Source organism: Streptomyces daliensis (assembly GCF_054782395.1).
Genome location: NZ_BAAGSO010000118.1, coordinates 1 through 115343 on the forward strand (window position 1 = coordinate 1; position 115343 = coordinate 115343).

The 115343-nt window shown below is 71.6% G+C and carries 90 protein-coding genes and 4 pseudogenes (1 of these 94 running past the window's edge); 31 read left to right on the top strand and 63 right to left on the bottom strand.

Going from position 1 to position 115343, the window contains the following annotated elements:
* Positions 1–76: 76 nt before the first annotated feature.
* The 3 genes from ACYVOO_RS31625 to xylB form a co-directional block, all read right to left on the bottom strand.
* Positions 77–733: an N-acetylmuramoyl-L-alanine amidase gene (locus tag ACYVOO_RS31625; RefSeq protein ID WP_461019150.1), complete on the bottom strand. Its 657-nt coding sequence runs from the start codon at positions 731–733 to the stop codon at positions 77–79.
* 183 nt (positions 734–916) lie between these two features.
* Positions 917–2203 carry an ROK family transcriptional regulator gene (locus tag ACYVOO_RS31630; protein WP_461019151.1) on the bottom strand — a complete coding sequence of 429 codons (1287 nt, stop codon included), beginning with the start codon at positions 2201–2203 and terminating at the stop codon, positions 917–919.
* Positions 2204–2480: 277 nt separating this feature from the next.
* Positions 2481–3908: a xylulokinase gene (gene xylB, locus ACYVOO_RS31635; protein WP_461019152.1), complete on the bottom strand. Its 1428-nt coding sequence runs from the start codon at positions 3906–3908 to the stop codon at positions 2481–2483.
* A gap of 112 nt (positions 3909–4020) precedes the next feature.
* On the opposite strand from xylB, the gene xylA reads away from it, so the two are divergent.
* On the top strand, positions 4021–5187 hold the full coding sequence (gene xylA, locus ACYVOO_RS31640; RefSeq protein WP_461019153.1) for a xylose isomerase: 1167 nt from the start codon (positions 4021–4023) through the stop codon (positions 5185–5187).
* A 110-nt stretch (positions 5188–5297) separates the two neighbouring features.
* Here xylA and ACYVOO_RS31645 read toward each other — a convergent pair whose 3' ends face one another.
* The 6 genes from ACYVOO_RS31645 to ACYVOO_RS31670 form a co-directional block, all read right to left on the bottom strand.
* A complete protein-coding gene (locus ACYVOO_RS31645) occupies positions 5298–7448 on the bottom strand; it encodes a pectinesterase family protein (RefSeq protein WP_461019154.1) in 2151 nt (716 codons plus the stop codon).
* Between the two features lie 100 nt (positions 7449–7548).
* A complete protein-coding gene (locus ACYVOO_RS31650) occupies positions 7549–8706 on the bottom strand; it encodes a sigma-70 family RNA polymerase sigma factor (protein WP_461019155.1) in 1158 nt (385 codons plus the stop codon).
* 422 nt (positions 8707–9128) lie between these two features.
* The gene (locus ACYVOO_RS31655; protein ID WP_461019462.1) at positions 9129–9977 is read right to left on the bottom strand and encodes an amino acid ABC transporter ATP-binding protein; all 849 of its coding nucleotides are present in this window, start codon (positions 9975–9977) and stop codon (positions 9129–9131) included.
* Positions 9978–10191: 214 nt separating this feature from the next.
* The gene (locus ACYVOO_RS31660) at positions 10192–11007 is read right to left on the bottom strand and encodes an amino acid ABC transporter permease (RefSeq protein WP_461019156.1); all 816 of its coding nucleotides are present in this window, start codon (positions 11005–11007) and stop codon (positions 10192–10194) included.
* Positions 11004–11819: a basic amino acid ABC transporter substrate-binding protein gene (locus tag ACYVOO_RS31665; RefSeq protein WP_461019157.1), complete on the bottom strand. Its 816-nt coding sequence runs from the start codon at positions 11817–11819 to the stop codon at positions 11004–11006. Before ACYVOO_RS31665 ends, ACYVOO_RS31660 begins: the two co-directional genes overlap by 4 nt.
* A gap of 202 nt (positions 11820–12021) precedes the next feature.
* Positions 12022–12294 carry an SGM_3592 family protein gene (locus tag ACYVOO_RS31670; RefSeq protein ID WP_453347635.1) on the bottom strand — a complete coding sequence of 91 codons (273 nt, stop codon included), beginning with the start codon at positions 12292–12294 and terminating at the stop codon, positions 12022–12024.
* A gap of 274 nt (positions 12295–12568) precedes the next feature.
* Between ACYVOO_RS31670 and ACYVOO_RS31675 the strand changes: the two genes are divergently transcribed.
* Positions 12569–13984 carry an amino acid permease gene (locus tag ACYVOO_RS31675; protein WP_461019158.1) on the top strand — a complete coding sequence of 472 codons (1416 nt, stop codon included), beginning with the start codon at positions 12569–12571 and terminating at the stop codon, positions 13982–13984.
* A gap of 349 nt (positions 13985–14333) precedes the next feature.
* Positions 14334–15053 carry an IclR family transcriptional regulator gene (locus ACYVOO_RS31680; protein WP_461019159.1) on the top strand — a complete coding sequence of 240 codons (720 nt, stop codon included), beginning with the start codon at positions 14334–14336 and terminating at the stop codon, positions 15051–15053.
* Between the two features lie 69 nt (positions 15054–15122).
* Here ACYVOO_RS31680 and ACYVOO_RS31685 read toward each other — a convergent pair whose 3' ends face one another.
* Both ACYVOO_RS31685 and ACYVOO_RS31690 read right to left on the bottom strand, forming a co-directional pair.
* Entirely contained in the window at positions 15123–15989 is an 867-nt protein-coding gene (locus ACYVOO_RS31685; RefSeq protein WP_461019160.1) for a citryl-CoA lyase, read from the bottom strand.
* Positions 15986–17209: a CaiB/BaiF CoA transferase family protein gene (locus tag ACYVOO_RS31690; protein WP_461019161.1), complete on the bottom strand. Its 1224-nt coding sequence runs from the start codon at positions 17207–17209 to the stop codon at positions 15986–15988. Before ACYVOO_RS31690 ends, ACYVOO_RS31685 begins: the two co-directional genes overlap by 4 nt.
* A gap of 200 nt (positions 17210–17409) precedes the next feature.
* On the opposite strand from ACYVOO_RS31690, the gene ACYVOO_RS31695 reads away from it, so the two are divergent.
* Entirely contained in the window at positions 17410–18795 is a 1386-nt protein-coding gene (locus ACYVOO_RS31695; RefSeq protein ID WP_461019463.1) for an MFS transporter, read from the top strand.
* Positions 18796–19306: 511 nt separating this feature from the next.
* Here the strand turns inward: ACYVOO_RS31695 and ACYVOO_RS31700 are convergent.
* Positions 19307–20320, bottom strand: coding sequence for a DMT family transporter (locus tag ACYVOO_RS31700; protein ID WP_461019162.1), 1014 nt, complete (start codon positions 20318–20320; stop codon positions 19307–19309).
* A 478-nt stretch (positions 20321–20798) separates the two neighbouring features.
* The gene (locus ACYVOO_RS31705) at positions 20799–21278 is read right to left on the bottom strand and encodes an ATP-binding protein (protein WP_461019163.1); all 480 of its coding nucleotides are present in this window, start codon (positions 21276–21278) and stop codon (positions 20799–20801) included.
* 141 nt (positions 21279–21419) lie between these two features.
* Between ACYVOO_RS31705 and ACYVOO_RS31710 the strand changes: the two genes are divergently transcribed.
* Genes ACYVOO_RS31710 through ACYVOO_RS31720 form a run of 3 tightly spaced genes read left to right on the top strand, consistent with a single transcriptional unit; the run spans position 21420 to position 23376 of the window.
* Positions 21420–22292: a helix-turn-helix domain-containing protein gene (locus ACYVOO_RS31710; RefSeq protein WP_453347639.1), complete on the top strand. Its 873-nt coding sequence runs from the start codon at positions 21420–21422 to the stop codon at positions 22290–22292.
* 1 nt (position 22293) lies between these two features.
* Complete coding sequence (locus ACYVOO_RS31715; protein ID WP_453347640.1) at positions 22294–22530, top strand: DUF397 domain-containing protein; 237 nt, start codon at positions 22294–22296, stop codon at positions 22528–22530.
* Positions 22531–22557: 27 nt separating this feature from the next.
* Positions 22558–23376 (top strand): SAM-dependent methyltransferase, encoded by an 819-nt coding sequence (locus ACYVOO_RS31720; RefSeq protein WP_461019164.1) that lies wholly within the window; start codon positions 22558–22560, stop codon positions 23374–23376.
* Between the two features lie 212 nt (positions 23377–23588).
* On the opposite strand, the gene ACYVOO_RS31725 is transcribed toward ACYVOO_RS31720, so the two are convergent.
* Both ACYVOO_RS31725 and ACYVOO_RS31730 read right to left on the bottom strand, forming a co-directional pair.
* Positions 23589–26690 (bottom strand): glycoside hydrolase family 2 TIM barrel-domain containing protein, encoded by a 3102-nt coding sequence (locus ACYVOO_RS31725; protein ID WP_461019165.1) that lies wholly within the window; start codon positions 26688–26690, stop codon positions 23589–23591.
* A gap of 8 nt (positions 26691–26698) precedes the next feature.
* Positions 26699–27964 (bottom strand): ROK family transcriptional regulator, encoded by a 1266-nt coding sequence (locus ACYVOO_RS31730; protein WP_461019166.1) that lies wholly within the window; start codon positions 27962–27964, stop codon positions 26699–26701.
* 361 nt (positions 27965–28325) lie between these two features.
* Here ACYVOO_RS31730 and ACYVOO_RS31735 point away from each other — a divergent pair, with 361 nt between their 5' ends.
* Positions 28326–29129, top strand: a complete 804-nt coding sequence (locus ACYVOO_RS31735; protein WP_461019167.1) for an SGNH/GDSL hydrolase family protein — start codon at positions 28326–28328, stop codon at positions 29127–29129.
* Positions 29130–29288: 159 nt separating this feature from the next.
* Here ACYVOO_RS31735 and ACYVOO_RS31740 read toward each other — a convergent pair whose 3' ends face one another.
* Together ACYVOO_RS31740 and ACYVOO_RS31745 are read right to left on the bottom strand one after the other, a co-directional pair.
* On the bottom strand, positions 29289–30713 hold the full coding sequence (locus ACYVOO_RS31740; protein WP_461019168.1) for an SWIM zinc finger family protein: 1425 nt from the start codon (positions 30711–30713) through the stop codon (positions 29289–29291).
* The gene (locus tag ACYVOO_RS31745; protein ID WP_461019169.1) at positions 30710–33853 is read right to left on the bottom strand and encodes a DEAD/DEAH box helicase; all 3144 of its coding nucleotides are present in this window, start codon (positions 33851–33853) and stop codon (positions 30710–30712) included. Before ACYVOO_RS31745 ends, ACYVOO_RS31740 begins: the two co-directional genes overlap by 4 nt.
* 201 nt (positions 33854–34054) lie before the next feature.
* Between ACYVOO_RS31745 and ACYVOO_RS31750 the strand changes: the two genes are divergently transcribed.
* A complete protein-coding gene (locus ACYVOO_RS31750) occupies positions 34055–34237 on the top strand; it encodes a hypothetical protein (RefSeq protein WP_453347648.1) in 183 nt (60 codons plus the stop codon).
* On the opposite strand, the gene ACYVOO_RS31755 is transcribed toward ACYVOO_RS31750, so the two are convergent.
* Both ACYVOO_RS31755 and ACYVOO_RS31760 read right to left on the bottom strand, forming a co-directional pair.
* Positions 34234–35130, bottom strand: a complete 897-nt coding sequence (locus tag ACYVOO_RS31755; RefSeq protein WP_461019170.1) for a metallophosphoesterase family protein — start codon at positions 35128–35130, stop codon at positions 34234–34236. The two genes, ACYVOO_RS31750 and ACYVOO_RS31755, sit on opposite strands and share 4 nt — an antisense overlap.
* Positions 35131–35399: 269 nt before the next feature.
* Entirely contained in the window at positions 35400–36191 is a 792-nt protein-coding gene (locus ACYVOO_RS31760) for a hypothetical protein (RefSeq protein WP_461019171.1), read from the bottom strand.
* Positions 36192–36292: 101 nt separating this feature from the next.
* On the opposite strand from ACYVOO_RS31760, the gene ACYVOO_RS31765 reads away from it, so the two are divergent.
* Complete coding sequence (locus ACYVOO_RS31765; RefSeq protein WP_461019172.1) at positions 36293–37216, top strand: oxygenase MpaB family protein; 924 nt, start codon at positions 36293–36295, stop codon at positions 37214–37216.
* Between the two features lie 36 nt (positions 37217–37252).
* On the opposite strand, the gene ACYVOO_RS31770 is transcribed toward ACYVOO_RS31765, so the two are convergent.
* Entirely contained in the window at positions 37253–37867 is a 615-nt protein-coding gene (locus ACYVOO_RS31770) for a class I SAM-dependent methyltransferase (RefSeq protein WP_461019173.1), read from the bottom strand.
* Positions 37868–38157: 290 nt separating this feature from the next.
* Between ACYVOO_RS31770 and ACYVOO_RS31775 the strand changes: the two genes are divergently transcribed.
* A complete protein-coding gene (locus ACYVOO_RS31775; protein ID WP_453347653.1) occupies positions 38158–38562 on the top strand; it encodes a roadblock/LC7 domain-containing protein in 405 nt (134 codons plus the stop codon).
* Positions 38563–38624: 62 nt separating this feature from the next.
* Here ACYVOO_RS31775 and ACYVOO_RS31780 read toward each other — a convergent pair whose 3' ends face one another.
* The gene (locus ACYVOO_RS31780; RefSeq protein WP_461019174.1) at positions 38625–39053 is read right to left on the bottom strand and encodes a PPOX class F420-dependent oxidoreductase; all 429 of its coding nucleotides are present in this window, start codon (positions 39051–39053) and stop codon (positions 38625–38627) included.
* A gap of 128 nt (positions 39054–39181) precedes the next feature.
* On the opposite strand from ACYVOO_RS31780, the gene ACYVOO_RS31785 reads away from it, so the two are divergent.
* Complete coding sequence (locus ACYVOO_RS31785) at positions 39182–39574, top strand: roadblock/LC7 domain-containing protein (RefSeq protein ID WP_453347655.1); 393 nt, start codon at positions 39182–39184, stop codon at positions 39572–39574.
* Positions 39575–39714: 140 nt separating this feature from the next.
* On the top strand, positions 39715–40854 hold the full coding sequence (locus ACYVOO_RS31790; protein WP_461019175.1) for a DUF6397 family protein: 1140 nt from the start codon (positions 39715–39717) through the stop codon (positions 40852–40854).
* Here ACYVOO_RS31790 and ACYVOO_RS31795 read toward each other — a convergent pair.
* Positions 40835–41719, bottom strand: coding sequence for an acyl-CoA thioesterase (locus ACYVOO_RS31795; RefSeq protein ID WP_453347657.1), 885 nt, complete (start codon positions 41717–41719; stop codon positions 40835–40837). The two genes, ACYVOO_RS31790 and ACYVOO_RS31795, sit on opposite strands and share 20 nt — an antisense overlap.
* A gap of 34 nt (positions 41720–41753) precedes the next feature.
* Entirely contained in the window at positions 41754–44282 is a 2529-nt protein-coding gene (locus ACYVOO_RS31800; RefSeq protein ID WP_461019176.1) for a DEAD/DEAH box helicase, read from the bottom strand.
* Positions 44283–44532: 250 nt separating this feature from the next.
* On the opposite strand from ACYVOO_RS31800, the gene ACYVOO_RS31805 reads away from it, so the two are divergent.
* Entirely contained in the window at positions 44533–45327 is a 795-nt protein-coding gene (locus tag ACYVOO_RS31805; RefSeq protein WP_461019177.1) for a metal-dependent hydrolase, read from the top strand.
* Between the two features lie 182 nt (positions 45328–45509).
* On the opposite strand, the gene ACYVOO_RS31810 is transcribed toward ACYVOO_RS31805, so the two are convergent.
* A complete protein-coding gene (locus tag ACYVOO_RS31810; protein WP_461019178.1) occupies positions 45510–47306 on the bottom strand; it encodes an ABC transporter ATP-binding protein in 1797 nt (598 codons plus the stop codon).
* Positions 47303–49324, bottom strand: a complete 2022-nt coding sequence (locus ACYVOO_RS31815) for an ABC transporter transmembrane domain-containing protein (RefSeq protein WP_461019179.1) — start codon at positions 49322–49324, stop codon at positions 47303–47305. Before ACYVOO_RS31815 ends, ACYVOO_RS31810 begins: the two co-directional genes overlap by 4 nt.
* Before the next feature lie 402 nt (positions 49325–49726).
* Here ACYVOO_RS31815 and ACYVOO_RS31820 point away from each other — a divergent pair, with 402 nt between their 5' ends.
* A complete protein-coding gene (locus tag ACYVOO_RS31820) occupies positions 49727–50578 on the top strand; it encodes a L,D-transpeptidase family protein (RefSeq protein ID WP_461019180.1) in 852 nt (283 codons plus the stop codon).
* A gap of 224 nt (positions 50579–50802) precedes the next feature.
* On the opposite strand, the gene ACYVOO_RS31825 is transcribed toward ACYVOO_RS31820, so the two are convergent.
* Positions 50803–52224 (bottom strand): Gfo/Idh/MocA family protein, encoded by a 1422-nt coding sequence (locus ACYVOO_RS31825; RefSeq protein ID WP_461019181.1) that lies wholly within the window; start codon positions 52222–52224, stop codon positions 50803–50805.
* 327 nt (positions 52225–52551) lie between these two features.
* On the opposite strand from ACYVOO_RS31825, the gene ACYVOO_RS31830 reads away from it, so the two are divergent.
* Complete coding sequence (locus tag ACYVOO_RS31830) at positions 52552–53919, top strand: alpha-amylase (RefSeq protein ID WP_461019182.1); 1368 nt, start codon at positions 52552–52554, stop codon at positions 53917–53919.
* A 197-nt stretch (positions 53920–54116) separates the two neighbouring features.
* Here ACYVOO_RS31830 and ACYVOO_RS31835 read toward each other — a convergent pair whose 3' ends face one another.
* Positions 54117–57095 carry an FAD-binding and (Fe-S)-binding domain-containing protein gene (locus ACYVOO_RS31835; protein WP_461019183.1) on the bottom strand — a complete coding sequence of 993 codons (2979 nt, stop codon included), beginning with the start codon at positions 57093–57095 and terminating at the stop codon, positions 54117–54119.
* A gap of 89 nt (positions 57096–57184) precedes the next feature.
* On the bottom strand, positions 57185–57631 hold the full coding sequence (locus ACYVOO_RS31840; RefSeq protein ID WP_453347666.1) for a MarR family winged helix-turn-helix transcriptional regulator: 447 nt from the start codon (positions 57629–57631) through the stop codon (positions 57185–57187).
* Between the two features lie 45 nt (positions 57632–57676).
* On the opposite strand from ACYVOO_RS31840, the gene ACYVOO_RS31845 reads away from it, so the two are divergent.
* The gene (locus ACYVOO_RS31845; RefSeq protein WP_461019184.1) at positions 57677–59671 is read left to right on the top strand and encodes an ABC transporter ATP-binding protein; all 1995 of its coding nucleotides are present in this window, start codon (positions 57677–57679) and stop codon (positions 59669–59671) included.
* Between the two features lie 77 nt (positions 59672–59748).
* On the opposite strand, the gene ACYVOO_RS31850 is transcribed toward ACYVOO_RS31845, so the two are convergent.
* The gene (locus ACYVOO_RS31850; protein WP_453347668.1) at positions 59749–59967 is read right to left on the bottom strand and encodes an EF-hand domain-containing protein; all 219 of its coding nucleotides are present in this window, start codon (positions 59965–59967) and stop codon (positions 59749–59751) included.
* Between the two features lie 164 nt (positions 59968–60131).
* Here ACYVOO_RS31850 and ACYVOO_RS31855 point away from each other — a divergent pair, with 164 nt between their 5' ends.
* Entirely contained in the window at positions 60132–61469 is a 1338-nt protein-coding gene (locus ACYVOO_RS31855) for an MFS transporter (protein ID WP_461019185.1), read from the top strand.
* Positions 61470–61597: 128 nt separating this feature from the next.
* A complete protein-coding gene (locus tag ACYVOO_RS31860) occupies positions 61598–62071 on the top strand; it encodes a PPC domain-containing DNA-binding protein (RefSeq protein ID WP_461019186.1) in 474 nt (157 codons plus the stop codon).
* A gap of 249 nt (positions 62072–62320) precedes the next feature.
* Here the strand turns inward: ACYVOO_RS31860 and ACYVOO_RS31865 are convergent, their stop codons facing one another.
* A complete protein-coding gene (locus ACYVOO_RS31865; RefSeq protein ID WP_461019187.1) occupies positions 62321–62512 on the bottom strand; it encodes a hypothetical protein in 192 nt (63 codons plus the stop codon).
* A 195-nt stretch (positions 62513–62707) separates the two neighbouring features.
* On the opposite strand from ACYVOO_RS31865, the gene ACYVOO_RS31870 reads away from it, so the two are divergent.
* Together ACYVOO_RS31870 and ACYVOO_RS31875 are read left to right on the top strand one after the other, a co-directional pair.
* Positions 62708–63931, top strand: a complete 1224-nt coding sequence (locus ACYVOO_RS31870) for a low temperature requirement protein A (RefSeq protein ID WP_461019188.1) — start codon at positions 62708–62710, stop codon at positions 63929–63931.
* Between the two features lie 228 nt (positions 63932–64159).
* A complete protein-coding gene (locus ACYVOO_RS31875) occupies positions 64160–64615 on the top strand; it encodes a peptidoglycan-binding domain-containing protein (RefSeq protein WP_461019189.1) in 456 nt (151 codons plus the stop codon).
* Positions 64616–64757: 142 nt separating this feature from the next.
* On the opposite strand, the gene ACYVOO_RS31880 is transcribed toward ACYVOO_RS31875, so the two are convergent.
* Positions 64758–64904 (bottom strand): hypothetical protein, encoded by a 147-nt coding sequence (locus ACYVOO_RS31880; RefSeq protein ID WP_461019190.1) that lies wholly within the window; start codon positions 64902–64904, stop codon positions 64758–64760.
* A 215-nt stretch (positions 64905–65119) separates the two neighbouring features.
* Between ACYVOO_RS31880 and ACYVOO_RS31885 the strand changes: the two genes are divergently transcribed.
* Positions 65120–65623 carry a peptidoglycan recognition protein family protein gene (locus tag ACYVOO_RS31885; protein ID WP_461019191.1) on the top strand — a complete coding sequence of 168 codons (504 nt, stop codon included), beginning with the start codon at positions 65120–65122 and terminating at the stop codon, positions 65621–65623.
* Positions 65624–65698: 75 nt separating this feature from the next.
* Here ACYVOO_RS31885 and ACYVOO_RS31890 read toward each other — a convergent pair whose 3' ends face one another.
* The 3 genes and pseudogenes from ACYVOO_RS31890 to ACYVOO_RS31900 all read right to left on the bottom strand — a co-directional run.
* A complete protein-coding gene (locus tag ACYVOO_RS31890) occupies positions 65699–66826 on the bottom strand; it encodes an SPFH domain-containing protein (protein WP_461019192.1) in 1128 nt (375 codons plus the stop codon).
* A gap of 29 nt (positions 66827–66855) precedes the next feature.
* The gene (locus ACYVOO_RS31895) at positions 66856–67293 is read right to left on the bottom strand and encodes an NfeD family protein (RefSeq protein WP_461019193.1); all 438 of its coding nucleotides are present in this window, start codon (positions 67291–67293) and stop codon (positions 66856–66858) included.
* 192 nt (positions 67294–67485) lie between these two features.
* A pseudogene (locus tag ACYVOO_RS31900) lies at positions 67486–67627 on the bottom strand (4-hydroxy-2-oxovalerate aldolase); the annotation flags it as partial.
* Between the two features lie 155 nt (positions 67628–67782).
* On the opposite strand from ACYVOO_RS31900, the gene ACYVOO_RS31905 reads away from it, so the two are divergent.
* On the top strand, positions 67783–67995 hold the full coding sequence (locus ACYVOO_RS31905; RefSeq protein WP_461019194.1) for a hypothetical protein: 213 nt from the start codon (positions 67783–67785) through the stop codon (positions 67993–67995).
* 102 nt (positions 67996–68097) lie between these two features.
* On the opposite strand, the gene ACYVOO_RS31910 is transcribed toward ACYVOO_RS31905, so the two are convergent.
* A complete protein-coding gene (locus tag ACYVOO_RS31910) occupies positions 68098–68676 on the bottom strand; it encodes a TetR/AcrR family transcriptional regulator (RefSeq protein ID WP_461019195.1) in 579 nt (192 codons plus the stop codon).
* A 98-nt stretch (positions 68677–68774) separates the two neighbouring features.
* Here ACYVOO_RS31910 and ACYVOO_RS31915 point away from each other — a divergent pair, with 98 nt between their 5' ends.
* Entirely contained in the window at positions 68775–69161 is a 387-nt protein-coding gene (locus ACYVOO_RS31915; RefSeq protein ID WP_461019196.1) for a nuclear transport factor 2 family protein, read from the top strand.
* Between the two features lie 360 nt (positions 69162–69521).
* Positions 69522–72095 carry a glycoside hydrolase family 9 protein gene (locus tag ACYVOO_RS31920; protein WP_461019464.1) on the top strand — a complete coding sequence of 858 codons (2574 nt, stop codon included), beginning with the start codon at positions 69522–69524 and terminating at the stop codon, positions 72093–72095.
* A gap of 77 nt (positions 72096–72172) precedes the next feature.
* On the opposite strand, the gene ACYVOO_RS31925 is transcribed toward ACYVOO_RS31920, so the two are convergent.
* From ACYVOO_RS31925 to ACYVOO_RS31935, 3 genes and pseudogenes are all read right to left on the bottom strand, one after another.
* Positions 72173–72745: a GNAT family N-acetyltransferase gene (locus tag ACYVOO_RS31925; protein WP_461019197.1), complete on the bottom strand. Its 573-nt coding sequence runs from the start codon at positions 72743–72745 to the stop codon at positions 72173–72175.
* A 314-nt stretch (positions 72746–73059) separates the two neighbouring features.
* Positions 73060–73107: pseudogene (locus tag ACYVOO_RS31930) on the bottom strand (hypothetical protein); the annotation flags it as partial.
* A complete protein-coding gene (locus tag ACYVOO_RS31935) occupies positions 73104–74177 on the bottom strand; it encodes a VCBS repeat-containing protein (protein WP_461019198.1) in 1074 nt (357 codons plus the stop codon). The pseudogene ACYVOO_RS31930 and the gene ACYVOO_RS31935, both read right to left, overlap by 4 nt.
* 213 nt (positions 74178–74390) lie before the next feature.
* On the opposite strand from ACYVOO_RS31935, the gene ACYVOO_RS31940 reads away from it, so the two are divergent.
* Entirely contained in the window at positions 74391–75062 is a 672-nt protein-coding gene (locus tag ACYVOO_RS31940) for a phosphatase PAP2 family protein (RefSeq protein ID WP_461019199.1), read from the top strand.
* A gap of 72 nt (positions 75063–75134) precedes the next feature.
* Here the strand turns inward: ACYVOO_RS31940 and ACYVOO_RS31945 are convergent, their stop codons facing one another.
* The 22 genes from ACYVOO_RS31945 to ACYVOO_RS32050 all read right to left on the bottom strand — a co-directional run bounded on the left by ACYVOO_RS31945 (position 75135) and on the right by ACYVOO_RS32050 (position 106290).
* The gene (locus ACYVOO_RS31945; protein WP_461019465.1) at positions 75135–76460 is read right to left on the bottom strand and encodes a glutamate-1-semialdehyde 2,1-aminomutase; all 1326 of its coding nucleotides are present in this window, start codon (positions 76458–76460) and stop codon (positions 75135–75137) included.
* Between the two features lie 61 nt (positions 76461–76521).
* Positions 76522–77073, bottom strand: coding sequence for a dTDP-4-dehydrorhamnose 3,5-epimerase (gene rfbC, locus ACYVOO_RS31950; protein WP_461019200.1), 552 nt, complete (start codon positions 77071–77073; stop codon positions 76522–76524).
* Complete coding sequence (locus ACYVOO_RS31955) at positions 77070–78320, bottom strand: polysaccharide pyruvyl transferase family protein (protein ID WP_461019201.1); 1251 nt, start codon at positions 78318–78320, stop codon at positions 77070–77072. The genes rfbC and ACYVOO_RS31955 overlap by 4 nt, the downstream gene beginning before the upstream one ends.
* A complete protein-coding gene (locus ACYVOO_RS31960; protein WP_461019202.1) occupies positions 78317–79273 on the bottom strand; it encodes a glycosyltransferase family 2 protein in 957 nt (318 codons plus the stop codon). Before ACYVOO_RS31960 ends, ACYVOO_RS31955 begins: the two co-directional genes overlap by 4 nt.
* Positions 79270–80562, bottom strand: coding sequence for a hypothetical protein (locus ACYVOO_RS31965; RefSeq protein ID WP_461019203.1), 1293 nt, complete (start codon positions 80560–80562; stop codon positions 79270–79272). Before ACYVOO_RS31965 ends, ACYVOO_RS31960 begins: the two co-directional genes overlap by 4 nt.
* Before the next feature lie 5 nt (positions 80563–80567).
* Positions 80568–81851, bottom strand: a complete 1284-nt coding sequence (locus ACYVOO_RS31970) for a DUF4910 domain-containing protein (RefSeq protein ID WP_461019204.1) — start codon at positions 81849–81851, stop codon at positions 80568–80570.
* Entirely contained in the window at positions 81839–82864 is a 1026-nt protein-coding gene (locus ACYVOO_RS31975; RefSeq protein ID WP_461019205.1) for an NAD-dependent epimerase/dehydratase family protein, read from the bottom strand. The genes ACYVOO_RS31970 and ACYVOO_RS31975 overlap by 13 nt, the downstream gene beginning before the upstream one ends.
* A gap of 3 nt (positions 82865–82867) precedes the next feature.
* The gene (locus tag ACYVOO_RS31980) at positions 82868–83515 is read right to left on the bottom strand and encodes a PIG-L deacetylase family protein (RefSeq protein WP_461019206.1); all 648 of its coding nucleotides are present in this window, start codon (positions 83513–83515) and stop codon (positions 82868–82870) included.
* Positions 83512–84333, bottom strand: a complete 822-nt coding sequence (locus ACYVOO_RS31985) for a sugar phosphate nucleotidyltransferase (RefSeq protein WP_461019207.1) — start codon at positions 84331–84333, stop codon at positions 83512–83514. The genes ACYVOO_RS31980 and ACYVOO_RS31985 overlap by 4 nt, the downstream gene beginning before the upstream one ends.
* A complete protein-coding gene (locus tag ACYVOO_RS31990; protein ID WP_461019208.1) occupies positions 84330–85592 on the bottom strand; it encodes a class I SAM-dependent methyltransferase in 1263 nt (420 codons plus the stop codon). Before ACYVOO_RS31990 ends, ACYVOO_RS31985 begins: the two co-directional genes overlap by 4 nt.
* Entirely contained in the window at positions 85589–86884 is a 1296-nt protein-coding gene (locus ACYVOO_RS31995) for a glycosyltransferase (RefSeq protein ID WP_461019209.1), read from the bottom strand. Before ACYVOO_RS31995 ends, ACYVOO_RS31990 begins: the two co-directional genes overlap by 4 nt.
* Positions 86885–86886: 2 nt before the next feature.
* Complete coding sequence (locus ACYVOO_RS32000; protein WP_461019210.1) at positions 86887–88176, bottom strand: O-antigen ligase domain-containing protein; 1290 nt, start codon at positions 88174–88176, stop codon at positions 86887–86889.
* Between the two features lies 1 nt (position 88177).
* A complete protein-coding gene (locus ACYVOO_RS32005) occupies positions 88178–89743 on the bottom strand; it encodes a right-handed parallel beta-helix repeat-containing protein (RefSeq protein WP_461019466.1) in 1566 nt (521 codons plus the stop codon).
* 18 nt (positions 89744–89761) lie between these two features.
* Positions 89762–91795, bottom strand: coding sequence for an alginate lyase family protein (locus ACYVOO_RS32010; protein WP_461019211.1), 2034 nt, complete (start codon positions 91793–91795; stop codon positions 89762–89764).
* On the bottom strand, positions 91792–94110 hold the full coding sequence (locus ACYVOO_RS32015) for a bi-domain-containing oxidoreductase (RefSeq protein WP_461019212.1): 2319 nt from the start codon (positions 94108–94110) through the stop codon (positions 91792–91794). The genes ACYVOO_RS32010 and ACYVOO_RS32015 overlap by 4 nt, the downstream gene beginning before the upstream one ends.
* A gap of 25 nt (positions 94111–94135) precedes the next feature.
* The gene (gene asnB / locus ACYVOO_RS32020) at positions 94136–96064 is read right to left on the bottom strand and encodes an asparagine synthase (glutamine-hydrolyzing) (RefSeq protein ID WP_461019213.1); all 1929 of its coding nucleotides are present in this window, start codon (positions 96062–96064) and stop codon (positions 94136–94138) included.
* A 3-nt stretch (positions 96065–96067) separates the two neighbouring features.
* On the bottom strand, positions 96068–97609 hold the full coding sequence (locus ACYVOO_RS32025) for a Wzz/FepE/Etk N-terminal domain-containing protein (RefSeq protein WP_461019214.1): 1542 nt from the start codon (positions 97607–97609) through the stop codon (positions 96068–96070).
* Complete coding sequence (locus ACYVOO_RS32030) at positions 97606–99000, bottom strand: Wzz/FepE/Etk N-terminal domain-containing protein (RefSeq protein ID WP_461019215.1); 1395 nt, start codon at positions 98998–99000, stop codon at positions 97606–97608. The genes ACYVOO_RS32025 and ACYVOO_RS32030 overlap by 4 nt, the downstream gene beginning before the upstream one ends.
* Entirely contained in the window at positions 98997–100262 is a 1266-nt protein-coding gene (locus ACYVOO_RS32035) for a glycosyltransferase family 4 protein (RefSeq protein ID WP_461019216.1), read from the bottom strand. The genes ACYVOO_RS32030 and ACYVOO_RS32035 overlap by 4 nt, the downstream gene beginning before the upstream one ends.
* A complete protein-coding gene (locus ACYVOO_RS32040; RefSeq protein ID WP_461019217.1) occupies positions 100255–101601 on the bottom strand; it encodes a nucleotide sugar dehydrogenase in 1347 nt (448 codons plus the stop codon). The genes ACYVOO_RS32035 and ACYVOO_RS32040 overlap by 8 nt, the downstream gene beginning before the upstream one ends.
* Before the next feature lie 73 nt (positions 101602–101674).
* Entirely contained in the window at positions 101675–103240 is a 1566-nt protein-coding gene (locus tag ACYVOO_RS32045; protein WP_461019218.1) for a sugar transferase, read from the bottom strand.
* A 563-nt stretch (positions 103241–103803) separates the two neighbouring features.
* A complete protein-coding gene (locus ACYVOO_RS32050; protein WP_461019219.1) occupies positions 103804–106290 on the bottom strand; it encodes a HelD family protein in 2487 nt (828 codons plus the stop codon).
* A 214-nt stretch (positions 106291–106504) separates the two neighbouring features.
* Here ACYVOO_RS32050 and ACYVOO_RS32055 point away from each other — a divergent pair, with 214 nt between their 5' ends.
* On the top strand, positions 106505–107218 hold the full coding sequence (locus ACYVOO_RS32055) for a class I SAM-dependent methyltransferase (RefSeq protein ID WP_461019220.1): 714 nt from the start codon (positions 106505–106507) through the stop codon (positions 107216–107218).
* A 413-nt stretch (positions 107219–107631) separates the two neighbouring features.
* On the opposite strand, the gene ACYVOO_RS32060 is transcribed toward ACYVOO_RS32055, so the two are convergent.
* Complete coding sequence (locus ACYVOO_RS32060; RefSeq protein WP_461019221.1) at positions 107632–108366, bottom strand: SDR family NAD(P)-dependent oxidoreductase; 735 nt, start codon at positions 108364–108366, stop codon at positions 107632–107634.
* A gap of 177 nt (positions 108367–108543) precedes the next feature.
* Between ACYVOO_RS32060 and ACYVOO_RS32065 the strand changes: the two are divergent.
* A pseudogene (locus ACYVOO_RS32065) lies at positions 108544–108693 on the top strand (helix-turn-helix domain-containing protein); the annotation flags it as partial.
* 273 nt (positions 108694–108966) lie between these two features.
* On the opposite strand, the gene ACYVOO_RS32070 reads toward ACYVOO_RS32065, so the two are convergent.
* Both ACYVOO_RS32070 and ACYVOO_RS32075 read right to left on the bottom strand, forming a co-directional pair.
* Positions 108967–110481: an MFS transporter gene (locus tag ACYVOO_RS32070; protein ID WP_461019222.1), complete on the bottom strand. Its 1515-nt coding sequence runs from the start codon at positions 110479–110481 to the stop codon at positions 108967–108969.
* A 208-nt stretch (positions 110482–110689) separates the two neighbouring features.
* A complete protein-coding gene (locus tag ACYVOO_RS32075; RefSeq protein WP_461019223.1) occupies positions 110690–112249 on the bottom strand; it encodes a methyltransferase domain-containing protein in 1560 nt (519 codons plus the stop codon).
* Between the two features lie 549 nt (positions 112250–112798).
* On the opposite strand from ACYVOO_RS32075, the gene ACYVOO_RS32080 reads away from it, so the two are divergent.
* From ACYVOO_RS32080 to ACYVOO_RS32090, 3 genes and pseudogenes are all read left to right on the top strand, one after another.
* Positions 112799–113794, top strand: coding sequence for an aldo/keto reductase (locus ACYVOO_RS32080; RefSeq protein WP_461019224.1), 996 nt, complete (start codon positions 112799–112801; stop codon positions 113792–113794).
* Positions 113795–113817: 23 nt separating this feature from the next.
* Entirely contained in the window at positions 113818–114732 is a 915-nt protein-coding gene (locus ACYVOO_RS32085) for an NAD(P)-dependent oxidoreductase (RefSeq protein WP_461019225.1), read from the top strand.
* Between the two features lie 452 nt (positions 114733–115184).
* Positions 115185–115343, top strand: a pseudogene (locus ACYVOO_RS32090) (LysR family transcriptional regulator); its annotated part runs 690 nt beyond the window's last position; the annotation flags it as partial.

The window sequence follows — 115343 nt, forward strand, 5'->3', positions numbered from 1 at the left end:
GTCGCCGCACCATACGACGCGCCTGCCCATCCCCAGCATTGATCCACCCACCCCAGCAAGAGCCATCAGAAACGACCTAGCCGCCGTTGACGAGACCGATGTAGCGGTCCCAGTCCCAGTGGGGGCCGGGGTCCGTGTGGTCCGCGCCGGGGACCTCGCTGTGCGCGATGATGCGCTCGCGGTTCTTGGGGATGCCGTAGGCGTCGCAGACGGCCGCGGTGACGGCGGCGGAGGAGCGGTACATCGCGTCCGTGAACCACGCCGCGTCGTCTATGAAGCCCTCGTGCTCGATGCCGATGCTGCGGGTGTTGTAGTCCCAGTTGCCCGCGTGCCAGGCGACGTCCTTGTCGTGGACCATCTGGGCCACGTGCCCGTCTTCAGAGCGCACCACGTAGTGCGCGGAGACCTGCGCGGACGCGTTCTGGAAGTGCTGGACGGTTCCCGCGTAGCTGCCCTGGGTCACGTGGATGACGACGAACTCGACCGGGTACTCCGTGGGGCGGTCGGCGGCCGTGAAGTTGGCGCTGTTGGCCGGGATCCACTCGGCGCCGGGGACGTCGGCGACGGCCGGTGCGCCGTTGCCTCTGCCGGTGGCGAGCGCGGACCCGGTGGCGAGAACGGTACCTGTGGCGGCCACCCCGAAGGCGAGTCCGCCACGCAGCAGGGTGCGTCGTGAGGGGCTGGTGTGACTGCTGGAGTGACTGAAGATGCGGCTGTGCCGTGCGAGGCTCATCGTGTCTCCCAGTGGGGGGTGAAATGGGGGCACGTGCATGACAAGTTGACGCGCGTTGATAGTCGCATCTCGGCCACGTGCTGACAACACTGATCGGAACTGCCATTGGTCGCACCACCGGCGACCGGCCCCGGTGCACCGTCCGGCCTGGTCAGGCCCGGTCCGACCCGTGTGCCGTCGCCTCTACGCGCCGCGTCGCCGGACCGGCACATACCCGCCGGGGTCGTCCAGCACGGCCCGTACCACCGAGTGCGCCGCGCCCAGCAGCGGCCCCTCGGGACCCAGTGCCGAGACCGACACCTCCGGCACGCCGTCCGGCACGGCGGTGCGCCGCTCCAACTCGCTCTCCAGCGACGGCAGGAGCCAGGGGGCCAGCCCCGCCAGCGCCCCGCCCAGCACCACGGCGCGCGGGTCCAGCAGGTTCACGGCGCCCGCGAGGGCGATGCCCAGCGCCGTGCCCGCGCCGCTCAGCGCCTCCAGTGCCGCCGTGTCGCCGTCCCCCGCCCTGGCGGCGAGCGCGGCCAGCGCGTCACCCCGCGTCGTCCCGCCGCCCGTGCCGCCGCGCTCTCCCGCCCCGGCCTCCGCCGTGATCCCCGCCGCCCGCAGCAGCGCCGCCTCACCGGCGTACTGCTCCAGGCAGCCGCGCCCGCCGCACGCGCACGCGGGCCCCTCCGGGCGCACCGGAACATGGCCCAGCTCCCCGGCGAAGCCCCGTGTGCCGCGCAGGAGTTCGCCGTCGAGCACGATGGCCGCGCCGATGCCGACCTCGGCGGAGACATGGATGAAGTCGCGTGCCGACCCCTCGCCACGCCCCAGCCACAGCTCGGCCAGGGCTCCGAGGTTGGCCTCGTTGTCGACGGTCAGCGGAAGCGATCCGTCCGGCCCGCCCGGCCCGCCCGGCCCGTCCAGGTGGTCCAGGTGATCCAAGTGGGCGGCGATGTCCGTGCCCTGCCAGCCGAGGTTGGGGGCACGGACGACGGTCGAGGTGCCGCGCGTGACGAGCCCGGGAACCGCCAGCGCGAGCCCGGCGGGGGCCAGCCCCTCGGCTGCGGCGTCCTCGGTGACCCGTCGCGTCAGCTCGCCGAGCCGAGCCAGCACCGCCGAAGGATCGCTGTCCCGGTTGGCCGCCTCCTCGCTCGTACGGGCGCGTACCCGCCCCCGCAGATCGACCGCGCAGACCGTGAGGTGGTCCACCCCGATCTCCGCGCCGATCCCGCAGGGCCCGCTGTCGGTGAGGGCCAGCGCGCTGCCCGGCCGCCCGACCCCGCCCGAACGGCCGGGGCCCAGCTCGACGAGCAGCCCGGCGCGCAGCAGTTCGTCGGTGAGCGTGGAGACTGCCGCGCGGGTCAGGCCGATGTGCGCGGCGACGGCGGCACGGGAGGACGGGCCGCCCTCGGCGACCGCGTACAGCACGCGTGACAGGTTGCGCCTGCGCATCTCCCGCTGCGACGTGGGCGCCGGAGCTGCCATGGGAATCGACTCCTCCTCGTGCGGCGGCGACGCGCCGACGACGTGAACAGGCGTGAACGTGGGCGGACGTGGAGGAGTGCTGACGTGCGGACTGAACCGGCGCATTGCCGTCGCGACCGTGAACCGGAACGGCCCCCGCCACCAGCCGCCCGCCACCACAACCGCCGCCGCACCCCGCTCCTGCGGACACCGCGAGCGCCGGGCCCGTCCACCCGGACCGGCCCGGACACCCGCGCCCTCACCGGCGCACGGGCAGGCGCCCTCGTCAGTGTGGACGTCAGTGCCGTCGCAGCAGCGTATCCCCGCCCGAGAGGGTGTCGGCGATGCGCGCGAGCGCCGCGTCGTCCCGCTTCACCGCGTCGAAGGAGGGCCCGTCGGCCGTGCCCCAGCGCCGGGCCACCGCCGCCGGGTCCTCGCCCAGGAGCAGCCCGGCGGCCTGCGCCGCCGCGCCGAGCGCGACCAGTTCCTCGGCCCGCGGCACCCGCACGGGGCGCCCCGACAGGCGCAGGACCGTCTCCCGCCAGGCGGTGCCCTTCGCGCCGCCGCCGATCAGGAGCAGGGGCGCGTCGGCGTCGGTCTCCTCGTCCAGGACCTCGTCCAGCGCGCGCAGCAGCGCGAAGACCGCGCCGTCGTAGGCGGCCTGGAGCACCTGGCCGCCCGTCGTGTCGTGCCGCAGACCGTTCAACAGCCCGGAGGCGTACGGCAGGTTGGGCGTGCGCTCGCCGTCCAGGAAGGGCAGCATCGCGACCTCGCCGCCGCCCTCGACGGCCTCCCTGTCGAGTCCGAGCAGCGCGGCCACCCGGTCGACGGCGAGCGTGCAGTTGAGGGTGCAGGCCAGCGGCAGCCACTCGCCGCGCGCGTCGGCGAAGCCGGAGACCGTGCCGGTCGGGTCGGCGGGGCGGTGCGGTGAGGCCGCGTAGACGGTGCCGGAGGTGCCGAGGCTGAGCACCGGCTGCCCCGCGCGCAGCCCGAGCCCGAGCGCCGCCGCCATGTTGTCGCCCGTGCCCGTGGCCACCAGCGCTCCCGCGGGCAGCGGCAGCCCGGAGCGCACCGTTCCGGCGGCCTCTCCGGGGGCGAGGACGCGCGGGAGCAGGGCGGGGGAGAGGTCGACGAGTCCGAGGATCTCCTCGTCGTACGCCTCCGTGGAGGAGGCCCACCAGCCCGTGCCCGAGACGTCGCCCCGGTCCGTCGTGCCCTCTCCGGTGAGCTGCCCCGTCAGATAGTCGTGGGGCAGCCGCACGGCGTGCGTGGCCTCTGCGGCGTCCGGCTCGTGCTCGCGCAGCCAGGCCCACTTGGTGACGGTGAAGGACGTCGCGGGCACACTGCCCACGCGCTCGGCCCACGCCTCGGGCCCGCCCAGCCGCTCGACGAGCGCGTCGCGCTGCGGCGCCGACCGTACGTCGTTCCACAGCAGAGCGGGCCGCACGGGCCGCCCGTCGGCGTCGAGGGTGACGAGGCCGTGCTGCTGGCCGCCGACGGAGACGGCGGCGGCCTCCTGGGCCGCGCGCCCGCACTGGGAGAGCGCCGTCTCCAGCGCTTCCCACCACTTCTCGGGGTCCGTCTCGCGGCCGGAGCCCGAGGTCACGGGGTGCGGGGCCTGGCCGCGTGCGACGACCTGGCCGGTCGCCGCGTCCACGACGAGTGCCTTGGTGGATTGCGTGGAACTGTCCACGCCGATGACGAGTGGACCTTCTGGTGCGGACATGCCTCGCGGCTCCCTCTTCCCTCGCTACAGGTCGTGAGCGCATACTAATTTGTCAACGGCCATGACGAATACCCGTGCGCACGAGGACGTGCGCTAGGAGAAGGGCGACGAGATGAGCTACGAGCCGACGCCGCAGGACAAGTTCAGCTTCGGTCTGTGGACCGTGGGCTGGCTGGGACGGGACCCCTTCGGAGACGCGACCCGGACGGCGCTCGACCCGGTCGATGCCGTGCGGCGGCTGTCCGAACTGGGCGCCTACGGGATCACCTTCCACGACGACGACCTCATCCCCTTCACGACCCCGGAGGGCGAACGGGAGGCGCACGTCAAGCGCTTCCGGCAGGCGCTGGACGCCACCGGCATGAGCGTCCCCATGGCGACCACCAACCTCTTCACGCACCCCGTCTTCAAGGACGGCGCCTTCACAGCCAACGACCGCGACGTACGCCGCTACGCGCTGCGCAAGACCATGCGCAACATCGACCTCGCGGCCGAGCTGGGCGCGGAGACGTATGTCGCCTGGGGCGGACGCGAGGGCGCCGAGTCCGGTGCCGCGAAGGACGTACGGGCCGCGCTCGACCGCATGAAGGAAGCCTTCGACCTGCTCGCCGAGTACGTCACCGAGCAGGGCTACGGGCTGCGCTTCGCCATCGAGCCCAAGCCCAACGAGCCGCGCGGCGACATCCTCCTGCCGACCGTGGGCCACGCCCTGGCCTTCATCGAGCGCCTGGAGCGCCCGGAGCTGTTCGGCGTCAACCCGGAGGTCGGCCACGAGCAGATGGCCGGGCTCAACTTCCCGCACGGCATCGCGCAGGCGCTGTGGTCGGGCAAGCTCTTCCACCTGGACCTCAACGGCCAGAACGGCATCAAGTACGACCAGGACCTGCGCTTCGGCGCCGGCGATCTGCGTGCCGCCTTCTGGACCGTGGACCTGCTGGAGCGCGCGGGGTACGAGGGGCCGCGGCACTTCGACTTCAAGCCGCCGCGCACCGAGGACTACGAGGGCGTGTGGGCCTCGGCCGCCGGCTGCATGCGCAACTACCTGATCCTGCGCGAGCGCGCCGCCGCCTTCCGCGCCGACCCCGCCGTCCAGGAGGCGCTGCGCGCCTCGCGGCTCGACGAGCTGGAGCTGACCACCCTCGACGAGGGCGAGACCCCGGCGGCGCTGCTCGCCGACCGGTCCGCCTTCGAGGACTTCGACGTCGAGGCCGCCGCCGCGCGCGGCATGGCCTTCGAGCGGCTCGACCAGCTCGCGATGGACCACCTGCTGGGCGTGTGAGCAGGGCTGGGCGTGTGAGCCGGGCCGTGTGAGACGGCTCGTGCGAGAGGGCCGCCGTCCCGTACGCGTACGGGACGGCGGCCCCCCCCGTGGACTCGCGGGGTGTGGCCTCAGGAGCCGGCGGGGGTCCAGCCGTCGAGCCAGTCGGCGACCTCGTACGAGGCGGCCTCCTTGTCGCTGAGCTGCGGCCGGTCGGCCGAGGAACCGCCGGTGGCGGCGCCGGGGCCCGTGTTGCGGTACTCGGCGAAGCGGTCCTCCTCCCAGGGGAAGCCGCTCATGTCCGTCCAGGGCGCGTCCTTCACCGCCGCGCTCAGCTCGGTCTCGCGGATCACGGTCTGCGGGTCGAGCGCGGCGTCACCGCCCGCGTGCCAGGGGCGGCCGAGGTAGAAGCTGTCGGCGGGCACGGCTCCGCCGATCCGGCTCTTCGTGATGAGCATTCCGTGCTGCCCCGCCACGGTCGAGGGCGCGGTGACGTAGCCGCCCGGGTTGCTGTCGCGGGCGAGCAGCACGATGTCCGTGTCGTGGAGGACGGCGCTGGCCCGCCCGAAGACGAAGTCCACGTCGCCCTCGACACGGGACCCGGTCATGTAGACCCGCCCGACGGTGCCCTTCGCCGCCGAGTCGAGCAGGAGGGTGTCCTGGTTGCCGAGCGCCGCGATGCCGTCGAGGACGATCTTGTCGCCGTTGGTGCGCAGCGCGACCGCCTGCTTGTTCGTGATGTCCGTTCTGGACTCGTCGAAGTCGTTCACGATGGTGAGGTCGCGCGCCTGGAAGTCGTCGGCCTCGACGGCGACGGTCGCGCTGCCGCTGGTGCCGTACGTGCCGCCGCCCGGCTTCGGCGTCCCGGAGGCGTTGTCGTAGACGACGGTCACGTCGTCCCTGTCCCCGCCCGTGCCCCGGAGGCGGATGTGCGGCTTCGTGCGCGGCACCTTCACCGTCTCGCGGTAGACACCGGGCGCGACGGAGATGGTGACGGGGGAGCCGTTGTTCTCCGGCACGGCGTCCACGGCGCCCTGCACGGTGGTGTGGTCGCCGCTGCCGTCCTTGGCCACGGTGATCTCGCCCGCCGCCTTGGCGCCCGCCTTCGTGGCACCCGTCTTCTTGGCGCCGATGTCGGGCCGCGGGCCCGAACTCTCGCGCAGCAGCGCGGGGACGTCCTTGGCCGGGTCGAGCGTGTAGTCGTAGAAGTCGTGCGGGTCGAAGGCGTCGCCGCGGGTGTCGGTGCGGCCCGACGTGTTCTTGGTGATGCTGCCGCGCTGCACGAGTTCGGCGGTCTCGTCGGCCATGTACGGGTCGTGGAAACCGTCGAAGTAGCTGTTCTCCAGCACCATCTTCGTGTGCCCGCGCGACCAGTTGCCGTAAGCGGAGGCGACCTCGCCGTCCGGCTCGTCCAGCAGGTAGTTGTTGTAGAGGTGGGCATGGGCGACGTTGTCCGTGGACGGGTTGCGCTGCTGCGTCTCGCGGAACCAGTTGTGATGGATCGTCAGGTCGGCAGTGACGTTCTCCGTCCAGCCGATGCCGAACGCCTTGTTGTGCTGTTCGAACCGGTTCCAGGACACCGTCACGTTCGTGGTGTCCTTCCGGCTGTCGACGAGGCCGTCCTCCATGTGTGTCAGATCGTTGTGGTCGATCCACACATGGTGCGCGCCGTCCATCTGGATGGCGTCCCAGTCGTGCTCCTTGCCGTCCCAGTCGCCGTCGTAGGTGTCGCGGATGGTGAGGTTCCGGATGATCACGTTGTGGACGCCCTGGCCGAGGAAGAAGCCGCCTTCGACGATCTCCCCGGAGTTCCCGGCGCCCACGATCGTCTTGTCCGAGGCGACCTTGATCTCCTCGCCCTTCTCGGCGTACTTGATCGCTCCGGCCACCCGGATCGTGTACGGCTCGGCGGCGGTCGCGTACTTCTTCAGTGCCTCCTCCATGGTGACGGTGACCGTCTTGCCGTCCCGCCCGCCGTAGGTGCCGTTCTGGCCGAGCGCGTCGACGGAGGCGAAGCCGTCGGCCTCCTCGGCCCATGCCTTGGGCGCGGTGGCGTTGGCGGTGGCGGCGTCGGCCCGCCCTTCGCCGCCTGGCCAGTCGGCGGGCCAGCCGACGGCGGGTCCGAGGCCGAGGAGCGTGCCGCCCGCCAGCGTCAGCGCGAGCGGCACCGCGGCGAACAGACCGGTGCGGCGCCGGTGCAGGGGGCGCGTCCGCGTGCCTACGGGAGTGGGGTCCCCGGGGTGCGTGGGGCGCCCGGGGGAGTCGGGAGGTGTGCGGCTCATGGGGGTACGTCCGTTCCCTGGGTGGCGACTGTCGTTTCCCAGTCGCCACCCGCGCGGGGAAGGTTGCCGGGGCCGCCCGGACACGCGGCCCCGGCCGCGCTCAGCCGTTGCCGCTGTTGTAGCCGGTGCCGGTGCCGGTGCCGGTGCCGCCGTCGCCGTTTCCGCCGTTCGCGCTGTACATGCCGTGCGGTGTGTCGGCTGGCAGGGACTCCGGGAGTCCGAAGACGCGGAACAGCGCGTCCCCGAAGAACGCCGCGACCCGCTCCACGCGGTCGCCGTCCAGCGTGAGCACATGCACCTGGAAGGGGAGGTAGTCGCCGCCCTCGTGGCGGCTGTAGAGCGCGAAGGCGGGCTGTCCGTTCGCCGCCGTGGGCAGCATGAGGCCCTCTCCGGGGCCGATCGGGCACTGGGTGCCGATGAGGCGGCCGATGTTCTCCGCGCCGTAGAACCACTCGGGGAACGGGGGCATCTCCCAGACCGCGTCCTCCTTGAACAGCTCCACGATCGCGCTCACATCGGAGTGCTCGAACGCCGCCGCGTACCGGTCCAGCAGCTTGCGCTGGTCCGGGTCGGTCGGCTCGGCCAGCTCCTCCTCGACGGGCGCCGCCGCTTCGAGCTGGGCCCGCGCCCGCTGGAGCGCGCTGTTGACGCTCGCCGTGGTGGTGTCGAGCAGCTCGGCGACCTCGGCAGCCCGCCACTTGAGCACGTCGCGCAGCAGCAGCACGGCGCGCTGACGCGCGGGCAGATGCTGGAGCGCCGCCACCAGCGCCAGCCGCATGCTGGAGCGGGAGACGGCGACCGACGCGGGGTCGGTGGGCTGCGACGTCGCGAACATCGCGTCCGGGATCGGCTCCAGCCAGGGCACCTCGGGTGCCTCGACGACGGGGCGCTCGGGATCGTCGCTGGGCGCGCCGAGGCCCGAGGGCAGCGGGCGGCGCCCACGGCTCTCGATCGCGGTCAGGCAGGCGTTCGTCGCGATGCGGTACAGCCACGTACGCAGCGAGGAACGGCCCTCGAAGCGGTCCGCCGCGCGCCAGGCCCGCAGATACGTGTCCTGGACGAGGTCCTCGGCGTCGTGCACCGAGCCGAGCATGCGGTAGCAGTGCGCGAGCAGCTCGCGGCGGTACGGGTGTGCGCGGTCGAGCAGATCGCTTCCGGCGCCCTCACCGCCGGGCACGCCACTGTCGCCGCTGCCGCCCGGCACGCCCGCCGGTTCGCTCATGGCCCCTCTGGGGTCGCCGATCGGGCCGTCTGCCATGGTCGTTCGCCTTTCGCCGGTCTCAACGCTCGCTCACCGCTCGAAGTGAGTTTCCCAGGGGCGCGGCATCCGTGTCGCTCGTTTGTGCGAATCTGTGAAGAGAGTCTTCTCCCGCTCACGAACATGGACGAGCATGGACAAGAGACACGTGAGGCACACGCGGGGCCCGGGGGCCGCACTCGCGCCGGACGGCCAGGCGGCGGGGCCGACCGTGCCGACACCGCCCAGTGTGCCCCTATCGGGCGGCAAGGGCGTGCCGTTTTGGGCTCTTTCCCCCGCGTCCCTCTCCGTCCCGCCCGGTCCGGCGCTTCCCGGCTCTCTCCGGGGCTCCTCGGCCCGTCAAGCGCGCGCGGGCGTGCGCGTGCCGCACGGCACCGCCGAGTGTCGTCGGCCTGGGCAGCCGGGCGGGGAGTCCGCCGTGCTCAGGGACGTGCGTCGGTCTCCGGACCGGTCTCCGGGCCGGTCTCCGCGGCGGTTTGCGCGCCGGGCCCCGAACCGGACTCCGTGCCGGACTCCTCGTCCCGCGCCGCGGGCAGCTCGGCCGCCGCGGGATCGAGCACCCGGGCCAGGAAGGCGCGGGTGCGCGCGTGCCGGGGCTCGACCACGACCTGCTCGGGCGCCCCCTCCTCGACGATCACCCCGCCGTCCATGAACACCACGCGGTCGGCGACCTCCCGCGCGAAGCTCATCTCGTGCGTGACGACGAGCATCGTCATGCCCTCGTCCGCCAGCGTCCGCATCACCGCGAGCACGTCCCCGACCAGCTCGGGGTCGAGCGCCGAGGTCGGCTCGTCGAAGAGCATCAGCCGCGGGTCCATGGACAGGGCGCGCGCGATGGCGACGCGCTGCTGCTGGCCGCCCGAGAGCTGCGCGGGGTAGGCGCTCTCCTTGTCGGTGAGCCCGACGCGGCGCAGGTTGTGGCGGGCCGTCTCCTCGGCCTCGGCCTTGCCGCGGCCGAGGACGCGCCGCTGCGCGATGGTGAGGTTGCCGAGCGCGGTCAGGTGCGGGAACAGGTTGAAGGACTGGAAGACCATCCCGATCCTGCGCCGCACCCTGTCGATGTCCACGTCCGGATCGGTCACCTCGGCGCCCGCCACGGTCACCGTTCCCGACGTCGGCTCCTCCAGCAGGTTCACACAGCGCAGCAGCGTGGACTTCCCCGACCCGGAGGGGCCGATGACGCAGACCACTTCTCCGGGGGACACCGACAGGTCGATGCCGCGCAGGACCTCGAGGTCACCGAAGGACTTGTGCAGCCCGGTGATCTCGATGGCCGCCGCGCCGTCCGTCTCGGCGCCCGTCGTGCCCGTCGCACTCGCTGTGCCCGACGTACCCGCCGCGCCCGCTGGGCCGGTCCCGCCTGTCGCGTCCACGCCCGCCTCACGTCCCCCCACGTTCGCCTCGCTCACGCTCACTCGCGCCTCACGCCGTCCTTCCGCTGCCGCCTCGTTCGTCCCGCCCGGCCCGCCGCACGCTCCCGCACGCTCACCTGGCTCTCGCGGTACGGGTCTCCAGGCGCCGCACCAGGTGGCCGAGCGGGAGGGTGATGGCCAGATAGAAGAGCCCGGCGATGAGGATCGGGGTCAGGCTGCGGTGCTGGTTGAGCGCGTCGCGGCCGAACTTGGCCAGTTCGTACTGCCCCATGGACAGTCCCAGCAGATAGACGAGGGAGGAGTCCTTGGTGAGCAGGATCAGCTCGTTCGCCAGCGGGGGCAGCACGATGCGGAACGCCTGCGGGATGATGATCGAGAACATGGCCCGCGACTGCGACATGCCCAGCGAACGGGCCGCCTCCGTCTGCCCCTTGGGGACCGCCTGGATGCCCGCGCGGATCGTCTCCGCCATGTAGGCGGCGCCGACGAGGCCGAGTGCGAGCATCACCGTCACGTACTGGTTGATCGAGACCTGGAAGGCGAGCGGAACGCCGAAGCCCAGAGCGATGAAGACCAGCAGCGCGGGCACACCGCGGAAGAACTCGATGTACCCGACGGCCAGCCAGCGGTACGGCGGCACCTTCGACAGCCGCATCAGGGCCAGCAGCAGCCCGAGGACCAGGCCGAAGCCGAAGCCGAGCACGGTGTAGACGACGGTGTTGACCAGCGCCGTCGTGATCACGTCGGGGAACTGCGCCCTGGCGACCTCGATGTCGAAGAAGGCGCGGCGCAGTTCGCCCCAGTCGGCCGCCAGCGCGACGACGAGGAGCCCCAGGACCAGCACCCCGTACTGCGTGCCGCGGATCGCGCGGGCCCGCTGGCGGCGGGAGAGGGAGCGGGTGCGGCTACGGGCGGGGGAAGCGGTCACTTCGGCTCCTCACCGAACCACTTCTTGTAGATCTTGTCGTAACGGCCGTCCGCCTTGGCGTCCTTGACCGTCTCGTCGATCTGCTTGCGCAGCGCGTCGTTGCCCGTGCGGACGGCGATGCCGTACTGCTCGCCGGTGTCGAACTCGGCGGTGACCTCGGTGTCCTTGTTCTTCCTGGCGTAGTCGTAGAGGACGCCGTTGTCGTTGATGGCGGCGTCCACCTGGCCCGTCTGCACGGCGGTGAGCAGCAGCCCGACGTCCTCGAAGGTGACCTGCTCGACGCCCTTGGCGTTCTTCTTCGCGTACTCGGCGCCCGTCGTGGACTCCTGGACGCCCAGCTTCTTGCCCTTGAGACCGGCGAGGGACTTGTAGTCCGCGCCCTTCTTGGTGATGAGGGCCTGCGTCGCCTCGAAGTACGGCGCTGAGAAGTCGACGTTCTTCTCGCGCACATCCGTGATGGTCATGCCCGCGGCGGCCAGATCGCACTTGTTCGCGTTGAGGTCCTCGCCGGACTGGATGCCCTCGAAGGGCGTGTCGACGATCTCCTGCTTGACTCCCAGGTCCTTGGCCACGAGGTCCACGAGGTCCACGTCGAAGCCGACGACCTTCTTGCCCTCCCGGAACTGGAAGGGTTCGTACGGAAGGTGCGTACAGGTCTTGAGCTGCCCCGCCGAGACCAGCTCCACCTCGTTGCCGCCCTTGCCCGTGGTCTCCGTGCTGGAGCAGGCGGAGGTGAGCGCCGCGAGCAGCGTCGCGCACGCGGTGACGGTGAGAGTCCGCGGAAGGGACTTACGAGAAGACCATGGGGACACAGCGCCTCCGGGGATGTGTCGGTGACCCGCGCGAACGGGTGGTTTCGAACAGACGGGCAAGTGCCGTTGCATCCTGCCACCGGTCACGTTGCCTGTCGCCGCCGCGGAGGTTGCGACCACGTAACGGGCCGGGCCCCGCGCCCCGGGGACCCGGCCCTGCTACGAAAGGCCCGTCGTACGCGTGCCCGCGGGCCCGGATTCCTCAGCCGTTTTTGCCCCTGCGGCGCTTACGGGCGCGGCGGCGGCCCTTGCTGAAGAACCAGCCCGCTGGGGGTTCGTCCGCGCGCCACGGCTGCGGCTCCGGAGGCCGGTCCCGCCAGCGCTCACGGAGCATGCGGGTGCGGGCCGCCGGTTCGTTCACCTCCGCGCTCCGGATGAAGTCCTCGTCGAGGACGAGATCGTCCCAGCGCTCCTCGCGGTCACCGGAGCCCTCGCCGCCACGCTCCGTTCCGTGACCGTTCGCCTCGCTGCCCATGAGCTGCCTCCGTCCACTGCCCGACGGGTCCCCTCACCGGATCGTCGGTCAAGGCTTGGTAAAAGGGCAACGTCCCGGGGCCGGCCGTTGTTCCGTGGCCCTCACTTCTGTCTCGTTGGATGGAACGCAACCTATGAGACAGATCACATTGACCTCACGTTGGGAACAGGGTTGTAGTGGCCCACTGACGCAAGCGGTCCCTGCTCGAAATTCATCTGGGATCTTCGATCCGGGCTCAGTGCAGGGCTAAAACCTGGGATTCAAAGGACTACGCATGGGCCTGCAAACGCCGAGCGCCTCCGAGGCAGCGGCATCCGGTGACCCCGGAACACCCCCGGGCGACTCGCTCAAGGCCGGACTGAAGAACCGCCACCTTTCGATGATCGCGATCGGCGGCGTCATCGGTGCGGGACTCTTCGTCGGCTCCGGCGCGGGCATCGCCAAGGCCGGACCCGCCATCCTCATCTCCTACGCGCTGGCGGGGCTGCTCGTCGTCCTCGTGATGCGCATGCTCGGTGAGATGGCCGCGGCCGACCCCTCCTCCGGCTCCTTCTCGACCTACGCCGACCGCGCCCTGGGGCGGTGGGCGGGCTTCACCATCGGATGGCTGTACTGGTTCTTCTGGGTCGTCGTGCTCGCCGTAGAGGCGACAGCGGCGGCCACCATCCTCACCGGCTGGGTGCCCGCCGTGCCCCAGTGGGCGTGGGCACTGCTGGTGATGATCGTCCTGACCGCGACCAACCTCGCCTCCGTCGGCTCCTACGGGGAGTTCGAGTTCTGGTTCGCGGGGATCAAGGTCGTCGCGATCGTGGCGTTCATCGTGATCGCGGGCCTCGCCGTGTTCGGGGTGCTCCCCGGGACGGACGCGGTCGGTACGGAGAACCTGACCGGACAGGGCGGCTTCCTGCCCAACGGGCCCGGCGCGATCCTCTCCGGGATGCTCCTGGTGGTCTTCTCCTTCATGGGCAGCGAGATCGTCACGCTGGCCGCGGGTGAGTCCGCCGAGCCGTCGAAGATGGTGCGCCGCGCCACCAACAGCGTCATCTGGCGCATCGGCATCTTCTACCTGGGCTCGATCGGCCTCGCGGTGGCGCTGCTCCCGTGGAACTCCGACGCCCTCCTGAAGGAAGGCCCCTACGTCGCCTCGCTGAACGAGATCGGCATCCCGCACGCCGGGACGATCATGGACGTCATCGTGGTGACGGCCGTGCTCTCCTGCCTCAACTCCGGTCTCTACACGGCCTCCCGCATGGCCTTCTCCCTGGGGCAGCGCTCCGACGCGCCCAAGGCGTTCGGACAGACCGACAAGCGGGGCGTGCCGGCCGCCGCCATCTGGTCCTCGGTCGCCTTTGGCTTCGTCGCCGTGATCTTCAACTACACCTCGCCCGAAACGGTCTTCGAGTTCCTGCTGAACTCCTCCGGCGCGGTGGCCCTCTTCGTGTGGCTGGTCATCTGCTTCTCGCAGCTGCGGATGCGGCGCATCATCGAGCGGGACATGCCGGAGAGGCACACGGTGCGCATGTGGCTGTACCCGTACCTCACGTACGCGACCATCGCGCTGATCCTCTTCGTGATCGGCTACATGTTCTACGACGCCGAGGGACGCCAGCAGATGATCATGTCCGTGGTCGTCGGCGCGCTGGTCCTCGCCCTGGGCGTCTGGCGCCAGCGCCAGCGCCGCCGCGTGTAACTCTCGCGGGGGACGTCCCCCGCTGTCTTCTGCCCGGTTCCGTGATGGGACCGTCGGCCTCCGGGCCCGGCATGACTGTCCCCCCTGTCGAAGGGATGACCTGGGGGTGTCGCCGGGCCCGGAGGCGCCGTTGGAGACGCTGAGGGGAGGTCCGACGACCGCCTGGCCAGGCGCAATGCCCGGCAGCTCGCGGGGCGGGCCGAGCACTCAGCGCGGCGTGGTGCCGCCTGTTGGTACTGTCGGACCGTTGAATGGTTCATCGGCGGCGAGGCGGCTCGGGGCGCGGCAGCCGCCTGGAGGGGTGGGGATGGAAAGGGCAGCGAGCGAGAGCGGGGGAGGAGTCCGGAGCGTGCTGCGCGCCCTGGATCTCCTGGCCCTGTTCGACGAGTCTCACCGTACGCGCAGTGTGCGTGAACTGGTGGATGCCTCCGGACTCGCCAAGTCCACCGTGGTGCGCCTTGTGGCCACGCTGGAGGAGCGTGGCCTGCTGTGGGTCCAAAGCGATGGGCGGTTGACGCCCGGGGCGGGTCTGCTGCGCTGGGCGGCGCTGGCGCAGGAGGCGTGGCGCCTGCCGCTGGAGGCGGTGGAGTGCCTGCGGGTGCTGTCGGTGGAGTCGGGCGGGGAGTCCTCCCGGATCTACGTCCGGCAGGGGACGTCCCGGGTGTGCGTGGCGCAGCACGAAGGCACCCAGCAACTGCGGCATGTGGTGCGGATCGGTGAAGAGATGCCGCTGTGGGCGGGTGCGTCCGGCCATGTGCTGCTGTCCGGCTGCACTGACGCGTTCCTGCGCCGGGTGGCGAAGGGGGCCGGTCAGGACCCGGAGGTGCTGGCCGAGCGGGCGCGCTTGGCCGCCGAGCGGGGCTGGGCGGCCAGCGACGGCGAACGGGAGCGGAGCGTGGCCGCTGTCGCCGCCCGCGTCACCGATGACCAGGGACGGGTCGCCGCCGCGGTGTCCCTGGGCGGACCCAGCAGCCGCTTCACCGCTGAGCACATCGAGGCGTTCCTGCCCGTACTGACGAAGGCCGCCCGAGAGCTGACGGAGCTTAGGTTCCTCTCGGCCGGCAGCTGACCGCATACGGGGGAGGCCGCCTCACGTGTGCGCGGGGCGGCCTCCGTCATCTCTGTCGTCCGATCCCGGTCACGCGCGCTCTTCCGGCTCTTTCGGTGTGAACTCGCGCGGTGCGTGGCCGTCGTAGGAGGCGAGCAGCGGGCGCGGCAGGGGGCCCTTGATGCGGGTGCCGCCGAACCTCTCCTCCCAGGCGTGGGAGACGATGCCGACGCTGCGAGAGAGGACGAACAGTCCGCGCCCCAGCTCGGGCGGGAAGCCGAGTTCGCTGTAGACGATGGCCGTGGCGCCGTCGATGTTCATCGGCACGGGCCTGCCGCGCCTCTCGGACAGTGCGCGTTCCAGGGCGATGCCCGCGCGAAGTGCCCTGCCCGGCACTTCCCCGTTCTCCACCGCCTTGCCCACGAGGTCGAGCAGCGGGTCGCGGCGTGGATCACGAGGATGGAAGCGGTGGCCGAAGCCGGGGACGCGCAGCTTGGCCGCGCGGTACTCGGCGACGAGCCGGGCCGCGGCCTCGTCGATGTCACCCCCGGCCGCGGATGCCTCCTCGTCCAGTTGGCCGAGCACTTCCATGCACTGCTGGCCCGCGCCGCCGTGGACGTCGCCGAGAAGGTTCACGCCGGTGGCGACCGCGCTGTTGAGACCGATGCCGCAGGTGGCCGCCATGCGTGCGGCGGCGATGGACGGGGCCTGCGGGCCATGGTCGACGGCGGCGACGAGGGCGGCCTCCAGCAGTCGTTCCTGTGCGCGCGTGGGCAGCTCGCCACGGATCATCAGCCAGATCATCCCGGTGAAGGACATCTCGCCGATGAGCTGTTCCACTGGATAGCCGCGCAGCAGGATCTCACCGGGCCGGATGCGGCTGATGCCGGTGGACCACCAGTCCGTCGCCTCCCGCACGGGCATCATGTCCTGCTCGGTCTCAGGCGTCGTGGTCATACCGCACCTCGCTGCTTCAAGCGGTCGATCTCCTCGGTTCCGTAGCCGAGTTCGGCCAGTACCTGCTCGGTGTGCTCGCCCAGGATCGGGGGCGGTACCGTGGCGCCGACGGCCTCGCCGTCCACCCGGAAGGGGCTTCCCAGCACCCGCAACTCGCCGTCACGGCCGTCCGGATAGGGCAGCGCCCGTACGAAGTCCCGTTCGGCGATCTGCTCCAAACTCAGCGCTCCGGGCACGGACAGGACGCGACCGGCGGGCACGCCGGCGTCGGAGAGGATGTGCTCCCATTCTTCGGCGCTGCGCCGGGAGAGCCCCTTCTCGACTTCGGTACGCAGCTCCTCCCGGTGTGCCTTGCGGTCGGCCGGGTGACGGAACCGCTCGTCCTCGACGAGTTCTTCGCGGCCGATGAGACGGCACAGGGTGGCGAACTGCTGCTGTCGGTTCGCGGCGATGTTGAGGTGTCCGTCGCCGGTGGCGAAGGTGCCGGAGGGGGCGGCGGTGAAGTTCTCGTTGCCCATTGGCTGTGGTTCCCGCCCGGTGACCAGGTAGTTGGAGGTCACCCAGCCCATCGCGGTGAGCGCGGCCTCCAGCATGGAGACGTCGAGGAAGGCACCCTTGCCTGTGCGTTCACGGCGCAGAAGGGCGGCGGCGACGGCGTAGGCGGCTGATGTGCCGCCCAGGGTGTCGGCCACGGGGAAACCCGCGCGCAGCGGCGTGGAACCGGGAGTCCCGGTCACGCTCATCATGCCGGACAGGCCCTGCACGATCTGGTCGTAGGCCGGACGGGTGCGCATGGGGCCGGTCTGGCCGAAGCCGGATATGGCGCAGTACACGAGTCGGGGATTGTGCTGGCGCAGGGTCTCCCATCCGATACCGAGCCGGTCCATCACGCCTGGCCGGAAGTTCTCGATGAGGACGTCGTACTCCTGGACGGCGCGCAGCAGGGTCGCGCGCCCTTCTTCGTCCTTGAGGTCAAGGGTCAATGAGCGCTTGCCTGCGTTCTGGGCGAGGAAGGAGGCGCCGAGCAGGTTCTCGCTCAGCTTCCGGTCGGCCCCCAACTGCCGGGCCAGGTCGCCGGACCGGGGCATCTCGACCTTCAGGACGTCGGCGCCCTGGAGTGCCAACTGGTAACCGGCGAACGGACCGGCCAGCACGTTCGTCAGGTCCAGGACCCGGACGCCATCGAGAAGGGGCGGCGGAGTCTCGGCATTCGTACTCAACGGTGTGCACCTCCGGTGCGAAGCGGAACCGCGAGCCGCCCTGCCGTGAGCAAGGGGTCGGGGCAAGCGGAGAAGAAGGGCTTCGTGGCAACCCCTTGTCAGGGGCAATGCCTGTCCATAACATCACCGAACCACAGTACGACACAAGTGTGCCACTAGGCGGTACGACTTGAGGTGACGAAGGAGTCCCCGTGACATCCATGGAGAGCCCGCCGGGGAACCGGCCCCTGTTCCAGCCGAAGGTGGCGATAGCCGCGGTCTTCGGCACCACTATCGAGTGGTACGACTTCGCCCTGTACGGAACAGCCGCCGCCCTGGTGTTCAACAAGGCGTACTTCCCGGACAGCGACCCACTCGTCGGTACGCTCCTCGCCTTCGGCACCTTCGCCATCGGCTTCCTCGCCCGGCCCATCGGCGGCGCCTACTTCGGCGAACGCGGCGACACCAAGGGACGCAAACATGTCCTCGTCGCCACCCTGCTCCTGATGGGCATCGCCACCACGGCCATCGGCCTGCTGCCCACCTACGCGCAGATCGGTGTCGCGGCACCGGTCCTGCTGACCCTCCTGCGCTTCCTCCAGGGATTCGCCGCGGGCGGCGAGAAGACCGGCGCGCTGATCATCCTCTTCGAGAACGCACCCCCGAAATGGCGAGGTCTGCTCTCCTCACTGCCCGCCATCGGCACCGGCACCGGCACGCTCCTGTCCACCGGCTCCTTCGCCCTCGTCACCGCGCTCCTGTCGGAAGAAGACCTGCTCTCATGGGGCTGGCGCCTGCCCTTCCTCCTCAGCGGCATCCTGACCTTCTTCGGGCTCTGGATCCGCAGGTCCCTCGAAGAGACAGCCGCCTTCCAGGAGGACGGAGCCGGTGAGCCGCAGGCGCACCGCCCCCTCCGCCAGCGCCTCGCCGAGTCCCGGTTCGTCGAGGCATGGCGTCGCTATCCGAGGCAGATGCTCATCGTGATCTGCGCCGGAGCGGCCGAGAACGCAGGCTTCTACATCTTCGGCACGTTCTCCGTCACCTACGCCGAGGACCGCGGGATCGCGACCGCGTCCATCCTCAGCGGCATCTCGATCGTCGCCGCTCTCAAACTCGTGACCGTACCTGCCCTGGGCGCGCTCTCCGACAAGGTGGGGCGGCGGCCGGTGTCCATCGGCGGTGCCCTGGTCCTGCTCGCCTCGTCCTGGCCGTTTTTCCAACTCCTCGACAGCGGGCAGACCTGGGCGATCTGGCTGGCGCTCCTGGTCACGCTGGGCGTCGGACAGTCCGCGATCCTCGGCTCCCAGCCCGCGTTCTTCGCCGAACTCTTCGACACGAAGGTCCGCTTCAGCGCCGTCGGCGTCGCGAACAACATCGGCACCGTCCTGACCGGCGGACTCGCACCGATGCTCGCCACCTCGCTGCTCGTCTGGTTCGACCACCACGTCATCGGAGTCGTCGTCTTCATGGCCCTGATGAGCCTCCTGACCGCGGGCTCCGTGGCGCTGGCCAAGGAGACGCGCTACGTCGAGAACCCCGAGGCAACACAACCGGAACAACCGGAAACCGTCACGGAGGCCCCGAGGACCGAAGTGAGGACACTCTGACGGCTTGGAACCCCGGAGAGGCGACACGGCACATTCATCTCTGTCCCCCGTCGGCCCCGGCATCGACCGGACGCTCGCTACGCCCCATCCCTCCCGCCCCGTTCCGGCCGCGCCAACACCGACGCTGAGCACGCTAGGAGCCGTGCGAACCCGGGAAGGGCGAATCCACAATGAGCTCTCGTGCACACATTGGGAAGATCGCGGCGCTCGCGTCCTCGGTGGTGCCACGGCCCTCGGGCCCATCACCGCAGAGGCGCTCGCTGCTGCCCCGCATCAGATGACGCAGGCGCCCCAGACGGTGGCCGCAAGGGGCAGGCCGTTCAGGTCGTCCTCAAAGCCGTGAAGCACGCCCACACCGTCTACGTCTCGGCACACGGCTACTGATCCCCCTCCCGCGTACGAGAACGGCCCCGCCCCCTCCGCTTTCGCGCGAGGGGGCGGGGCGGGGCCGCGCCGTAGGGCGCCGGGCGTCACGTGCCAGTCGGGCGCCAGGTCCGGCGGGCCCCGGGTGTCAGGACCGGCGGGCCGTGAGGATCAGCAGGCCCAGGAGGACCAGCGCTACGCCCGCCCACGCCCAGGCGCCGAGGCGTTCGCCGACCACCGCGACGCCCAGGACCGCGGCCACCACGGGCTCGAAGAGGCTGAGCGTCGTCGCCTGGCTGGCGCTGACGCGGGCGAGCCCGGCGCCGAAGAGGACGTACGCGACACACATCGGCACCACGGCCAGATAGGCCGCGACGGCGATGCCCCGTCCCTCGCCCAGCAGCGGGCCCCCCGTCGCCGCGAAGACCGGCAGCAGCACCAGGGCGCCGAGCCCGAAGAGGGCGCCCATCGAGGCCCGCGAGGAGTGGCCCGCGCGGATGACGCCCGCTCCGCAGTACGTGTAGACGGCGTACGAGGCCCCCGCGAGGAGCCCCAGCGCCACCCCTCCGGGCACGTTCCCGCCCGCCGCCGCGCCGCCGTGCCCGGTCAGCGCCAGCGCGCAGCAGCCCGCCGCAGCGGCCACCGTCGCGGTCGTCCAGCGCGCGGTGAGCCGGGTGCCGTCCAGTACGCGTTCCAGCAGGGCGGCGAAGACGGGCGCGCTGCCGATGGTGATGACGGTGCCCGTGGCGACTCCCGCCCAGGCCATGGAGGTGTAGAAGACCAGCGGGTACACGGCCACCGCCAGGCCCCCGACCAGCGCGGACAGCAGCGTCGCGCGCCCGCCCCGCAGCACCCCCAGCGCCGAGCGCCCGGCGATGAGGAGGGTGAGCAGCCCGCCCACGCCCATGGTGGCGGCGCCGATGGAGAGCGACGAGGCGCCGGAGGGCGCGAAGCTGGCGGCGGTGCCCGTCGTGCCCCACAGCGCCGCCGCGGCCAGCACCAGCAGCGGCCCGGAGGCCGCGCGAGGTGCCCTGGAGGGGGCGGGAGAGCCGGAGGGCGAGGGTCCGTCTGCGGGAGCGGTGCCGACGGGGAGGCCGGTGTGCGCGGGCACGGCGGCGCGGGAGCGCATGGCGGCACGCGAGGAGGAAGAACGAGAAGACATGGGAGACGCGTCCTGATCCGTTGAGGTCGAGCGAGTCGAGCAAGGGGTCACGGATGGGCGCAGCAGTGATCGGCAGCCGGGCGGCGGCGCGGGTCACGGAGGACCGCGGCGGCCTCGGGCTGCCGTAGCGGGCGGGCGTTCGCGGCCCGTCAGCGGAAGTGCGCCCTCAGCGGGACGCGGGGGGCGGTGTGACCGCGTGCCAGTACGTGGTGTCCATGCGCGGCAGTGTAGTCCACGGCTGTACGCGGTCGCCGGGGTGTCCGCACAGCGGGACACCGTCGGCGGGGGAGGGGGCACACGGGGAGCACGGCCGCCCCGGGGAGGCCCGGCGCCGGTGGCGTCACGGAGCCGGTGACACGGTGCCACGGGTGGCACAGGCGGCATGGGTGAGGCCCGGCAGTGGTGTGTGCCGGGCCTCACTCCGTGGACGCCGTGGTGCACCGGTGCCCTGGCGTCACAGGCACGCGGTGTCAGTCGGTCAGCGCAGGGTGCGCGCGCAGGGCAGCTCCGCCCACACGGCGTGCCCCTTCTCGCCTCCGTCGCCGCACTCGGGGCGGATGCCCCAGTCGTCCGCGAGGACGCTCACGAGCAGCAGACCGCGGCCGCTCTCGCCGTCGGCGTCCGGGCAGTTGCCCACGCGCGGTTCGACGGGACGGTTGCCGCCGCCCTGGTCGGTCACCTCGACGCGCAGTCGCACGCCGATGACCCACAGCTCGCAGCTCACCCGGTCGCTCGTGGTGTGCCGCACCGCGTTGGTGAACAGCTCGGACACGAGCAACTCGGCGTCGTCGCGGGACTCCTGGTCGACACGCCACTCACGGAGGCGGTCGAGCACTCGTCTTCGCGCCGTCGCCACGGAGGTGTCGAGGGCGGGTAGGTGGAACCAGTCCCTGAGCGGGCGTGCCAGCAGGGCACCGTGCTGGTGTTCTAAGGAGGGGGCGTCATGGGGGGAAGCCACCGGTCCACTATGCGTTGCGCCAGTGACGGATGGCAAGGATCAATCTGTAATTTACAGATTCGCAGGGGGCAGGCTGTTGCCTTACCTGAAGCACATGCCAAACTGCGTAACCATGACGGCAGTTGGAGGCGAGCAATAGTGGTGGTGGACTCACGCTCCGGCGGTGGCGCCGCCCCCACCGTGCTGCGAGTGGTGCTCGGCAAGCGGCTCCAGCACCTGCGGGAGAAGGCGGGCCTGTCGTACGAGCAGGCGGGCCAGGCTCTCGATGTCACCCACGCCACGGTGCGCAGGATGGAGAAGGCCGAGGTCGGCCTCAAAGTCCCGTACGTCGAGAAGCTGCTGAGCACGTACGGCGTCAGCGGTCAGGACGAGATAGACGAGTTCATCGCGCTGGCCCGGCAGGCGAACCAGCCCGGCTGGTGGCACCGGTACCGGGACGTGGTCCCGGAGTGGTTCAGCGCCTTCGTCAGCCTGGAGAGCGAGTCCCACGTCATCCGCGCCTACGAGCCGCACTACGTGCCCGGTCTGCTCCAGACCGAGGGCTACGCGCGTGCGGTGCTGCGCGCGGGGATGCCGCAGGCGCCCGAGGAGGAGATCAGACGCCAGGTCGCGCTGCGGCTGGAGCGTCAGACGGTCCTCCGGCGCGAAGAGCCCCCGATGCTGTGGGTCGTGATGGACGAGACGGTACTGCGCCGCTCCATCGGCGGACCCGAAGTCATGCGCGAGCAGATCGACTACCTCATCGAGGCCAGTGAACAGCCCCACATCAGGCTTCAGATCATGCCTTTCAGCGTGGGGCCTCACCCGGCCATGTACGGCCCGTTCCACCTCTTCAGGTTCCCCATAGAGGAACTGCCGGACTTCGCCTGTTCGGAGAGTCTGGTCGGCGCCGTCTACTTCGACCAGCGCGACGATGTCTCGTCGTTCCTGGAAGCACTGGACCGGATGTGCGCTCAGGCCGCGCCGGTGGCACGGACTGAGGCGATCCTCAGTGCAATGCGCAAGGAGCTCTGAAATGGGTCAGATCTACAACGGCATGCCGGCGAAACACCTCGGGACCGAGGGCTGGCACAAGCCGTGGAGCGGCGGCAACGGGGGAAGTTGCGTCGAGGCGCTGAAGCTCGCGGACGGCAGGGTGGCCCTGCGCCAGTCAGCGGATCCTGACGGGCCCGCCCTGATCTACACCTCGCACGAGATCGAAAAGTTCATTCAAGGCGCAAAGGCCGGCGACGCCGACTTCCTGCTCGCCTGACCAGCAAAAAGAGAGACGGAGGACGTCGTGTCGGAAACGGGCTTCAGCCCCGAGCAGATCGACACCACCAAGCCGCACCCGGCGCGTATGTATGACTTCTACCTGGGCGGCATGGACAACTACGAGGTGGACCGCACCGCGGCCGGGCGGGTGCTGGAGCTGGTGCCGCACATCCGCACCACGGCGCGCGGAAACCGGGACTTCCACCACCGTGCCGTGCGCACGGCGGTGGACATGGGCATCCGCCAGTTCATCGACATCGGTACGGGCATCCCGACCTCGCCCAACACCCACGAGGTCGCCCGCGCCGCGGCCCCGGACGCCAGGGTCGCGTATGTCGACAACGACCCGATCGTCGCCACGTACGCGGGTGCGAAGCTGACCAACCTCGGCAACGCGGACTTCGTGCTCGCGGATCTGCGCGAGCCGAAGTCGATCATCGAGCACGACGGCATGCGGCAGCTCATCGACTTCGACAAGCCCGTGGCCCTGATGCTCGTCGCCGTCCTCCACTTCATCACCGAGGACGAGGACCCCGCGGGCATCCTCAAGGAGCTGACCGACCGGCTGCCGGACGGCAGCGCGCTGATCCTCTCCCATGTCACCGGTGACTTCGACGAGGACCGCGACGCCATCGGCCAGGCCGCGCACGTCTACGACAGCGCGACGGCGAGGCTCACCCTGCGCACGTACGACGAGGTGCTGCCCTACTTCAAGGGCTTCGAGCTGCTGGAGCCTGGCCTCGTCCAGCCGCCGCTGTGGCGGCCCGACGGGCAGGCGCCCACGGAGAAGGAGCTGACCCAGCACGCCGGATACGCGGGCATGGGGATCAAGGGCGGCGTGTAAGCGGCGCCGTGCGGCAGATGAGGACGACGGGGGAGATCGGGGGCGTGGCGGCCGGTCCGTCGGCGGTAACGCGATGAGCGTGCCGGCGGACCGTCCGTCCGTTGGGCCTTCCGTCCGTTGGGCCTTCCGTCCGTTGGGCCTTCCGTCTGGCTGCCCGTTCGTTGAGCCGGGCGCCGGGCGGGCGGCGGCGGCCACGCGCCCGGGCCCTGCGCTCAGCCCCGTTCCGCCTCGTCCTGCCCTTCCTCGCGGAAGGCGAGGACGACGGAGAACTCGGCGGGAGCCGCCTCCAGCCGGTACCGCGGCAGCACTCCAGGGCCGCAGGACTGGGAGCCGATGCCCTGCTGGAGATGGTCGACGGTGACCCACACCGTGTCCCCCGGCACCAGGTCGGTGGTGTGCTCCGCCGCGTCCAGCTGCTCGCTGGTCCAGCGGCGTGCCGTGAACCAGAACGGGTGCGAGTCGCCCTCGACGCGCAGCCGCCCACCGGCCGGGGCGGCGTCCTCCCACGACGTCCCGTCGGCCCCGCGCCCGTTCCCGTCCGCGCTCAGCTCCGCCCACCGCACGTCGGAGCGCGCCCCGTTCTCCTGCGGGCGCACGTACGGCGTCTGGAGCGCGTCCACCGTGCTGTGCCACAGTCCCGTGCGGGAGGCGGCGCGGGTGTCCGGGTAGGACTCGCCGGGGCCGCCGCCGAACCAGGTGGCCGTGCCGTAGGCGCCCGGCAGCCCCATGCGCAGCCCGAGCCGGGGCAGCGGGAAGTCCCAGTCGCCCTCGGGCTCGACGGAGACCGCGAGCCGCACCCGTTCCGCCGAGGCGGTCCAGCGGTAGGTGGTGCGCAGCGCCAGGTCGGTCGCGGCGGCGCCCACCCGGGTGCGGACCACCAGGGCCTCGCCGTCGGTCTCGACCGCGTCGGTCCTGTGCCGCATCCGGTGCAGTCCGCGCTGCCGCCACACCTGCCCGTACCGCGTGTCGGGCTGCCAGGGCGCACCCTCGTCGTTGTCCGTCGGCGCCCGCCACACGTCCAGCCGGGGTCCGGTCAGCGCGAGGGCCCCGAGGTGGGTGAGCACGCCCGTCGCCGCGTCGAAGCGGGCGGGTCCGAGGCGGTACGGGGCGTCATGGCGCTCGCCCTCGCGTGCGGTTCCCGCGTCCTCGCGGCGGGGCCTTACGGGGGCGCCGAGCGCGCGCGGGCGACGCTGCTCGCGCGCCGGTGCGCCGGGTAGTTGGCCCCATGCGACGGTGTGCCCCGCACGAGCCCAGGCGGTGTCGTGGGCGAGCGTCGCGCGTACGGTCCACTGGGTCTCGGGGGCGCGGCCCGTGTCCCCGCCTCCGGTTTCCCTTTCCCCACGCGCGCGCGGGCTGTCCGGCGCGGACGGCAGCTTCACCGTTGCCCGCTCGCCCGCCGCGAGTCCTGGCACGGCCAGTGGGCCGCTGTCCACGGTCTCGCCGTCGATCTCGTACGACCAGGTGAAGGCGAGATGCGAGAGACCGGCGAAATCGTGCTGGTTGGTGACGGTGACGGTGCCCGCCGAGGCGTCGCCCTCGATGCGGACGGGCTCGATGACCTTCTTGTACTCGACGAGCCCCGGCGAGGGCGTGCGGTCGGGGAAGAGCAGCCCGTCGCACACGAAGTTGGAGTCGTGCAGCTCCTCGCCGAAGTCGCCGCCGTAGGCGAAGTACGCGCGCCCGTCGTCCGTGCGGCGCGGCAGCCCGTGGTCGATCCACTCCCAGATGAACCCGCCCTGGCACCGCTCGTACTTCTCGAACAGCCGCTGGTACTCGCTGAGCCCGCCGGGCCCGTTGCCCATGGCATGCCCGTACTCGCACAGCAGGAAGGGCAGCGAGCGGCGGTGCGCGTCGAGTCCGGCGTCCTCCAGCGGGGGTTCCTCGCGGCGCCCGATCCGCTCCACCTCGTCGTGCCGCGCGTACATGCGGGAGTAGAGGTCGCTGTCCGGGCAGTCGGGGTCGTTCTCGTAGTGGAGGGGGCGCGAGGGGTCGCGCTCGCGGATCCAGGAGGCCATGGCGGACAGGCCACGGCCGCTGCCGCACTCGTTGCCGAGGGACCAGATGATCACCGAGGCGTGGTTCTTGTCGCGCTCGACCATCCGCCGCGCCCGGTCCAGCAGCGCGGGCGTCCAGCGGACGTCGTCGACGGGGTTGTGGCGCCAGTCCGTGAAGACGAAGCCGTGGGTCTCCAGATCGCACTCGTCGATGACCCACAGGCCCAGCTCGTCGCACAGGTCCAGGAACGCGGGGTGCGGCGGATAGTGGCTCGTGCGCACGGCGTTGATGTTGTGCTGCTTCATCAGCTCCAGGTCGCGCCGCATCGTCGCCGCGTCCACGGCCCTGCCGGTCTCCGGGTGGAACTCGTGCCGGTTCACCCCGCGGAAGAGGACCCGCCTGCCGTTCACCTTCAGCAGGCCGTCCTCGACGGCGACGGTGCGGAAGCCCACCCGGAAGGGCACCCGCTCCCCTTCCGTGCTCAGCACCCCCTCGTACAGCCGCGGCGTCTCCGCCGTCCACGGCTCCACCGGCAGCCGCACGGGCTCGCCCGTGGGCGCCGCCTCGACGCCCAGTTCGGGCACGCTCACCGTGCCGCCCGGCTCCGAGGTGACCAACAGGGTGCCCTCGCCGCTGACGTGGTCGTAGTCCGCGCTGACGGTGAAGTCGGCGACGGCGCCCTCCGGGCGGTGCAGCAGGGTGACGTCCCGGAAGATGCCGGGCAGCCACCACATGTCCTGGTCCTCCAGATAGCTGCCCGCCGACCACTGGTGGACGCGGACGGCCAGCACGTTGCCGCGCGGACGCAGCGCTTCCCCCACCGCGAACTCGTGCGGCAGCCGCGAGCCCTGGAAGGTGCCCAGCTCCCGTCCGTTGAGCCAGACGCGGGCGCAGGACTCCACACCGTCGAAGCGCAGCACGGCATCGCCGCCGTCCGGCCAGTCCTCGGGGAGGTCGAAGAAGCGGAGGTGGTCGCCCGTGGGGTTCTCGTCGGGCACGTGCGGAGGGTCGACGGGGAAGGGGTACATGACGTTCGTGTACGCGGGGGCGCCGTAACTCTCGCGCTGCACCTGTTCCTCAGGGCGCGCGGCCTCGGGGCCCTGGAGCACCCAGTGCCCTGGCACGGCGGTCCTGTCCCAGCCCGAGGAGTCGTAGTCGTCGTGGACGAAGCCGGTGCCGAAGCCTTCCGCGGTGGGGGAGAAGCGGAAGTGCCAGCTCCCGTTCAGGCTGAGCCTGTGCGCGTCGGAGGCGGCGGACCAGGCACGTGGCGCGAGGGTGCCGCTGCCAGGGGACACGTCCTCGTAGTACGTCGTGCTCATCGCTCTCCTCAAGGGGTGCGGGCGGTGCGAGAGTGCTGTGGGGTCTGTGGGGTGTGGGCGCTGTTCCTTCGTCGGCGCGTGCGGTTTCGCGGCGCGGCCAGATGGCCCTCCAGTGCGAAGGTGGCGGCGCCGAGGCTGACGGGGTCGCTGCTGAGCGGGCACAGGACGATCGAGGTGCCGCTCAGGGGGCGGGCGAGGGCGCGCTCCGCGACGGTGGCGCGTACAGCGTCGAGCAGTTGCTGCCCGAGCGCGGACGCCACCCAACTGCTGAGGACGACGACTTCGGGGTTGAGCAGGTTGACCAGGCCCGCGAGCGCCGCGCCGAGCAGCCGCCCCGTCCCGGCGACGACCCGCACGGCCACGGGGTCACCGTCGGCCGCGGCGCGTCCGAGCGCCTCGATGGTCGCGGTCTGGTCGTCCGGGTGGTGCAGCGGGCTGCCGGGGGCGAGTTCGCGCAGCGCGCGCATGATGCCATGGGCGCCGACGTACGCCTCCACACAACCGCGGTCGCCGCAGAGGCACGGATGCCCGTCCAGGACGAGGGGGGTGTGGCCCCACTCGCCCGCGCTGTTGTCCTTGCCCCTGTGCAACTCGCCGCCAAGTACCAGACCCGCGCCGACGCCGGTACCGAGGTTGACGACTACGGAGTCCTCGCACCCGCGTGCCGCGCCGAACCACAGCTCGGCCACCGCGCAGGCGCGCAACGGGTTGTCCAGGTGGAGGGGGTGGGGGAGCCGTTCCCCGAGGAGCCGGAGCAGGGGGACGTCGTGCCAGCCCCAGTTGGCGGCGTAGACCGAGACGCCGCCCTCGCGGTCCACCATCCCGGGCATGCTCACGCCGACGCCCAGCACCTGGTCCCCTTCGGCCCCCGAGGCGTCGAGCGCGCGCTCCACGGAGCTGGCGATGCGGCCGACGACCTCGCCGGGGGCCCGCTCGCCGGGGCGCAGTTGCTCCTGCGCCGTGGCGAGGACGCCGAAGGCCAGGTCGTAGACCTCCGCGCGCACATACGTCTCGGCGACGTCGACGCCGACGAGCGCACCGCCCCCGGCGTCGGGGGCCACCAGGGCGCGAGGGCGGCCTCCCGCGGAGTCCTCGTGGCCCGCTTCGGTCAGCAGGCCGAGGGCGAGCAGCTCCCCGGTGAGCGTGGCGACGGTCGCCAGGCTGAGCCCCGTCCGCATCGCCAACGCGGACCGGGAGACGGGGTGTTCGGCGATGACGTGACGGAGCACCTGATACCGGTTGGCGGTCCTTATGTCCCGGGAGGAGCGCTTCACGGCCGTCACGCTACGGACGGGCCGCGCCGTGGACAACCCCTTCGGCCAACCCTTGGCGAAAGCGCTCACCTCCCCACTGTGCGCTGCTCTCACCTTTGTCAAGTGACGGAGCGTGTAGGGATCTTGTCTCTGCGGAACCACTCGTTCGGCATCCCGTTCGCAGTGCTGGGCGGCACTCGGGGGCGGCATTCGGGTGTACGGCGGGCCTCGTTCCGGTGAGTCGTCAGCACTCCTTCCGGCCCCGGTCGTTCAAGTCCGTAGCAGTCAACGTAATTCTTGGCATGGACACTTCTCGTTCGGGATGTGCGCTGCTACGACCTATGTGGCAGATGTTCCCTCCATGTCACCCATGAGAGGTTCCATGAAGCTGCGCAGATGGACGTCCATGGCAACCGCCGTGGCGACACTCGTCGGACTGACCGCTCTCTCCGGGGCCGCGCCCGCTACCGCGCAGGACGCGGGCCCCGCCTATGTCGCGCTCGGCGACTCGTACTCCTCCGGCGTCGGAGCCGGGAGCTACGAATCGGGCAGCGGCGCCTGCAAACGAAGCGCCAAGGCGTATCCACGGCTGTGGAGCGCCGCCAACTCCCCCTCCTCCTTCGCCTTCACCGCCTGCGCCGGTGCCCGTACGACCGACGTCATCGCCGGACAACTGGGCCCCCTCAACGCCTCCACCGGGCTGGTCACCGTCAGCATCGGCGGCAACGACGCGGGCTTCGGCGACACCATGACGACTTGCGTCCTCCAGGGCGAGCGCGCGTGCCTGGCACGGGTCGCCCAGGCGCGCACGTACATCGCCGAGACGCTCCCGGGCAAGCTCGACGCGGTGTACGACGCCATCCATCAGAAGGCGCCCTCCGCCGAGGTCGTCGTCCTGGGCTATCCGCGCATGTACCAGTTGAACGGAGAGTGCAAGGCCGGCATCAGCGAGAAGTCCAGGGCGGCCATAAACGCCGCCTCCGACGACCTCAGCGGCGTCACCGCCAAGCGCGCGGCCGACCACGGCTTCACCTACGGCGACGTCCGCTCCGCGTTCGGCGGGCACGAGATCTGTTCCGCCGCGCCGTGGCTGCACAGCGTCACTTTCCCGGTCGAGGAGTCCTACCACCCCACCGCCTCCGGACAGTCCGGCGGCTATCTTCCGGTGCTCGAACAGGCCGCCTGAGCGGCCGGTCCGGTCCGGGACGTCTCCGGTGTGACGTGTGCGGCGTGACGCGCGACGTGCCGGAGGACGCGGCGCGTCGCCGCGCGCGCCGCGCACCGCCGTCGGGGCGGGGAGGATGCCCTCCCCGCCCCGACGCCTTGGCGCCTCGCATGGCGGGGCTCAGCTCTCCTCGCCGCCGTCCCTCGCGCTGTCTTCCACGCCGTCCCCGCCGCCGTGCGCGAGGAGCACGGCGAGCGCGGCGGCCGGGTCACGCTCCGCGCCCCCGGCGGGCCACCACGCGCCGTCTTCTCTGCGGTACGGCCACCAGCGGCCGTCCCTTCCGTAGCGCAACTGGGCGCCCCGGCCCACCACCGTCCAGTGGTTGCGCGTGGCCCGCAGCCGGGGGCGCGCCCCGTCGTCGTCCGCCCACGCCGACGCCAACTGGTCACGGGCACGCGCCAGCGCGCCGGGCTCCGGGGCCCAGCTCTCCTCCAGCACGTCGAGCGCCGCCGCGCCCCCGTACTCCCAGGCGCGCACCGCGGGTTCGAGCTGCCGAACCGCGCGGCCCGAACCCGTAGGGCCTGAACCCGTACGGCCCGAACCCGCATCGCCGCGGCCTCCGGCCAGCCGTGCCGCGATCCACGGTGCGGGGCGGGCCGCGGCCAGCCGCACCGCGTCCTGCCACTGGGTGAGCGGCCCGGCCGGCACGCTCTCGGCGTGCCCCGGCGACAGCGCCTCCGCCAGCATCCGCCGTGCCCGCTCCGCCGCGTCCGAGGCCAGGAACTCCAGGGCCGCCACGTCCAGCCCGGCGGCCGGGGGAGTGCCCCCGTCGAGCGCGGGCGGAGAGCCCGCCTCCGGTACGTGCGGCGGCGACTCCGGGAGGGGCGGCAGGATGGCGCCGAGCGCGAAGGTCTCGTCGGCCGGGACGCCGCCGAGACCGTCTTCGCCGTCGTCCGGCCCGTCGCGGAGGGCGTCGTGCGGGGCGTGCGAGGTGTGAGCGGCGCGCGGGGTGCCCGCCGCGCGGGCCGCGCTGCGCTCCTGGAGCTGTTCGAGCAGCGCCCGCTCGCCCCGCCCGCGCAACAGCAGCAGCACGAACGGGTCCTGGTCCAGCAGCCGCGCCATCTGGTAGGCCAGCGCCGAGGTGTGCAGACAGTGGTCCCACGCCTCGCAGGCGCACTGGGGCTCCAGATCGCCGATGCCGGGCAGGAGATCGACGCCGGCGTCCGCCGCGTCCTCCACCAGGTGCGGCGGCATGTCGCGGTCCAGCAGCGCCGCGATGTGCCCCGCCTCGCCCGTCACCACCTCCAGCAGCATGTCCCACTGCGCCTCGCTCAGCTCCTGGAGCAGGACGTCGGCGCGGTGCGGAGTGCCGTCCCGGTCCCGTACCACAGCGGTGATCCGCCCCGGACGCACCGAGACGGCGCCGACCGCGCCCTGCCGCGCGTACCCGCGGCCGCGCTTGAGCTGCTGGTTGTCGAGCGCGGTGTCCTCCAGGGCCTTGAGCCACCGCAGACCCCACCAGGTGCGCGCGAAGCCGCGGCCCTGTGCGGGCGGCAGCGCGTCGAAGGTCCGCTCGTCGTCGGCGGACGCGCCGGTTCCTGTCATCGCTCGTTCCTCCGCAGCTCGACGAGGTCGGCCAGCTCGGCGTCGGTGAGTTCGGTCAGCGCGGCCTCACCCGAGCCGAGCACGGCGTCGGCCAGCTCCTGTTTGCGCCGGAGCATCCCGGCGATGCGGTCCTCGATGGTGCCCTCCGTGATGAGCCGGTGCACCTGGACGGGACGGGTCTGCCCGATGCGGTACGCGCGGTCCGTGGCCTGCGCCTCGACGGCCGGGTTCCACCAGCGGTCGAAGTGGACGACATGGGAGGCCCTGGTGAGGTTCAGCCCCGTACCGGCGGCCTTGAGGGAGAGCAGGAAGACGGGCGCCGCGCCCTCCTGGAAGCGGCGCACCATCTCCTCGCGCCGCGCGACGGGGGTGCCGCCGTGCAGGAACTGGGTGGGCACCCCACGGGCGGCGAGATGCCGCTCCAGCAGCTTCGCCATCCGCGTGTACTGGGTGAAGACCAGCACGCCCGCCGTCTCCCCGTCCTCCCCGTCGTCCTCGGCGAGGATGGTGTCCAGCAGCTCGTCCAGCAGTTCCAGCTTTCCCGAGCGGCCCGGAAGGCGCGGATCGTCCTCCTTGAGGTACTGGGCCGGGTGGTTGCAGATCTGCTTGAGCGAGGTCAGCAGCTTGACGACGAGCCCCCGGCGCGCGAAGCCGCCGGTGCCCGACAGCTCGGCCAGGCCCTCCCGTACCACCGCCTCGTAGAGCCCGGTCTGCTCGGTCGTCAGCGCGACGGCGCGGTCGGTCTCGGTCTTCGGGGGCAGCTCGGGCGCGATGCCGGGGTCCGTCTTGCGGCGGCGCAGCAGGAAGGGCCGCACGAGGCGGGCCAGCCGTTCACCGGCCGCTGGGTCGCCGCCCTCGACGGCGTCGGCGTAGCGCCTGCGGAAGGTGCCGAGGCGGCCCAGCAGCCCCGGGGTCGTCCAGTCGAGGATCGCCCACAGCTCCGAGAGGTTGTTCTCGACGGGCGTGCCCGTCAGCGCGACCCGGGCGCGCGCGGGGACGGTGCGCAGTTGCCTGGCGGTCTGCGAGAAGGGGTTCTTCACGTGCTGCGCCTCGTCGGCGACGACCATGCCCCAGGCGGGCGCTTCGGAGCCGGTTCCGGTGCTCGCTCCGGTGCTGGTTCCGGCGCCGGTTCCGGTTTCGGGGCCGGTTCCGGGGAGCCGGGCGAGCCGTGCCGCGTCCAGCCGCATGGTGCCGTAGGTGGTCAGCACGAACTCGTCCTCGGCCAGCCCCTCCAGGCTCCGCCCGGTGCCGTGGTAGCGGCGCACCGGCGTGCCCGGCGCGAACCGCTCGATCTCGCGCTGCCAGTTCCCCATCAGGGACGTGGGGCAGACGACCAGGGTGGGCCCGGCCGACGCGGGCGACTGCTGCCGGTGCAGATGGAGCGCGATCAGGGTGATGGTCTTGCCGAGGCCCATGTCGTCGGCGAGACATCCGCCGAGCCCCAGCGACGTCATCCGGTGCAGCCAGTCCAGGCCGCGCAACTGGTAGTCGCGCAGCGTCGCGTCGAGCTTCGGCGGCTGCGCGAGAGGGGTACGGTCCACGCTCTCCGGGTCGGCCAGGCGCTCCCGCAGCGTCTCCAGCCGGCCCGTGGCCCGCACCTCGATCCGCTCGCCGTCCTCCTCGACGCTTCCGGTCAGCACGGAGCCGAGCGCGTCGAGCGAGGTGAGCCGGCGGTCCTGGCGGCGACGCGCCTTGCGTACGGCCTCGGGGTCCACCAGCACCCACTCGCCGCGCAGCCTCACCAGGGGGCGGCCCGTCTCGGCCAGCCGGTCCAGCTCGTCGCGGGTCAGCTCCTGGTCACCTACGGCGAAGCGCCAGCTGAAGCTGAGCAGTGCTTCGGCGCCGAGGAGTGAGGGCAGCGCGGATCCGTCCGGGCCGCGGGTCCCGTGCGGGGCGTCCTGGGACGGTGCCTCCTGGTCGCCGTCCGGGCTGACGAGCGCGCGGGACGTGAGGCGCTGGGCGAGGTGCCTGGGCCAGTGCACCTGGAGCCCGGCGGCGGCCAGGGCGCGGGAGACGGGGGCGCCGAGCAGCTCGGCGATCTCCTCGTCGGCCAGCTCGACGGCGTCGGGTACGGCGGCCGACAGCAGTGGGGCGAGGGGTTCCCAGGCGCCCGCCGCGCGGCGCAGTGTGAGCAGGGTGTCCGTACGGGCGCGCGGCCCGAACTCCTCGGCGGCGCCACCCGCGCCGCGCGTGCCTCCCGTGTTGCCCGCCCAGACCTCGGCCGCGTCGGCGACCAGCGTGGGGTCGGTGAGGCTGTGCAGTTGCAGCACCCCGCGAAAGCGCGGCCCGCCGGAACGGGCGGGGGCCGCCGCGCTTGTGTCCGCCGCGCCCGCGTCCGCTTCGCGTGTCTCGTCCTCCCCGTCCGCCTCCAGCCCCGTGACCTCGACGCGCAGCGACAGCCGTACCCCCGCGTCATGGCCCGCCGCCACATCGGCGGCCCACGCGCGCTGCTCGGGCAACCGCTGGGGCGGGTCGGCGGCGAAGGCGGGGCCGCCCGCCGCCAGTGCGGCGGCCGGGGTGCGGGGGAGCCCGTCGGCGACGGCGTCGAGGAAGGCGTGCACCAGTGCCTCGGGCCGGGGCAGCCGCAGCGGGCCCTCGCCGGGCAGCGGGACCGCGTGCGCGTACGGCGGCATCGACGCTGCCAGGTCCCTCAGCCGCTCGATGTCGGCCGCCTCCAGCGGGCCCATCCGCCAGGCGTCGTGGTCCTCGCGGCTCAGCCCGGGCAGCAGCCGTCCGCGCGCGGCCAGGTGCAGCGCGAGGACGGCCGCGCTGCCCCAGAAGGCCGCGGCACTTCCGTTTCCGCTTCCGTTTCCGGGACCGCTGCCGTCTTCGCCTGCCCCCGCGCGGGCGCGCGTCAGCACGGGAAGCGCCTCGCGTACGGGCAGGCGCAGCGCGGGCACGCTGCACGGGCGCGCGTGTCCCTCCTCGTCGGGCAGCGCGACGGTCAGGGGAGCGGTGGCGTCGCCGTGCGCGCCGGAGCCGTCGGTGTCGTCAGCGTCGTCGGTACGGAGCGGAGGGGTGCCGTCCGGGCGCCAGAAGGCGATCTGTGAGGAGCGGGGCGGGTCGGCGGGCAGCAGGACGGCCGCGCAGTCGGCGAGTTCGGAGATCAGGGAGGGCGGTGGTGCCACGGTCTGAGCCACGGTACTGACGTATTTCTCAAATTTGACTAGTGGAGCCGGAGGGCGCCGAGGGTACCTCACCGTGTACCGGTACCGGAAACGTCTTCGGGGCCCTCTTCGCATTTCCCGGAGGACGCCCATGCCCGGCGGAGTGGAACCTGCCGGGGGGAATGGGCGTTCAATGGAGACAGTGGCAGCCGCCGCTGCGCAGAGGAGGCAGAAATGACCAACAGAGGAAAGGTCGCCGTCGGCGGTGTGGCCGTAGGGCTGCTCCTGTGGTGGCTGACGTCGTTCTGGATCGCCGTAGCGGTGATCGTCGGCGTTCCGGCGGTCGCTTATCTGGCGCTCGATCCGTCGCAGCGGCGCAGGCTCCGCCGCGTCTCCCGCAAGGAGCTGGGCCGCTAGGGGAAGCTGTCGCTCCGGCCGCTCCGGCCGTTCCGGTCGTCGCGTGGCTCCCCGGGGGCGGTCGTGGGCAGGACCTCCCGCAGCAGTGGCTGCGGTGACCGTTGGCGCCACTCGCGCGGATAACCGATCGAGACCTCCTCGAAGCGCACCCCGTCATGCCAGGTGGTCCGGGGGATGTGCAGATGGCCGTAGACCACGGCGGCGGCACGGAAGCGCAGATGCCAGTTCGCGGTCAGCTCGGTGCCGCACCACTGGGCGAACTCCGGATAGCGCAGCACGCGGGTGGGCTCGCGCACCAGGGGATAGTGGTTGACGAGCACCGTGCGCAGCGAGGGATCGAGGGCCGACAGCCGCCGCTCGCTCTCCCGCACGCGCGCCGCGCACCACGCGTCCCTGCCGGGGTGCGGGTCGGGGTGCAGGACGAATTCGTCCGTGCACACCACGCCCGCCTCCTCCGCGATGCGCAGCGAGTCGGCCTTCGTGGTGGCACCGGGCGCCATGAACGAGTAGTCGTAGAGCACGAACAGCGGGGCCACCGCGACGGTCCCGCCCTCGCCCTCCCACACCGGATAGGGGTCCTCCGGCGTGAGCACCCCCAGGGCGCGGCACCTGTCGACCAGATACCGGTAGCGCTCCTCGCCGCGCAGCGCACAGGGGTCCCGGGGATGCGTCCACAGCTCATGGTTGCCCGGAGTCCAGATCACCTTGGCGAAGCGCTCGCTGAGCAGTCGCAGCGCCCACTCGACGTCGGCCGCCTTCTCCGCGATGTCGCCCGCGACGATCAGCCAGTCCTCGTCCGAGTCCGGCCGCATCTTCTCGACCAGCGCTCTGTTCTCGTCGTAGGCGATGTGCAGATCGCTGACTGCCAGGAGACTTCCTCGCGCTCGAAGCACGGTGCTGTCCTTTCCCCAGGACGTGCGGCGGTACGTACGGCGTGAGCGTGCGGCGGCCCGCGAAACCCGTCCGGGCGTCCTCGTCCGGGTGACGCGACGGGGCGGCGGGACAGCGGACCGCGTACGAGCTTAAGGGCGCCGTCGCCGCCGCGTCCGGGCCGCGAGGCGAGGACGGGGGCAGAGCCGGAGGTCAGCGGGCCGGAACACAGCGGGCGGAGGGCGGCAGACGGGGACAGCGGGCGGGGGACAGCGGGCGGGGGACGGGGCGCTCAGGCCGCCGGGCGCACGGCGATTCCGTCCAGCGCTTCGAGGAGCCCCGGCAGTTCGGGACCGCGCCCCACGGGAAGCACCTCGCCGGGTTCGTCGTCGAGCAGCAGGAAGGCGATGTCGTCCGTACGGGCGACCATGCTCCAGCCCGGACCGTCGGCGCGCAGCGTGCGCGACTCGCCCGAGGCGAAGGCGGAACGCACACGTCCGGGCGGTGGCGGCTCTTCCAGATACGCGCGCACCTCGTCCAGCACCCGGCGCACGCTCCCGTCGGAGTCCTCACCGGCACCGGGGTCCACGAACTCCACGTCGCCGTCGACCTGTTCGCGCCAGACCGCCCACTGGAGGGCGATCTCGTCCGCGCCGAGGCGCCGTTGCGCCGGTCCCCAGTGCTCGGTGTCCGGCGGCACGAGCGCCGCGCGCCCGCCGTCGGCCTCCGGGTCCGGCGCCGGGTCGTGCGGTTCGGGCACCCCGGGGGCCGCGACGGCGAGGGCCAGTGGCCAGCCGGGCAGCACGGCGGCGATGCTGCGGTCGTCAGGGGAGAGGTCGTACTCCATACCGCAGTCCCAGGCGGCGATCGCGCAGGCGACGAGCGTGACGTCCTCGGTGGCCACCGTCCAGCGCGCGCCCTCGCCGTCCTGGCCGAGCACCAGGCCGTAGCCCTCGGCGAAGGGTTCGAGACCGAGCGCGGCGCACGCCTCCGGGTAGTCGTCACCCAGGACGCTCGGGAACTGGGCGGGCGTGAGCAGCACAGCCGTCAGCACGTAGAGCGCGTCGTCCTCTTCGGCGGTCACCACGCCTCCCCTTTCGATCAGTTCCGGGGCACCCTAACCCTAGAGTTGCCCCTCCGACAGAGGCAGGGCGCAGGTGTGAGGCAGAGAGGGGACGACGCGACGTGCGGCGTTATGACCGGCTCAAGGAAATTCTGAGGCTCGACCCGGAGCGGGACTACGCGGAGATCTACCGGCTCTCCTCGGCCTACGAGTTCCCCTGGGACATGGCACGGGCGCTCGAACTCGCCCTGTACCGCACCTATGCCGTCCCCAGCATCGGAAACCTGCTCGCGCGCACCGCCGAGCTGACCGACCGCGCGCAGAAGCGCTACGACGACACCGCTCTCCTCCTCGACGCCGTGGTGGAGCACGGCTTCGAGTCCGACGACGGCCGCACGGCGGTACGCCGCATCAACCAGATGCACCGCAGCTACGACATCTCCAACGACGATATGCGCTACGTACTGTGCACGTTCGTCGTCATGCCCAAGCGCTGGCTCGACGCGTACGGCTGGCGCCAGCTCACCGGGCACGAGCAGCGCGCGACGGCCAACTACTACCGTGCCCTCGGCCGCCGCATGGGCATCAGTGGAATCCCGGAGAGCTGGGAGGAGTTCGAGCGCTGCCTGGACGACTACGAGGCCGCGCACTTCGGCTGGGACGAGGGCGCCCGCCGGGTCTCCGACTCCACGCTCGCCCTGATGGCCTCCTGGTACCCGCGTCCGCTGGCCCCCGCCGTGCGCGGCGCGAGCCTGGCGCTGCTCGACGACTCCCTGCTGCGCGCCTTCCGCTACGACCAGCCGCGCCCCCTGGTGCGCAAGGCGGTGCGGGGTGCGCTGCGGTTGAGGGCGCGTGCCGTCCGGCTTCTCCCGCCGCGCCGCGCGCCCCACTTCGCCCGCCAGAACCCCGAGATCAAGGGTTATCCGGGCTACCCGTCCGGCTACCGCGTCGGTGACCTGGGAACCTTCCCCGGCAAGAGCGGCTCCGGCGGTCCTGGGGGCCAGGGCCGTTCCGCGTGCCCCGTGCCGCACGGCGCGGGGGACTGAGAGCGAGCAGGGGCTCCGGGGCGGGCGTGGTGTGGTTCAGGCGGCGGTGCGCGAGGCGAGCGCCAGGTAGCGGTCGTCCTCGTCCGTGTAAGAGGTGAGCCGCCACCCCGTACGGGCCAGCAGCGGACGCAGGTTGGGCTCGGCGCGCAGGTCGTCTGAGGTCAGCGTGCGGCCCTTGCGCGCGGCGAGCGCGGCCCGGCCGACGGGGTGGAAGAGCGCCAGGACGCCGCCGGGCCGCACCGCCCTGGCCAGTTCGCGCAGCCCGGCCTCCGGCTCCGGGAGGTGGGAGACGAGCCCGGCGGCGAAGACGGCGTCGAGCGCGCCGTCGCGCAGCGGCAGCCGTGAGACGTCCGCGAGGAGCAGCAGCGCGTCCCGGTCCCGCCCGGCCCGTACGGCGGCCTCCAGCATGGCGGGCGTCAGATCGGCGCCCAGCACCCTGCCCGTGGGACCGGTCGCGGCGCGCAGCGCGGGCAGGGCCCTGCCGGTACCGCAGCCCGCGTCGAGGACCGTACGGCCGTGGAGCGGGCCGAGTTCGGCGACCGCGGCGGCGTAGGCGGGGCCGTCGTGCGGGAAGCGGGCGTCCCAGGCCGCGGCCCGCTCGCTGAAGAACGCGCGGACGTGTGCCGGGTCGTGGGTCGTCTCGTGAGCCATGCGCCCATCATCGCGCCTTCCTGCCGCACGTTCGGGTCCGGCTCGGGCAGGCACGTCGTGGGGCCGCGCCCAGCGGCCCGTACGGGGCCGTACGGGTCCGCCTGGCCGTACGGGGTGGGCGGAAGGCCGTACGGCGCACTACGCGGGCTGTCGGACGCCGGGCCCGTCGTGACTCCTGGACACCGTTGCCGCGTACGGGGTGTCTGGCGCACATGTGTGCCCCTCACTACTGTCGTACGGGCGGCCGTCGTACGGGCGCTGGGCCCGGTCAGCCGCACTGGGAGGCAGCCGTGTCCGACGCGACGCACCGCTCCAAGACACTGGACTGGCTGCTCGACGACCTCGCGAACAGGGTCGGAGAGGTACGGCACGCTGTGGTGCTCTCCAACGACGGCCTGGTCGTGGGCGCCTCGGGCGACCTCCCCCGCGAGGACTCCGAACGCCTGGCGGCCGTCGCCTCCGCCTTCCACAGCCTCGCCAAGGGCGTGGGGCACCAGTTCCGCACGGGGCAGGTGCGCCAGACGATGGTCGAGATGGAGGACGGCTACCTCTTCATTGCCGCCGCGGGCCAGGGCTCCGCGCTCGCGGTGCTCAGCGGGATACAGGCCGACCTGGGACTCATCGCCTACGAGATGACGCGCCTGGTGCGGCGGGTGGGCGAGCACCTGAGCGCTCCCGCGCGCACGGACGGGTGACGGGATGGGCGATGGGTGAGGGCGGCGGGAGCCGGTGAAGAGGACAGACGCGGCCCGCGTCGTCAGTCCGCGATGTCTCCCAGCGCGACCACCTTGTCCACACGCACCCTGACCAGCACCTCTCCGGGGACGGCGTTGCGCGCGCCGAACTGCTCCGCCTTGTCCTCACCCATGTAGCGGGCGGCGATGCGCGTCGCCCAGTGGAGCATCGTGTCGATGTCGTCGCTCATCTCGGCGCGCCCCTCCAGCACCACGAAGGAGAACGGGGGCCGCTCGTCGTCCACGCAGAGCGCGATCCGGCCGTCACGGGCGAGATTGCGCCCTTTTACGGTCTCCTCTCCGGTGTTGAAGAGGAGGTCGTCCCCGTCGAGGAGGAACCAGACCGGTGCCACATGGGGGCTGCCGTCGGCCCGTACCGTCGCCAGTTTGCCTGTGCGGCTGCCCTCGGAGACGAAGGCCTGCCACTCGTCCTTGGTCATCTTGTGTGCCATACGCCCATCCTGCGGCAGTCGGGACCGCTTCGCGCGCCATGGGCATCCAGAACCGTTTGATGGTTGCTCACCGCACTGTCATGGGTAAGGGTGGCACGGCAGTTGCCCAGAAGAAGGGGGACACGGGGATGGCACTGAATACGGGGCTCGACTGGTTGCTGGACGATCTGACCCAGCGCATATCCTCCGTACGGCACGCGCTGGTGCTCTCCAACGACGGGCTGGTGACGGGGAACAGCCAGGGACTGGAGCGGCAGGACGCCGAGCACCTCGCGGCCGTCTCGTCGGGACTGCACAGCCTCGCCAAGGGGTCGGGCCAGCACTTCAGAGCGGGACAGGTCCGGCAGACCATGATCGAGTTCGAGGAGGGGGTGCTGTTCGTGACCGCCGCGGGCGACGGAAGCTGTCTGTGCGTGCTGGCGGGTGCTGATGCCGACATCGGCCAGGTCGCGTACGAGATGACCCTGCTCGTGAACCGGGTCGGAGAGCATCTGGGCGTGGCGGTGCGGAACGGCGCCTAGCAGGCGCCTGACGCGGCCAAAGGCACTCTGACCTGCGACTGTGCGGGTTATCCACAGGGGCGGCGGGATTCTTTCTCGCGGGCTATTGTCATTACTCACAGTAGTCGAGTCACTGCGGGTGACCACGAGGTGAGTGGGGGATGAGAGCGATGCCTGAGAACGTCGCGATGCGCACGGCCGCGAAGGAGTGGGGGCTGAGGTCCGGCGAGATGGAACTCGCCGTGCAGCTCGATGTGGTGCGGACCGTCCCCGGTCCGGCCGGAGGGCCGCGCCGGGTGCCGCGCGAGGAAGTGGACCGGCTGGCGGCTTCCGAGGGTGCGCTGCGCGCGCTGCGGGAGCGGCTGTGGGTCGTGGGCGCGGCGGAGGGCGCGGCGCTGCTGAAAGTGAGCCCGGCCCGGTTCACGCGCCTGGCGAGGTGCGGCTGCTTCGGCCCGGTGAGGTTCTACGTCAACCGCTATCGCGCGGTGGTCTGGCTCTATCTGGCCGAAGAACTGCGCGGTTTCGGCGAGCGCCGCCCCGGACTGCTCACGGGAAGGACCCCGGGGGAGCTGCGCGCCCTGCTGGACCGCGGTGCCGACCACCGTCCGGTGCTGTGGCGCGCCCGCCGTGTCGAACAGTTGGTGCGGCAGGCCCCCGGCCCCTGGGAACGGGCCGCCGCGCGTGCGTCGGTGCTGGACGAGGACGCGCTGGCCGAGGCCGTGCCGGACGCGGCCGAGCGCGCTTGCCTCGCTGCTCTGCGCCCCGCGCTGGTCACGGTGCGGCACGAGGGAGCGGCCACTCAGGAGGCAGTCGATGAGCTGTGCCGCGCGCTGGAGGAGGACGAGGTGGCCGGGCACCGGCTGATGCTCGGCGCCGAGCTGGAGGAGGCCCGCGCGTCCGAGCCCTGCCCGCTGCCCCGGTCCGGGCCCGGAACCCATTCCCTCTCCGGGCTCTCTCCCCATGCGGGTGCGGGGACTTCTCCCGCGGACGCGGAGCCCGCGCCGGGCTCTTCCTCCGGCCCTGAGCCGGGCCCTGTCCCCCATGCGGGCTCCGTCTCCCACGTCGGTTCCGGCCTCGCGCCGGGCTCCGGCTCCGGGCAGGGAGCGGTCCGCGATCCGGTGCTCGCCATGACCTCCCGCCCTCCGCGTCAGCGGGAGGAGGCCACCGCGCCGGACCGGCGTGGTGTGACCGGAGCGGAGCAGCAGGAGCCCCGTGGCGGAGGGACGGCCAGGGCGGAGGGCCGCCAGGGCTGGCGCGGGTGGCTGCGGAAGGGCTCGCCCGTCAGCCGTCCAGCTTTCTGAACAGGCCCTCCTGCATCACGGACACGATGAGCTGGCCTTCGCTGTTGAAGATCTGACCGCGGGCCAGGCCCCGGGCGCCCGTGGCGATGGGGGACTCCTGCTGGTAGAGGAACCACTCGTCGGCGCGGAAGGGCCGGTGGAACCACATCGCGTGGTCCAGCGACGCCATGTCGAAGCCGCGCGGACCCCACAGGGGCTCGATGGGCATGCGCACGGCGTCGAGGAGCGTCATGTCGCTGGCGTAGGTGAGGGCGCAGGTGTGCACGAGCGGGTCGTCGCCCAGCGACCCGATGGCGCGCATCCACACGCCACTGCGCGGCTCCACGTCCCGCAGCTCGCCCGTGTCCCAGCGCAGGCGCTCCACGTAACGGATATCGAAGGCCATCCGGCGCTCCATGCGCTCCAGAGACTCGGGGAATTCGCCGAGGTGCGCGCGGATCTCGTCGGGCAGCTTCGGCAGCGTCTCCGGGTCCGGAACCTCGGGCATCGGCACCTGGTGCTCGAAGCCGGGCTCCGGCTGATGGAAGGAAGCGGTGAGATTGAAGATGGCTTTGCCCCGCTGGACGGCCACCACACGGCGCGTCGTGAAGGACCGCCCGTCCCTGACCCGCTCGACCTGGTACACGATCGGCACCCCCGGCACCCCGGGGCGCAGGAAGTACGAGTGCAGCGAGTGCACCGGGCGCTGCCCGTCGGTGGTGCGTCCCGCCGCGACGAGCGCCTGTCCGGCGACCTGTCCGCCGAAGACCCGCTGGAGGGACTCCAGAGGGCTCCGGCCACGGAAGATGTTGAGGTCGATCTGTTCCAGGTCGAGAAGGCCGACGAGCTGTTCGGCCGGGCTCGGGCTGGGGTCGGGTCTGGTCAACTCTTGTGCTCCTTCATCACGGCCTCCGCGGCGTTCACAGTTGGCCGACGTCGGTGACCTTGATCACCGCGCGCCCCTCCTCGTCGGAGGCCGTGAGGTCGACCTCGGCGGAGATGCCCCAGTCATGGTCACCGTTCGGGTCGGCGAAGGTCTGGCGGACGCGCCACAGGCGGTCCTCGGGCACCTCCTCGATCTGGAGAAGCTTGGGCCCACGGGCGTCCGGCCCGGTGCCCAGGTCGTCGTACTCGTCCCAGTAGGCGTCCATCGCCTCGCCCCAGGCTTCCGCGTCCCAGCCGTCCTCGCCGTCCAGGGCGCCGAGTTCCGCGACGTTGTCGAGCGCCGCCAGCTCGACCCTGCGGAACATCGCGTTGCGCACCAGGACGCGGAAGGCCCGCCCGTTCGCGGTCACAGGCTTCACCTGGTCGGCCCGCTCCTGGGCCTCCTCGGCGGTCTCGTCCGCCGGGTTCGCCAACTGTTCCCACTCGTCCAGCAGGCTGGAGTCGACCTGGCGGACCATCTCGCCGAGCCACTCGATGATGTCCTCGAAGTCCTCGGACTTCCGCTCGTCGGGAACGGTGTGCTCCAGCGCCTTGTAGGCGCTGGCGAGGTAGCGCAGCACGATGCCCTCGGTGCGGGCGAGTTCGTAGAAGGAGACGAACTCGGTGAAGGTCATCGCCCGCTCGTACATGTCGCGGATGACGGACTTCGGGGAGAGCGGGTGGTCGCCGACCCAGGGGTGCGACGTGCGGTAGAGGCCGTAGGCGTGGAAGAGCAGTTCCTCCAGCGGCTGGGGGTAGCTGATGTCCATCAGCCGTTCCATCCGGTCCTCGTACTCGACCCCGTCGGCCTTCATCTGGGCGACGGCCTCGCCCTTGGCCTTGTTCATCTGGGCGGCCAGGATCTGGCGCGGGTCGTCCAGGGTCGATTCGACCACCGAGACCATGTCGAGCGCGTAGGAGGGCGATTCGGGGTCGAGCAGGTCGAAGGCCGCCAGCGCGAAGGTGGACAGCGGCTGGTTGAGCGCGAAGTCCTGCTGGAGGTCGACGGTCAGCCGGATGGTCCGGCCCTCCGAGTCCGGCTCGTCCATCTGCTCCACGATGCCGCCGTCCAGCAGCGACCTGTAGATGGCGATGGCGCGCCGGATGTGCCGCAACTGGGAGCGCCGGTCCTCGTGGTTGTCCTCCAGCAGCTTGCGCATCTGCGTGAAGGCATCCCCAGGCCGCGCGATGACGGACAGCAGCATCGCGTGGGTGACACGGAAACGCGAGTTGAGGGGCTCGGGATCGGAGCCGATGAGCTTCTCGAAAGTCTGCTGGCTCCAGTTGACGAAGCCCTCGGGCGCCTTCTTGCGGACGACCTTGCGGCGCTTCTTCGGATCGTCACCGGCCTTCGCGAGGGCCTTCTCGTTCTCGACGACGTGCTCGGGCGCCTGTGCGACGACGAAGCCCGAGGTGTCGAAGCCCGCCCGCCCCGCGCGGCCCGCGATCTGGTGGAACTCCCGCGCGCGCAGCGTGCGCACGCGGTTTCCGTCGTACTTCGAGAGCGCGGTGAACAGCACCGTGCGGATGGGCACGTTCACGCCGACGCCCAGCGTGTCCGTGCCGCAGATGACCTTCAGCAGCCCCGCCTGGGCAAGCCGCTCCACGAGCCGCCGGTACTTCGGCAGCATGCCCGCGTGGTGGACGCCGATCCCGTGCCGCACGTACCGCGAGAGGTTCTGGCCGAACTTCGTGGTGAAGCGGAAATTACCGATGATCTTGGCGATCTCGTCCTTCTCCGCGCGCGAGCACATGTTGATGCTCATCAGCGCCTGCGCCCGCTCCACGGCCTGCGCCTGGGTGAAGTGGACGATGTAGACCGGCGCCTGGTGGGTCTCCAGCAGCTCGGTCAGGGTCTCGGTGAGCGAGGTGGTGCGGTATTCGTAGCTGAGCGGCACAGGGCGGGTCGCGGAGCGGACGACGGCGGTCTCGCGGCCCGTGCGCCGGGTCAGGTCCTCCTCGAAGCGGGTGACATCGCCCAGCGTCGCCGACATCAGCACGAACTGCGCCTGCGGCAGTTCCAGCAGCGGGATCTGCCAGGCCCAGCCCCGGTCCGGCTCGGCGTAGAAGTGGAACTCGTCCATGACCACCTGGCCGATGTCCGCGTTCGCGCCGTCGCGCAGCGCGATGGACGCCAGCACCTCGGCGGTGCAGCAGATGACGGGGGCGTCGGCGTTGACGGAGGCGTCGCCGGTGAGCATGCCGACGTTCTCGGTGCCGAAGAGCTTGCACAGGTCGAAGAACTTCTCCGACACCAGCGCCTTGATCGGAGCCGTGTAGAAGGTCACCTCGTCCTTGGCCAGCGCGGCGAAGTGCGCACCGGCCGCCACCAGGCTCTTGCCGGACCCGGTGGGCGTCGAAAGGATGACGTTCGCCCCCGAAACCACCTCGATCAGCGCCTCCTCCTGGGCGGGATAGAGGGAGATACCCCGCTCTTCGGCCCAGCCCGAGAAATTCTCGAAAAGGGCATCGGGGTCGGCGTCGCTCGGGATCTGATCGATAAGGGTGGCTGTCACAACCCCCATACTGCCTTCCCCCGCCCCGGATCAGAGAACCGGTGCGGTTACGGTGATCATGTGGCGCTACGCTGTGTCGCCGACCGGGCATCAGAAGCGGAAGCGTCAGTTCAGCGGCCGTCGCATGCGAAGGCGTCATCTCCGTCCGTGTCACGGGTGATGCCCTCACGCGCGACGGTGACGGAGCCGCGCGGAGCCACCGCTCCTGTCCCGGTCGGCCCAACGGCACCGCGAACGACAACAGGGGTGGGAAACGACCATGATGGGACCGGCGCACTCGCTCTCGGGGGCAGCCGCCTGGCTGGGGGTGGGGGCAGCGGCGTCCGCGCTGGACCACCCGATGCCGTGGCCAGTGCTGGTCGCGGGCGCCCTGATCTGCTCGGGAGCGGCGCTCGCTCCCGACCTGGACCAGAAGTCCGCGACCATCTCCAGGGCCTTCGGGCCCATCTCCCGCGGCCTCTGCGGAGTGATCGACAAGCTCTCCGAGACCGTCTACAACGCCACCAGGGGCCAGGGCGAACGGCGCCGCTCCGGCGGTCACCGCACTCTGACCCACACCTGGCCCTGGGCCGTCTTCATCGGCGCCGGGTTCTCGGCCGCCGCGGTCTTCGGTGGCCGCTGGGCGGTGCTGGTGATCCTCTTCATCCACATGGTGCTGGCGGTCGAGGGACTGCTGTGGCGGGCCGCCCGCGTCTCCAGCGACGTGCTCGTCTGGCTGCTGGGAGCGGCCACCGCGTGGATCCTCGCGGGGATCATGGACAAGCCGGGCAACGGCTCGGACTGGCTCTTCACGGGAGAGGGGCAGGACTATCTCTGGCTCGGGCTGCCGATCGTCCTCGGAGCCCTGGTCCACAGCATCGGCGACGCGCTCACGATCTCCGGCTGCCCGATCCTGTGGCCGCTGCCGATAGCGGGCAAGCGCTGGTATCCGCTGGGCACCCCGCGCTTCCTGCGCTTCCGCGCGGGTGCGTGGGTGGAGACCGCGGTGCTGATGCCGCTGTTCATGCTGCTCGGCGGCGCGGGGGCGCTGTCAGCGCTGGGCGTCCTCGGCTGACGCCGCGGCGCGCGGCCCCGGCCGCCGTGCGCCACTCCCGCCGGTCGGGTGGCCTCCGACGGGCGGCCCGCCCCAGCTGGCTGGCCCGCCTCGACCCTGGTCCTGGCTCCGGCACCGGCCCCCGCCCCTCGGCGTCGGGCCCGGGGGCCGGAGGCGGGGGAGCGGGGCCGGAGACCGGGCCGTCAGCCGTGCCAGGAGCGCCACAGCGCCGCGTAGGCGCCGTCCGCTGCGACGAGGGCATCGTGGCTGCCCAGTTCGCTGATACGCCCGCCCTCCACCACGGCGATCACGTCCGCGTCATGCGCCGTGTGCAGCCGGTGCGCGATGGCCACCACGGTGCGCCCCTCCAGCACCCGCGCCAGCGAACGCTCCAGATGCCGTGCGGCGCGGGGGTCCAGGAGCGAGGTCGCCTCGTCGAGCACCAGCGTGTGCGGGTCGGCGAGCACCAGCCGGGCCAGCGCGATCTGCTGCGCCTGCGCCGGGGTGACGACGAGGCCGCCCGAGCCGACCTCGCTGTCCAGCCCGTCCGCGAGCGCCCCCGCCCAGCCGTCCGCGTCCACGGCGGCCAGCGCGGCCCACAGCTCGGGGTCCCCGGCGTCCGTACGGGCCAGGAGCAGGTTGTCGCGCAGGGAGCCCACGAACACGTGGTGCTCCTGGTTGACCAGCGCGACGTGCTGCCGTATCCGCTCGGCGGGCATCCGGGCCAGCTCGGCGCCGCCGAGGGTGACCTCGCCCGTGCGCGGCCCGTAGATCCCGGCCAGCAGGCGCCCCAGCGTGGACTTGCCCGCGCCCGAGGGGCCGACGAGGGCCACCCGGGTGCCGCTGGGGACGTTCATGGTCACGCCGTGCAGCACGTCCGTGCCCGCGTGGTAGCCGAAGCGCACCTCGTCGGCGCGGACGTCACGCCCGCTCGGCGCGAGGGCCCCGTCACCGGAGTCCGGCTCGATCTCCCGCACCCCGACCAGGCGGGCGAGCGAGACCTGGGCGACTTGAAGCTCGTCGTACCAGCGCAGGATCAGCCCGACCGGATCGATGAGCATCTGAGCCAGCAGCGCCCCCGTCGTCAACTGGCCCACGCCGATCCAGCCGTGGAGGACGAAGACGCCGCCGAGGATGAGGACGGCGCTCAGGATGAGCGCGTTGGAGACGTTGATGGTGGGGAAGAGGACGGTGCGCAGCCAGAGGGTGTACCTCTCCCAACTTGTCCACTCGGAAATCCGCCGCTCGGACAGCCGCACCCGGCGCTCCCCGAGCCGGTGGGCCTCCACCGTGCGGCCCGCGTCCACGGTCTCCGCGAGAGCGGCGGCGACGGCGGCGTAACCGGCGGCCTCCGAGCGGTAGGCCGAGGGCGCCCTGCGGTAGTACCAGCGGCAGCCGGTCAGCAGCACGGGCAGCGCGATCAGTGCGACGAGCGCCAGCGGCGGCGCCGTGACGGCCAGTGCCCCCAGCAGCAGCCCGGCCCAGACGACCCCGATGGCGAGCTGGGGCACGGCCTCGCGCATGGCGTTGGCGAGCCGGTCGATGTCCGTGGTGATCCGCGAGAGCAGGTCACCCGTGCCCGCGCGCTCCAGCACCCCGGGCGGCAGGCCGACCGAGCGCACGAGGAAGTCCTCGCGCAGATCGGCCAGCATCCGTTCGCCGAGCATCGCCCCGCGCAGCCGCACCTGCCGTATGAAGTACGTCTGGACGGCGAGGGCCACCGCGAACAGGGCGATGGTGCGGCCGAGCTGGAGTTCCCCCGCGTCGGCTCCCTCCGAGAGGCCCTCCACGATCCGCCCCAGCAAGTAGGGGCCCACCATGGAGGCGAGCACGGCGAGGGAGTTGACCGTCACCAGGGCGGCGAAGGCGCCGCGATGCCGCCGGACGAGCCTGCGTACGTAGGCCCGTACCGTCGCGGACGCGCCCACCGGGAGCGTGGTGGCGGACTCGGAGCCCGCTGGATCGTACGAGGGAGGTGCGATGCCGAATCTCCGGCTCATGCGCTCTCAGCCCCTTCGGACCCCGCGAGTCGGCCGCGTCGGCCCTGGTGCGGTTCCTGTTGTGTGTGCTGTGCGTGGTGTGCGTGGGGTCCGCGCTGGTTCTGCGGGCCCGACCGGCCGTTCCTGGTGTCAGCGGCGGTGGCCCCGGGCGGTTCGCCGTCGCCGGTCTCGCGGGTGACGGCGGCGCGGTACGCCGGGTCGGTGCGCAGGAGTTCGCGGTGCTGCCCGGTGGCGGTGACCTCGCCGTCCTGCACAAGGATGACCTTGTCGGCCCGGTCCAGGAGGAGGGGGCTGGAGGAGAAGACGACCGTGGTGCGGCCCTCGCGTATCCGTCGCAGGCCCAGGGCGATGCGGGCCTCGGTGTGGGAGTCCACGGCCGAGGTCGGCTCGTCGAGTACCAGCACCTCCGGGTCGGCCATCAAGGAGCGGGCCAGCGCGAGCCGTTGCCGCTGGCCGCCCGACAGCGACCGGCCGCGCTCGGTGAGGGTCGCCCGCATGGGGTCGCCCTCCGCGTCGGGGCTGCCCTGCACCAGAGCCTCCAGCACGTCGGAGCACTGCGCCGCCTCCAGCGCCAGGGCGGGCGTCACGGGCGCGGGCTCGGTCACGGTCGCGGTCGCGGAGGGCACGTCGAGCAGTTCGCGAAGGGTTCCGGACAGCAGGACGGGGTCCTTGTCCTGGACGAGAACCGCGGTCCTGGCGGCGCTGAGCGGCACACTGTCCAGGGCGACGCCGCCCAGTCGTACGGCCGCGACGCCGCCGTCCCCGTCCGGCGGGTGGCCGCCGAGCCGGTCGGCGAGCGTACCGGCGGCGTCGGGATCGCCGCAGACCACGGCCGTCAGCAGCCCGGCGGGGGCGAGCAGGCCCGTCGCGGGGTCGTACAGGTCGCCCGCGAGCGCCTCACCAGGCTTCCGGGCGCCCGTCGGGTACGGGTACGTGTCTGTGCCGGGGCCGGTCCGGGCCGCCTCCTCCCGTGAGCCATCGGACCGGGTGCCGTCGGCCTCCGCGCCCTCGGCACCCTCCGCGCCGCGGCGGAGCGAGAGCACCCGCGCCGCCCGCTTCGCCGACGGCCGGGAGAAGGAGTACGCCATGGCGAACTCCTGGAAGAGCCGCAGCGGGAAGAGAAGGAAGGTCACCGCTCCGTACACCGTGACCAGTTCACCCACCTCGATCCGTCCGCTCAGGGCCAGATGCGTGCCGCGCCACACCACCGCCACGAGCAGCAGCCCGGGGAGGGCCACCTGGACGGCCTCGATCAGCGCCCACATCCGCGCCGTGCGCACGGCGGCGCGCCGCACCTCCTGGGAGGCCCGGCGGTACCGCGTCAGGAACAGTTCCTCGCCGCCGATGCCGCGCAGCACCCGCAGCCCCGCGACGGTGTCGGCGGCCAGCTCCGTGGCCCTGCCCGCCTTCTCCCGCTGGAGATCGGCGCGACGGGTCGCGCGCGGCAGCATCGGCAGCACCGTCAGCGCCAGTACCAGCACCCCGAGGAGGACGAGCAGGCCCAACTCGGGCTCGTACGCCACGAGTCCGGCGCACACGCCGAGGGTGACGAGGAGCGCGGCGGTGAAGCGGGAGAAGGACTCCACGCACCAGCCGATCTTCTCGATGTCGCCGGTCGAGACCGCGACGACCTCTCCGGCGGCCACCTTTCTGGTCAGCGCCGAGCCCAGTTCGGCGGTTCTGCGGGCGAGGAGCTGCTGCACCCGCGCGGCGCTGGTGATCCAGTTGGTGACGGCGGTGCGGTGCAGCATCGTGTCGCCCGCGGTCACGGCCACCGCGATGAGCGCCATCATGGCGCCCGCCTCGGCGAGGCCGGTCCCGGAGCGGGTCACGGCGGCCTGCACGGCAAGACCGGCCACCAGCGGCAGCCCGGCCACGCCCATGAGATGCAGCAGACCCCAGGCGAGGGCCTTGGCCTGGCCCCCGACTTGCATACGTCCGAGCCACAGCAGGAAGCGGTAGCCCGAGCGGACGTCGGGTACGCCGGGGTCGGAGAAGGGAAGATCGCGAATCAGCATGGCATCCCGAGCGGCTCGCTGTGGGCGGGGGGCCGTGAAAGGCTCGCGAAATGAGGGGCGGTAAATCAATGGGTTTTTACAGATCAAGGACCGACGGGGCCCAAAGCTGACTTTTCGGTGCAGGATTCGTCCGGAACCCGTCTTTTCGGACCCGGCTTCCTCGCGGGCCCCGCTCGCTCTCCTCACGCGGCCCTCACCCGTGTCCCTCACGGGCCACCGCGCGCCCGCCCCCGGTTGCGCCCCGGCCGCGAGGTGGTATGCGACGGGGCGCCCCCAGGCGCGGCTTCCAGGGCATCGTCCCTGCTCAAGGAGGCGATACGGCTGTGCACGCGCGCACACGACGGAGCAAGTGGGACGATAGGGCGCATGCACATACCGGGGGCCCGGCGAGTACGGAGCGGCATGACACAGGTGACCGAAGAGAGCACGACGGAAGAGAACCGGCAGGCCGGCGACCACGCGGGCGACGCGTCCTCGCGCGGGCGCCCGGGGACCGGGGCGCGTGCGAGGACGGCGACGGGAGCGAGGACCGCCGCGGGTGCGACGGCCGTGGCCCTCGCACTGGGCCTCACCCTCGCGGGGTGCGGCGGCGGGAGCGAGGCGAGCGGCGGAGACTCCGGCGCCAAGAAGGCCGCGGGATCCTCCGGAGACACCACCGTGCGGGCCGCCGACCCCACCCGTATCCCCGGCGTGGGCGACCGCCTCCAGAAGAAGATCCCCGAGAACTCGCGCCAGGTCGTGGCCGTCTACGGCGAGGGCGAGGACTCCGCCGAGTCCACCGTCAAGCTCTTCACGAAGAAGGGCGACAAGTGGACCCGCGACAGCGGCTGGGCGGCCCACAACGGCAAGAAGGGCTGGACCCCCGACCACCACGAGGGCGACAAGCGCAGCCCCGTCGGCGTCTTCACGCTCTCCGACGCGGGCGGTCTCCTCGCCGACCCCGGCGCGAAGCTTCCGTACACGCACACCTCGGCCTTCACGCCCTCCCCGGCCTGGCCCAAGTCGACGCGGCACGACTTCGATCACGTCATCGCGGTCGACTACAACCGGGTCAAGGGCACCAGCCCGCTCGACCCGACCCGCCCCCAGGGCCAGTCCAAGGGCGGCAGCATCTGGCTGCACATGGACCACGGCAGCGGGACCTCGGGCTGCGTCAGCATGTCCAAGTCCGCGATGCGGCACCTGCTGCGCACCCTCGACCCGAAGCAGCACCCCGTGGTGGTGATGGGGGACAAGGCGTCCCTGGAGAGCTGACCAAGGCTGATCAGCATCCGGCTGCTTCCTGACGTTTCCCTGCCGTTCCCCTCCGGCCGACATCGTTCAGGCCGCGTAGCGCGCTTCATGGCGCTACGTGACGGTGTCGGCCGGAGGGTTTTTCGTGGTTCGAGGTCGCCAACACGGCAGCGCCCGCCCGTCGTCCCGGCCGTGCGACCCGTCCGCCGCCCGGCCCCGCGCAACGTGGCCGGTGCCGCTCGCGCCTACCCCTCGGGCTTCTCCGAGTCCACCCCGCCCCGCTCCTTCTCCCACAGCCCCCGGGTGAAGTCCGGTATCCGCTGCGGTGCGCCGTGCGCCTTGATCGAGGCGTGGCTCAGCGGTACGGGCGAGGTCCACGTCGCCGCGTCGTAGACGTCGAAGTCCGGGATCAGGCCGAGCCGCATGCACTGGATCAGCCGGAACAGCATGATGTAGTCCATGCCCCCGTGCCCGCCGGGCGGGTCGGCGTGCTCCTTCCAGAGCCAGTGGTCCCACTTCTCGTACTTCGCGAAGTCACCCCACTCGTCCCCGCTCATGTCGGGCTCCAGGTAGATGCGGGGCGGATAGTCCTCGAAGACGCCCTTCGTGCCGCCGAGGATGTTGAGTCTGCTGTACGGGTGCGGGTTGGACACCCCGTGCTCCAGCCGGATCACCCGCCCCTTCGCCGTCTGGACGAGGCTGATCGACAGATCGCTCTCGATGTAGCTCTCCTTCCAGCTCTCGTGGCCCGGCGGCATGTTCTGCTCGCGGTACGCGGCCAGTCCGAGCGAGGGCGAGCCGAAGGTGGCGATGCGCACGGCCCGGTCACCGCGGTTGATGTCCATGTAGTTGGCCGCGGGCCCGAAGCCGTGGTTGGGGTACAGATCGCCCCGCAGACGGGTGTGCCACAGCCTGCGCCACGGGCCCTCGTAGTAGTCGGGGTCGAACATGAGCCCGCGCAGGTCGTGGAGGTAGGCGCCCGCCGCGTGCAGGAGATCGCCGAAGAGCCCCTCGTGCGCCATGCGCAGCACACGCATCTCGTTCTGCCCGTACGCGCAGTTCTCCAGTTGCATGCAGTGCCGACGGGTGCGCTCGGAGAGGTCGACCAGCTCCCACAGTTGGTCCAGCTCCAGCGCGACGGGACACTCCACGCCGACGTGCTTGCCGCCCTTCATCGCGGCCTTGGCCATCTCGAAGTGCCAGTCCCACGGGGTGGCGACGTACACGAAGTCCAGGTCGCCGCGTTCGCAGAGCTTCTCGAAGTCGTGGTCGCCCTTGGTGTAGAGGGCGGGCGCCGGCTGGCCCGCGTCGGTGACCTTCTTCGCCGCTCTCTCGGCCTTCTCCCTGACGGGGTCGCACAGCGCCACGACCCGGACGCCCTCCAGCGCGAGATACAGGTCGATCATGCTGCCGCCGCGCTGGCCCAGCCCGATGATGCCGATCCGGATGGTGCCGCGTCCCTCGAAGGGCACGCCGATCATGGTCTCGCCCCTGCGCGGGGGAGCGGCGGGCGCGGCTCCCGCCTCCGAGCCCACTCCCGCCTCCGCCTCCACCCCCTGTGCCGAAGCGAAGGCGGAAGGGGTGCTCATCGAACCGATGCCCAGTCCGGCACCGGCGACCCCCGCCGCGCGCAGCGCGGAACGTCGGCTGAACCCTTGGTCGTTCATCTGACCTCCAGCAGGTGTACTGCTCCAGCAGGTGTACTGCACGTCGGATGCGTGAACTCCGTCCAGGACACTCGCCGTTGGTGCTGACGGTGCGCAAGAGGACCGCCTTGGACTCTTCGCGCGGGTTCATGGACTTCCGTGAGGGTCGCCATGTGGGCTTCCGTGCGGCAAGAACTTTCTGCAAGTCACTGGAAACCCTTGCGTCACCTATTGACGTGCTCACGCCGTCACCGGCAGGCTCGCTCGCGTACTTCCCCCCACGGCGGCCCAGGCGCGTGGCTGCCTTCAGGGCACCCCCATGCCCGAACGAAGAAGGAGCCGCGAACCATGAGAAAGCGCCTGCTCGGCGGGAGCCTCGCCGGAGTCCTCGCCGCATGCGGCCTGTTCGCCGTAGCGCCCTGGCAGTCCCAGGCGACACCGCCGGGCGAGAAGACCGTCACCGCCACCCTCTTCGAGTGGCCCTACGAGTCCGTCGGCAAGGAGTGCACGGACTCGCTCGGCCCGGCCGGTTACGGCTACGTGGAGGTTTCACCGGCCAGCGAGCACATAGCGGGCGACCAGTGGTGGACCTCGTACCAGCCCGTCAGCTACAAGATTGCCGGGCGCCTCGGGGACGCCGATGCCTTCAAGAACATGGTCAGCGCCTGCCACGAGGCGGGCGTCAAGGTGATCGCGGACGCGGTCGTCAACCACATGTCCTCGGGCTCGGGAACGGGCACGGGCGGCACCCAGTACACGAAGTACGGCTACCCCGACACCTACGGCGACGCCGACTTCCACACCTGCCGCAAGGACATCGCGGACTACGCCAGCCGCGACGACGTGCAGAACTGCGAACTCGTCGGCCTCGCCGACCTCGACACCGGCAGCGACTCGGTCCGCTCCACCATCGCCGGATACCTCGACAGCCTGCGCGAGATGGGCGTCGACGGCTTCCGCATCGACGCGGCCAAGCACATGGCCGCCGCCGACATGGAGGCCATCAAGGGCAAGATGGCCGACCCCGGGTTCTGGGTCTCCGAGGTGATATACGGCGGCGGCGAGGCCGTGCAGCCCGAGGAGTACACGGGCCTCGGCGACGTGGACGAGTTCCGCTACGGCGGCCACCTCAAGAGCGCCTTCCAGAGCGGCGACCCCGGCCAGCTCCAGAACGTGGCCGACGGCAAGCTGGAGAGCGGCAAGGCCCGTACGTTCGTCGACAACTGGGACACCGAGCGCAACGGCTCGACGCTCAGCTACAAGGACGGCGACACCTACACGCTCGCGAACGTGTTCATGCTCGCGCACCCCTACGGCTCGCCCAACGTCTTCTCGGGCTACGAGTGGTCGGACAAGGACGCGGGCCCGCCCAGCGGCGGCGAGGGCTGGACGAACACACACGAGAAGCAGGCCGTCACCGGACTGGTCGGCTTCCGCAACGTCGTCGGCGACGCCGAGCTGACGGACTGGTGGTCCGAGGGCAGCGCCCTCGCCTTCGGCCGCGGTGACAAGGGCTTCGTCGCCCTCAACGCCGGGGACGGCGAACTGAGCCGGACCTTCGCCACCTCACTGCCCGGCGGCACCTACTGCAACGTCGCCGCCGCGGCACCCGGCGACTGCGCGGGCAACACCGTCGAGGTCGGCGACGACGGCAAGGCCGAGGTCACCCTCCCCGCGAAGGGGGCGCTGGCACTCCACGCGGACGCCAAGGAGTAGCGCCAAGGGGCACCGCCCCGGGGCCCGGGGCCCGGGGCTCGGGGCTCGGGGCTCGGGGTGACGCCACAGAGAAGCCCGGCCCGTACGCCCCCCACGCCCTCACGCCCCGCCCGGGGAACGCCCCGTACCCGGGCGGGCTCGGGCGGGCTCGGGCGGGCTCGGGCGGGCCGACGCGCCCGGCCCGGCCGCCCACGCGGTCAGCCCTGCCGCGTCGCCCGTTCCAGCTCCAGCAGGACGGAGCGGTAACCCCGCCCGCCCGTCGCGTAGTCCATGCCCACCTCGCACATCCGGTTCGCCGAGAGGTGCGCGTCGAAGTGCCTGGCCGTCACCTCGGCGGCCTCGCGCGCCGTCGCCGAGGCGGTCAGCTCCTTGTGCAGCATGCCCCGGTCGCCCGCGAAGGCGCAGCAGCCCGCGTCCAGCGGCACCACGACCTCCTCGGCGCACGCCTCCGCCACCCGCCGCAGTTGATCCGTGTCCCCCAGGTGCTCCATCGAGCACGTCGGGTGCAGGACGGCGGAGCCCAGGCGCCGTTCGACGGTCAGACGGGGCAGCAGCTCGTCCGCCGCCCACACGAGCGAGTCGACGAACGTCAGCCGTTCGTGGAGTTTGCGGTTGGCGGCGGTCAGATACGGCACGACCTCGTGCGTGAGGCCCAGGGTGCACGAGGAGGCGTCGACGACCAGCGGCAGTTCCCCGCCGTCCGTCCAGCGCCAGGCGGCCTCCACGGTCCGGTTGGCCATCAGCGCGTTCCCCGAGTCGTAGCCCTTGGAGTGCCAGATCGTCGCGCAGCAGGTGCCCTGGACGTCCTCCGGGATCCACACGGGCCGCCCGGCCCGCGCCGAGACGACGACCATCGCCTCGGGGAGCGAGGGCCCCGCGTACCCTTCGGGCTCCCCGAAGATGCGGTTGACGCACGCGGGGTAGTAGACGGCCGCCGCCGAGGTCCTGTCGGTCGCGGGCAGCCGCCTGGCCGCCGCGCCGGGGATCTGCGGCAGCCACTCGGGCACGAGATCGGGACGCACCGCCTTGCGTGCCGCGCCCGTCACCGACTCCAGCAGCCTGTCGCTGATGCGCTCGGCCGCCGCGACGGCCAGCCTGGCCGACTTCTCCACCAGCGCGAAGTGCCGCGCGGTGCGCGCGGCCGTACGCTCCTCGCGCCCCGAATGCCGCTCGTGCCGGAACGCCTTCATCATCGCGCCCGTGTCGATGCCGACGGGGCAGGCCAGCTTGCACGTGGAGTCGCCCGCGCAGGTGTCCACCGCGTCGTACCCGTAGGAGTCGAGCAGACTGTCGTTGACCCGCGACGACGCGGGCTGGCGCAGCATCTCGCGGCGCAGCACGATGCGCTGGCGTGGCGTGGTCGTCAGGTCTCCGCTGGGGCAGGTGGGCTCGCAGAAGCCGCACTCGATGCAGGGGTCGGCCACCGCCTCCACCCGGGGGATCGACTTGAGCCCCCGCAGATGCGCCTCGGGGTCCCTGTCCAGGACGACGCGCGGCGCCAGCACCCCCTCGGGATCGACGAGCCGCTTGATCCGCCACATCAGCTCGGTGGCCCGCTCGCCCCACTCCAGCTCCAGGAAGGGCGCGATATTGCGGCCCGTGGCGTGCTCGGCCTTGAGCGAGCCGTCGAAGCGCTCGACCGTCAGCCGGCAGAAGTCGTCCATGAACGCCGCGTACCGCCGCACGTCCTCCTCCTCGGCCGCGTCGAAGGCGAGCAGGAAGTGCAGATTGCCGTGCGCCGCGTGACCGGCGACAGCCGCGTCGAAGCCGTGCCGCTCCTGGAGTTCGAGCAGCGCCTCGCACGCCTCGGCCAGCCGCGCGGGCGGCACGGCGAAGTCCTCGGTGATCAGGGTCGTGCCCGGGGGCCGGGAGCCGCCGACGGCGGTGACGAACGCCTTGCGCGCCTTCCAGTAGCCCGCGCTCGTCCGCGCGTCCCGGGTGAACGCGTTGGTCACCGAGGCCACGGGCGCCACCAGATCGAGCCCCGCCACGACCTCGCGGGCCTTCGCCTCGTCCGCCTCGCGGGCCGCCTCGTCGGGCGCGCGGAACTCCACCAGCAGCGCGGCCGTCTCCTTGGGCAGCTCCGCCCAGTCGGCCGGGACCCCGGCCACGCTGACGGAGGCGCGCAGCGTGTTGCCGTCCATCAGCTCGACGGCGGGCGCCCCCGCCTCGCTGAAGAGGGGCACGGCCGCAGCCGCTGCCGACAGGGTGGGGAAGAAGAGCAGCCCGGTCGAGTGGTACCGGTGCAGCGGCAGGGTGTCGAAGACGATCTCCGAGATGAAGCCGAGCGTGCCCTGCGAGCCCACCGCCAGCCCGCGCAGGATGCGGGCCGGTGTGTCCCCGTCGAGGAAGGCGTCCAGGCGGTAGCCGTTGGTGTTCTTCAGCGCGTACTTGGCACGGATGCGGGCGACCAGCTCGGCGTCCGACTCGATCTCGGCCTTGAGCGCCATCAGCCCCTCGCAGAGCGCGGGCTCGGCGTGCGCCAGCTCCTCGTCGGCGGCGGGATCGCCGGTGTCCACGACGGTGCCGGACGGCAGGACGAGGGTGAGGGAGGCGACGGTGCGGTACGAGTTGCGGGAGGTGCCCGCCGTCATGCCCGAGGCGTTGTTGGCGACCACCCCGCCGAGGGTGCAGGCGATGGCGCTCGCCGGGTCGGGCCCGAGCAGCCGCCCGTACGGGGCGAGCGCCGCGTTCGCCCTGACCACGGTCGTGCCGGGCCGGACGCGGGCCCGCGCGCCGTCCTCGCCGAGCACCTCGACGCCCGCCCAGTGGCGGCGCACGTCCACGAGGATGTCCTCGCCCTGCGCCTGCCCGTTGAGCGAGGTGCCCGCCGCGCGGAAGACGACGTTGCGGCCCTGGCCGCGCGCGTAGGAGAGGACGGCGGAGACGTCGTCGATGTCCTCGGCGAGCACGACGACCTGGGGGAGGAAGCGGTACGGGCTCGCGTCGGACGCGTAGCGGACCAGATCCGAGATCTTCCACAGCACCTTGCCGCCGGCGGTGTTCTTGGTGTTCTCAGCGTTTTCGCCGTCGTCGCCCAGCAGCCGTCGCAGATCCCCGAGCAGCGGCTCCGGCGTCCCCTGCGCCCGCTCCTCGCCGACCCGGTCGAAGGCGGGGGAGTGGCCGGGTTCCGGGTGCGGTCGCAGCGCTTCGGGACGGGGTTCGAGCAGCGGCATGGGTCTCTCCGGTCTCTGACGGGAGTCTCTCCGGGCAGTGCGCCGTCGCATGCGCGCGGCTCGTCCCCATTCTGCGCCGGAGCCCCTCGTCAGTCGTGGTGCCGCCCCGCGTCGATGAGGCCGAGCAGCCCGCTCAGATCATCGCGCTGTGCACGGGAGAGCGGTGCGAGCAGTTCCTCGGCCGCCGACCGCCGTGCCCGGCGCAGCTCCTTGAGGGCCGTGCGGCCGTCCTCCGTCAGCTCGATGCGGGTCACCCTGCGGTTCGACGGGTCAGCGGCGCGGCGCACCAGGCCGCGCTCCTCCAGCGCGTCGACCAGGCTCGTGACCTGGCGCGGCACCACGCCCAGGAACTCGGCGAGGTCGGCCATCCGGGGCGGGGCCTCGCAGCGCGCGACGGTGCGCAGCAGGCGGGCCTGGGCCGGGGTGACGCCGACCGGCGCGAAGTTGTGCCGGTGCGCGTGGTTGAGCCTCCTGGTCAGGCGAAGAAGCTGGTCGGCGAGGTCGCCGGCGGTCTCGTCGTGGTGAGGCGCTGACATGGGCGCAGGTTATCAGGATGCGGTTCATTGTGAGTATAGGTAACAATGAACTATGCTCCATGGAGCCTTGCCGTTCCGGCACCGCCTCCACCGCCCGCACCCCCGTTGCGCCACCCCCCGAACCCAAGGAGCCCATTGCACCGCGACACACCGGACTGGACCTCGCCACCCAAGGCCACGGACGCGCCCGAGCAGCCCGCCCAGGTGCGCCGGATCCTGCGCCTCTTCCGCCCCTACCGCGCCTCCCTGGCCCTCGTCGGCCTCCTCGTCGGCGCCTCGTCCCTGGTCTCGGTGGCCTCGCCGTTCCTGCTGCGCGAGATCCTCGACGTCGCCATCCCCGACCGGCGCACGGGGCTGCTCGGCCTGCTCGCGCTCGGCCTGATCGCCACCGCCGTGCTGAACAGCGTCTTCGGCGTGCTGCAGACCCTCATCTCGGCCACCGTCGGCCAGCGCGTCATGCACGACCTGCGCACCGATGTCTACGCCAAGCTCCAGCGCATGCCGCTCGCCTTCTTCACGCGCACGCGCACCGGAGAGGTCCAGTCCCGCATCGCCAACGACATCGGCGGCATGCAGGCGACGGTCACCTCCACGGCCACCTCCCTCGTCTCCAACCTGACGAGCGTCGTCGCCACCGTCGTCGCCATGCTCGCGCTGGACTGGCGGCTCACCCTCGTCTCCCTGCTCCTGCTGCCCGTCTTCGTGTGGGTGAGCCGACGCGTCGGCCGCGAACGCAAGAAGATCACCACCCAGCGGCAGAAGCAGATGGCCTCGATGTCCGCGCTCGTCACCGAGTCGCTGTCCGTCAGCGGCATCCTGCTCGGCCGCACCATGGGCAGGTCCGACTCGCTGACCAGGCAGTTCGCCGACGAGTCCGACCGCCTCGCCGATCTGGAGATCCGCTCCAGCATGGCCGGGCGCTGGCGCATGTCCGTCATCGGCATCGTCATGGGCGCCATCCCCGCGCTCCTCTACTGGACCGCGGGCATGCTCGTCCACTTCGGCGGACCCGCCTTCTCCATCGGCACGCTCGTCGCCTTCGTCGCGCTCCAGCAGGGACTGCTGCGCCCGACCGTCTCGCTGCTCTCGACCGGCGTCGAGATGCAGACCTCCCTCGCCCTCTTCCAGCGCATCTTCGAGTACCTCGACCTGCGCCCGGACATCACCGAGCCCGAGCAGCCCGCCAGGCTGGAGCGGGTGCGGGGCGAGGTGCGCTTCGAGAACGTCGACTTCGCCTACGCGGGCAAGGACGCCGAGGACCCCGGCGCCACCCTGCGCGGCATCGACCTGCGCGTTCCCGCGGGCGGCAGCCTCGCCGTCGTCGGCCCGACGGGCTCAGGCAAGAGCACCCTCAGCTATCTGGTGCCACGGCTGTACGACGTGACGGGCGGCCGGGTCACCCTCGACGGCACCGACGTGCGCGACCTCGACTTCGCCACCCTCTCCCGCGCGGTCGGAGTCGTCTCCCAGGAGACGTACCTCTTCCACGCCTCCGTCGCCGACAACCTGCGCTTCGCCAAGCCGGAGGCCACGGACGAGGAGATCAGGGCCGCGGCCCGCACCGCCCAGATCCACGACCACATCGCGGCGCTCCCCGAGGGCTACGACACGGTCGTCGGCGAGCGCGGCTACCGCTTCTCCGGAGGCGAGAAGCAGCGACTCGCCCTGGCCCGCACCATCCTGCGGGACCCGCCCGTCCTCATCCTCGACGAGGCCACCAGCGCCCTCGACACCCGCACCGAGCGCGCGGTACAGGAGGCGATCGACGCGCTCTCCGAGGGCCGCACCACGCTCACCATCGCCCACCGGCTGTCCACCGTCCGCGAAGCGGACCAGATCGTCGTGCTCGACGGCGGACGGGTGACGGAGCGCGGCACCCACGACGAACTCCTCGCCGCCGACGGCCGGTACGCGGCGCTGGTGCGGCGCGACGCCCGCACGCCGGACGGTTCCGGCACGGATGACGGGTCCCGCGCGGGCGACGGCGACACCCTCCCCGGCGCGGCGGCCGGAGTGCCCTCCCTTTCCCAGGCGTCATGAACACGGGCCGGGCTCGGGTTCGGGTCCGGGTCCGGGTGGGCCGGGCCCGGGACGCTCAGGTGCCGGGCCCGACGGTGTCAGCCATTCATGGCCGCCCAGAACTCCTCGAAGGACATCCGGCGGTCGCCGTTGGTGTCGAGCGAGTCGATCAGCCCCTGCGCTTCCGACTCGGTGATCTCCGAACCCTCCAGCTCCGCCACGGCCTTGCGGTACTCGTCCGCTGTGACCAGGCCGTCCCCGTCGAGGTCGTAGCGGTCGAAGACCTTCCGCGCCGCCGTCTCCACGATGTCCGCCACGTGCTCCACCCTTCTGCGATCTTCACTGACGCGGCCAGGCTATCCGTCCGCACGAGGCCCGCGGGGAGCGAGGTGGGCACCGGCCGCCACTGGCCGACCGTCACGGGGAAGGGGAGCCGGTGCGGTGTGATTGCGGTTCCCTGGGACTGGGGAGATGCGCGATCATGACAGATTTTATGAAGGGGCCCGCGTCCGAGGGCGGGCCGGATTCCGCCGCCACGGGAGACTCCGCGGGCGCGGTGACTCCTCCGGCGCGTCCTGGGCGGCAGTTGCTCGCCGCGTCCGTCGGCAACGCGGTCGAGTGGTACGACTGGTACGCGTATACGTTCCTGGCCGCGTATATCGCCGCGCAGGTCTTCCCCAAGAGCGCGGGGAATTCGCTGGTGCCGTTGCTGTCGACGTTCGCGGTGTTCGCGGTGGGGTTCTTCATGCGGCCCGTTGGTGGGCTGTTGATGGGTGCGGTGGCCGACCGGCACGGGCGGCGGGCCGCGTTGACGGTGACGATTCTGCTGATGGGTGGCAGCAGTCTGCTGGTGGGACTGACGCCTACGTATGCCGCCGCCGGGATCTTCGCGCCGGTCATCCTCGTGCTGGCGCGGCTGTTGCAGGGTTTGTCGGTGGGCGGGGAGTTCGCGGCCTCGACGACGTTTCTGGTGGAGTCGGCCGGTCCTGGGCGGCGTGGGCTGTTCGCCAGTTTCCAGTATGTGTCGACGACGGTCGGGCAGCTCGTGGCGTCGGGTGTGGCGGCGCTGCTGGTGGCGAACCTGGCGTCGGAGAGCATGGACGGCTGGGGCTGGCGGGTGCCGTTCGTGCTGGGTGCGCTGTTCAGTGTGGTGGGTTTCTGGATCCGGCGCGGTGCGCAGGAGACGCGCAGCGAGGAGCAGGTGCGGGCGCCGCGGCCGGGACTTTTTGAGGCGTTGCGGCGTCATCCGCGTGAGTCGTTGCTGATCTGCGGGATCACGATGGGTGGCACGCTCGCGTATTACACGTGGACGTCGTATCTGCCGACGTACGCGGAGTTGAACGCGGGGGTGGCGAAGGCGGACGCGTTGCTGGCGGGGACCATTTCGCTGGCGTTCTTCGCGGTGTTGCAGCCGGTGGCGGGGTTGGCCTCGGACCGGTTCGGGCGCAAGCCGCTGCTGCTGATGTTCGGGCTGGGTTTCGGGGTGCTGTGTGTGCCGCTGCTCCAGGCGCTGAACGGTTCGTTCGTGACGTTGCTGCTGGTGCAGTGTGCGGGGATGGTGCTGCTGAGCGGTTTCACGGCGATCTCGGCGGCGGTGAACGCGGAGACGTTCCCTGCGCGGGTGCGTGCGGCGGGGATCGGGTTCCCGTATTCGCTGACGGTGGCGCTGTTCGGGGGTACGGCGCCGTATTTGGGCACGTTGTTCAAGGACCTGGGGCATGCGGGTCTGTTCCCGGTGTATGTGGCGGTGCTGTGCCTGGCCTCCTCCGTCGTCTACCTTCGGCTGCCCGAGACGGCGCACCGGCCGCTGGAACGGTGAGGAGACGGGGGAGCGGACGACAGGGGGCCCGTTTCCCGCAGCCACATCTCAGCCGCCGAAACCCACTTCATCGCAGTTGCGGGCAGCGCCCATCGCTGACCGTCCTCACCTCATGGAGGCACCCCGTCATGCGCTCGATCCAGACCACCGTAGGACGGTCCTTCCTCGTCGCTCTTGACGACGGTGAGGACTTCATGACCGGCCTGACCGCGTTCTGCGCCGAGCGGGAGGTACGGTCCGGCTCACTGTCGTTCATCGGCGGTTTCCGCAGCGCCCGTCTGGTCGGGTCCTGCACTCCTCTGAAGAACCCTGAGGCCCCCCTCTGGGACGAGGTCAGCGTCGAATACCTGGAGGTATTCGGGGGCGGCACCCTCGCCTGGGACACCGAGGAGAACGTGCTCGCTCCCCACATCCACGTGGCCGCAGGCATCAAGGGAGCCTCCGCGGACGGGCGTGTGTCCCATTTGCTGGAGGCGGCCGTCCAGTTCATCTGCGAGATCACCGTTGTGGAGTTCACGGGCGGGGGAGGAGAACCGCCGTTGACGCGTCATCGAGCGCCGGAGCTGTACAACGTTCCGCTCCTCGGCTTCGCGACTCGCTGACGAAAAGGGAGCAACGATACGCAGGAAGCCGCCCTTGACGCTTCCTGCGGTCAGGAACCGCCCGATCTCGCACGGCGCCACCTGCCCGTCGGGGAGGACCGCGCCCTTCCGGTCCCCGGAGCGCCCACACAGGGACGATGTGGACGGCACCACGGCGCCCGCGGCGCGGCATTGCCGACGACACGGACGCGGTCGACGTGGACCTCGCCGCCGATCACCTGCACTGTCGTCGTGCCGAGGAGCGTGCGGTCAGGCCATCAGCTGGAGGTAGAAGAGCTGGTGCCGGTGTTCGGTGCCCTCGATCGGGGAGAGCATGCGGATGCGTCGGCCACCGAAATCGAAGCCGGACTCGTCCTCGGTCAGTTGCCTGTTGCACCAGATGGCCGCCGCTGTGCAGCCCCGTTTGGTGCGTGGAGACTGTGGTCGAGGACCTCGTCTCATGTCTGAGTGTCCACATACTCCGGCGCTTGGGAGCGGGTCTCGACCTCAACCTGGACAGGCCCGGCCTGTACTCCTGCCAGCACCGCGCGGCGTCGGCCAAGCGGCCCTGCCGTGTCAGGCATCATGCGGGGCATGAGTCACTCCGAAGCAACCAGCGCCGACCGCCGGCGCGGGCTTTCGCACCGTCTGGTACCGATGACCGGCCGTGACCCGGAGGAACCCGGCCGGGCCGCCTCACCACTGGAGCTGCTGTTCGACTTGACCTTCGTGGTCGCCGTCGGCACCGCGGCATCCCAGTTCGCCGAGATGCTCGCCGAAGGCCACGCCGCCCAGGCGATCACCGCGTTCACACTGGCGATGTTCGCCATCAGCGTCGCCTGGCTCAGCTTCAGCTGGTTCGCCTCCGCCTTCGCCACCGACGACTGGCTCTACCGCGCCCTGACGATGCTTCAGATGATCGGCGTCGTCGTGTTCGCCCTCGGCCTCCCGGCGATGTTCCACTCCCTCGAAGAGGGCGACCACCTCGAGCTGCGGGCCATGGTGATCGGCTACGTCGTGATGCGGATCGCGATGGTCGCGCAGTGGTGGCGCGCGGCCCGGGAGTCTCCTTCCTTCCGCGAGGTCGGGAGGGCCAACATCCGCTGGACCATGATCGCCCAGGCCGGATGGATCGTCGTCGCTTTCACCGAGATGCCGCTCGCCGCCGTACTGGCCGCGTTCGTCGTGCTCGGGGTGCTGGAACTGGTGCTGCCGCTCCTGACCCAGGGCCGCGCGGGAGGAACCCCCTGGCATCCCCACCATGTCGCCGAACGCTACAGCCTGTTCGCCATCATCACCCTCGGCGAAGGAGTCGTCGGCACCATCGCCTCGTCCGGCGAACTCCTGGGCGGCGCGGACGGAACGCAGTGGAGTGCGAACGCCGTCGCCATCGTCATCGCCGGAACCGGTCTGACCTTCGGCATGTGGTGGGTGTACTTCACCACGCCCTTCGGCGACATCCTCACCCACCGCCGCAACCGCGGATACCTCTTCGGCTACGGACACATCCCCCTCTTCATCGGCATCGCCGGAGCCGGCGCCGGGCTGCACGTGGCCGGCCTGCACCTGGAACACCACACGAAGATCAGCGACGCCGCCGTCGTGCTGTCACTGGCCCTCCCCGTCGGCCTCTACCTGCTGATGGTCTACCTCCTCCACACCCTGCTGCTCTCCACCGTGGACCGCTTCCACTTCCTGCTCATCGGCCTCACGCTCGCCGTGCTCATCGTGGCCGTACTGCTGTCCGCGGCCGGCGTCGCCGTCGCGGTGTGCCTGCTCGTCGTCATGCTCGCGCCCTTCGTCACCGTGATCGGCTACGAGACGATCGGGCACCGCCACCAGCAGCACATGCTGAACAGCATCGCCGCACAGGAGCACTGACTCACCATCGGATCGTGCGGCCGCAGGCTCCGGCGGCTCCGACGGCTCTGGACGCGGCCTGAGCGTGTGCTGAATCGGCACCGTGAAATGGGTGCGGAGCATCGGAGTCCCCTCCATGACCTCGTCTTTTACGCCAGCGTTGAAAGGTATGTGGGTGATCGGGCCGGGCTGACAAGGTGGTCTCGCATCCCGGTGCAGCACCGGGGTGGTCTACGAGGGGGTTTCCGGATGCGATCGAAGATCATGAAGCGGGCGTGCGTCACCACCGCGACCGTTGCCGCGCTCACGGTCGGCGGCCTGGCGGGGGCGAGCACCAGCTTCGCGGCGCCCGCGCAGTCCTCGGCGCGGACGGCGAGCGTGGAGGCCGTCGCCCCGCTCGCTACGGTCAACCTGGGTCTGGACACCGCCCACGCGAAGAGCTGGCAGTGCCTGCTGCGCGACAGGGGCTACTCCCCGGGCACCATCGACGGGCAGTTGGGCGCCAACAGCTGGAAGGCGGCCCAGAAGTTCTTCGACACTCTGGGCTACTACAACGACGCCATCGACGGGACCGTCGGCCCCAACACGATCAAGGCGCTGCAGAGGTATCTGAACCTCCACGGCGCCAACCTCGCTGTCGACGGGGTTGCGGGACCGGAGACCAAGTCCGAGTTCTGGGACTTCGCCGGCACCCACCGTTGCTGATCCCTCCGCTCCGCCGACCGCACACACGGCCCGCTGCCCGTACTCCCCTCGGAGACGGCCGGACAGCGGGCCGTGTTCCGGCGGGACCCGGTGCCGATAGCGCCCGAATCCGGGCAGGACCCTTGCCGTGAAGGCGGCGTCTTCACGTCACCGTCATGGCGATGGTCCGGACCGTGACCGTCGCGGTACGGCCGCTGTCGTCGCGGCAGTCCCCCAGCACGAACAGGACGTAAATGGACAGGGAGACGTACAGGATGGAACTCTCGGACCGCAGTGATCTCCCGGGCACCAGTCGCCCCACCTCCCGGGTACCGCGCAGGCTGCTTCTCGGCGCCCTTGGCGCCGCGGCCCTGCTGGGGACGGCGGCGCGCCCAGCTGCGGCAGCCGCATCGGCGGCCGCCTACCCCTTGCTGTCCCGGGCGCAATGGGGAGCGGACGAGGCTCTGCGCCACGACGCCGACGGCACCGAGATCTGGCCCCCCCGCGTACTATCCCGTCCAGACCTTGACGGTTCACCACACCGCGGACGGCGGTGACAGCCTGGCCCCGGCCGCGCGGGTGCGCGCGATCTACCGTACGGACGCCGCTGAGTACGGTGACATCGGCTACCACTACCTGATCGACGACAACGGTCAGGTCTACGAGGGGCGCTGGTCGGGTACCGACGGATCACCCGCGCACGATGGGGCGGGACGTCTGGTCACCGCGGCCCACATCGGGGGATACAACTCCGGAAACGTCGGAATCGCCCTGCTGGGGACGCTCACCGGACGGTCCGCGACCCCGGCTGCGCGCATCTCGCTGGCCCGGCTCCTGGCCGAACTCGCCAGGCGGCACGGGGTGGATCCACTGGCCGAGGTGCTCTACCGCAATCCCGCCAGCACCGCCGTCCGGACCGTGCCGGCCATCAGCGGACACCGCGACTGGGCGAGCACCGCATGCCCCGGCACCCTGCACACCGACCTGCCGTACGTCCGCCGGGAGGTCGCCGAACTCCTCGCCGGCTGACCCGAAAAGCCGTCGGCCACCTCGCGCGCCGTCAGCCGGGTTCACCGTGCAGGCCAGGGGCTCAGGGCTCAGGGCTCAGTCGCCGGGCGACCGTTCCCGGCGCGGCGCCTGGGGCGGCTTGGCCGCCGCGGCCTCGGCCTCCGCCTTGGCGTCCGTCACCGCGGCGTCGGCCTGTTTCGCGGCCTCGTCAGCAGCCGTGGCGGCGTCCAGCGAACCGGTCGAGCCTGCCACCAGCTCCGGAGCCCGGTCTTCGTCCTCGTCCTCGTCCGACGTGCCGTCGGCATCGGCGGTGGCTGTCCCATCAGGACGCGCGGGCGGGGGCGAACCCGTCCTCGTCTGGTCACCGAACGCGCTGGTGACGGTCCGGACCGCCTCGGTCAGCTCGCCCGGGATCACCCAGAACGTGTTGTTGTCGCTGCTCGCCAAGTGGGGGAGAGTCTCCAGGTATTTGTAGGCGAGGACCTTCGGGTCGGCATTGTTGCGATGGACGGCCTGGAAGACGCGCTCCACCGCTTTCGCCTCACCGTCAGCGCGCAAGATCATGGCTTGTTGTGTGCCTTGTGCCTCCAGGATGTCCTTCTGTTTGGTGCCTTCCGCGGTAAGGATCTTGGCTTGCCGCTCGCCTTCGGCGTGCAGGATGGCCGCGCGCTTGTCGCGCTCGGCCCGCATCTGCTTCTCCATCGCCTCCTTGATGGAGTGCGGCGGATCGATGGCCTTGATCTCGACGCGGTTGACCCGGATTCCCCACTTGCCGGTGGCGTCGTCGAGGACGGTGCGGAGCCGGGTGTTGATCTCCTCACGCGAGGTGAGTGTCTCCTCCAGATCCATGCTGCCGATGACGTTCCGCAGCGTGGTCACAGTGAGCTGATCGATCGCCTGGAGGTAGTCGGCGACCTCGTACGCCGCCGCGCGCGGCTCGGTGATCTGGTAGTAGAGCACGGTGTCGATGTTCACCACGAGGTTGTCCTCGGTGATCACCGGCTTCGGGTCGGACGAATAGACCTGCTCGCGCACGTCGAGTTTGGAGTTGACCCGGTCCGCCACCGGCACGACCAGGTTCAGGCCGGGTTGCAGCGTGCGGCGGTACCGGCCGAACCGCTCGATGTTGTAGCGGCGCGCCTGCGGGACGATCCGCACGGTGGAGGCCACGAGGAAGACGACGACGATGGCCGCCACAAGAATGGGGATGACAACTGGTTCCACAGTGCCTCCATCGCTTCGTGTTCAGCCGCTCAGGGGAGGAGTTCGCGCGGATAGACCACGGCCGTGGCGCCTTCGATCTCCATGACGTCCACCAGCGTGCCCGCCGGGATCACCAGGCTCTCGTCGAAAGCGCGGGCGGACCACTCCTCGCCCGAGAGCTTGATCAGACCGCAGGTCGCGGTGACCTCCTGCACGACCTCGGCCCGCTTGCCGATCAGCGCGTCACTGCCCTCACGCATGAGGGGCAGCTGTGCCATGTGCCGCAGCGCCACCGGACGGACCATGACCAGGCCCGCTCCCGCCGCCACTCCGAAGGCCACGAGCTGGCCGAACACACCGATGCCCACACCGGCGACGACGGCGGCGACCAGTGCCGCACCCGACAGCAACCCGAGGACCAGTGTCAGGGTGAAGAACTCCGCGACGCCCAGCCCCGCGGCGGCGAGCAGCCAGAGGAACCACGGCATCGAATCGCCCTCCTTTGGGGGCCTTGTCCACCAAGATACTCCCGGAAAGCCGGGCCGAACAGATACGGCAACCGTGGTCGTCGACCGCTGAAGGGACTGCCCGGGGGAGTTGGGTATCCGTGCAACGTGTCGTCGCAGCCGCTCTCGTCGGCGGGGGTCGCGGTGTCGCGTGATCCCGTCCGTGTCCGCCACTCATGACCGGGACACGAGGTCGAGCGCGATGTCGGTGACCATGTCCTCCTGGCCGCCGATCATTTTGCGGCGGGCCGACCTCGACCAGGATGCCGCGCGTGTTGGGTCCATAGCGCCGGGCGGCGGCTTCCGCGTGGCGCAGGCGCTGGACCGGTACCACCTCGTGGGCCATCACACCGGCGGTCTCATCGCCCTGGAACTCGCCGCACGCCACTGCCCGGGCAGCCGGCCTCCTCCTTTACGCGACCCCTTGTACCGACGAAGAGAAGCGCAGGGGCGGCGGCCACGCGGTGGACCATGTCGTCCCGCACCCCGACGGCTCGCACCTCCTCGGTCTGTGGAACCACCGCCGCGATTTCTACCTGCCCGGAAGAGGAGGCAGCCCTCAACCGGTACGTGATCGACGCGCTGACCGTTCTCGACCACGTGACCGAGGGGCACGCCGCGGTCCGCCGTTACGCGATGGAGGAACGCCTGCCTCTCGTCACCACCCGCACCCTGGCCGTCTGAGCCCCGGACGACCGGTTCGCGCTCCCGTCCCCGGCGAAGCCGGCCGAGGCTCTCACCTGCGAGACCTCCACGACGGAGAGGGCTCAACAAGACGGCGAGGGCTCAACCGGAGGGCTCGCCGATGAACCCCGCGACAAGTTCGCGGACGTACGCCTCGTCCGTACCGGGGATCGAGAAGACCACCCGGAAGTAGAGCGGCGCGACGATCCGGTCCAGGACCTGTTCCAAGGTCGGGGGCGGGGGTGCGTCGCCGCGTTCCCGTGCCGCGTCGAGCACGGGGCGGAAGCGCTCGCTGACCCTGCGCAGACACTCGCGCAGTCCGTCGTGCCGCTCATCGACGTCGGGCGCGACCTCGGCGCGGAAGAACGCGATGCCGCCGGGCCGGGAGAGCTCGGCCAGCGTCCAGACCGCCTGGTTCTCCAGGTCGGTGCGCAGGTCCCCGGCGAGCGGGGGTGCTCCGGCATCGCCGCGGTGCTGGGCGACGTCGGCCAGGAGCGCGGCGAGAGTGCCCCAGCGCCGGTAGAGGGTGCTGGGGTTGACCCCCGCGCGCTGGGCCACGGTGGGGAGGGTCACCTGGTCGGCGCCGAACTCGCTCACCAGCGCGATCGCGGCGCCGTGCACGGCGGCACGGACGCGGGCGCTGCGGCCGCCGGGCCGCTTCGTCGATGCGTCAGCGTTCATGCCCCCATCCTAAAGCAAAGAGTTGCGCATTAGTGGGCCGAGCACTTACGGTCGCGCTAAAGCGGAGATCGCCGCTTTAGCACCGCGAAGGGAATGTCATGTCCACCAATGAAGCCCCCCTCGCCCTCGGGCGCAGTTTCCACCAGGCGCTCGTCTCGGGCGACTGGGACGGCATCCGGGCCCTGCTCCACGACGACGCCACCTGGACCCTGCCCGGCGACAACACCATCTCCGGCACGGCCGAAGGCGCCGACGCCGTGGTGGAGCGCGCGCAGCTGATCGCCTCGTACGGCCTCGACTTCGAGCTGCTGCACCTCCTCGTCAGCAGGGAGAACATGGCGCTGTCCCTGCACAACACCGCGCAGCGGGAGGACGCCGTGCTGGACGAATACCTGGCCACCGTCTGCCGGCTCCGCGACGGAAAGATCGCGAGTATCGAGACCTACCTCTCCGACGTGCCCGGGATGAACGCCTTCTTCGTCTGACGGCTCCCCGCCCGGGCGCCGACCGTCAACCGGCCCCTCGCTCCGGCGCACCCCCCGACCCTCCCGGCCTCCGCCCTGAGCCGGGCGGGGTCGGGGCCGGCGCGGAGACGGGGCGACCGGACGTGACGCGTCCGACATCTTGACGACTCCGGAAACGCCCTCCACTCTCCGTTGGGAGCGCTCCCATACGCGGGGCGCCCACGCACGCCGCACCTCCTCCCGCGCCACCGACGCCCACACTCCTGCGGAGGACAGAACGTGCCACACCAACGCCCCCTCCTGCCCCGCGCCTCCCGGCGCCCCCACAGGCTCAGACACCGGTTATTCAGCGCCACGGCCGCCGCCGGACTGCTGGCCGCGGTGCTCGTCCCCGTCGCCTCGGCCTCGGCCTCCGTCCCGGAGCCGCGGGACGAGCCGCCCGAGCTGATCGAGAACGGCGACTTCTCCGACGGCACCGCCCCCTGGTGGTGGACCGAGAACAGTCCCGGCAGCGTCGTGGACGGACGGCTGTGCGCCGACGTGCCCGGCGGCACGGCCAACCCCTGGGACGCCATCATCGGACAGAACGATCTGCCCCTCACCGCGGGCGAGAGCTACAAGCTGAGTTACACCGCGACCTCCACCGTGCCGGTCACCATCCGCACCAACGTGCAGATGGCGACCGAGCCGTGGACCACGGAACTCGCCGAGGCCGACCAGATCGACGGCACCGCGGAACCCGTCAGCCACACCTTCACCGCGGACGCCGACCACACCGCCGCGCAGCTCGCCTTCCAGATCGGCGGCAACGAGGAGCCGTACACCTTCTGCGTCGACGACGTCTCGCTGCGCGGCGGGGCGACGATTCCGCCGTACGAGCCGGACACCGGGTCCCCGGTCCGGGTCAACCAGGTCGGCTACCTCACCAACGGGCCCAAGAATGGCACCTTCGTCACGTCTGCCACCCAGCCGCTGCCGTGGACGCTGCACGACGCCGACGGCACCGAACGGGCCTCCGGCACCACCACCCCCGCCGGGGAGGACCCCACCTCACGGCAGAACGTCCACACCTTCGACTTCAGCGATGTCACGGCCGCCGGTGAGGGCTACACCGTCACGATCGACGGCCAGAAGAGCGAGCCGTTCACCATCGGGGACGATCTGTACGCGCCGCTGCGCACCGACGCGCTGGCGTACTTCTACCACAACCGCAGCGGCATCGAGATCGACGCGGACATCGTCGGCGAGGAGTACGCACGGCCCGCGGGGCACGTGAACGTGTCCCCCAACCAGGGCGACGACGACGTGCCGTGCCAGGAGGGTGTCTGCGACCACCGGCTGGACGCGGCGGGCGGCTGGTACGACGCGGGCGACCACGGCAAGTACGTGGTCAACGGCGGCATCTCGGTGGCCCAGTTGATGTCCTCCTTCGAGCGTACGCTCACCACCGAGGGCGCCAACGGCGCGCCGCTGGGCGACGGGAAGCTCCGCGTCCCCGAGCACGGCAACGCCACCCCGGACATCCTCGACGAGGCCCGCTGGCAGATGGACTTCCTGATGCGGATGCTCGTCCCCGAGGGCGAGCCACTGGCCGGAATGGCGCACCACAAGCTGCACGACCGGGCGTGGACCGGCCTGCCGCTGCGGCCCGACCAGGACCCGCAGCCCCGTGAGCTGCACCCGCCGTCCACCGCGGCCACCCTCAACGTGGCGGCCACGGCGGCCCAGTGCGCCCGCCTCTTCGAGCCGTACGACGCGGGCTTCGCCGCCCGCTGTCTGGAGAAGGCGCGCACCGCGTGGAAGGCCGCCAAGGCACACCCGGACGTCCTCGCCGACCCGAACGACGGCACCGGCGGCGGCGCCTACAGCGACGACGACGTCCGCGACGAGTTCTACTGGGCAGCGGCCGAACTGTTCGTCACCACCGGTGAGGACTCCTTCCGCCAGGAGGTCCTGGGCTCCCCGCTGCACGGCGACACCGATGGGGTGTTCCCGCGCGGCGGCATGTCCTGGGGCGCGGTCGCGGGACTCGGCGCGCTCAGCATGGCCACGGTGCCGAACAAGCTCACCGCCGAGCAGTTGGGCGCGGTACGGGCGACGGTGACGGAGGCCGCCGACGGTTACGCCGCCGCCTCCGAGGACGCCGCTTACGGCCTGCCGTACGCGCCCGCCGACGGCCACTACGTGTGGGGGTCCAACAGCCAGGTGCTGAACAACATGGTGGTCCTGGCCACGGCGGACGACCTGACCGGCAAGAACGTCTACCGCGACGCGGTGCTGCGCGGCCTGGACTACCTGCTGGGCCGCAACGCGCTCAACCAGTCGTACGTCACCGGGTACGGCGAGCGGGACTCGCACAACCAGCACCACCGCTTCTGGGCCAACCAACTCGACCCGGACCTGCCGAACCCGGCACCCGGTTCCGTGGCAGGCGGGCCCAACGACGGGCTCCAGGACCCGGTGGCCGCGGAGAAGCTCGCGGGATGTGCCCCGTCGATGTGCTACATCGACGACATCGAGTCCTGGTCCACGAACGAGATCACCATCAACTGGAACGCCCCGCTGGCCTGGATCGCCTCGTACGCGGACGACCTGGGCAGCGGCGGGGACGGGGACGGCGGCACCGAGCCGACGTGCGAGGTCAGTTACACCTCGCACCGGTGGAACAGCGGCTTCACCTCGTACGTGTCGCTGAAGAACACCGGTGACGCCCCCATGTCCCCCTGGAAGCTGGCCTGGTCGTACACCGACAACCAGCGGATCACCCAGGCGTGGAGCGCCAAGGTCAGCCAGAACGGCCGCGACGTGACCGCCGAAGCGCTGGACTGGAACGCCAAGCTGGCCCCTGGGGCCACGGTGACGTTCGGCTTCAACGGCACGGCGAGCGGACAAGTGGCCGATCCGCGCGTCTTCACCATGGGCGACCGGACCTGCCGCACCAAGCCGAGCGGCTGAACCACCGCACCACCGTCCGACCGAGCCACCGCACCACCGTCCCGGGGGCCCGCGGCCCCCGGGACCACCACGCACTCTCAGTCGCGCGGGACCGGCATGGCTGACGGCCGCCACTCCCGCCTGAGCAACCCGAACACCCATGTGTCGGACACCTCGCCGTTCACGACGCACTCTTCCCGCAACGTCCCTTCCCGCAGGAATCCGGTCTTCTCCAGGACCCGGGCGGATGCCACGTTGCGCGTATCGGTCTCGGCTTGGACCCGGTTGAGGTCCAGTGTGCCGAACGCCCACCGCAGCAGGGCATGTGCGGCTTCCGTCGCATAGCCGTGGCCCCACATCGTGTCGTCGAGGCAGTAGCCCAGCGACGCGCTGCGGTGGTCCGGGTCCCATTGGGTCAGAGCGCACCAGCCGACGAAGGCACCGTCAGAAACACGGTCGATGGCCACCCGCGCTCCGGTGCCTTCGGCCGCCATCTTCCCGCACATCGCGATGAAGCGCCCGGCGCGAGCCCGTTCGTTCCACGGCGCGGAGTCCCAGTAGCGCATCACACGGGTGCTGCTGTGCAGCGTGAAGAGGACGTTCGCGTCGGCGTCGGTGAAGGGCCGTAGTCGCAGGCGAGCGGTGTGCAGTTCGGGGGTGGCCAGAGTCATGCGGACCATCTTGCCTCCGCGTGGCGCGGGCAGGGCACCGATTATCCGGCCCCCGGCCCCGGTCCGGTCCGCACGGTCAGGGCAGCGCCTGCCCACAGGTTTTCGGGCTGCCGCATGCGCGTACCCCGCGACAGCCCCGCGGACGGGTGTCAGGAGCCGTGGGCGTTGGTCGGCATCGACCGGCCGAAGTAGGTGTACGGGTCCTGCGGCAGACCCGCCGTGGCGGCCGAGAAGCTGACCGCGTCCGCGCTGCTCACGCCCTCGGGTGAGCCGCGCAGGATCCACAGCGCGCCGTTGCTCGTGTTCTCGAAGGGTGCGGCGGCGGCCAGGTCGGCGTACCCGTCACGGTTGGTGTCGGTCAGCGGACGGCGGCTCCGAAACGGTCGTACGCCTCGTTCGCCCCCGGCACCCCGCTGGTCCCCTGGTGCACGGCCTGCGCGCCGTCGCCGGTGAGCCCCGCCGCCGAGCCGCGCAGGACGACGACGGAGCCGGTGCTGGCCACCGAGCCGACGGTCTCGAACTCGGCGCCCACGGCCACGTCGGCGTAGCCGTCGCCGTCCACGTCGCCCGTCGCGACCGCCTCGCCGAAGGAGTCCTCGGGCTCATCGGCCCCGGGCACGCCGGGGCTGTCCTGGGTCAGCGTGGTTCGCGCGGACGCGCGCAGGCCCTCGGCGCCGCCCCTGTAGGCCGTGACCGAGTTGCCGTCGGGGGAGCCGAGAACCAGGTCGTCGCTGCCGTCGCCGTCGAAGTCCGCCGAGGCGGCGGCATGTGCCTCGTCCCGCAGGACGGTGGGGGTACCGGCCGCGGCGGTGTAGACGAGGGTGGCGCCGCCGAAGCCGCCGTCCCCCTCGTAGCGGCCACCGACGGCGAGATCGTCCGTGCCGTCGCCGTCGAAGTCCCCGGCGGTGAGCGAGCGGTAGTACTTCGAGCTGTCGGCGACGATCGCGGTCTCCAGCCTGCGAGGCTCCGTGGCGCCCGTCCTCGGGACACCGTCGAAGACCCACACACCGTTGTCGCTGGTGCCCACGGCCAGATCGGGCCGCCCGTCGCCGGTGAAGTCGCCGACGGCGAGATGCGCGCCGAAGCGGTCATGCGTGGTGGGCGCCGGGTCGGTGAGCGTCGTACCGCCGTCGAGCCCGGACGCCGAGCCCCACAGGACGGCGACGGTGCCGCCCTCCACGTCGGTGCCGACCTCCTCGTCCGGGGTACCGGCGACGACATCGGTGTAGCCGTCGCCGTCCAGGTCACCGGTGGCGAGCACCGAGCCGAACATGTCGCCCTCCTCCGCGGCCCCGGGCACACCGGGGGAGTCCTGCGTGACGATCCGGGACCGCCCGGCCGCGATCCCGCTGGAGGACCCGGTGTTCACGACGATCGCACCGGCGCCCGGCACGCCGGAGACGGCGGCTTCCGAGCCACCTTTGATCGCCACGGGGTCGGTGCAGAGGAGACACCCGACCGGTTCGATGGGTTGTACGAATCCGGGGAAGTTCCACCGCCTCCCTCGCCGCCGCGCACAGGCGGTCCGGAGAGGGAATTGCGCGGCGTGGCCCGGCTGGCGTGTGCGACGGTGGCGGACACGCTGGCCCTGGCGCCCGGACGGGACGTCGACGACACCCACTAGGAGGGCATTTTGCCGCCGCGAATGACGGATACTCCCGTGCTGCCCCCGCCGCTGCGCGCGTGGCTCGGACTGATCGCGGCCCTCGCCGCGCTGGCGGTCGTCGTGCTCGGGGTCCTGTACGCGGGCCACAGCGAGCCCGGAACGGCGGACATGTGGGTCGCGCCGGAGGTGGGCGGTGTGAGGCCGCCGTGGCGGGACGTCGCGCTGGCAACGGACTTCCTGGGGGAGCCGGCGGGAGCGGCGGCGCTGGCCGTTGCCGCCGTCGCGGGCTGCCTGCTGCTGCGGTGTCCTCGCGCGGCGGTGCTCGTCGTCGTGGGCGCCACGCTGACCGTGGGGGTGGCGACGCTGCTCAAGCCCGTGGTGGGACGCACCATCCACGACGGCCATCTGTCCTACCCGAGCGGGCACACCGCGTTCGTCACCGCGCTCGCCCTCGTGGTGGCGCTGCTCGCGACGAACCTGCTCGGCCTCGGCGGGGCGGGCGGCACGCTGCTCGTGCTCGCCACCGCGCTGGTCGCCGGTGCGGCCATGGGGTGGGCGCAGGTCGGGCTGGGGGCGCACTACCCGACCGACGTGCTCGGCGGCTGGTGCACCGCGTTGGCGGTGATACCGGCGACCGCGTGGCTGGTCGACGGGGTGGCCGACCGGCTTTCCGACGGGGTGGCCGGAGCCGGTCGGCGACAGCAACGCTGACGCCGCGTCACGTCACACCGCGTCACCTCACGCCACGTCGCAGCACGTCACCGCACCTCACCGCACGTCACCTCACACCAAGCGGCGGAACACGGGCTTGACCGGTCGTCCGCCCAGCCAGGGGGAGGGGTCGGCGGCGTCCAGTGCCTTCCGGTACACCGCACATGCCTGGGCCACCACATCGACGGTGCGGTCGATGTCCCCGTCGCTGAGCGCGGCGCTCACCACGAACGACGGGGCCAGCACCCCGCCCGCGAGGAGTCGGCGCAGGAACAGGGTGCGGTATCGCTGCGACGGCTGCCCGTCCTCGTCGAGGGTGGCGAAGACCAGGTTGCTGGCCCTGCCCCGTACCACGACATGGTCGCCGACACCCATGCTCGCCGCGGCGTCGCGGACACCGGCGGCCAGCCGCTCGCCGAGTGCGTGCAGCCGCGCGGTGACACCCTCCTCGACGTAGGTGGTCTGCACGGCCATCGCCGCCGCCAGCGAGTGCGTCTCCGCACCGTGCGTGGTGGACAGCAGGAACACCCGGTCGCCTGAGTGCCGCAGCCCGCCCCACTCCATCAGCTCGCGGCGCCCGGCCAGCGCGGAGACGGCGAACCCGTTGCCCAGCGCCTTGCCGAACGTGGAGAGGTCGGGGACGACGCCGTACAGGCCCTGGGCACCCGCCTCGGACCAGCGGAAGCCGGTGATCATCTCATCGAAGACCAGCACACAGCCGTGCCGGTCGGCCAGCTCGCGCAGCCCCGCGAGGTATCCGCGCGGCGGCTCGGTGTGCGCGGCGGCTTCGAGGACCAGGCAGGCGACCTCGCCCCGGTACCGGGTGAGCAGCTCCTCCATCGCGGCCAGGTCCCCGTAGGGGAAAGCCACGGTCAGTTCGTTGGTGGCCGCCGGAATTCCGGCGGACATCGGCGTGGTGCCGATGAACCAGTCATCGACGGAGAAGAACGGGTGGTCGCCGCAGATGGCCACCCTCGGGCGCCCGGTGACGGCGCGGGCGAGGCGCACCGCCGCGGTGGTGGCGTCGGAGCCGTTCTTCGCGAACTTGACCATCTCGGCGGTCGGCACCGTGGCCAGGAAGCGCTCCGCGGCCTCGGCCTCCACGATGGAAGGGCGGACGAAGTTGCTGCCCCGGCCGATCTCACGCCGCGCCGCCTCGGTCACACGCGGGTGGGCGTGGCCGAGGCTGACCGACCGCAGTCCCGAGCCGTACTCGATGTAGCGGTTGCCGTCGACGTCCCACACATGGGCACCGTGGCCGTGACTGATGACCGGGGCCAGGTTCTCGGGGTACTGGTCGTCGCCCTTGGCGTAGGTGTGCGCGCCCCCGGGGATCATGGCGTGCAGCTTCTCGTTCGCCGCCCGCGACCGGGGCAGTGCCAACTCTTCGCCGTCCACTGTGTCTTCGGCGCCTGCTGTGTCTTCGGTGTTCACTGTGTCCTCGGTGTCCACGCCGGCCTCAACTCTCGTTCTGCTTCAGGGCCGCGGCGAGGCTCGGCGCCTCCCGGTCCCGCTGGGACATCGACGTGGCGGGCAGCGGCCAGGGTATGGCCAGCTCCGGGTCGTCGAAGGCGATCGTCACGTCCTCGGCGGGATCGTGCGGGCGGTCGATCCGGTACGAGGTGTCAGCGGTCCCGGTCAGCGCCTGGAAGCCGTGCGCGCACCCCGCCGGTATGTACAGGGTCACCTGTGTCTCGTCGGACAGCTCGAAGAAGGCTCGGCTCAGGTACGTCGGCGAGTCAGGGCGCAGGTCCACGACGACGTCGAAGATCCTCCCGTACGAGCACCGCACCAGCTTGGCCTCACCCGCACCGGAACGCAGGTGCAGGCCGCGCAGCACACCCCGGGCCGAGCGGGACACACTGTCCTGGACGAAGGCGTACGGGTCCAGGCCCACCGAGCGGAGCACGTCGGCGTCGAAGGTGCGGCAGAAGAAGCCGCGTTCGTCGGCGTACGGTGTCGGCTCGAAAAGGTACGCGCCCGCGATCTCCGGGACTTCGGTCGCTTTCATGGTGTCTCCTGCCGTACGTGGGCTCGCGCGTGGCCGGTCGTCGGGAACGTCGTGGGGAACAGGGCCTCGCTCAATTCGGTGAACTGGTCATGGAGTTGACGCGCCGCGTCCAGGTTCCGCTCGGCGAGGGTGCGCCGCAGCTCCGCCGACCGCCGCTCCAGCTCACGGAACTGCTCCAGCAGCCGGTCGGTGTCGGTCTCGCGGGCCGGGTGGCAGTAGGCGCCGAGGCCCATCCGGTCCATGAGCGTGTCGCTCTTCGCCGCGTAGCTGAGCGCGAGCGTCGGTGTGCCTGCCTTCAGCGCGCAGACCAGGTTGTGGTAGCGGGTCGCCACCACGGTGTCGGCAGCCGCCGTCTCCCTCATGAGGTCGGCCAGTGAGCCCGCCTCGGCCGCGGTGACCAGCGGCGAGTCCACCGCGTCGAGGATCGCGTCGGCCACCGGTGCGTCGCACTCGTCGCCGGTGAGCAGCCGGACCCGTCTGCCGTCCTCGGCCAGCGCGCGGACGAAGCGGGTCGTCCCGTCGAGGTAGCGCCGGTGGATCTCCTCGGCCCGCGCGCGGTCGTCGTCGCCACCGTGGAAGGCCATGACGCCGACGCAGACCGTGCCCGAGGACGCCCCCGCAGGTGTCGTCGGCGGCGTCGGCAGCGCGAACGCCAGATCCGGATAGACCTCGTCGCGCGCGGTGTCCACACCCATCGCCCGCATCGCGTCACGCGACGGCGCGTCCCGGTACGACCGGTACGTGGCCAGCCGCGCCGACCAGCGCACCAGCGCCCGCGTCAGCCGGTTGCCGATCGGCGCCGCGCCGACGCTGACCAGCGCGACCCGGGTGCGCAGCAGCCGCCCGCTCGCGCACAGCAGGAACAGCGCGTAAGGGAACCCCCACGGCCGCAGCGGCAGGGTGGCCTCCAGAACACCCATGCCCGGCACGATCACCACATCGTGACGGCGCACCCAGGCGGCGGTGCGGAAGGCGTCGACGAGTTTGCCCAGGCCCTTGCCCGCGACCGCGCCCGCACGTGACGCGGTCCGGTACTCGCCCCGGTACCAGTGCAGCCGCGTCGCGGGGATCCCGTAGCGGGCCGCGACGGTCTCGGGCCCGCCGCACAGCGCGTCCACGACCGCCTCCGGGTGCTCGGCACGGAGATACCCGAGCACGGCTTCGAGCGACCCGTCGTTGCCGAGGTTGCCGGAGCCGAGCAGGCCGAACACCCCGACACGCACCGGGGTCACGCGCCCCGGCGTCATGCCCGCCGCCCCTCGCGCCCGGCGACGAGCGCGTCCACGGAGACGGACTGCCCGCCCTCTACGCGCTGCCCTGCCGGGACCCGGTCCTCGACCCGCTCGCCCGCGCCGGGACGGGCCCGGCTGGCCATCCACGCGGCCAGATGGCCGTAGCAGGCGCGCCGGTCGGCAGCGGACAGCGGCGCCCGCCGGATCGCCGAGACGAAGCCCCAGACGTACTCGGCGAGCAGCCGCGGCGTCGGGTGCAGCACTCCCGCCCTGCGCGGGTCCAGGTTGACGCACCGGGAGCGCTTCGACGGGTTGGCGCGCTCGGCGCGGGTCGGGTGGTCGCGGCGGAAGTACAGCAGCTCCGGCACCTGGTGGAAGGGCCCGTGCAGGGCGATCTCGGCGACGAACGTGCGGTCCGCGTGGTGGTAGCTGTCGTGCGGCTTCACGCGGCGCAGCACGTCGGCCCGCAGCACCCCGTAGAAGTCGTCGCCGCCGGGCTCGAACAGCATGCTGCGGAACCGCTCGGGTGCCTTCGGCGAGTCGGTGGCGAGCGTGTACTGGTACGGGACCTTCACCTCGCCGTCGCCGTCGATGACCGCCTGGCCGCTGTGCGCGAGGACCACATCGGGGCGTTCGTCGAGCGCCTCCACGCAGCGCCGCAGCAGGTCACGCGCGTACAGGTCGTCGTGCGAGGCCCACTTGAACAGCTCGCCGCGGCACTCGGTGAACACGTAGTTGTGGTTCGGCGCCGCGCCGATGTTCCGGGGCAGCCGGAGGTACCGGATGCGCGGGTCCCGCGCGGCGTACTCGCGGCAGATGTCCTGGGTCTTGTCGGTCGAGGCGTTGTCGGAGATGACCAGCTCGAAGTCCTCGTAGGTCTGGCCGAGCAGCGCTTCGAGGGCCTCGGCGAGATACTCCTCGCCGTTGTACACGGGCAGGCCGATGCTCAGCCGGGGTTGCGCTGTCATGTGGTCCTCACTTCGGGAATGGGGTTCAGGGGGCGGCGCTCGCGCAGCGCGGAGCGCAGGTGCAGCCACCACACGGCCGAGCCGCAGCCGGTCGCGGCGGCGACGCCCCAGGCCGAACCGGCCGTACCGGCCACGACGGCGCCGCCGAGCCCGCCGACGACGTAGCAGACGGAGGCGAACAGCTGGCTGCGCAGACTGCGCCGCGCCGCGCCGAGCGCGCGCAGCCCGGCCGCCGCACCGGTGCCGAGCCCCGCGCCCGCGACGCCGAGCGTGACCGGCACGATGAGCTGCGCTGCGGAGTGCCAGACGTCGCCGAGCACCAGCTCACCGGCCCGCCCCGGCACCAGCAGCAGCGCCCCGCCCCACAGCAGCGCGGCGGCGGCCTGCCCGCCGCCCAGCACGAGGCAGAACACGCCGAGCCGGTGCGGGGCCCGCCGCAGCACCCGTGCCGCCTCCGCGACGGTGACCAGCGAGAGCCCCATCAGCAGCGCGAGGAACGGGCCGAGCAGCAGCTCGGCGCCCCGGATCACACCCACCGCGCCGACCCCGACGATCGCGCCGAGCCCGTAGGCCCGGAGCTGGCTCGCGCCGCTGTTGCTGACGTTCTCGACCAGATACCGGTAGCCGAGGTCGCGGTGCTCGCGGAGCCACGCGCGCGCTCCGGTCAGCCGTGGCCTGATGCCGGACTGGAGCCAGCCGTACGCGGCGGCCACCGCCGCTGACCCGCCCCACGCGAGCACGAAAGCGGGCACGCTGCCCACGTGGGTCGCCACCACCATGGCCGGGACGAGCGCGACGCCCCACACCATGTCGTTGACGAAGGCCTTGCGCCCGGCGCCGGCGGCGAAGAACGCGAACCGCCAGGCGTCCTGCGACAGCAGCGCCGGCAGCACGATGCCGAGGCAGGCGAACGCGGGCCCCACCCGGCCGCCGAGGGCGAGCCCGGCCACCAGACACGCCCCGCCGAGCGCCGCGCCCACACCGAGCGCGGTGCCCGAGGCGCGGGCCACCGCCGCGCGCCAGGACGCGTCCGGCACCCCGCTGAAGCGCACCATGAGCGGGTCGGTGGCCAGTCCCCGGGAGACGTTGAGCACCACGCCGTACGTCACCCAGGCCAGGCTGAACACGCCGAAAGCGGCCAGCCCGAGCGAGCGTGCCACGTAGATGCCCACCGCGAAGTTGGTCAGGCTGGAGGCCGCCTGGTCGGCCAGTCCCCAGGACAGCCGACCGACCATGGCGCGCTTGGCGGCCCCCGCCTTCGGCGTCGTCTTCTCCTCCTCGGTGGTCATGGGCGTCATGCCTTGATCAGCCCGGCGCCGTGCAGCGCCTCGGCAGCGGTGGCGACGGTGTCGAATGGCAGCCCGGACCGCTCGGCGATGTCCAGCAGACTGTGCTCGCCCTCGGAGAGACTGAGGACCCAGAGCATGGCCATCTCTGTCTGCTTCGCGTCGCTGCGTCCGCCGAGTGCGTCGTACAGCCCACGACGGCCCAACTGCGGCTCGCCGTAAGGGCTGAGGTTGAGGTACCGCCGGTTGCGGTCCAGCACGGCGAACGCCTCGCGGCAGACGGCGAGCGTGTCCGCCATCGCCTCCGGGGAGACGAAGTCCAGGTTGTCCGCAGACGTGTGGTACTCCGGGTAGCGGGCGTACGGGGTCCTGCTGAGCGAGCCCACACCGAGGTCGAAGCCGGGCGAGCAGAACTGCCGCTCGTCGTAGCCGTACGGGGTGAACTCGGCGATGTGGTGCGGGCGTTCGGAGGCGGCCAGCACATGCCGCAGGACCCGGTCGATGTCCGCGTCGCCTTGCCTGCTCCGCTTGTACGTCAGCTGGCCGGGGTCGCCCGCGCAGGCCAGCACGAGACCGTGCTTGACCTGGTCGATCCGCTCCCTGTTGCGGGCCAGCCAGGTGATGGCGCCGATGGTGCCGGGCGCGAAGATGAACCGGTAGGTGTAGTACGGGCTCCGCTCCGCCAGCGCCCGGGCCAGGAACACCGCCACCGCGATGCCCGCCAGGTTGTCGTTGGCGAGCGACGGGTGGCACACATGGCAGGAGACGATCACCTCGTCGGGGACCTGCCCGGGGACGACGTGCTCGGCGTAGGTGAGGTGGCCGTCCGCGAGTGTGGAGTCGATACGGACCTCGTACTCGCCGTCCGGCAGCGCGTCCAACGTCTCCTGGGCCAGGCAGAACCCCCAGTCCGGCTTGTAGTAGCTGGTGCGGTACGGCACCCAGGACGGGTGCTCCGGCAGGGTGTGCAGGTGTGCGCGCAGCTCGGCCAGGGGCATGGTCCGCGACACCGGGACGCTGTAGCCGAGCACGTGCAGGCTGGACGCGGCGAAGTCGACGACGCGGTTGCCCGAGGCGTCGGCGATGTACGCGTCCCGGATGTTCCACTCCTGCGGCACCGTCCAGTCGAGCACCTGGGTCCCCGTCGGCACCTCGTGCACGCGCAGCGGAACGTACTCGCCGACGATCTCCAGGGTGGCGCGCACACCGTCCCCCGTGATGCTCCGGCAGAGCGGGTACAGCCGCTCCACCAGTGCGTACATCGCCTCGCCCGCTGTGGTCACCGTCGCCACCGCAGGGTGTCGTCGACGGCACCGGTGTCCGACGCCGCGCGCAGCACGGCCAGCCGGGTGAAGCGCTGCTCGAAGTCCTCCCGGGTCAGGCCGTGCTCGCGGTAGGCGTCGGCGAGTTCGAGCGCGCCCTGCTTCACCGTCCACTCGCAGTCGAAGCCGTCGGCGGCGGCCCGGAACCGGGAGAAGTCCACCCGGTACGAGCGCGGATCGGCGCCCGTCTCCCCGGTGATGTTCACCTTCGAGCCGGGCACCGCCGCCGCGACCTGCTCGGCGATCTCGGCGACGGTGACGTTGTTGACCTCGCTGCCGATGTTGAACGCCTGATCGTGCACCGCCTCGCGCGGCGCGGTCAGCGCGGCGGTGAAGGCACGTGCGATGTCGGCGGCGTGCACCAGCGGGCGCCAGGGGGTGCCGTCGGAGAGCACCAGCACCTCGCCGGACAGGAGCGCGTGGCCCACCAGGTTGTTCAGCACGATGTCGGCGCGCAGCCGGGGCGAGTAGCCGAAGGCGGTGGCGTTGCGCATGAACACCGGGCTGAAGTCGCCGTCGGCCAGCGCGTGCAGATCGTCCTCCACCCGCACCTTGGACTCCGCGTACGGGGTCACAGGGCGCAGCGGCGCCTCCTCGGTCACCAGCTCGTCCCCGCCCGCAGCGCCGTAGACCGAGCACGTCGACGCGTACAGGAAGCGCCGCACCCCGGCGTCGCGGGCCAGCCGGGCCAGCCGCACGGAGGCGTGGTGGTTGATGTCGTACGTGAGGTCGGGGGCCAGCGAGCCCAGCGGGTCGTTGGAGAGCGCGGCCAGGTGGATCACGGCGTCCACCCCGGCCACGTGTTCCGCCGTGACGTCGCGCAGGTCCACCCGGTGCCCCCGGGGCTCCGCGGGCGCCGGGCCCAGCAGGCAGTCGGCGAACAGGCCGGAGTCGAGGCCGACGACCTCGTGTCCGGCGGCCGTGAGGACCGGGGCCATCACGGTGCCCAGGTAGCCCTGGTGTCCGGTCAGCAGTACGCGCAAGGTTCAGTCCCCCAGGTCGAGAGTGAGTTTGGTGACGGCGAACGCCTCGGCGTAGCGCGCGTGGCATTCGATCCCGCGGATGCGGGCGAGCCCGAGGAATGCCTCCCGGTCGTACCAGGGCCTGTGCCGCTGCGAGGGGTAGTGCTCCTGCAACAGCCGTACCTTCTGTTCGGCGATCTCCGGCGACAGCGGCTGGTACGCCGCCATCCGGCCGAGATCGCCGTCCCACTTGACGATCTCGTAGCCGAGCACGAGGTGGTCGCGGAACGCGGTGGGCACCAGCCGCGCCAGGCTCCGGTGGTCCTGGTGCGCGTCATCGGCGCGCGGGGCCAGCACCAGGTCGGGGTCTGTGCGCTCGCGCAGCTCCTCGACGGCGGCCTTGGCCTCCTCCCAGTGCGCGGGCATGCGGCCGTCCGGCAGCTTGAGCACGGTCAGCCGCAGGTCGGCGCCGGGGCAGAAGGCGGCGAGCGCGGCCCGCTCCTCCTGCTCCCGCTCGCCGCCACCGCCGGAGAGCACCAGCGCGTCGACGCGGATGCCGGGGCGTGCGAGGCATATCGCGAGCAGCGTGCCCCCGGCGCCGATGGCGATGTCGTCGCAGTGCGCGCCCATCGCGGCGACCCGGTCCAGGCGCGCGGTCCCGAGCCGGATCACGCCCGCACCCCCGCTGCTTCCTTGCCACCGGCCTTGCCACTGGCGTCCCGCTCCCACACGGCCCACGGGCGGTCGCCCCGCGTGTAGGCGGCGTCGAGCGCGGCCCGCTCCTTCACGGTGTCGGTCGGCTTCCAGAAGCCTCGGTGCTGATGCGCCACCAGCCGTCCCTGTTTGGCCAGTTGGGCGCATCCGTCGGCGACCAGGTCCCCGCCCTCCGGTATGTGGTCGAAGACCTCCTGACGCAGCACGAAGTAGCCGCCGTTCTCCCACAGCGGCAGTTCGCTCACCGCGGTGATGCCTCCCACCAGGCCGTCCTCGCCCAGTTCCACGCAGTGGAACGAGGACTGCGGCGGCACCACCATCATCGAGGCACCCGCGTCGCGCCGGGCGAAGTTCTCGACCATCTGGGGCAGCGGGGCGTCGGTGAGCACGTCGGCGTAGTTGGCGAGGAACATCTCGTCGCCGTCCAGATGCTGCCGCACCCGGCGCAGCCGCTCACCGATCGGCGACTCGACGCCGGTCTGCACGAAGGTGATCGTCCAGTCCGAGATGTCGGTGGAGAGCAGTTCGGTGCGTCCGCCGCGCAGCACGAAGTCGTTGGACGTCGTCTCCTCGTAGTTGAGGAAGAAGTCCTTGATGTGGTGTGCACCGTAGCCGAGGCACAGGATGAACTCGGTGTGCCCGTAGTGCGCGTAGTAGCGCATGACGTGCCAGATCAGCGGCCGTGGGCCGACCATCGCCATCGGCTTGGGCACGTCGTCGGCGGCACCGCTCCGCATCCGCATCCCGTAGCCGCCGCAGAACAGTACGACCTTCATTCTGTGCCCTCTTCCAAAGACGTGGCCTCGACGATGCTCAGTTCCGGGATGGGGAAGACCAGCCGTCCGCCCCAGTCGTGCACGAAGGAAAGCTGCTCGATCAGCTCGTCCCGCAGGTTCCACGGCAGGACGAGCACGTAGTCCGGCTTGTCGGCGGCGATCCGCTCGGGCGGCAGGATCGGGATGCGGGTGCCCGGTGTGAACCTGCCGTGCTTGTACGGGTTGCGGTCCACCGTGTACGTGAGCAGGTCGGGCCGGATGCCGCAGTGGTTGAGCAGGGTGTTGCCCTTGCCGGGGGCGCCGTAGCCGACGACCGTCTCACCGCGCTCGGCCGCCTCGATGAGGAACCGCAGAAGGTCCCGGCGCACCTTGGCCACCCGCGTCGAGAACTCGGTGTACCCGGACAGCTCCTGGAGCCCGGCGGCCTTCTCCCTGTCCAGCACCTCGGCCACCCGGCGGCTCGGCTCACCGGCCACCTCGGCCGGACGGGCCCACAGCCGGATGGAGCCGCCGTGCGTGGGCAGCAGCTCGACGTCCACGAGCGTGAGCCCGCCGCTCGCCAGCGCCCGGATCGCGGACGCGACGGTGTAGTACTGGAAGTGCTCGTGGTAGATGGTGTCGTACTGGTTCTCCTCGATCAGCGTCAGCAGATGCTGCACCTCGATCGAGACCCAGCCGTCGTCCGCGACCAGGGCGCGCAGACCCTGGGTGAACCCGACCACGTCGGGGATGTGCGCGTACACGTTGTTGGCCACGACGAGGTCCGCCGGGCCGTGCTCGGCGCGGACGGCCGAGCCGGTGTCCGGGCTCAGGAACTCCGTGAGCGTGGGCACACCCGCCTCGCGCGCCGCGGCGCCGACGTTCACCGACGGCTCGATGCCGAGGCAGCGGATCCCCCGGTCCACCACGTGCTTCAGCAGATACCCGTCGTTGCTCGCGACCTCGACGACGAAGGCGTCCTGCCCCTTGGCTTCGAGCCCCGCCCGCGCCGCCGCTTCGGCGACGAACGTGCGCGCGTGCTCCACCCACGAGGTCGAGTACGAGGAGAAGTACGCGTACTCCTTGAACGTGTCCTCCGGGGTGATCAGCGGCGGTATCTGCGCCAGCCAGCACTCCGTGCACACCCGCAGATGCAGCGGGTACGCCGGTTCCGGCTGGTCGAGTTGGTCGGCGGCGAGGAAGCTCTCGCACGGCGGTGTCGCCCCGAGATCGACGACGCTCGTCATCGCTTCCGAGCCGCAGAGTCGGCATCGTGTCATCTGGTGTCCCCATCCCCCCTGCTCGCGCGGGCCCCCCGCCGCGAGTCAGCGCTTTCGTTTCCTGTGTTTCCTTTCGGCGGCGGGTCTTCCCCGCCGCCGGACCGACCCGCGATCGCGGTGCGGTACTCCTCCACCAGGCGCTCCAGGCCGACGGCCGGGCTGAACCCCAGCTCGTACCGGCGCCGAGCCGCCCGGCCCATCTCCCGGTTGCGGCCCGGATCGGCCGCTGCCCGGCGTATGTGCGACGCGAGCGAGGCGGGCTCGCCCGGCTCGTGCAGCAGCCCGGTCACCCCGTCCTCGACGAGTTCGACGAAGGCACCGTGCCCGGCGGCGACGGCCGGGACCCCGGCCGCCATCGCCTCCACGACCACCAGGCCGAACGCCTCCAGCCACGTCGAGGGAGCCACCACGGCGACCGACCGCGCGATGGCCTCCCGGCTCTGCGCCGCGTCGTACAGGCCGACATACCGCACGTCGTCCCGGCCCGCCGCCCACTCGGTCACCTCCCGCTCCAGCGGCCCCGTACCGGCGATCACGAGCGGCACGCCCACACCGCCGCCCGCCGTGATCTCGTCCCACGCGGCCATGAGCAGCCGCACACCCTTGGCCTCGGCGAGGCGGCCGAGATAGAGCAGATGCTCGCCGTCACCCGTCCGGCGTGCGCCCGGCTCCGGCACGAAGTTGTGCTTCACCACCAGCCGCTCGGGCGGCATGCCGGACCGCACCAGCACGTCGCGCTGTGCGGCGGAGATGCACAGGAACCGCTCCACCCCCGACCACCACAGCCGCCGGTTGGCCGACAGGCTGACCGCGAGCGGCACCGTCGCCAGCCGGGAGCCCCGGTAGCAGCCGTGCCGGACGGCGGGCAGCGGTGCGAGCGGCGCGGAGCCGACGCACTCGGTGCACGGGCGGCCGTCCCGTTGCAGCGTGCCGGGCGGGCAGACCTGCGTGTAGTTGTGGAGCGTCGCGACGGCGGGCACACCCGCGTCGGCGCAGGCGGCCAGCACAGCGGGCGACAGGAGCGGGAAGACGTTGTGGACGTGCACCACGTCGGGGCGCGAGGCGCGGAGCCGGGCGGCGAGTTCCTCGCGGACCGCCGGGTTCCACGGCACCAGCAGCGGAATCGCGGCCTTGCCCAGCAGGTTCCGCGCCGCGATGTCGTCGCTGCGCCGCTCGAACATCTCGACCCGGTGGCCTGCCGCGCGCAGCAGTGCCACCTCCTGGTCGACGACCTTGTTCTCCCCGCTCGGCTGCGCCGAGGCGTAGCGGTTGTGCACCACGAGAATGTGCATGCTCAAGGAACCTCTGATCTCTGGGCCCATCGCGGGACACGTCGTCGTGGGACTGCGGGCTTCGGGAGGGCCGTGGCCGGGGCGGGTGCCGTGGGTGTCACCAGCAGCGAGGCGGCCAGGGCCAGATGCAGCAGATACGGCGAGGCGTCGCCGAGTCCTGCCTCGGTGTACGACGCGATCGCGCAGTAGCTGATCAGGAAGATCGCGCAGGCCCTCGACAGCGACGGTGGCCGCAGCAGCGCGACACCGCCGAGCACGAGGAAGACGGCCGCCACGAGCGTGACGCCGGTCAGGCCCTGTTCGTGGTAGACGGCCAGCCAACTGTTGTCGATCGGCAGCCCGCCGAACGACTTGTCGCCCAGGCCCACGCCGAACAACTGCTCCCCGGTCGCCCGGGGCGCCGCCAGCAGGGCGTCCCAGACCTTGGCCCGGCCGGTCAGGCTGGTGAGGTTCTCCTGGCTCTGCCCGCGCAGGAACCACTCCTGGAGCAGGGAGGCGAACCCCACAGCGGCCACCGCCGCGATCAGCACCGCCCAGGTGAAGAACCGGCGCGCGGCGGCGCTGGTCAGGACGAGCGAGCCGATCGCCAGCGCCAGCCCGATGAGCAGGCCGAGGGTGGCCGTACGGGTGTGGGTCAGCGCGAGCAGGACGAGGGAGGGCACGATGACCACCGCCGCACTGGCCCTGTCGGTCCTGCGGCCCAGTACGAGCAGCACGGCGAGCCCGATGATCACCGCGGCGTACTGTCCGATCTGCGGCGGGGTGAGCGGCCACAGCGCGCCGACCAGCCGCCCGCCGTACAGCTCGGGCATGGCGGCGCCGGGTGAGATGAGCAGGCCGGCGGCCACCGAGCCGAGCACCGCGAAGTACATCCGGATGTGGTGCCGGACGAACGTCAGGCCGCCGTCCCACCAGCGGCTGAGCAGCCACAGCGTGCTGACGAAGAGAGCCAGCCGGGTGCAGCGGAACAGCGCCCCGAACCCGGACTCCAGGTGTGCGCTGGAGACCACGCTCGGCACGAGCAGCATGGTCAGCAGGAACAGGAAGGCGCTGGCCCGGATGCGCAGCGGGAGGTTGAGCGCGAGCGCCAGCGCGAACGCGGCGACGAGCGCGCCCATGGTGACCAACTGGATGAGGGAGCGGGGGAGCGGGATGATGGTCACGGCCCCGGCGGAGCCGAGGGTGTTGAGGATCAGCAGCCCCCAGACGATCCCGACGGCTTTCGGTGTCCCCGTCTTCGGTGTCCCCGTCTTCGGTGTGCCGGTGGCCTTCGATGTGTCGGCGGAACCCATCTCAACCCCCTTCCTGCGGCTGGAAGGTGCTGCCCGCGTCCTGCTCGTACGGCGTGCCCTGCCACTGCCCCGAGTCGAGCACCTTGCTCGGGTCGTGGGCGACGAACTTCCACGGCCCGAGGTAGACGTTGTCGTGCCAGCGGTTGTGCTGCTTGTGGGTGATCGCCTCGGCCACCCGCTCGCCCTTGTACGGCGACCAGTCCGGATAGGTGCCGTAGTTGGCCAGCACCGCCATGCGGTCGCACTGCTCCGTGCACTCGACGACGGACGTGTCCAGCACGAAGCGGTTGCCGTGGATGTCCACGCGCTGGGTCTTCCACCGGCAGTCGGCGTAGAGCGGCGCGGTGGCGATCCCGGGCCGCTCGCAGCGGTCGGAGTCCCGCACCAGCAACGTGCAGTCACCGGAGGAGGTGTTGGCCGGGCTGTTGCAGAACCGGTCGGCGTTCTCCCACAGGGTGATGCCGTTCCAGTTGTTCTCCAGCACGTTCTGGTAGATCTCGATCTTGTCCGTACGGGCGTGGATGCGTGGTTCGCCGCCGGACTCGGAGAGGTAGACGGTCGCGTACGGGAAGTTGTCCTCGCGGTCGGCGTATCTGCGGCCCTCGGCCCAGTTGTTCCGCCGGATCGTGTTCTTGCGGATGACCGCGTTGTAGCTGGTCTCGTAGATCAGCGCCGCACCGTCGTTGGTCTCGATCACGTTGTTCTCGACGCGGAAGTCGTTGTTGTTGGTGTCAGCCCACAGCCCGGCTCCACGGTTGTCGTGCACCCAGTTGCCGCGCACGTCGGCGCCGTCGACGGCCCAGAACTTGATGCCACCGGTGCAGCCGCAGCCCTTGCGCCGCCGCTCCCAGTCGTCGGTGTTGTTGCCCGTGATCTCGTTGCCCTCGACGACCAGATCGCTGACCCCGCCGTCGGCCTTGTACGCGTTCATGCCGTACTGGCCGTTGTCGCGCAGGCAGCTCGCACGCACCCGCTGGCGGTCACCGGCCATCAGCCCGGCACCGGAGTTCTTCTGGATCGTCGCGTGCTCGATCGCCCATCCGTCGGCCGAGTCATGGTTGACCACGCCCTCGTTCTGCGGCGCGACGAAGCCCTGCACGGTCAGCTGGCGGATGGTGACGTCGCGGGCTTCGCCGCCGAACGCGTACTGGTTGGTCTTCCGGCCGTCGAGCACCGCGCCCGGAGCGCCGAGGTAGCGGTTCCCCTTCTTCGGGACGACCTGGGAGTAGCGGTCCGGATCGAGCCGGTGCTTGCCGGTGCGGAGCCAGAAGGTGGTGCCCGGGGGGTTGCTCTTCGTCTTCGCCGCCAGATCACCGACCTTCGCGGGATCGACGGTCACCGCGCCCGCAGGTGCCTTCGCGGGCCCGCTCGCGGGCTTGTCGCACACCCGGGCGACGGGCCGGGCCGCGGATGTGGACGGCGCGGCGGTCGCCTCAGCCGCCGGGGCGTCCGGTGTGCTCACACAGCCCGCCGTCGCCAGCAGGGCAAGCGCCAGCAGGGCCAACGCCAGAGGTGCCGTCGGCAGCGGTGCCGCCGGCAACGTCGAGTGCCGCCACTTGATCCCCACGATCCCCACGCGTCCTCCCTAGCCGCGGAACCTGAGCACGGTGGTGAACTCCCCCGACAACGCGGTGCCGTCGGTGAAACCGGTGCCGACGAGCGTCGTGGAGGGTTCCTTGCGTCCGAAGCCGGGGGAGTACCAGCCCAGGATGGGGTGTCCCCCGCTCGAAGAGCCTGGGGAAGGATCGGTCTCGCCGCGATGCGCCCGCCAGCTCAGTTGCCCGGGCAGGTCGAGCACCGCGAAGCGGTCCTCGCCGTCCCGCGTCCAGGTGAGCACCGCCCAGTTCCCCACCAGGTCGGCGGCGATCGCCGGGCCGAGGTGGAACGCCAGGTGCACGGCACGGCGCGGGCCGCGCACCTCGTCGGTCACCCTCAGCTCCTGCTCGGCGGCCGTCAGTTCCACCCGGCGACGGTGCACGGAGCGCCCGTAGCCGTCGTGTTCGGCGCACCATCGGGCCACGCCCTTGCCGGAGGCGCCGGAGACGTCGGAGGTACCGGGGGTGTCCACGGCCAGGACGCGGCTGCGGGCATGCCGGGTCCAGAGGAACGGGCCGCCGGAGACGGACTGGTCGGCGCCGTCCAGTTGCAGGGTGTTGTGTCCGAGGGTCGACCGGAAGTACCGCCGCCACTCGGGCTGCCCGTGATAGCAGAACGTGCCCGGGTCGGCGAGCACGTCGACCCCGTCGTGCCGGACCTCCACGGACAGCGCGTCCGCGTGGGCGTGCGCGGCGATGGACAGGAAGCCGTGCGGGCCGCCGTCGCAGCGGCACCAGATCTCCCCGGTCTTCCCTGGACCGCGCAGGATGGTCATGCCCGCGTCGGCGAAGTGCGCCGGGCGGGTCGCCGGACGCGCCACGTCAGGCGCGCTGCCGTCCTTCGGGTACGGCCGGATGAGCGCGGCCAGCAGCGGGGTGCGCACATCGGTGGCGGTCACCGTCGGCCACCAGGGGCGAGAGCCGAACACGGCGTCCCCGGTGGCCAGCAGCGAGGCCCAGCGGTCGGTGCCCGCGCCGTCCACGATCAGACCGTGCCCGTCGTCCGCGTCCCCCTGGCGCGGTGGCCGCAGCCGGTTGTCCACGACGGCCGCGAGCGCGTCGGTCATCCGCAGCAGCACCAGCCGCACCGAAGCGGGCACCGGCACGTCGGCGGCGTCCGCCTCGGCCACCGCCGCGAGCCCCAGCTCCAGCACCAGGCCGTGGTACTCGGTCGCCAGCTCGCGGTTGAGCCCCGACGCGAAGGTGTTGCCCCGCAGATGCCGCTCCAGCGAGCGCAGCGCGTCGGCCCGCCAGCGCGCCGAGGAGGGGAACCAGCCGAACGCGCAGGCGGCGGCGAACTGCCCGGCGGCCTCGGCGATGACGTGGTTGTTCGCCGACGAGCCCCGGCTGGGGAAGGCGGCCAGCCAGCGCTGGTGGTGCCAGATCTGGTTCAGCGCCACCGGGTTGTCCTCGAACAGCCCTGCCGCGCCCGGCCAGTTGTCGAGCAGCCGACGTATCCACACCCACGACAGCAGCCGGATGCCCAGCTCGATGCCGCTGATCCAGTGCACCCCGCGCAGCGGCGGGTTGGCCGCCCACCACGAACGCAGGTGCGCGGCCACCCGCTCGGCGTAACGGTCGTTGCCTGTGATGGCGTAGGCGACGGCGAGCACGGTGAGGTACTGGTGCCGGGACGGCTCCCAGATCTGCTTGATGTCCCCGACCGCGTCCTCGTCGCGGTACGGCACGTCGAAGGCATAGCCCGGCGTGGCCCGGCGCCCGGTCTTCGGGTCGTACCACCAGTCGGGGTCCGCCAGATCGTCGCGGTGCACGCCGAAGTATTCGGCGTGCCCGTCCATCAGCCGGTCCGCCTCGGCGACGAGGCGCTTCGCGGCGTCCGGTGGTATCGCGGCGACCGCCTCGGCGGGCAGCGCCGCCGTGAAGCGGGCGCCGGACACGCGGGGGCACTCGGGGGGTGCCGAGCGCCACCGCCGTCTGCGCACGGCGTCGCCCACCCGGCCGCCGACCTCCCGCGGCCCCATCCGGGAGAGCCGCCGCAGGTACCAGCCCGCGTTCATGCTCATCGCGCTCTCTCCAGCGTCACGGGCACGCCGCTGGTCAGAGCGGTCCGCACGGCGAGGGTGGCCGCGGTGGTGGCGGCCAGCGACTCCAGCGGCACCGGCATCGGCCTGCCGTACCTGACGGCCTTGACGAACGCGGCCAGCTCGGCTTCCTGGCCCTTGTCCCGCGCCTTGGGCAGCCGCGAGCTGACCCACTTCTTCTGCCCGTACACCGATGCACGCGTGAAGTCGTCGAGCCGCAGCACCTTGCCGTCGGCGACGAGGTCCAGGGTCTCCTTGGGGAAGCCCGCCGCGCCGGTGGTGACGTAGCTGATGGTGGCGGTGGACCCGTCCGGGTAGCGCAGCACGGTCTGGACGTCGCCGCTGCCCTCGTTGCCGGGCGCGGCGACCGCGTACACCGAGACCGGGTCGGTCCCGAGCAGCCAGCTCACCGTGTCGATGAAGTGCCCGCCCTCGCCCGCGAACCGCGAGCCCTCGGTGCCCTGCCGCAGGTACCAGCTTCCGTGCTCAAGGCGGCCCGCGTTGATCAGGTAGCGGACGCTCGCCGGTCCTGTCCGGGCGCCGAACCGCTTCCTGGCCTCTTGCAGCAGCGGCGCGAACCGGCGGTTGAAGCCCACCTGTATCCGGTCGTTGCCGGACTCCTCCACCGCCGCGAGCACGCCGGACAGCTCGTCCTCGGTGAGCGCGAGGGGCTTCTCCACGAACACCGCCTTGCCCGCCAGCAGCGCCCTCCGGGTCAGTGAGGCATGTGAGCTGTGCCGGGTGACCACGAACACCGCGTCGATGGACGGGTCGCCGAGCACGGCGTCGAGATCGGTGGTCGCCCCGGCGAAGCCGAACTTGCGCTGCGCGTTGGCCGCTGACAGCGACGTCGTGGTGACGACCGTGGACAGCTCGACGCCGTCGCGCTGCGCGAGGTGCGGCAGCAGCATCGACGTCGCGTAGTTGCCCGCGCCGACGAACGCCAGCTTCACCGGAGCCTTGGCGGCCCTGGCGGCGGCCGGGGTGCCCTGGGCGGACGCACCGCCGCCGGGCCGCTTCACCGGGGGCACGGTCACCGCCGGGGCCCCGGTCTTCGACGGAGCTTCCGCTTCCGCCTCCGTTTCCGCTCCGGTGTCCGCTCCCGTCGGCGCCTCCGTCGGCGCCTCCGTCGGCGCCTCCGTCGGCGCCTCGGTCTCGGCCGCCTGCTCGGCGGGCCCCGGATACCGGAACAGCACGGCCACGGCCTTCAGATCGCCGTCCTTCAGCCGCTGGTACGTCCCGACGGCGTCGTCGAAGTCGGCGATGTGCGAGACCAGCGGCTCCACGTCGACGCGCCCCCGGGCGCAGAGATCGAGGAAGCACGCCAGGTTGCGGCGCTCCGTCCAGCGCACATAGCCGATCGGGTAGTCCCGCCCCTCCAGTTCGTACTCCGGGTCGTAGCGCCCGGGGCCGTACGAGCGGGAGAACCGGACGTCCAGCTCCTTCTCGTAGTACGCGTTCCACGGCAGGTCCAGGCGGCACTTGCCGATGTCGACGACCCGGCCCCGGTCCCGGCTCAGCCGCGCCGCCAGCTCGACGGGCTGGTTGCTGCCGCCACCGGCGGCCAGATACACCTGGTCGACGCCGTGCCCGCCGGTCAGCTCGGCTACGGCGGCCTCCACGGCGGCGGACGCGGGATCGCCGCAGGCCGCCGCGCCCGCGCGCTCGGCCAGCTCGCAGCGCGCCGGGTCGGGGTCAGCGCCGACGACGCGCACTCCCGAGGCGGCCAGCAACCGCACCACCAACTGCCCGATCAGCCCGAGGCCGATGACCAGCGCCGCGTCGCCGAGCTGCGGTTCGCCGCGCCGGACACCCTGCATCGCGATCGCCCCGACGGTGCCGAAGGCCGCGTGCCGCGCCGCGAGACCGTCCGGCACCGGCGCGTAGAGGTTCTTCGGCACCCAGTTCAGCTCGGCGTGCAACGCGTGCTCGTTGCCCGCGCAGGCCACGAGGTCCCCGGCCTTCACGTCGTCGATCCCGGCGCCGACCTGCTCGACCACCCCGCACAGCGAGTAGCCCAGCGGCGTGTAGGAGTCCAGCTTGCCCATCACCTTGCGGTAGGTGGCGGGCAGCCCGTTGGTGGCCACGCTCTGCATGACTTTGGCCACCTGGTCGGGGCGGGAGCGGGCCTTGCCCACCATCGACATCCCGGCCTCCGACACCTTCATCAGCTCGGTCCCGGTGGAGATCAGCGAGTAGGCGCTCCGCACCAGCACGCCGCCCGGCTTGCACCCCGGCACCGGCACGTCGAGCAGCGCCAGCTCGCCGCTCTTGTAGTTCTGCACAACCTGTTTCACCCGAGCTCCTCTTGTTTCCACGCTGTCAGGCCGCCCGGCTCTGGCCGGAGCCAGAGATCGCGTCGCGGTACCAGTACTCCAGGGTCAGCACGTGCCACAGATGCTTGGAGAAGTCCCGCTGCCCTGCGGCGTCCTCGGCGACCATCCGCGCCAGCGCGTCGCGGCGCAGGAGCCCGGAGCCGACGAGTACGCCGTCGTGCACCACCTCGCGCACCAGCGGCGCCAGGTCCCGGCTCATCCAGGCCCGCAGCGGGGCGCTGAACAGGCCCTTGGGCCGGTACACGATCTCCTTGGGCAGGACGGAGGTGGCCGCCTCCTTGAGGACGGCCTTCCCCTGCCGTCCGACGATCTTGCGGTCGCCGGGCACGGCGAACGCCGCCCTGACCACCTCGACGTCCACGTACGGCACCCGCACCTCGGTCGAGGCGGCCATGCTGGAGCGGTCCGTGTACGCGAGGTTCAGGCCCGGCAGGAACATCCGCGCGTCGCCCAGGCACATGCGGTTGACGAAGTCGTCCAGCTCGTTGTCCTCGTAGACGTCGGCGTGCTCCGTCAGCACGTCCTCGACCGTCCCGGCCAGGTCCGGATCGACCAGGGCGAGCAGCTCCTCCTGGTCGTACATGGTGTAGCTGCGCCGGAACGCGGTCTCCTCCGGCAGCTCGGCGAAGGAGAGGAACCGCTTCGCGAAGCGCACGGAGCGGTACCCCCGGCGGGCCGAGGCGACCGGCAGCCGGTCCACGGCCCGGTACACCCCGCGCCGCAGGGGCCGGGGGACGCGCTGGTAGCGCAGCGCGAGCAGGTTGGCCAGGTGCTTGCGGTACCCGGCGAACAGCTCGTCGGCGCCCATCCCCGAGAGCATCACCTTCACCCCGGCCTCCCGCGCCGCCGAGCAGATCAGGAAGGTGTTGATCGCGGCGGGGTCGCCGATCGGCTCGTCCAGGTGGTACGTCATCCGCGGCAGCAGGTCGAGCACGTTCGGCGCGATCTCGATCTCGTGCAGGTCGACGCCGAACCGCTCGGCCACCTGCCGGGCGTAGCGCAGGTCGTCGGGCATCGCCTCGAACCTGGCGTCCTCGGCGCGGAACCCGATCGTGTAGGCGGAGATCCCGGGCTGGTGGCGGGCCGCCAGTGCCGTCAGATAGCTGGAGTCGAGACCGCCGGAGAGGAACGTCGCCACGGGCACGTCGGAGAGCAGGTGCTGCCGGGTCGACTCCTCGACGATGGCGGCCAGGTCCGGCAGTTCGCCGCTCCGGGCCCGCTCCCGCCCCTCCGCCGCGACGTCCTTGAGGTTCCAGTACCGGCCGCGCTCCACCCGCCCGTCGGGGCGGCACCGCAGCCAGCTCCCCGGCGGCAGCTTCTCCGCCTCGCGGTACGCGCAGCGCGAGTCCGGCACCCAGTAGTACAGCAGCGAGGCCACCAGCGCCCCGTGGTCCACCTCCAGTGAACCGCCGGTCGCGGCGGCGAGCGCCTTCAGCTCGGAGGCGAACACCAGGCCCCCGCCGCGCCGCAGCAGGAACAGCGGCTTGATGCCCAACTGGTCGCGTGCCAGGACCAGTTCGCCGGTCCGCTCGTCGAAGACGCCGAACGCGAACATGCCGCGCAGCCGGGGCAGGCAGTCCGTGCCCCAGCGCCGCCACGCCTCCAGCACCACCTCGGTGTCGGAGGTGCCGCGGAACCGCACTGAGAGACTCTGCAGTTCGGCACGCAGCTCGGGCGCGTTGTACAGCTCGCCGTTGTACGTGAGGGCGAGGCCGCCCGAGACCATCGGCTGGGCGCCCGTCTCCGACAGGTCGATGATGGCCAGCCGACGGTGCCCGAGGTGCACCTCGCCGTCACCTGCGGGGTGGCTGTAGCGGCCGGACCCGTCCGGGCCGCGGTGGGCCAGGACGTCGGTGAGCCGCTCGGTCACGGCCTTCCCGTCCGGCCATCGGTATGTGCCTGCGATGCCACACATGTGTTACCTGGCCTCCTGGTCGCTGTACGGGACCCGTGCGGCCGACTTCGACGGCCGCTCCGTCCGGGCCCTGTCTGTCCCGTGCTGCCGGGCCGGCCGGTCAAAAGGGCCGCGCAGTGCCGTGTGCGGCCCGTCCCACAGCGTGCCGTCGGTACGGTCACGCGGATCGGGGTCGATCAGCACCACGCCGATCACCGGAATGCGCTGGTCCGCGAGCTGACGTGCCACGGTGTGCAGCCACGCGGCACTGGCGTGCCCGGCGCGCACCACGAGCACGGTGCGGGCGCCGAGGTAGTGCAGGTCCGTCCACGCGGTGCCGGGTGCGACGGAGCCGACGCCGAGCCTGCGCGTCTGATGCGGCACGGCCGCGGCACGCTCACCGCTGACCACGCTCGGATCCCCGGGCTTCTGGCGGCTGTTGGCCAGCTCCGTGCCCGGCAGGCCGTCGATGACGACCACGGGTCCCTCCGCCGTCAGCGCCCTGGCGACGTTCAGCGCGATCGCGCTCGTGCTGCGCGCGCAGCCCAGCTCCAGCAGCGACAGCGGTTCCGTCGAGCCGCGCACGGCGCGGGCCAGGATCGCGGTGATCCGTTCGCCCGCGGCGCGGGTCCGCCGCCACTGCCACAGCCGTACCGGCAGACGGGGCACGCGGCGCAGCTCCGCGACGACCGAGGCCCCCAGGTTCGCCGCGATCTCCCGGCGCAGCACGGGACGGTCGGCCACGACCACGCCGACCGCGGCCAGCGCGAGCCCGAGGACGAGCCCGAGGACGAGCCCGATCCCGGCGTTGGTGACAGCGGTCTTGGGCAGGGAGTACGGCACCGCGCGCGGGGTGTCCACGATCTTCGTACCGGCGACGAGCCGGGGCGTGCCGGTGCGCGCCTCCTCGGCCCGCTGGTCGAAGTCGCTGATCTTCGACTTGAGTTCGGCCCGGCGGGCGAAGAGCGACTCGGTGCTGGCCGACCCCTTCGGACCGTCTTCCGCCGACCGGTCCTCGATCGTCTTGTTGACCTCGTCCAGCTCTTCCCGCATGCGGTCACGCTGGTCGAGCAGCGCCTCGGCCTCGGCCTTCGCGGTCTCCCGCATCCGCCGCACATGGTCGGCGACGAAGGCATCGGCCAGCGCCCTGGCCCGGGCCACCGCCTGGGCCTCGCTGTCCCCTGTCACATCGATCTGGAGCAGGTTGTTGGTCAGCCCTGTGCCCCGGTAGTCCTGCAAGAAGTCTTCCGGCTTCTCCCCGGACTTGAGGTATTTGAGGGCCAGTCCGGCGATCCGCGTGGTCCCCAGCAGCTCGACGTCGGTGCGGATCAGCGTTCCCGTGTCGTTCGGCTGGTCCTCCTGGTGCGCGACCAGCACCTTGGTCACCGCGGTCGGCGGTGGCGGCATCAGAACCGCCACCAGCATGCCGGCCAGCAGCCCCAGCAGTGCCAGTGAGCACCAGAGGCGGCGGCGCCTGCGCACCGCCACCACCAGCGACTGGAGGTCCAGCAGCGGGGTGGTCGCCGACGGCCCGGAGGCCGGCTCGGCGGTCGTGCTCGTCGTCACGCCGGACCTCCCGTCGCATGGCCGCGCTCCGGAGGCGCCGCGGCGGCGTTCTCCGGAGGGTCGCCGCCCGTCCGCGCCGGACGGTCCTGGACCGGGCAGGCGACGACGGTGCCGACGACCTCGTGCCGTGCGTCCGCACACGCCTCGGCGATACCGGCCAGCTCCTCCGAGGTGCGGCTGCCCGCGCTGAGCACGACCAGGGCGCCGGACTCGGTGTCGCGGTCCGGCACCAGCGGCCGGGACACCGAGACCTCCACCACCCGCAGCAGAGGGTCGCCCCTGCCCGAAGGCCCCGGGGACGCGCTCCCGGCCTCGGTGACGAGCTGCCCCGCTGCCCTGCGGGCGATGTCGTCGCCGTCCGGCACGACGACCAACAGCCGCCGAGCGAAAGGCAGTTGGGTGCGGAGGTGAGCACACACCCGCCGGTAGCGGAGCTGTCTGCCTGCCTCGTCGACGGACGCACGCGGCTCCGGCATGTCCCACCGGGTGTCGGTGCCCAGCAGCCTGCGGACCCGGGCCCGCGCACCACCGCCCTCCGGCCGGTGCGCGGCCCGTTCACCAGGCACGTCGACGGTGCCCAGCAGCGCCGAGCCCAGCGCCGCCGCCACTTCCGGGCCGGTGCGCGGCCGGCGGTCGGCGCGTGCGGCGGCGAGATGGCCGACGACCGCGAGCAGGAAGAACAGCAGCGCCCCGCCGACGATGAGCTGCGTCCTGGTGGGCGGTGCCGCACCGGTCGGCGGGGCCGCCGGGCCCATGACGACCATGTTGGCCTTGTTGTTCGCCGGGTCGGCCTCGTCCAGCTTCTTCATGGCCTCTTCCAGCGAGGTGCGCAACTGCTCCAGGGAGGTGCGGGTCTGCACGCTCTCCACGGTCTGTCCCGGATCGGCCGCCTCGGCCAGGGCAGTGATGCGGCGGTTGGTCTGCATCACCTTCTGCCGCAGTGCCTCGGGTCCCGCCGCCGTTTCGGAGTCGGTGCTGTCGCCCGCTATGCGCGCGGTGAAGCTGACGAACTGCTGGGCCACCTGGTCGGCGAGCCGCTGCGCGTGCTCCGGGGTGTCGGCCGTGCCCGAGATCTGGACGATGTTGCCCTCGGTCGCCTCGGCGCTCACCTGGTCCCGCAGCTCGCTGCCGCTGACGCCTCCCCAGTTGAGCGCGGCAGCCGCGCGGTCGACCACCGCGGAACTGGACGCGATCTCCGACTGGGTCAGCAGCTCGCGCTCCTCCCACTGCCCCGGCAGCAGCACCGATGCCGACGTCGTGTAGCGCGGCGGAAGCACCAGCGAGGTGCCGTAGCCGACGAGCGCGCCCACCACGGCGGCGACGGCGAGAAGACGCCAGCGCCGACGGAAGATCCGCCCGATCGTGACCAGGCGTATCGTGTCCTCACTCAACGACGCGCCTTCTTCCCGGCCCGCACCGGAGCGCCCGCCGACACCGGAGGGTGTCCCTCGCAGGCGGCGGCGTAGGCGGCGAGCAGCGAAGCCTGCGAGTTGCGCCAGGAGAGCTGCCCGCTGATCCGCTCCTGGCCGATCTTGCCCATCCGGGCCCGTTCCTCCGGATCGTCCAGCAGCCGCGCGATGTGCCCGGCGAACTCGGCCTCGTCGTTGGCGGGCGCGTAGACGGCGGCGTCACCGGCGGAGACCCGTGCCTCCCGGAGGTCGAACGAGACGATGGGACGGCCCATGACCATGTACTCCAGGACCTTGTTCATCGTCGACACGTCGTTGAGCGGATTGCGCGGGTCGGGGGAGAGGCACACGTCGGCCGTGGACAGATAGCGCACCAGATCGGCGTCCGGAACCCGCCCCGTGAACCGCACCTGCTCCGCGAGCCCGAGCTGCCGGGACAGCTCCACCATCGCGTCGAAGGTGTCGCCGCCGCCGACGAACACGGCGTGCCAGTCGGTACGCCCCAGTTCGTCGCGCAGCTTCGCGAGGGCACGCAAGGCGTAGTCGACGCCGTCCTGCGGGCCCATCACGCCGAGGTAGCACAGCAGATGGGGCTTGCCGCGCTTCAGCTCGGGCTCGGGCGGCACCGGGTGGAACCGGTCGATGTCCGGTGCGCTGCGCACCACGAAGACGTCTCCGGGCCGCTTGCCGCCACGCACTTGCGCCACGTCCCGGTAGCTCTCGTTCGTGGCGAGCACGACATCGGCTGCCCGGTAGGTGAGCCGCTCCAGCCCGCACACCGCGCGGTAGAGCAGGTCCTTGCCGCGGCCGAACCGGGACAGGTACAGCTCGGGTACGAGGTCGTGCTGGTCGAAGACGAACCGCGCCCCGCGCCGCTTCAGCCACAGCGCGGGCAGGAACAGCAGGTCAGGCGGGTTGCAGGCGTGGACCACGTCGACCGGGCCGACCCTGCGGGCCAGCCGGAGCGTGTGCCACAGCGCCGAACCGTACTCCCGCAGATAGCCCGCCGGTCCTCCGGTGGCGGCGCGCAGCGGGTAGCGGTGTATCCGCACCCCGTCGACCAGCGCCTCCGGCTCCGTGTCCCGCTTGCTCCCCCGGGGACAGATGACGTGCACTTCCCAGCCCGCGTCGCGCAGCGTCGTGCACTCCTGCCACACCCGCCGGTCGAACGGCACCGACAGGTTTTCCACCAGGATCAGCGCGCGCCGGGCAGGCCCGGCGCCGCTCGTCGCGTCATCAGACAAGGCTCACGTACCCCGGTTCGGCCCGGCGCGCCTCGGCGTCGGGAAGACGGATGAGGTCGACGATCATCGGGCCCTCGCCGTGGGGCAGTGCCGACAGCACGGCCGGGTCCCTGGTGCCGACCAGGCACACCTCGGCGTGCTCCAGCACCTCGTCGACGGAGTCGGCGAGCAACTGCGCGAGGTGCGGCAGCCGGGTCTCGATGTACTCGCGGTTCGCGCCGAGCAGCCGGGAGAGGCTCACATTGGGGTCGTAGATCCGCAGGTCGTACCCCTTGCCGAAGAGCCGCTCCGCCAGCGCGACGAGCGGGCTCTCGCGCAGGTCGTCCGTGCCGGGCTTGAAGGACAGCCCGAACAGCCCGGCCCGGCGCTTCCCGGTGCGCTCGATCAGCTCCACCGCGCGCTCCAGATGGTCGGCGTTGGAGGGCAGCACATGGGCGAGGATGGGCACCGACACATCGGCCCGCCGCGCGGCGTGGACCAGGCCGCGCAGGTCCTTGGGCAGGCAGGAGCCGCCGAAGGCGAAGCCAGGCCGCAGATAGGCGGGGCTGATGTTCAACTTGCGGTCGGCCAGGAACACGTCCATCACCTGGTGCGAGTCCACCCCGAGCGCCTGGAACACCGCGCCCAGCTCGTTCGCGAAGCCGATCTTGAGACCGTGGAACGCGTTGTCCGCGTACTTGATCGCCTCGGCCACCGGCACCGGCACCGGGAACACCTCGCCGGGCAGCCCTTCGTACAGCGCCGCCACCGCGTCGCCGCTCGCCGGGTCGAGGTGGCCGATGACGGTCTTGGGCGGGTCGAAGAAGTCCCGCACGCTCGTGCCCTCGCGCAGGAACTCCGGGTTGACCGCGACCCCGAAGTCCACCCCGGCCGTGCCGCCGACGTACTTCTCCAGGATCGGCACCAGCAGGTTCAGGCAGGTGCCCGGGAGCATGGTGCTGCGGAACACGACGGTGTGCCGCGCGCCCCGTACCCCGCCCTGCTCCTCGCTCTGTCTCTTGCGCTCCGCCAGCGCGGCACCGATCTGCTCGGTGACCCGCTCCAGATACGCGGTGCTCAGACTGCCGTTGGGCTCCGACGGTGTGCCCACGCAGACCAGCGACACCTCGCTGCCCATGACCGCCTCGTGGACGTCGCCGGTGGCGCGCAAAGCGCCGGTCCGCACGACCTCGGCGATCAGCTCGCCGATCCGCTCCTCGACCACCGGGGCCTTGCCGTCGTTGACCAGGTCGACCTTCGCCTGGTTCACATCCACCCCGACGACCTCGTGCCCCAGGCTGGCCAGACACGCGGCCGACACGCAGCCCACGTAGCCGAGCCCCAAAACGCTCACCTTCATGACGCGTTCCTCCCCCCGGACAGGCCCTTGTGGCCTGCCGTCCGTGCGCCGACCTGTCGGCGCCCCCCGTGCATCAGTAGGCCCCCTGACCCTGAAGAACCGCACGCAGCGTCTTCCACAAGATCACTGTGTCCAGGGCGAGCGACCAGTCCTCCACGTACCGCAGGTCCAGCCGGACGGCTTCCTCCCACGGCAGGTCGCTGCGCCCGCTGATCTGCCACAGACCCGTAAGCCCGGGCTTGACGAGCAGCCGCCGCCGGATGTCCGGGCCGTACGCCGCTGACTCCTCCGGCAGCGGAGGCCGTGGGCCGACGAGCGACATCGAACCGGCGAGCACGTTGAACAACTGCGGCAGCTCGTCGATCGAGTACCGGCGCAGCACAGCGCCCACCCGGGTCACCCGAGGATCCCGGCGGAGCTTGAACAGCAGCCCCGCGCCCTCGTTGCGGTCGGCCAGTCCGGCACGTGCCGCGTCGGCGTCGGCGACCATGGTGCGGAACTTGAAGATGGTGAACACACGGCCGTCCTTGCCGACCCTGTGCTGCCGGTACAGCGCCCCGCCCGGACTGTCCGCCACCACGAGCACCCCGACGAGCACCATCAGCGGCGCGAACAGCATCAGCAGGACCGCCGAGCCCAGCCGGTCGACGATCTCCTTGACCACCCGGCGGCCCCCGATGAAGACCGGCATGCTGACCCGCAGCAGCGGTATCCCGAGCACCGCGTCGATGTGCAGCCGCGGGCCCGCCACCTCCATCAGCACGGGGGCCACGACCATCTCCGCATCGCTGCCCTCCAGGTTCCAGGACAGCCGTTGCAGCCGCTCCGGGGACCAGTGCGCGTCCGGTGTGATCGCGACGACGCGGTAGCCGTCGCGGCGCACATGGCTCGCGACGTCCGCCAGCCGGCCGACGACCGGCACCCCGTCCAGGTGGTCACCGTCGAACCCGAGCCCGTCCGGTGTGCACACCGCCTCCACACGCCAGCCGAGGTGCGGGAACTTGCGGACCCGGGTGATCAGGTCGCGCACGGTCTCCGGGCTCCCGGCGGCGAGCACCGGTCTCAGACACCGTCCTTCCTTGCGCTGTCTGTGCAGCCAGAGGCGCAGCAGATACCGCGCGGTCATGGTGACGAGCGCGATCGCGGGGATCGCGATGAAGATCCAGAGCTTGATGTTGCGCGAGGTGAGGGCGATCCCGCCGAGCGCCAGCACGACGACCGCCGCGAAGAGCGAGCGTCCGAGCCGGCGGAATTCCTCGGCGCCCTGGCCGAGCACGGCCGGGGCCCACGCCTTGGTCGCCGCGAGCGCGCCCAGCACCAGCAGCTCGGTGCCGAAGGCGAGGATCCCCCAGTTCTCGTGCCAGTTGGCCGCGTCCCTGACCCCGAAGAAGCCGCCGATCGCCATCACCACGAAGGCGGTGGCCCCGGTATCGGCGGCGATCACGGTGCGGCGGTACCGCTGCTCCCAGTCGATCGCGGGCTGGCTGAGTGACCCGCCCACCGGCCGCCCGCGCACCGGTGGAAACGGGCTGACTAAATCCCCCTGCTGAACCGACCCCCCCGGGTCGTCGGTGGGCTCGACGTGTTTGCTCCCCACGGTTCCTCCCCCCGGGAGGCCCCCGCCTCCCGCACATGACATATCCCGGCTGTTGCGGCGCTACGTGAACACCCCGACAGACGGCAGCGGACTCGCGAGTCCTGCCGGCTCTTGAGGTGCGCGGGACCGTCGAATTCCCCGGGTGCTCCCCACACCCAGGGCCCCCTCTCAGGTTCCAGGAACTGAGCACTCCTACGTCTGGCTTCGGGGACGCGATCGCAGGTCATGCGTGTCATCGGACCTATAGATCGCTATTTGTCGCCTCGTGTCCAAACATGAGAAGCAGGGTCAATGTAGACCATCGGAACCCGTTTGGAGAGGGGGATGTGTGCAACTTGTGATTAAACGTTGAAGTCGCATTCATCAAACGATGGCCGAATGCGAGTGCCTCGGCGACGAAGGCATGCCGTGTGACCTGTGGTGACGGGATCTCCGGGCTGCCAGCGCTGCGGTCCCGGGCGGCGACTCCCAGTGGTGTGACCAATGACGGGACCAATGGCGGGGCCAGCGGCAGTGGGCGGCCGTCCGCACGGCGGTCCCGGTGCGGACGGGACCCGCACGCCCCAGGAGGCGCGCGGACATCGCCGGTTCACGGCATCCCCGGTTCAGGGAGCGGCTTCGTCGTCGCGACGGTGCGTCATGCGGTCGACCGCGACGGGCGGGGGCCCGGTGTGGAGGACGCCGAGGCGCTGGGTGGCCCGGGTGAGCGCCACATACAGGTCGCTGTGCCCGTGCGGCGTGGCGAGGATTCCGGCCGGGTCGGCGACGAGGACGGAGTCGAACTCCAGGCCCTTGGCCTGTGCGACGCCCAGCACCACCACGCGAGCCGTGAGATCGGGGTGTGCGCCGAAGGAGGCGCCGGGTACGGAGCGGGCGACCGCTGCGGCCAGTTCGCCGGTACGGCGGTCGGGCACGATCACCGCGAGGCGTCCCTCGCCCAGCAGCCCGGCCTCCCGCGAGGCGAGCCTGGCCAGCCTGGTGGGCAGTGCCCCGCCGGTGGTCCGCAGACGCCAGGGCGGCACCCCGGTCCGCACCGACCGGGGCGGCTCGGTGCCGGGGGCGAGGGTGGCGAGGAGGCCGGAGGCAACGTCCATGATCTCCGCCGGGGTGCGGTAGTTGACCGTCAGTTGGGCGAGACGCCACCGGTCGCCGACGTGGGGGCGCAGCAGCCGGTCCCAGGAGCCGACGCCCTCCGCCCCGGCGCTCTGGGCCATGTCCCCGACGAGGGTCATCGAACGGCCGGGACAGCGCCGCATCAGCAGCCGCCAGGCCATCTGCGACAGTTCCTGCGCCTCGTCCACGATCACGTGCCCGAAGGCCCAGGTACGGTCCGCCGCGGCCCGTTCCGCGACGGTGCGGTGTGCCGTGTGGCGGTGGCGTGCCGCGAGGTGTCCGGCATCGAGGACATCGGCGGGCGTCAGCGTCTCGCGGGTGCCGGTGGTGCCCCGGGTGCCACTGGCGCCACCGGCACCGCAGGTGTCGCCGTCGTCGCCGGAGTACGCGTCCGCGGTGAGGTCCAGCACCTCCTGGGCGTAGGCGGACTCGCGCGCGTACGCGCGGGCGGTGCGCGCCCGGGCAGCCTGACCGTCCACACCGAGCAGTTCGGCGGCCTCGTCCAGCAGGGGTATGTCGGCCGGGCTCCAGCCGCCGCCAGGCGCACGCGTCAGCAGGGCCCGCTCGGACTCGTCGAGGCCCGGTGCGGCGCGGGCGAGCAGGTCCGGGTCGGCGAACAGCTCCGCCAGCAGTTGCCGGGGTGTCAGTTCCGGCCAAAGTGCGTCGAGTGCGGTACGGACAGCGGGTTCCGCCAGCAGCTCGCGGCGGACAGTGGCGACGTCCGCCTCGTCCACCACCTCCGGCACCGCCGCCTCCCGCACGCCCTCAGGATCCCCGCCGAGACGCGCGAGGTCGCCCCGGACCGCACGGTCTATGTCGGCCTCGGCCAGTACGTCGGCGACCTCCTCCTCCAGCCGGTCAGCGAGCCGGCGGGTCTGCTCCGCGAGGCGGCGGGCGAGTTGGCCGGTGACCTCCCGGACGAAGACCTGCCGGGCCTCGTTGTGCGGCAGCCCGGTGGCACGGGCCTGCCGCGCCGCGCGCTCGCAGACGTCCCGGTCCAGGCCGGGAACGTCGCCGTCGTCGCTGCCGTCACCGTCGCGGGCGCGGAGGGTGCCGGTATCGGGAGGTGCCTGCCGCTGGCGTACGGCGGCGGCGATCACCTCGGCCAGCACGATGCGCCCCTTGAGCGCGGACGTCGCCGCCGGTTCCGCACGGTCGGGGAGGACGCCGGGGAACAGTTCGCCGACCGTCGAGAGCAGCACACCGGTCTCTCCGAGGCCGGGCAGCACCTGCCCGATGTAGGTGAGGAAGATGGTGCTGGGCCCCACGACCAGCACTCCGCGTGCCGCCAGGTGCGGCCGGCTGTGCAGGAGGTAGGCGGCACGGTGCAGGGCGACGGCGGTCTTGCCGGTTCCTGGCCCGCCCTGCACGACGAGGACCCCGCGGTGGTCGGAGCGGAGCACGGCGTCCTGCTCGGCCTGGAGGGTCGCGACGACGTCGTGCATCCGGCCGGTGCGCCCGGCGTTCACCGCCGCCAGCAGAGCGCCCTCCCCGGCCAGGTCCTCGTCGCCGTCGAGCAGCGCGCTGTCGAGGACCTCGTCGTCCAGGTCCACGACCTTCCGGCCGCGCGTGACGATGTGGCGTCTGCGGCGTACTCCCTCCGGTGCGGCGGGGGTCGCGACGTAGAAGGGCCGTGCTGCCGGGGCCCGCCAGTCCACCAGCAGCGGGTCCCGCCCGCCGTCCGGCGCGGCCCGCAGCCCGATCCGGCCGATGTAGTACCTGCTGCCGTCGCGCAGGTCCAGGCGCCCGAAGCACAGCCCGTTCTCCGCCGCCTCCCACCTGGCCAGCGCTCCGGAGAGGCGGGCATGCGCGGCGTCCCGCTCCGTTCTGGCCTGCGCGGTGCCCCCGCTCTCCCGCAGCAGCGCGGCCAACTCGGCCGACGTCCGCGCGCGGAGTTCGTCGACACGCCGGTACAGCATCGACACGTACGCCTGCTCACGCCCGATCTCGTCGCGGCGTACCGGGTTCCGAGGTGGCATGGGGCACCGCCCCTCCCTGTCGCTGTTCTCGGGGCCGGGGCCAAGAATGCGGGAGGAAAATCCGGAACGGCAGTCTTGTTCTTCCGGGGCGCGTCAGCCGCCCGGCTGCGAAGGTTCACGTATGCGGAGAGTTTTCGCGCGCCGTGCGACTGCGGGTACATCGGAACCGAACAGGGTCCAGGATTCACCTTGTCGCCGCTCTCAGGAGGTTTCCATGGCCGTATCGAGCAGCTTTCAGTCGTGGGAGGGCTTCTGGCGCGACGCGCCCGGCGGCCGGGGCGAGGTCCTCTGGGACGCCGACCCCGAGTTCGTCGCCGCGACCCATCTCCCGCTCTTCGAGCCGTACTTCGACGACTCCCTGCCCGTCGTCGACCTGGGGTGCGGGAACGGTACGCAGACGCGCTTTCTCGCCCAGCGGTACGGACGCACCCTGGGCGCCGACCTGTCCTTCGCGGCGATCCTCCAGGCGCGGGCGGGGGACCCGGCGGGCTCGGCGGAGTACCGGCAACTGGACGCTGGGGACGTCGCGTCCCTTCAAGTCCTGCACAGGGAACTGGGCGACTCCAACATCTACCTGCGGGGCGTGCTGCATCAGGCGCCGCCGGAGGACCGGGCGGACATCGCGCGCGGCATCGCCACGCTCGCCGGGGCACGGGGGCGTGTCTTCGACGTCGAACCCGCGCCGACGGCCAAGGACGTGTTCGCGACGCTCATGAAGCGCCCGGAGGGACCGCCCGCGAAGCTACGTGCGATCTTCGACCACGGCATCACGCCCGCCGAGGCCGGGGACGAGGAGTTCGAGCGGCTGCTGTGCGAGGCGGGGCTGACGGTGCTGGCCGCGGGGGAACTTCCGCTGAGCACGACGGTGCTCGCGGCGGACGGTTCGCGCGTCGAGCTGCCCTCCCGGTGGCTGGTGGCAGGCCGGTGACGAACGCCGATCGGTGCGAGCGGGTGGTGTAAATGCCCGGTTCCCTGCTTGTTGCTCAGAAGGGCCCCGTCACCTGCTAAACCCCCAGGCCAGCAAGCCTGCTCCCCGCGCACGCGGGGATGGCCCCGTCGCCGGTGTCGGGGGTGACGGGGACCGCATCTGCTCCCCGCGCACGCGGGGATGGCCCCGGGTGACCAGCATCGAGGTCGACGCGGAGGTCCTGCTCCCCGCGCACGCGGGGATGGCCCCAACAAGTTCACCGGCGTCACCTGCGGCTGCGACTGCTCCCCGCGCACGCGGGGATGGCCCCTCTCGGCGAGTCGTGGGCCGGGGGGCGGTCGGGGTGTCGCCGGGTGTGACGTTCGTTGGTACTGGACGTCACACCCCGGCGGCGGGCTCCGCGTGGGCGGTGGTCACCACGGGACGGGGCCCTGGTCGTTGAAGAAGCCGCCCGTGGGTCCGTCGGCAGTCAGTGTGGACAGGTCCACGATGATCCGGGCGCCCTCCTCGACGGTGCGGGTGCCGCGGTGCTGGGTGAGGTCGGTGGCGGTGTAGCCCGGCGTCGCTGAGTTGATCTTGATGTGGGACAGCTCCGGGTCCTTGGCGAAGGCGTGCGCGTACTGGACGGTGAGCATGTTCAGGGCCGTCTTCGACGAGGAGTACGCCATCCGGCTGGCGGCGTCCCCGCCGAAGTCGGTTCCGCCACTGGTCATCCCCATGGACGCGGTGGTGCTGGACACGTTGACGATGCGGGGCGCCGCCGAGTTCCGCAGCAGGGGCAGCATGGCGTGGATGACGGTGACCACGCCGAAGGTGTTCACCTCGTAGTTCTGCCGCATCTCCGCGGCCGTCGTGTCGACGGCGAGCCGGTCCACCACGGTCCCGGCGTTGTTGACCAGCACGTCGAGCCGCCCGTACTCGCGGCGCAGCATCTCCGCTGCCGCCTCGACGTCGGCGGCCTCGGTCACGTCGAGCCGTACGGGCACGGCCCGCCCCTCCGCGTCGAGCCGCTTGGCGGCGACGGCGCCGCGCTCCGGGTCACGGCTGCCCAGTACCACGGTCATCCCGCGGTGCAGCAACTGCCGGGCGGTCTCCAGGCCCAGCCCCTTGTTCGCTCCGGTCACGAGTGCCACCTGGCGGTCGGTCATGACGTCACTCCCTCGTCGTCGGAAGAGTTCAGCATCGTTCATGTTACGAGCTGTATCTTAAGATGCGAGTTGTATCATGATCTAGTGGCCACGTCAGATGCGAACGAGTCGAGATCAAGCCCGGGATCGAATCCGGGCCCGAACCCGAACCCGAGGTCGGGGTTGCGTGCAGCGGGTGTGCAGCGGACCCGGCGCAGCATCCTCACCGCGGCGCGCCGTCATCTCGTCGATTCCGGTTATCACCGGCTGAGCCTGGAGGACGTGGCCGCCGACGCGGGCGTCACCCGGGTCACCATCTACCGGCACTTCGACTCCAAGCTGGGGCTGCTGGACGCGATCGGGGAGGACCTCGCCCAGCAGGCCGGGCTGGTCTCCGGGGTGCACGAGGCGGCCCTGATCACCGATCCGGTCCAGGCGTTCACCGCGACGGTGGGGGAGCTGTGCCGGTTCTGGAGCACCGATCCGGAGGTCATCCGGCGGCTGATCAGCCTCTCGGCCGTGGACCCCGAGGCGCAGCAGGTCATCGCGGGCCGGGAGGAGTGGCGCTACCGGCAGATCGAGGCGCTGGTGCGGCGGCTGGCCGACGCCGGACGCCTGCTGTCACCGTTCGACGTGCGGCAGGCCACGGCGGTCGTCGGCGGCGTGACGAGCTTTCCCGCGTGCGACGAGGTCGCCATCCGGCTCCGGCTGGACCACGCCGAGCTGACGGAGTTGCTGCTGCCGCTGCTCACCAGCGTCGTCCGGCTCGACTGACCGACCGGCCAGCCTGATCAGCGAGGCGAGCACGGCCAGCACCATGATCCCCGACAGCGCGTAGAACGAGGAGCTGAGACCGCTGGTGAACACGGCGGCCAGTCGGCCGTCGAGCTTCGCCGAGCCGACGAAGACGGACACCGCGCGCTCCCGCGAAATGGACCGGGAGGCGAACATCATCACCAGCGGAAACGAGAAGACCCAGCCGATACCCGCGAAGGACCGCAGCATCCCGGAGGAGATGCCGACGAACTCCTGCGGCGCGGCCTTCATCACCGCCGAGCTGTTCGCGGGGATGAAGAACCCGAGCCCGATGCCGTTGGCGGTGTTCGCCGCGACGAGGAGCCACAGCCCGCTCGACGGCGAGATCTGGGCGAACGTGAGCAGCGCGACGATCTCGGCGCCCAGCCCGGCCAGGACCGGTAGCAGCGGCCCGAACCGGTCCGCGAGCCGACCGCTCACGAGGCAGATCAGCCCCGCGAGCACATAACCCGGCATCAGCAGCAGCGCCGTGTCCAGGGGCGAGAGGCCCTTGGGTCCCTGGAGATACATGATGGCCAGCCAGAGCACGGCGTAGTTGGCGAGCCCCTGGAAGAGCGCGGCGAGCAGCGGCGCCGAGACCCCTGGTATGCGGAACAGCGAGAACCGCAGCATCGGTTCGGCCTGCGACCGTTCGTTCCAGGCGAAGACGGCGAGCAGCACCGCACCGCAGGCGAGGGACCCGGCGATCAGTGGCCGGAACGTGTGCGTGGCCAGCTCGGTGACGGCCCAGATGACGCAGAGCAGTCCGGCCCCCAGGGTGACCATCCCGACGAGATCGAGGTTCCTGCGCACCGGCCGCGCACGCTCCCGCAGCACGGTGCGGGAACACGCCATCACCGCGATGCCGATCGGCACGTTGATCCAGAAGATCCAGCGCCATGACACATAGGTGACGAGCAGGCCGCCGAGCACGATGCCCAGTACCGCGCCCAGGCTGAACGCGACCCCGGTGTTGCCGTACGCCTTTCCGCGTTCACCGCGGGAGAAGACGGACGCGATGATCGCGCCGCTGTTCGCGGTGACACACGCCGTGCCGACGCCCTGGAGCAGCCGGAAGACCACGAGCGAGGGCACGTCCCAGGCGAGACCGCAGAGCAGCGACGCCAGTGTGAACAGGGCGAAGCCGGTCTTGTAGACCCGGGCCGGGCCGAACATGTCGCCCAGCCGTCCTGCCTGGGTCGTGAGCAGGGTGTTGACCAGGAGAAAGCCGATGACGAGCCACACCAGTGAGGTCAGGGCCGCGTTCAGGCTCCGCTCCAGGGCCGGCAGGGCGAGCACCACGATCGTCGTGTCCATCCCGGAGAGCAGGACCCCGGTCATGACGACGGCGATCGTCGGGCCTTTTCTCCCGGGTGGTGCCGTGTACGCGTCGGTGGGCAGGGCGTGCGCCGTGGAAATTTTGATCAGTCCCCTTCGTGGAGGAGGTACGAGGCCGGTGCGGCATCCGTACCGCCCGGAGAACGCGGCAGGACCGCCCGGAGCGCGGCAGGCGAGGGCGGGCGAGGGCAGGCGGCGGTGGCCGGGCGGCTCAGCGGCGCACCGCGGTGACGATCAGAAAGGTCCCGGGCGCGTAGGTGTCCACCACGTCCATCCCGGCCGAGTCGAGCGCCTCGTTCATTTCCCGCTGGTCGAACGCGGCGACACCCAGGCATGCTTCGTGCTGCCGCTGGAAGTACCGGTAGAGCGGATCGGGGGACCGGCGGTAGGTGAGCATCGTGAACGTGCCGCCCTTGCCCAGACACCTGCCGATCTCGCGCACCGTCGCGAAGGGCTGGTCGATGGACTGCACGGTGTTCCAGCAGTTCACCGCTCCCAGCGCGCCGTCGGCGAACGGCAGGCCCCCGCCGGAGCCGCGGACCACCAGACTGCTGGGCACGACCTCCGTCAGCCGCTCGGCCATCGTCGACGCGAGATCGAAGGCGATGACGCGCTCGCTGCCGAGGATGCGGGTCAGCACCTGGGTCCAGCGGCCGGTGCCGGCGCCGAGGTCGAGCAGGGGGCCGTCCACCGGGCGTACGTGCTCGGCGAGATACCGGTCCTCGTCGGCGACGGACACCGTGCCGTTCCAGTTGGCCCCGTTCACCCGCAGGAAGGCCGGGCGCAGCAGGGGCTCGTACCAGGACAGATAGAGCGGCGAGTTGCCCGCGATCTGGTCCCCGGACCCCACGGCCTCCCCCGAGAGGTCGAGATAGCCCTGCCGGGTGGGGTAGTCGGCGGCGCAGCCGCGGCAGACGACCCCGGACTCCCGGCGGGCGAGCGGCCCGCCGCAGGACGGGCAGTGCAGCAGGCCGAGGTGCTCGTCGAGCCGAGGCAGTTCCCCTGCCGCGCGACCGGGAACGGAGCCTCCGGGAACGGGACTTCCGGGAACGGGACTTCCGGGAACGGGACTTCCGGGAACGGCGATCTGCTCCGACGCGGCCAGTGCCGGAGCCGGAGCCTCTGACCCGACGCGCCCCGTGGCGACGGCGCAGGCGGCTTTGGCGCCCATGTAGGCGAGCAGGGTGCGGGTGTCCTTCGTCCAGAACGCGGTCTTGGCCTCGTCGCTCAGCGTCGCGAGCCAGCGCCGCTCCTGCTCGCGCTCCGCGTCGCTGAGCACCCACCGCGCGGGGGAGGGCCAAGAGCGCCCGATGCCCGGCGACTCCGCGTCGAAGGAGGCGAGGCAGCGCTCCAGGCGGGCGAGGTCGTCCGGGTCCAGCGGAGCCCTGCGCACCGCGGGCAGGATCCGCGAGGCCTCCTCGGGAAAGTGCGCCAGGAGATAGACGAGGGCCGCGCCCAGGGGCTCACGCTCCCGCAGTGTGTCCAGCAGCGCCAGGGGCTGGTGCAGTCCCGCCCGTACGCGGTCGCGCAGGCCGGGTTCGCCGGTCTCGGCCAACAGGCCGAGCAGCAGGACGAGATGTCCGCGCCGCCCGGCGGGCGCTCGCCCGAGACGCTCCGCCGTCTCCTCCGCCGCCGCGAGCGCGCCCGGGGCGGCCTCTCCGCCGGACCACACGGCGAGCAGCAGATCAAGGTACTGGTCGTACGCCTCATCATCCTTTGCGTGCGAGAACACTTCCAGGCGCTCGCTGAACGTATCGGTCCGTGCGCTCATACGCGTGTCTCCCCTACGGGCTAGTGCGGGAATGTGTGAGGAGGCGTGCGTACGCCTCAAGACCCGGGCGAGTTGCATCCGATAACGGCGATATATGCGTGGTGTGCCGCACGGTTTCACCGGAATCCCGGCACGCGGCGGATTTGTTCACTTCTAACAGAGCACGGCTGCGCGCTGCAAGGCGGTGAACGGGGCCTCGTCCGCATCCCGCGAAACGACCGGAAGTCGGGCCGCGCGGTACGAAATCGCAGTTCAGGGCGGCACTTGCGGAAGGAACAAATGAATTCCCACATTGTTGCGGCGGAAGAAACAATGCTTGTCGGGAGCCGCCGCTCAATTGGTCTGTGAGGTGCATCACATGCGCCCCGTGTCGTGATTGCCTGAAAGCGTGTACCGTGAATGCGGCTTATGGCCGGGGGTATTGGTCGTGGGGTGGCACGAGTCGGTCCTGAAGTATCCGGACCGGCGGAAAAGCCGGGAGAATCCGTTGCTCCGCACTCCGCCCTCCGGCAGGTTCCCGGGTGAACACCGCGTCTCCATGGGGGAAATATGGAACAACGTCGGCTCGGCACGGACGGCCCCGAGGTCTCCGCGCTGGGGATCGGCTGTCTGGGAATGTCGGGACGCTATGGCGCCGTCGACGAGGCGGAGAGCCTCGCGACACTGCACGCGGCCCTGGACAACGGAGTGACCCTGCTCGACACCGGCGATTTCTACGGGGTCGGGAGCAATGAACATCTGGTCGGCCGGGCACTGCGCAGCAGAAGGCGCGAACAGATCACGGTGAGTGTGAAGTTCGGCGTCCTGTGCGAGCCCGACGGGAAGTGGGGACGGCTCGACACCCGCCCCGAGATGGTGCGCAACTCCCTCGCCTACACGCTCCGCCGCCTCGGAACCGACTACGTGGACATCTACCGCCCCGCGCGATGCGATCCGGACGTGCCCGTCGAGGAGACCGTCGGGGCGATGTCCGAGCTGGTCTCCGAGGGATACGTCCGCTTCGTGGGCCTCTCCGAGGTCGACGCGGAAACCCTGCGCCGGGCGCACGCCACCCACCCGGTCAGCGACCTCCAGACCGAGTACTCGATCCTCTCGCGTGACATCGAGGACAACGGCCTGCTGGAACTGTGCGGGCAGCTCGGCGTGGGGATCACCGCCTACGGCGTGCTCTCGCGCGGTCTGCTCTCGGGGCGCCGGCCCGAGGACCGCGACGGCGACGTACGCGGCGCGTTCCCGCGCTTCCAGGGGGACAACCTGGAGCACAATCTGGCGCTGGTCCGGCGGTTGCGCGCCGTCGCGGAGGCCAAGGGCGTGACGGTTCCGCAGCTCGCGGTCGCCTGGGTGCTCGCGCGGGGAGCGGACATCGTCCCCGTCGTCGGGGCGCGCAGCCGGACACAGCTCGCCGAATCGCTCGGCGCCGGGGGCATCGGTCTCACCGCCGAGGACCTCGCGGCCGTCGAACGCGCGGTCCCCGCCGGGTCGGCGGCCGGTGACCGCTATCCCCGGAGGCCTGCCCCCGCCCCCTCCGCCGACGACAAGACGTGACCCGAGAGCTGCACACCTTCCTTATGAGGAGCGACGAGATGGCGGACGCGATGACGACAGCGGTTCTGCACCCGGGACAGATGGGCGCTGCGGTCGCCGGGCAACTGCGCCGCGCCGGCCGCACGGAGGTGATCTGGCTGCCGGAGGGGCGCAGTCCGGCGACGCGGGAACGCGCTGAGCAGGCCGGTCTGAGGGCGGTCGACGACATCGGGGCACTGGTGGCGGAGAGCGCGGTGGTGCTGTCCGTCTGCCCGTCCGACGCGGCGGAGGAGGTGGCCGAGCAGGTCGCGGCCCAGGGGTTCGCGGGTATCTACGTAGAGGCCAACCCGATCGGCCCGGAGCGGGTCAGGGGCATCGCGAAGCGACTCGAAGCGGGCGGCGCCACCGTGCTCGACGGCGGCATCCTCGGCGCTTCCGGTGCGGAGATGCGCTGCTATCTGTCCGGGCCCGCCGAGGAAGTCGGCCTCGTGCGCGGCCTCTTCGACGGCACCGGAGTCTCCGCGATCCCGCTGGAGGGCGAGGTCGGCACCGCTTCGGCCCTGAAGCTGGCCTTCGCCCTGTGGCAGAAGGGGGCCCGTGCCCTGGCCGCGGTCTCGTACGCGCTGGCCGACCGGTACGAGGTGGCGGGGCGGCTGTCGGCGGAGGCCGGGACCGAGGCCGAGGCGGAGACCAGGAGGACGGGCCGCTCCCCGCTGAGCAGCCCGGAGCAGTACGTGCTGCCCGCCGCCGTACGAGGCTGGCGCTGGGAGCTGGAGATGGGGGAGATCGCGGAGGCCCTGTCCGCCGCGGAGCTGCCCGACGAGCTGCCGCGTGGGGTGGGCGAGGTGTTCGCGCGCTGGGCCCCGCTGCGGGACCGGCCCGCCGGGGACCTGGGAGACCTGGGGGAGGCTCTCGCCCTGCTGCGCACGGGGAGCCGGGGATCGGCCGACCCGGGGTGACCGCCACACATACCCGGCCGCCCCCTCCGGCCGCCGGGAGGATACCGGAATCCGTCCTGCCGGTCGGAAATTGACCCCCGACGCCCCGCACAAAGGCGGCACTTCGCATGACGCGGGCACTTCGGGCGAGAGCCGGTGTACGGGGAAAGCGTAAATGCGTACGTGACAGGGCCTGCCGTGTAAACAGCGCCTCCATGTGCAGTGCGATCATTTTCCCGATCAATGGGAAAGTCTTTGCGGGGTCGTCCGGCGATGCTCTTTACCAAAACTGGTAACCTTTTGATCAGTTGCCATGCCGTTCCGGCGTGGCGGTGCACCAAATTACAGTTCAAGTAAGGATCAACCTGCCCCTCAACTGCGCATGGGTGAAGTCGTTCCGGACGTCCCGTGCAACGGGGGAAGTTTACATTCGGGGTGCTCGTCGTCGGGTGCCGCCGCTGTGAGGAGACACGTTGATCGATCTCGCATCACTCGACAATGCCCAGATAACCCCTTCCAGCGATCTGCGCCTGCTCGTCGCGCTCGACGCCCTGCTACAGACCGGAAGCGTCACCGAAGCGGCCAAGCGCCTCCAGCTCTCCCCGTCCGCGATGAGCCGGACGCTTCACCGG

Excerpts from the sequence above, each read along its gene's own strand:
- ACYVOO_RS32010 (WP_461019211.1), bottom strand. The coding sequence starts at position 91,795 with ATGAGCATGAACGCGGGCTGGTACCTGCGGCGGCTCTCCCGGATGGGG.
- ACYVOO_RS31810 (WP_461019178.1), bottom strand. The coding sequence starts at position 47,306 with ATGAGCCGGAGATTCGGCATCGCACCTCCCTCGTACGATCCAGCGGGC.
- ACYVOO_RS31650 (WP_461019155.1), bottom strand. The coding sequence starts at position 8,706 with ATGGCAGACGGCCCGATCGGCGACCCCAGAGGGGCCATGAGCGAACCG.
- ACYVOO_RS31735 (WP_461019167.1), top strand. The coding sequence starts at position 28,326 with ATGAAGCTGCGCAGATGGACGTCCATGGCAACCGCCGTGGCGACACTC.
- ACYVOO_RS31630 (WP_461019151.1), bottom strand. The coding sequence starts at position 2,203 with ATGGCAGCTCCGGCGCCCACGTCGCAGCGGGAGATGCGCAGGCGCAAC.
- ACYVOO_RS31675 (WP_461019158.1), top strand. The coding sequence starts at position 12,569 with ATGGGCCTGCAAACGCCGAGCGCCTCCGAGGCAGCGGCATCCGGTGAC.
- ACYVOO_RS32075 (WP_461019223.1), bottom strand. The coding sequence starts at position 112,249 with ATGAGCGCACGGACCGATACGTTCAGCGAGCGCCTGGAAGTGTTCTCG.
- ACYVOO_RS31965 (WP_461019203.1), bottom strand. The coding sequence starts at position 80,562 with ATGACCACCGAGGAGGAGAAGACGACGCCGAAGGCGGGGGCCGCCAAG.
- ACYVOO_RS31685 (WP_461019160.1), bottom strand. The coding sequence starts at position 15,989 with ATGACCACGACGCCTGAGACCGAGCAGGACATGATGCCCGTGCGGGAG.
- ACYVOO_RS31875 (WP_461019189.1), top strand. The coding sequence starts at position 64,160 with ATGCGATCGAAGATCATGAAGCGGGCGTGCGTCACCACCGCGACCGTT.
- ACYVOO_RS31695 (WP_461019463.1), top strand. The coding sequence starts at position 17,410 with ATGGAGAGCCCGCCGGGGAACCGGCCCCTGTTCCAGCCGAAGGTGGCG.
- ACYVOO_RS31770 (WP_461019173.1), bottom strand. The coding sequence starts at position 37,867 with ATGGCTCACGAGACGACCCACGACCCGGCACACGTCCGCGCGTTCTTC.
- xylB (WP_461019152.1), bottom strand. The coding sequence starts at position 3,908 with ATGTCCGCACCAGAAGGTCCACTCGTCATCGGCGTGGACAGTTCCACG.
- ACYVOO_RS31995 (WP_461019209.1), bottom strand. The coding sequence starts at position 86,884 with ATGCACATTCTCGTGGTGCACAACCGCTACGCCTCGGCGCAGCCGAGC.
- ACYVOO_RS31835 (WP_461019183.1), bottom strand. The coding sequence starts at position 57,095 with ATGCCGCTGCTCGAACCCCGTCCCGAAGCGCTGCGACCGCACCCGGAA.
- ACYVOO_RS32085 (WP_461019225.1), top strand. The coding sequence starts at position 113,818 with ATGAGGAGCGACGAGATGGCGGACGCGATGACGACAGCGGTTCTGCAC.
- ACYVOO_RS32070 (WP_461019222.1), bottom strand. The coding sequence starts at position 110,481 with ATGACCGGGGTCCTGCTCTCCGGGATGGACACGACGATCGTGGTGCTC.
- ACYVOO_RS31740 (WP_461019168.1), bottom strand. The coding sequence starts at position 30,713 with ATGACAGGAACCGGCGCGTCCGCCGACGACGAGCGGACCTTCGACGCG.
- ACYVOO_RS32000 (WP_461019210.1), bottom strand. The coding sequence starts at position 88,176 with ATGGGTTCCGCCGACACATCGAAGGCCACCGGCACACCGAAGACGGGG.
- asnB (WP_461019213.1), bottom strand. The coding sequence starts at position 96,064 with ATGTGTGGCATCGCAGGCACATACCGATGGCCGGACGGGAAGGCCGTG.
- ACYVOO_RS32055 (WP_461019220.1), top strand. The coding sequence starts at position 106,505 with ATGGCCGTATCGAGCAGCTTTCAGTCGTGGGAGGGCTTCTGGCGCGAC.
- ACYVOO_RS31955 (WP_461019201.1), bottom strand. The coding sequence starts at position 78,320 with ATGACGCCGGGGCGCGTGACCCCGGTGCGTGTCGGGGTGTTCGGCCTG.
- rfbC (WP_461019200.1), bottom strand. The coding sequence starts at position 77,073 with ATGAAAGCGACCGAAGTCCCGGAGATCGCGGGCGCGTACCTTTTCGAG.
- ACYVOO_RS32045 (WP_461019218.1), bottom strand. The coding sequence starts at position 103,240 with ATGTCATGTGCGGGAGGCGGGGGCCTCCCGGGGGGAGGAACCGTGGGG.
- ACYVOO_RS31750 (WP_453347648.1), top strand. The coding sequence starts at position 34,055 with ATGACCAACAGAGGAAAGGTCGCCGTCGGCGGTGTGGCCGTAGGGCTG.
- ACYVOO_RS32060 (WP_461019221.1), bottom strand. The coding sequence starts at position 108,366 with ATGACCGACCGCCAGGTGGCACTCGTGACCGGAGCGAACAAGGGGCTG.
- ACYVOO_RS31830 (WP_461019182.1), top strand. The coding sequence starts at position 52,552 with ATGAGAAAGCGCCTGCTCGGCGGGAGCCTCGCCGGAGTCCTCGCCGCA.
- ACYVOO_RS32040 (WP_461019217.1), bottom strand. The coding sequence starts at position 101,601 with ATGAAGGTGAGCGTTTTGGGGCTCGGCTACGTGGGCTGCGTGTCGGCC.
- ACYVOO_RS31805 (WP_461019177.1), top strand. The coding sequence starts at position 44,533 with ATGATGGGACCGGCGCACTCGCTCTCGGGGGCAGCCGCCTGGCTGGGG.
- ACYVOO_RS31625 (WP_461019150.1), bottom strand. The coding sequence starts at position 733 with ATGAGCCTCGCACGGCACAGCCGCATCTTCAGTCACTCCAGCAGTCAC.
- ACYVOO_RS31800 (WP_461019176.1), bottom strand. The coding sequence starts at position 44,282 with ATGGGGGTTGTGACAGCCACCCTTATCGATCAGATCCCGAGCGACGCC.
- ACYVOO_RS31715 (WP_453347640.1), top strand. The coding sequence starts at position 22,294 with ATGGGTCAGATCTACAACGGCATGCCGGCGAAACACCTCGGGACCGAG.
- ACYVOO_RS31985 (WP_461019207.1), bottom strand. The coding sequence starts at position 84,333 with ATGAAGGTCGTACTGTTCTGCGGCGGCTACGGGATGCGGATGCGGAGC.
- ACYVOO_RS31915 (WP_461019196.1), top strand. The coding sequence starts at position 68,775 with ATGTCCACCAATGAAGCCCCCCTCGCCCTCGGGCGCAGTTTCCACCAG.
- ACYVOO_RS31840 (WP_453347666.1), bottom strand. The coding sequence starts at position 57,631 with ATGTCAGCGCCTCACCACGACGAGACCGCCGGCGACCTCGCCGACCAG.
- ACYVOO_RS31960 (WP_461019202.1), bottom strand. The coding sequence starts at position 79,273 with ATGACAGCGCAACCCCGGCTGAGCATCGGCCTGCCCGTGTACAACGGC.
- ACYVOO_RS31910 (WP_461019195.1), bottom strand. The coding sequence starts at position 68,676 with ATGAACGCTGACGCATCGACGAAGCGGCCCGGCGGCCGCAGCGCCCGC.
- ACYVOO_RS31670 (WP_453347635.1), bottom strand. The coding sequence starts at position 12,294 with ATGGGCAGCGAGGCGAACGGTCACGGAACGGAGCGTGGCGGCGAGGGC.
- ACYVOO_RS31815 (WP_461019179.1), bottom strand. The coding sequence starts at position 49,324 with ATGCTGATTCGCGATCTTCCCTTCTCCGACCCCGGCGTACCCGACGTC.
- ACYVOO_RS31725 (WP_461019165.1), bottom strand. The coding sequence starts at position 26,690 with ATGAGCACGACGTACTACGAGGACGTGTCCCCTGGCAGCGGCACCCTC.
- ACYVOO_RS31855 (WP_461019185.1), top strand. The coding sequence starts at position 60,132 with ATGACAGATTTTATGAAGGGGCCCGCGTCCGAGGGCGGGCCGGATTCC.
- ACYVOO_RS31700 (WP_461019162.1), bottom strand. The coding sequence starts at position 20,320 with ATGTCTTCTCGTTCTTCCTCCTCGCGTGCCGCCATGCGCTCCCGCGCC.
- xylA (WP_461019153.1), top strand. The coding sequence starts at position 4,021 with ATGAGCTACGAGCCGACGCCGCAGGACAAGTTCAGCTTCGGTCTGTGG.
- ACYVOO_RS31870 (WP_461019188.1), top strand. The coding sequence starts at position 62,708 with ATGACCGGCCGTGACCCGGAGGAACCCGGCCGGGCCGCCTCACCACTG.
- ACYVOO_RS31780 (WP_461019174.1), bottom strand. The coding sequence starts at position 39,053 with ATGGCACACAAGATGACCAAGGACGAGTGGCAGGCCTTCGTCTCCGAG.
- ACYVOO_RS31925 (WP_461019197.1), bottom strand. The coding sequence starts at position 72,745 with ATGACTCTGGCCACCCCCGAACTGCACACCGCTCGCCTGCGACTACGG.
- ACYVOO_RS31825 (WP_461019181.1), bottom strand. The coding sequence starts at position 52,224 with ATGAACGACCAAGGGTTCAGCCGACGTTCCGCGCTGCGCGCGGCGGGG.
- ACYVOO_RS32080 (WP_461019224.1), top strand. The coding sequence starts at position 112,799 with ATGGAACAACGTCGGCTCGGCACGGACGGCCCCGAGGTCTCCGCGCTG.
- ACYVOO_RS31940 (WP_461019199.1), top strand. The coding sequence starts at position 74,391 with ATGACGGATACTCCCGTGCTGCCCCCGCCGCTGCGCGCGTGGCTCGGA.
- ACYVOO_RS31820 (WP_461019180.1), top strand. The coding sequence starts at position 49,727 with ATGACACAGGTGACCGAAGAGAGCACGACGGAAGAGAACCGGCAGGCC.
- ACYVOO_RS31905 (WP_461019194.1), top strand. The coding sequence starts at position 67,783 with ATGTCGTCCCGCACCCCGACGGCTCGCACCTCCTCGGTCTGTGGAACC.
- ACYVOO_RS32050 (WP_461019219.1), bottom strand. The coding sequence starts at position 106,290 with ATGCCACCTCGGAACCCGGTACGCCGCGACGAGATCGGGCGTGAGCAG.
- ACYVOO_RS31990 (WP_461019208.1), bottom strand. The coding sequence starts at position 85,592 with ATGACACGATGCCGACTCTGCGGCTCGGAAGCGATGACGAGCGTCGTC.
- ACYVOO_RS31895 (WP_461019193.1), bottom strand. The coding sequence starts at position 67,293 with ATGCCGTGGTTCCTCTGGCTGCTCGCCGCCGCGGGGCTGGGCGTCGCG.
- ACYVOO_RS31790 (WP_461019175.1), top strand. The coding sequence starts at position 39,715 with ATGAGAGCGATGCCTGAGAACGTCGCGATGCGCACGGCCGCGAAGGAG.
- ACYVOO_RS31785 (WP_453347655.1), top strand. The coding sequence starts at position 39,182 with ATGGCACTGAATACGGGGCTCGACTGGTTGCTGGACGATCTGACCCAG.
- ACYVOO_RS31645 (WP_461019154.1), bottom strand. The coding sequence starts at position 7,448 with ATGAGCCGCACACCTCCCGACTCCCCCGGGCGCCCCACGCACCCCGGG.
- ACYVOO_RS31860 (WP_461019186.1), top strand. The coding sequence starts at position 61,598 with ATGCGCTCGATCCAGACCACCGTAGGACGGTCCTTCCTCGTCGCTCTT.
- ACYVOO_RS31845 (WP_461019184.1), top strand. The coding sequence starts at position 57,677 with ATGAACTATGCTCCATGGAGCCTTGCCGTTCCGGCACCGCCTCCACCG.
- ACYVOO_RS31865 (WP_461019187.1), bottom strand. The coding sequence starts at position 62,512 with ATGAGACGAGGTCCTCGACCACAGTCTCCACGCACCAAACGGGGCTGC.